The 113,666-nt window shown below is 66.0% G+C and carries 100 protein-coding genes (2 of these 100 running past the window's edge); 32 read left to right on the forward strand and 68 right to left on the reverse strand.

From position 1 onward, the window contains the following. Nucleotides 1–4,517, reverse strand: partial view of an RHS repeat-associated core domain-containing protein gene (locus tag BM172_RS01115; RefSeq protein WP_051548447.1) — the 5' portion only. Its footprint begins 862 nt before the window's first position; only the first 4,517 of its 5,379 coding nucleotides appear in the window; it begins with the start codon at nt 4,515–4,517; its stop codon lies beyond the left edge, outside the window. Nucleotides 4,518–4,622: 105 nt separating this feature from the next. Further along, nucleotides 4,623–7,691: a beta strand repeat-containing protein gene (locus BM172_RS01120; RefSeq protein ID WP_051548448.1), complete on the reverse strand. Its 3,069-nt coding sequence runs from the start codon at nt 7,689–7,691 to the stop codon at nt 4,623–4,625. Nucleotides 7,692–7,865: 174 nt separating this feature from the next. Between BM172_RS01120 and BM172_RS21990 the strand changes: the two genes are divergently transcribed. Beyond that, complete coding sequence (locus BM172_RS21990; protein WP_143096419.1) at nt 7,866–8,363, forward strand: hypothetical protein; 498 nt, start codon at nt 7,866–7,868, stop codon at nt 8,361–8,363. Nucleotides 8,364–8,420: 57 nt separating this feature from the next. Continuing rightward, nucleotides 8,421–9,473, forward strand: a complete 1,053-nt coding sequence (locus BM172_RS01125) for a cytochrome-c peroxidase (protein WP_081805085.1) — start codon at nt 8,421–8,423, stop codon at nt 9,471–9,473. 26 nt (nt 9,474–9,499) lie between these two features. Here BM172_RS01125 and ampC read toward each other — a convergent pair whose 3' ends face one another. Next, complete coding sequence (ampC, locus tag BM172_RS01130) at nt 9,500–10,672, reverse strand: class C beta-lactamase (RefSeq protein ID WP_035322822.1); 1,173 nt, start codon at nt 10,670–10,672, stop codon at nt 9,500–9,502. A gap of 111 nt (nt 10,673–10,783) precedes the next feature. Then, on the reverse strand, nt 10,784–11,551 hold the full coding sequence (locus BM172_RS01135) for an SDR family NAD(P)-dependent oxidoreductase (protein WP_026634263.1): 768 nt from the start codon (nt 11,549–11,551) through the stop codon (nt 10,784–10,786). 161 nt (nt 11,552–11,712) lie between these two features. Here BM172_RS01135 and BM172_RS01140 point away from each other — a divergent pair, with 161 nt between their 5' ends. Then, the gene (locus BM172_RS01140) at nt 11,713–12,600 is read left to right on the forward strand and encodes an AraC family transcriptional regulator (RefSeq protein ID WP_026634264.1); all 888 of its coding nucleotides are present in this window, start codon (nt 11,713–11,715) and stop codon (nt 12,598–12,600) included. A 131-nt stretch (nt 12,601–12,731) separates the two neighbouring features. Here the strand turns inward: BM172_RS01140 and BM172_RS01145 are convergent, their stop codons facing one another. Together BM172_RS01145 and BM172_RS01150 are read right to left on the reverse strand one after the other, a co-directional pair. Beyond that, the gene (locus BM172_RS01145; RefSeq protein WP_026634265.1) at nt 12,732–13,082 is read right to left on the reverse strand and encodes a VOC family protein; all 351 of its coding nucleotides are present in this window, start codon (nt 13,080–13,082) and stop codon (nt 12,732–12,734) included. A 70-nt stretch (nt 13,083–13,152) separates the two neighbouring features. Continuing rightward, entirely contained in the window at nt 13,153–13,878 is a 726-nt protein-coding gene (locus BM172_RS01150; protein WP_026634266.1) for a DUF6597 domain-containing transcriptional factor, read from the reverse strand. A 112-nt stretch (nt 13,879–13,990) separates the two neighbouring features. On the opposite strand from BM172_RS01150, the gene BM172_RS01155 reads away from it, so the two are divergent. From BM172_RS01155 to BM172_RS22650, 3 genes are all read left to right on the forward strand, one after another. Then, nucleotides 13,991–14,188 (forward strand): hypothetical protein, encoded by a 198-nt coding sequence (locus BM172_RS01155; protein WP_026634267.1) that lies wholly within the window; start codon nt 13,991–13,993, stop codon nt 14,186–14,188. A gap of 190 nt (nt 14,189–14,378) precedes the next feature. Next, nucleotides 14,379–15,638 (forward strand): hypothetical protein, encoded by a 1,260-nt coding sequence (locus tag BM172_RS01160; protein ID WP_143096420.1) that lies wholly within the window; start codon nt 14,379–14,381, stop codon nt 15,636–15,638. A 99-nt stretch (nt 15,639–15,737) separates the two neighbouring features. Then, nucleotides 15,738–16,391 carry a DoxX family protein gene (locus tag BM172_RS22650; protein WP_218154626.1) on the forward strand — a complete coding sequence of 218 codons (654 nt, stop codon included), beginning with the start codon at nt 15,738–15,740 and terminating at the stop codon, nt 16,389–16,391. Here the strand turns inward: BM172_RS22650 and BM172_RS01170 are convergent. Then, nucleotides 16,363–17,538: an acyltransferase family protein gene (locus BM172_RS01170; RefSeq protein ID WP_026634269.1), complete on the reverse strand. Its 1,176-nt coding sequence runs from the start codon at nt 17,536–17,538 to the stop codon at nt 16,363–16,365. The two genes, BM172_RS22650 and BM172_RS01170, sit on opposite strands and share 29 nt — an antisense overlap. A 178-nt stretch (nt 17,539–17,716) precedes the next feature. Beyond that, nucleotides 17,717–17,953 carry a hypothetical protein gene (locus BM172_RS01175; protein ID WP_026634270.1) on the reverse strand — a complete coding sequence of 79 codons (237 nt, stop codon included), beginning with the start codon at nt 17,951–17,953 and terminating at the stop codon, nt 17,717–17,719. 97 nt (nt 17,954–18,050) lie between these two features. Here BM172_RS01175 and gnd point away from each other — a divergent pair, with 97 nt between their 5' ends. Continuing rightward, the gene (gnd, locus tag BM172_RS01180; RefSeq protein ID WP_026634271.1) at nt 18,051–18,956 is read left to right on the forward strand and encodes a phosphogluconate dehydrogenase (NAD(+)-dependent, decarboxylating); all 906 of its coding nucleotides are present in this window, start codon (nt 18,051–18,053) and stop codon (nt 18,954–18,956) included. Between the two features lie 3 nt (nt 18,957–18,959). Here the strand turns inward: gnd and tkt are convergent, their stop codons facing one another. Continuing rightward, the gene (tkt, locus tag BM172_RS01185; RefSeq protein ID WP_026634272.1) at nt 18,960–21,008 is read right to left on the reverse strand and encodes a transketolase; all 2,049 of its coding nucleotides are present in this window, start codon (nt 21,006–21,008) and stop codon (nt 18,960–18,962) included. 32 nt (nt 21,009–21,040) lie between these two features. After that, entirely contained in the window at nt 21,041–22,123 is a 1,083-nt protein-coding gene (gene tal, locus BM172_RS01190) for a transaldolase (protein WP_026634273.1), read from the reverse strand. Nucleotides 22,124–22,491: 368 nt separating this feature from the next. Between tal and BM172_RS01195 the strand changes: the two genes are divergently transcribed. Beyond that, nucleotides 22,492–23,319, forward strand: a complete 828-nt coding sequence (locus BM172_RS01195; RefSeq protein WP_035322824.1) for an alpha/beta fold hydrolase — start codon at nt 22,492–22,494, stop codon at nt 23,317–23,319. A gap of 63 nt (nt 23,320–23,382) precedes the next feature. Here BM172_RS01195 and BM172_RS01200 read toward each other — a convergent pair whose 3' ends face one another. From BM172_RS01200 to BM172_RS01210, 3 genes are all read right to left on the reverse strand, one after another. Further along, entirely contained in the window at nt 23,383–23,673 is a 291-nt protein-coding gene (locus BM172_RS01200) for a hypothetical protein (protein WP_026634275.1), read from the reverse strand. Between the two features lie 53 nt (nt 23,674–23,726). Then, on the reverse strand, nt 23,727–25,091 hold the full coding sequence (locus tag BM172_RS01205) for an amino acid permease (protein ID WP_026634276.1): 1,365 nt from the start codon (nt 25,089–25,091) through the stop codon (nt 23,727–23,729). A gap of 114 nt (nt 25,092–25,205) precedes the next feature. Then, on the reverse strand, nt 25,206–25,445 hold the full coding sequence (locus BM172_RS01210; protein WP_026634277.1) for a putative hemolysin: 240 nt from the start codon (nt 25,443–25,445) through the stop codon (nt 25,206–25,208). A gap of 286 nt (nt 25,446–25,731) precedes the next feature. On the opposite strand from BM172_RS01210, the gene BM172_RS22385 reads away from it, so the two are divergent. After that, a complete protein-coding gene (locus BM172_RS22385; protein WP_155964691.1) occupies nt 25,732–25,887 on the forward strand; it encodes a hypothetical protein in 156 nt (51 codons plus the stop codon). Between the two features lie 18 nt (nt 25,888–25,905). On the opposite strand, the gene dbpA is transcribed toward BM172_RS22385, so the two are convergent. Beyond that, the gene (dbpA, locus tag BM172_RS01215) at nt 25,906–27,285 is read right to left on the reverse strand and encodes an ATP-dependent RNA helicase DbpA (protein ID WP_026634278.1); all 1,380 of its coding nucleotides are present in this window, start codon (nt 27,283–27,285) and stop codon (nt 25,906–25,908) included. 170 nt (nt 27,286–27,455) lie between these two features. On the opposite strand from dbpA, the gene BM172_RS22940 reads away from it, so the two are divergent. Both BM172_RS22940 and BM172_RS01225 read left to right on the forward strand, forming a co-directional pair. Then, the gene (locus tag BM172_RS22940; RefSeq protein WP_231504151.1) at nt 27,456–27,902 is read left to right on the forward strand and encodes a type II toxin-antitoxin system RelE/ParE family toxin; all 447 of its coding nucleotides are present in this window, start codon (nt 27,456–27,458) and stop codon (nt 27,900–27,902) included. A gap of 9 nt (nt 27,903–27,911) precedes the next feature. Further along, the gene (locus tag BM172_RS01225) at nt 27,912–28,196 is read left to right on the forward strand and encodes a HigA family addiction module antitoxin (protein WP_026634280.1); all 285 of its coding nucleotides are present in this window, start codon (nt 27,912–27,914) and stop codon (nt 28,194–28,196) included. Between the two features lie 4 nt (nt 28,197–28,200). Here the strand turns inward: BM172_RS01225 and BM172_RS01230 are convergent, their stop codons facing one another. The 5 genes from BM172_RS01230 to BM172_RS01245 form a co-directional block, all read right to left on the reverse strand. Next, on the reverse strand, nt 28,201–28,689 hold the full coding sequence (locus tag BM172_RS01230) for a hypothetical protein (protein WP_026634281.1): 489 nt from the start codon (nt 28,687–28,689) through the stop codon (nt 28,201–28,203). Between the two features lie 175 nt (nt 28,690–28,864). Next, complete coding sequence (locus BM172_RS01235) at nt 28,865–29,395, reverse strand: O-acetyl-ADP-ribose deacetylase (RefSeq protein WP_026634282.1); 531 nt, start codon at nt 29,393–29,395, stop codon at nt 28,865–28,867. Nucleotides 29,396–29,429: 34 nt separating this feature from the next. Next, nucleotides 29,430–29,738: a hypothetical protein gene (locus BM172_RS21995; protein ID WP_143096421.1), complete on the reverse strand. Its 309-nt coding sequence runs from the start codon at nt 29,736–29,738 to the stop codon at nt 29,430–29,432. A gap of 3 nt (nt 29,739–29,741) precedes the next feature. After that, nucleotides 29,742–30,002, reverse strand: coding sequence for an Imm32 family immunity protein (locus BM172_RS22000; protein WP_143096422.1), 261 nt, complete (start codon nt 30,000–30,002; stop codon nt 29,742–29,744). Beyond that, on the reverse strand, nt 29,999–30,631 hold the full coding sequence (locus tag BM172_RS01245; protein WP_026634284.1) for a TetR/AcrR family transcriptional regulator: 633 nt from the start codon (nt 30,629–30,631) through the stop codon (nt 29,999–30,001). Before BM172_RS01245 ends, BM172_RS22000 begins: the two co-directional genes overlap by 4 nt. Nucleotides 30,632–30,723: 92 nt before the next feature. Between BM172_RS01245 and BM172_RS01250 the strand changes: the two genes are divergently transcribed. The 3 genes from BM172_RS01250 to BM172_RS01260 all read left to right on the forward strand — a co-directional run bounded on the left by BM172_RS01250 (nt 30,724) and on the right by BM172_RS01260 (nt 32,612). After that, nucleotides 30,724–31,380, forward strand: a complete 657-nt coding sequence (locus BM172_RS01250) for an O-methyltransferase (protein WP_026634285.1) — start codon at nt 30,724–30,726, stop codon at nt 31,378–31,380. 43 nt (nt 31,381–31,423) lie between these two features. After that, complete coding sequence (locus tag BM172_RS01255; RefSeq protein WP_026634286.1) at nt 31,424–31,657, forward strand: hypothetical protein; 234 nt, start codon at nt 31,424–31,426, stop codon at nt 31,655–31,657. A gap of 211 nt (nt 31,658–31,868) precedes the next feature. Beyond that, the gene (locus BM172_RS01260; protein ID WP_143096423.1) at nt 31,869–32,612 is read left to right on the forward strand and encodes a cupin domain-containing protein; all 744 of its coding nucleotides are present in this window, start codon (nt 31,869–31,871) and stop codon (nt 32,610–32,612) included. Here BM172_RS01260 and BM172_RS01265 read toward each other — a convergent pair. The 3 genes from BM172_RS01265 to BM172_RS01275 form a co-directional block, all read right to left on the reverse strand. After that, complete coding sequence (locus BM172_RS01265) at nt 32,581–33,279, reverse strand: hypothetical protein (RefSeq protein WP_026634288.1); 699 nt, start codon at nt 33,277–33,279, stop codon at nt 32,581–32,583. The genes BM172_RS01260 and BM172_RS01265 overlap by 32 nt on opposite strands. Nucleotides 33,280–33,471: 192 nt before the next feature. Next, the gene (locus BM172_RS01270; RefSeq protein ID WP_081805086.1) at nt 33,472–33,966 is read right to left on the reverse strand and encodes a nuclear transport factor 2 family protein; all 495 of its coding nucleotides are present in this window, start codon (nt 33,964–33,966) and stop codon (nt 33,472–33,474) included. A 113-nt stretch (nt 33,967–34,079) separates the two neighbouring features. Next, a complete protein-coding gene (locus BM172_RS01275) occupies nt 34,080–34,913 on the reverse strand; it encodes a hypothetical protein (RefSeq protein ID WP_026634289.1) in 834 nt (277 codons plus the stop codon). A 220-nt stretch (nt 34,914–35,133) separates the two neighbouring features. Here BM172_RS01275 and BM172_RS01280 point away from each other — a divergent pair, with 220 nt between their 5' ends. Next, nucleotides 35,134–37,110 (forward strand): ferritin-like domain-containing protein, encoded by a 1,977-nt coding sequence (locus BM172_RS01280; protein ID WP_081805087.1) that lies wholly within the window; start codon nt 35,134–35,136, stop codon nt 37,108–37,110. A 9-nt stretch (nt 37,111–37,119) separates the two neighbouring features. Here the strand turns inward: BM172_RS01280 and BM172_RS01285 are convergent, their stop codons facing one another. From BM172_RS01285 to BM172_RS01310, 6 genes are all read right to left on the reverse strand, one after another. Beyond that, nucleotides 37,120–37,926 (reverse strand): alpha/beta fold hydrolase, encoded by an 807-nt coding sequence (locus BM172_RS01285; protein ID WP_026634291.1) that lies wholly within the window; start codon nt 37,924–37,926, stop codon nt 37,120–37,122. Nucleotides 37,927–38,030: 104 nt separating this feature from the next. Beyond that, a complete protein-coding gene (locus tag BM172_RS01290) occupies nt 38,031–38,861 on the reverse strand; it encodes a PhzF family phenazine biosynthesis protein (protein ID WP_026634292.1) in 831 nt (276 codons plus the stop codon). A 76-nt stretch (nt 38,862–38,937) separates the two neighbouring features. Beyond that, nucleotides 38,938–40,164: a hypothetical protein gene (locus BM172_RS01295; protein ID WP_051548450.1), complete on the reverse strand. Its 1,227-nt coding sequence runs from the start codon at nt 40,162–40,164 to the stop codon at nt 38,938–38,940. Nucleotides 40,165–40,197: 33 nt separating this feature from the next. Continuing rightward, complete coding sequence (locus BM172_RS01300; RefSeq protein WP_026634293.1) at nt 40,198–41,031, reverse strand: hypothetical protein; 834 nt, start codon at nt 41,029–41,031, stop codon at nt 40,198–40,200. A gap of 304 nt (nt 41,032–41,335) precedes the next feature. Beyond that, nucleotides 41,336–44,065 (reverse strand): TonB-dependent receptor, encoded by a 2,730-nt coding sequence (locus tag BM172_RS01305; RefSeq protein WP_081805088.1) that lies wholly within the window; start codon nt 44,063–44,065, stop codon nt 41,336–41,338. Between the two features lie 107 nt (nt 44,066–44,172). Beyond that, nucleotides 44,173–45,240, reverse strand: a complete 1,068-nt coding sequence (locus tag BM172_RS01310; RefSeq protein WP_051548451.1) for a glucokinase — start codon at nt 45,238–45,240, stop codon at nt 44,173–44,175. 227 nt (nt 45,241–45,467) lie between these two features. Between BM172_RS01310 and BM172_RS01315 the strand changes: the two genes are divergently transcribed. Beyond that, on the forward strand, nt 45,468–46,358 hold the full coding sequence (locus tag BM172_RS01315; protein ID WP_026634296.1) for a class I SAM-dependent methyltransferase: 891 nt from the start codon (nt 45,468–45,470) through the stop codon (nt 46,356–46,358). 94 nt (nt 46,359–46,452) lie between these two features. Here BM172_RS01315 and BM172_RS01320 read toward each other — a convergent pair whose 3' ends face one another. Continuing rightward, on the reverse strand, nt 46,453–46,662 hold the full coding sequence (locus BM172_RS01320) for a ChaB family protein (protein ID WP_026634297.1): 210 nt from the start codon (nt 46,660–46,662) through the stop codon (nt 46,453–46,455). 93 nt (nt 46,663–46,755) lie between these two features. Here BM172_RS01320 and BM172_RS22710 point away from each other — a divergent pair, with 93 nt between their 5' ends. After that, complete coding sequence (locus BM172_RS22710; RefSeq protein ID WP_051548452.1) at nt 46,756–47,079, forward strand: hypothetical protein; 324 nt, start codon at nt 46,756–46,758, stop codon at nt 47,077–47,079. Nucleotides 47,080–47,082: 3 nt separating this feature from the next. Here BM172_RS22710 and BM172_RS01330 read toward each other — a convergent pair whose 3' ends face one another. Then, nucleotides 47,083–48,372, reverse strand: coding sequence for an alpha/beta fold hydrolase (locus BM172_RS01330; RefSeq protein WP_026634299.1), 1,290 nt, complete (start codon nt 48,370–48,372; stop codon nt 47,083–47,085). 207 nt (nt 48,373–48,579) lie between these two features. Here BM172_RS01330 and BM172_RS01335 point away from each other — a divergent pair, with 207 nt between their 5' ends. Both BM172_RS01335 and BM172_RS01340 read left to right on the forward strand, forming a co-directional pair. Beyond that, nucleotides 48,580–48,768: a hypothetical protein gene (locus tag BM172_RS01335; RefSeq protein WP_026634300.1), complete on the forward strand. Its 189-nt coding sequence runs from the start codon at nt 48,580–48,582 to the stop codon at nt 48,766–48,768. Nucleotides 48,769–48,792: 24 nt separating this feature from the next. Then, a complete protein-coding gene (locus BM172_RS01340; RefSeq protein ID WP_026634301.1) occupies nt 48,793–49,302 on the forward strand; it encodes a ferritin-like domain-containing protein in 510 nt (169 codons plus the stop codon). Here BM172_RS01340 and BM172_RS01345 read toward each other — a convergent pair. Next, nucleotides 49,299–50,942 (reverse strand): ABC1 kinase family protein, encoded by a 1,644-nt coding sequence (locus BM172_RS01345; RefSeq protein ID WP_051548453.1) that lies wholly within the window; start codon nt 50,940–50,942, stop codon nt 49,299–49,301. The genes BM172_RS01340 and BM172_RS01345 overlap by 4 nt on opposite strands. Nucleotides 50,943–51,217: 275 nt before the next feature. On the opposite strand from BM172_RS01345, the gene BM172_RS01350 reads away from it, so the two are divergent. The 4 genes from BM172_RS01350 to BM172_RS01365 all read left to right on the forward strand — a co-directional run bounded on the left by BM172_RS01350 (nt 51,218) and on the right by BM172_RS01365 (nt 54,538). Next, nucleotides 51,218–51,709 (forward strand): hemerythrin domain-containing protein, encoded by a 492-nt coding sequence (locus BM172_RS01350; protein WP_026634303.1) that lies wholly within the window; start codon nt 51,218–51,220, stop codon nt 51,707–51,709. A gap of 195 nt (nt 51,710–51,904) precedes the next feature. Then, on the forward strand, nt 51,905–52,621 hold the full coding sequence (locus BM172_RS01355) for an HAD family hydrolase (protein ID WP_026634304.1): 717 nt from the start codon (nt 51,905–51,907) through the stop codon (nt 52,619–52,621). Continuing rightward, a complete protein-coding gene (locus BM172_RS01360; RefSeq protein WP_051548454.1) occupies nt 52,618–53,460 on the forward strand; it encodes an NAD-dependent protein deacetylase in 843 nt (280 codons plus the stop codon). Before BM172_RS01355 ends, BM172_RS01360 begins: the two co-directional genes overlap by 4 nt. A 166-nt stretch (nt 53,461–53,626) precedes the next feature. Further along, complete coding sequence (locus BM172_RS01365) at nt 53,627–54,538, forward strand: CHAD domain-containing protein (protein WP_026634306.1); 912 nt, start codon at nt 53,627–53,629, stop codon at nt 54,536–54,538. A gap of 19 nt (nt 54,539–54,557) precedes the next feature. Here the strand turns inward: BM172_RS01365 and tadA are convergent, their stop codons facing one another. From tadA to folD, 13 genes are all read right to left on the reverse strand, one after another. Beyond that, entirely contained in the window at nt 54,558–55,049 is a 492-nt protein-coding gene (tadA, locus tag BM172_RS01370; RefSeq protein WP_051548455.1) for a tRNA adenosine(34) deaminase TadA, read from the reverse strand. Between the two features lie 149 nt (nt 55,050–55,198). Then, the gene (locus BM172_RS01375; RefSeq protein WP_026634308.1) at nt 55,199–55,723 is read right to left on the reverse strand and encodes a helix-turn-helix transcriptional regulator; all 525 of its coding nucleotides are present in this window, start codon (nt 55,721–55,723) and stop codon (nt 55,199–55,201) included. Nucleotides 55,724–55,745: 22 nt separating this feature from the next. After that, nucleotides 55,746–55,997, reverse strand: a complete 252-nt coding sequence (locus BM172_RS01380) for a hypothetical protein (protein WP_081805089.1) — start codon at nt 55,995–55,997, stop codon at nt 55,746–55,748. 172 nt (nt 55,998–56,169) lie between these two features. Continuing rightward, nucleotides 56,170–57,171, reverse strand: coding sequence for an alpha/beta fold hydrolase (locus BM172_RS01385; protein ID WP_197022844.1), 1,002 nt, complete (start codon nt 57,169–57,171; stop codon nt 56,170–56,172). Between the two features lie 568 nt (nt 57,172–57,739). Beyond that, nucleotides 57,740–58,456 (reverse strand): M48 family metallopeptidase, encoded by a 717-nt coding sequence (locus tag BM172_RS01390; protein WP_026634310.1) that lies wholly within the window; start codon nt 58,454–58,456, stop codon nt 57,740–57,742. Then, nucleotides 58,456–61,590, reverse strand: coding sequence for a type I restriction endonuclease subunit R (locus tag BM172_RS01395; protein WP_026634311.1), 3,135 nt, complete (start codon nt 61,588–61,590; stop codon nt 58,456–58,458). The genes BM172_RS01390 and BM172_RS01395 overlap by 1 nt, the downstream gene beginning before the upstream one ends. Nucleotides 61,591–61,620: 30 nt before the next feature. Next, the gene (locus tag BM172_RS01400) at nt 61,621–63,456 is read right to left on the reverse strand and encodes a restriction endonuclease subunit S (protein ID WP_051548456.1); all 1,836 of its coding nucleotides are present in this window, start codon (nt 63,454–63,456) and stop codon (nt 61,621–61,623) included. A gap of 56 nt (nt 63,457–63,512) precedes the next feature. Beyond that, a complete protein-coding gene (locus BM172_RS01405) occupies nt 63,513–66,041 on the reverse strand; it encodes a type I restriction-modification system subunit M (protein ID WP_026634312.1) in 2,529 nt (842 codons plus the stop codon). Between the two features lie 52 nt (nt 66,042–66,093). Then, complete coding sequence (locus BM172_RS01410; protein ID WP_026634313.1) at nt 66,094–67,041, reverse strand: nucleotidyl transferase AbiEii/AbiGii toxin family protein; 948 nt, start codon at nt 67,039–67,041, stop codon at nt 66,094–66,096. Further along, on the reverse strand, nt 67,025–67,846 hold the full coding sequence (locus tag BM172_RS01415; RefSeq protein ID WP_026634314.1) for a type IV toxin-antitoxin system AbiEi family antitoxin domain-containing protein: 822 nt from the start codon (nt 67,844–67,846) through the stop codon (nt 67,025–67,027). The genes BM172_RS01410 and BM172_RS01415 overlap by 17 nt, the downstream gene beginning before the upstream one ends. Before the next feature lie 381 nt (nt 67,847–68,227). Then, nucleotides 68,228–69,808 carry a glutamine-hydrolyzing GMP synthase gene (gene guaA / locus BM172_RS01420; RefSeq protein ID WP_026634315.1) on the reverse strand — a complete coding sequence of 527 codons (1,581 nt, stop codon included), beginning with the start codon at nt 69,806–69,808 and terminating at the stop codon, nt 68,228–68,230. Between the two features lie 143 nt (nt 69,809–69,951). Next, nucleotides 69,952–71,409, reverse strand: coding sequence for an IMP dehydrogenase (gene guaB, locus BM172_RS01425; protein WP_026634316.1), 1,458 nt, complete (start codon nt 71,407–71,409; stop codon nt 69,952–69,954). 108 nt (nt 71,410–71,517) lie between these two features. Beyond that, nucleotides 71,518–72,387: a bifunctional methylenetetrahydrofolate dehydrogenase/methenyltetrahydrofolate cyclohydrolase FolD gene (gene folD / locus BM172_RS01430; RefSeq protein WP_026634317.1), complete on the reverse strand. Its 870-nt coding sequence runs from the start codon at nt 72,385–72,387 to the stop codon at nt 71,518–71,520. Between the two features lie 63 nt (nt 72,388–72,450). On the opposite strand from folD, the gene BM172_RS01435 reads away from it, so the two are divergent. After that, nucleotides 72,451–73,020 (forward strand): GNAT family N-acetyltransferase, encoded by a 570-nt coding sequence (locus tag BM172_RS01435; RefSeq protein ID WP_051548457.1) that lies wholly within the window; start codon nt 72,451–72,453, stop codon nt 73,018–73,020. Between the two features lie 12 nt (nt 73,021–73,032). Here the strand turns inward: BM172_RS01435 and moeB are convergent, their stop codons facing one another. From moeB to ndk, 8 genes are all read right to left on the reverse strand, one after another. After that, nucleotides 73,033–74,199: a molybdopterin-synthase adenylyltransferase MoeB gene (gene moeB / locus BM172_RS01440; protein ID WP_026634319.1), complete on the reverse strand. Its 1,167-nt coding sequence runs from the start codon at nt 74,197–74,199 to the stop codon at nt 73,033–73,035. A 245-nt stretch (nt 74,200–74,444) separates the two neighbouring features. Further along, nucleotides 74,445–75,845 (reverse strand): ribosome biogenesis GTPase Der, encoded by a 1,401-nt coding sequence (gene der, locus BM172_RS01445; RefSeq protein ID WP_026634320.1) that lies wholly within the window; start codon nt 75,843–75,845, stop codon nt 74,445–74,447. Between the two features lie 24 nt (nt 75,846–75,869). Then, nucleotides 75,870–77,066 carry an outer membrane protein assembly factor BamB gene (bamB, locus tag BM172_RS01450; protein ID WP_231504152.1) on the reverse strand — a complete coding sequence of 399 codons (1,197 nt, stop codon included), beginning with the start codon at nt 77,064–77,066 and terminating at the stop codon, nt 75,870–75,872. An 11-nt stretch (nt 77,067–77,077) separates the two neighbouring features. Beyond that, a complete protein-coding gene (locus BM172_RS01455; RefSeq protein WP_026634322.1) occupies nt 77,078–77,728 on the reverse strand; it encodes a YfgM family protein in 651 nt (216 codons plus the stop codon). 198 nt (nt 77,729–77,926) lie between these two features. Continuing rightward, nucleotides 77,927–78,832 carry a helix-turn-helix domain-containing protein gene (locus BM172_RS01460; RefSeq protein WP_245778719.1) on the reverse strand — a complete coding sequence of 302 codons (906 nt, stop codon included), beginning with the start codon at nt 78,830–78,832 and terminating at the stop codon, nt 77,927–77,929. An 80-nt stretch (nt 78,833–78,912) separates the two neighbouring features. Continuing rightward, on the reverse strand, nt 78,913–79,695 hold the full coding sequence (gene pilW / locus BM172_RS01465) for a type IV pilus biogenesis/stability protein PilW (RefSeq protein ID WP_026634324.1): 783 nt from the start codon (nt 79,693–79,695) through the stop codon (nt 78,913–78,915). Further along, the gene (gene rlmN / locus BM172_RS01470; RefSeq protein ID WP_026634325.1) at nt 79,685–80,821 is read right to left on the reverse strand and encodes a dual-specificity RNA methyltransferase RlmN; all 1,137 of its coding nucleotides are present in this window, start codon (nt 80,819–80,821) and stop codon (nt 79,685–79,687) included. The genes pilW and rlmN overlap by 11 nt, the downstream gene beginning before the upstream one ends. Before the next feature lie 67 nt (nt 80,822–80,888). Beyond that, nucleotides 80,889–81,314, reverse strand: coding sequence for a nucleoside-diphosphate kinase (ndk, locus tag BM172_RS01475; RefSeq protein ID WP_026634326.1), 426 nt, complete (start codon nt 81,312–81,314; stop codon nt 80,889–80,891). Nucleotides 81,315–81,550: 236 nt separating this feature from the next. On the opposite strand from ndk, the gene BM172_RS01480 reads away from it, so the two are divergent. The 3 genes from BM172_RS01480 (at nt 81,551) to BM172_RS01490 (ending at nt 85,924) form a co-directional block, all read left to right on the forward strand. Then, nucleotides 81,551–82,168: a TetR/AcrR family transcriptional regulator gene (locus tag BM172_RS01480; protein WP_026634327.1), complete on the forward strand. Its 618-nt coding sequence runs from the start codon at nt 81,551–81,553 to the stop codon at nt 82,166–82,168. Nucleotides 82,169–82,242: 74 nt separating this feature from the next. Continuing rightward, the gene (locus tag BM172_RS01485; protein WP_026634328.1) at nt 82,243–84,639 is read left to right on the forward strand and encodes a 3-hydroxyacyl-CoA dehydrogenase/enoyl-CoA hydratase family protein; all 2,397 of its coding nucleotides are present in this window, start codon (nt 82,243–82,245) and stop codon (nt 84,637–84,639) included. Nucleotides 84,640–84,718: 79 nt separating this feature from the next. Next, nucleotides 84,719–85,924 (forward strand): acetyl-CoA C-acyltransferase, encoded by a 1,206-nt coding sequence (locus tag BM172_RS01490; RefSeq protein WP_026634329.1) that lies wholly within the window; start codon nt 84,719–84,721, stop codon nt 85,922–85,924. Nucleotides 85,925–85,985: 61 nt separating this feature from the next. On the opposite strand, the gene BM172_RS01495 is transcribed toward BM172_RS01490, so the two are convergent. Both BM172_RS01495 and BM172_RS01500 read right to left on the reverse strand, forming a co-directional pair. Further along, nucleotides 85,986–86,747, reverse strand: coding sequence for an ABC transporter permease (locus BM172_RS01495; protein WP_026634330.1), 762 nt, complete (start codon nt 86,745–86,747; stop codon nt 85,986–85,988). After that, entirely contained in the window at nt 86,744–87,652 is a 909-nt protein-coding gene (locus BM172_RS01500; RefSeq protein ID WP_026634331.1) for an ATP-binding cassette domain-containing protein, read from the reverse strand. Before BM172_RS01500 ends, BM172_RS01495 begins: the two co-directional genes overlap by 4 nt. Before the next feature lie 190 nt (nt 87,653–87,842). Here BM172_RS01500 and BM172_RS01505 point away from each other — a divergent pair, with 190 nt between their 5' ends. Together BM172_RS01505 and BM172_RS01510 are read left to right on the forward strand one after the other, a co-directional pair. After that, nucleotides 87,843–88,595 (forward strand): methylated-DNA--[protein]-cysteine S-methyltransferase, encoded by a 753-nt coding sequence (locus BM172_RS01505; protein WP_081805092.1) that lies wholly within the window; start codon nt 87,843–87,845, stop codon nt 88,593–88,595. Next, nucleotides 88,592–89,329: a 2OG-Fe(II) oxygenase gene (locus tag BM172_RS01510; protein WP_051548458.1), complete on the forward strand. Its 738-nt coding sequence runs from the start codon at nt 88,592–88,594 to the stop codon at nt 89,327–89,329. Before BM172_RS01505 ends, BM172_RS01510 begins: the two co-directional genes overlap by 4 nt. Nucleotides 89,330–89,332: 3 nt before the next feature. On the opposite strand, the gene BM172_RS01515 is transcribed toward BM172_RS01510, so the two are convergent. Beyond that, the gene (locus tag BM172_RS01515; protein WP_428844752.1) at nt 89,333–89,965 is read right to left on the reverse strand and encodes a trimeric intracellular cation channel family protein; all 633 of its coding nucleotides are present in this window, start codon (nt 89,963–89,965) and stop codon (nt 89,333–89,335) included. A gap of 126 nt (nt 89,966–90,091) precedes the next feature. Here BM172_RS01515 and BM172_RS01520 point away from each other — a divergent pair, with 126 nt between their 5' ends. Then, a complete protein-coding gene (locus BM172_RS01520) occupies nt 90,092–91,027 on the forward strand; it encodes an MBL fold metallo-hydrolase (RefSeq protein ID WP_026634335.1) in 936 nt (311 codons plus the stop codon). Nucleotides 91,028–91,245: 218 nt separating this feature from the next. On the opposite strand, the gene bla is transcribed toward BM172_RS01520, so the two are convergent. The 13 genes from bla to cmk form a co-directional block, all read right to left on the reverse strand. Continuing rightward, nucleotides 91,246–92,127, reverse strand: coding sequence for a subclass B3 metallo-beta-lactamase (bla, locus tag BM172_RS01525; RefSeq protein ID WP_035322830.1), 882 nt, complete (start codon nt 92,125–92,127; stop codon nt 91,246–91,248). Nucleotides 92,128–92,277: 150 nt separating this feature from the next. Next, nucleotides 92,278–92,634: a tRNA-binding protein gene (locus BM172_RS01530; RefSeq protein ID WP_026634336.1), complete on the reverse strand. Its 357-nt coding sequence runs from the start codon at nt 92,632–92,634 to the stop codon at nt 92,278–92,280. After that, a complete protein-coding gene (locus tag BM172_RS01535; protein WP_026634337.1) occupies nt 92,631–93,920 on the reverse strand; it encodes an NAD(P)/FAD-dependent oxidoreductase in 1,290 nt (429 codons plus the stop codon). The genes BM172_RS01530 and BM172_RS01535 overlap by 4 nt, the downstream gene beginning before the upstream one ends. A gap of 92 nt (nt 93,921–94,012) precedes the next feature. After that, nucleotides 94,013–96,421, reverse strand: coding sequence for a penicillin-binding protein 1C (gene pbpC / locus BM172_RS01540; RefSeq protein WP_026634338.1), 2,409 nt, complete (start codon nt 96,419–96,421; stop codon nt 94,013–94,015). Between the two features lie 177 nt (nt 96,422–96,598). Beyond that, nucleotides 96,599–102,634: an alpha-2-macroglobulin gene (locus tag BM172_RS01545; protein ID WP_026634339.1), complete on the reverse strand. Its 6,036-nt coding sequence runs from the start codon at nt 102,632–102,634 to the stop codon at nt 96,599–96,601. 320 nt (nt 102,635–102,954) lie between these two features. Next, the gene (gene galU, locus BM172_RS01550) at nt 102,955–103,830 is read right to left on the reverse strand and encodes a UTP--glucose-1-phosphate uridylyltransferase GalU (RefSeq protein ID WP_026634340.1); all 876 of its coding nucleotides are present in this window, start codon (nt 103,828–103,830) and stop codon (nt 102,955–102,957) included. Continuing rightward, complete coding sequence (locus BM172_RS01555; RefSeq protein WP_026634341.1) at nt 103,831–105,726, reverse strand: polysaccharide biosynthesis protein; 1,896 nt, start codon at nt 105,724–105,726, stop codon at nt 103,831–103,833. It abuts the gene before it with no gap. Further along, the gene (locus BM172_RS01560; RefSeq protein ID WP_231504153.1) at nt 105,713–106,747 is read right to left on the reverse strand and encodes an MraY family glycosyltransferase; all 1,035 of its coding nucleotides are present in this window, start codon (nt 106,745–106,747) and stop codon (nt 105,713–105,715) included. Before BM172_RS01560 ends, BM172_RS01555 begins: the two co-directional genes overlap by 14 nt. Nucleotides 106,748–106,754: 7 nt before the next feature. Then, nucleotides 106,755–107,927, reverse strand: coding sequence for a lipopolysaccharide assembly protein LapB (gene lapB, locus BM172_RS01565; protein ID WP_026634343.1), 1,173 nt, complete (start codon nt 107,925–107,927; stop codon nt 106,755–106,757). Further along, nucleotides 107,924–108,184, reverse strand: a complete 261-nt coding sequence (locus BM172_RS01570) for a lipopolysaccharide assembly protein LapA domain-containing protein (protein ID WP_026634344.1) — start codon at nt 108,182–108,184, stop codon at nt 107,924–107,926. Before BM172_RS01570 ends, lapB begins: the two co-directional genes overlap by 4 nt. 180 nt (nt 108,185–108,364) lie before the next feature. After that, nucleotides 108,365–108,676 carry an integration host factor subunit beta gene (locus tag BM172_RS01575; protein ID WP_026634345.1) on the reverse strand — a complete coding sequence of 104 codons (312 nt, stop codon included), beginning with the start codon at nt 108,674–108,676 and terminating at the stop codon, nt 108,365–108,367. Nucleotides 108,677–108,745: 69 nt separating this feature from the next. Next, on the reverse strand, nt 108,746–110,419 hold the full coding sequence (gene rpsA / locus BM172_RS01580; protein ID WP_026634346.1) for a 30S ribosomal protein S1: 1,674 nt from the start codon (nt 110,417–110,419) through the stop codon (nt 108,746–108,748). A 155-nt stretch (nt 110,420–110,574) separates the two neighbouring features. Then, entirely contained in the window at nt 110,575–111,267 is a 693-nt protein-coding gene (gene cmk / locus BM172_RS01585; RefSeq protein WP_026634347.1) for a (d)CMP kinase, read from the reverse strand. 107 nt (nt 111,268–111,374) lie between these two features. Here cmk and BM172_RS01590 point away from each other — a divergent pair, with 107 nt between their 5' ends. Together BM172_RS01590 and BM172_RS01595 are read left to right on the forward strand one after the other, a co-directional pair. Next, nucleotides 111,375–111,635 carry an acyl-CoA-binding protein gene (locus BM172_RS01590; RefSeq protein ID WP_026634348.1) on the forward strand — a complete coding sequence of 87 codons (261 nt, stop codon included), beginning with the start codon at nt 111,375–111,377 and terminating at the stop codon, nt 111,633–111,635. Nucleotides 111,636–111,701: 66 nt separating this feature from the next. After that, nucleotides 111,702–113,666: the 5' portion of an NADPH-dependent 2,4-dienoyl-CoA reductase gene (locus tag BM172_RS01595; protein WP_026634349.1), read on the forward strand. It continues 48 nt past the right edge of the window; the window shows 1,965 of its 2,013 coding nt (coding positions 1–1,965); its start codon is at nt 111,702–111,704; its stop codon lies beyond the right edge, outside the window.

Raw genomic sequence — 113,666 nt, forward strand, 5'->3', positions numbered from 1 at the left:
ATCGGGTTAGTAGCCCCCGCTTGTTTCTCCTGTATCGGATTTTCGCCGTCATATAGATACTGCGTAGGCACAGCCGCACCGATCGCCTTACCAGTTCGACGACCCAACGCGTCATACGCGAAACTCAGCTTCAGCTCACCGCCCTGCCGGACCTGAATGAGCTCGTTACGGGCGTTCCATACGAAGCTGTTCACGCCATCGCTGGTCAGGTTGCCATTAGCGTCATAGCTCAGTGTCGCGCCATTGAAACTAACTTGGCGATTGTTGGCGTCAAATGTACTAGGCTGCGTGGTTGGCGCCGGAACTTGATTAAACGCCAAGCTGCCGCCCTGAGTAACGAGGTGGCCGGCAAGATCGTAGCCATAGATTAAATCACCAAGCTCCGTGCCATTGCCCTGGGTGTATATCTGACCAGTTAGCTGATTGGCATTGTCATAGCCATAGGTAATGAAAATGCCATTGGGCAAGGTCAGGCTTGTTCGCCGGTTGGCATCGTCATAACTCAGTTGCACCACCTCGCTGCCCTGAGTAATCGACAGCAATCGGTCAGCATCATCGTACTGGTATACAACTGCTACCTGGCTGTCCGGCGTCATGCCAGTGCGACGGCCTGCAGCGTCGTAGCTATAGCCCACCGTACCCTGCGGCGTCACCGCCTGAGTTACTCGATCCAAATCGTCGTAACCCCAGCTCAGGCTGCCAGCGCTCGTATCCAGAAGTTCAGTTACTCGATTACCCGTGTCGTAAGTTACCTGCGTGCCCGAACCATCCGCATAAGTCGTCAATGTCCGCCGCCCAAGGGCGTCATAGGTATAAAGGGTGGTCTGCTGCTTACGGTCCACATGCGAGAGCGGATGATTCATGCCGTCATAGGTCCACGATTCGGACTGGTTCAGCGCATCCGTGCGGGCGACCTGGCGGTTCCGATTATCGTATGTGCTGCCGATGACCTTGCTGTTGGATAGAGTTACCTGTGTTGGATTGCCATTGCCGTCATAGTCCACCTGGGTGGATTGGTTCAAGCCGTCAATGAACTTCACAACACGATTATTGGTGTCGTACAGCTTCAACGCCACATTGCCCAGCGGATCCTTGATCGCCACCAAGCGACCTAATGCATCGGTCGTTATTGTCGTCGTACGCCCCAGTGCATCCGTGATCGATTGCAGGTCATAGCCTTGGTAGCCAATGGTGGTCAGATGCCCTAGTGCATCCTCCACCGCCGTAGGCTGACCATTGCCATTACACAGCATTGTGATGGCGTGCCCCAGCGGGTCAATTACCTGTGACAGGCAACCATTGGTATAGGCAAAGGTCGTGGTGTGACTGAGCGGATCGGTGATTGATGCGATCTGGTTATAATCAGGCGTATAGCTGTACTGATATGTCGTAGCCTGTGACGTGTCAGCCAAACGCGTGATGCGTGTGACATTACCTGAATTGTCATAGCTGTACGTGGTCTTCCGGCCCAACGCATCAGTCATGCTATCGACTAGGCCAGATGCCTGTCGAACGTAGGTCAGTGTCTGCGCCAGCGATGTGCCGTATGCCCGGGTATCAGTCATAGAATATTTGCTGACCGGGTCGAAGACGACGTATTCGCTGTTCCCGTTTGGATCGGTGGCCGTGGTCGCGGTCACCTGCTGATTAGTGTCAAGCGCGTAAGCAAACTGATAATTCGTATTATCGGCGTATGTCTGCTTCGAGACCCGACCGTTGCTATCGTATTCGTTGGTTACCCAAACGTTACCGCGGCGGTCCTGCATAGTCAGCATGCGTTGGTTTCTGTCGTACGTGTATTGCTCATTGGTGCCATCCGAAAACGTCACCTGGCTCAGCGCGCCAGCGTTGTTATAGCTATAGGAGACTCCTCGGCCGGTCTGGTCCGCCACATTTGAGATGTAATTGCCATAGCCGTAAGTAAAGTTCAGGCTGCGGCCGCTGGGCGATACGACCCTATCCAGCAGGCCGGCGTTGTAGGACAACTGCAGTGCATTACCGAAGCGATCCTGCATCCACACCATCTGATTGGGCGCATGACGGGTGAAGGCCATTTGGGTTCCATCACGCAAGGTCAGTATCCAGTGCGCGCCATCGGGCGTGTTATCAAACAGGAACTGCAACGTTGCGCCATAGAAACCCGAATTGGTCGAAGTATGCTTCCACACCGTGGACGGAGTGAATGGCCAATTCAAGCTTCCGCTGACCAGATTGAATTTGATGCCCTCACCGCAGGGCATCACCAGTTGCATCGTGTTGAGGCTATCGTCGCTATAGAGGTGGAGACCGAAGTTAGAATCCGCACCCACACCGAAGGCGTGCGATTGCGTATCGCCCGTGCGGTATGCGCGCGTCAGAGCGAGCGGCACCACGTCGCGTACCGCCAAGTCGGTCCATTCGTGGAAGAAGATACCCGTCTGCAGGTCTACAGGCTTTCCAAGAGTTTGGCCATTGCAAAGCCTAGCCCCGGGACCATTGCTGTTATTTGCCGACGCACCGGCACCCAATGCCCATACGATCCTCACGCCAGGATCCGGCGCCAGATGCTGCGCATCGGCCGTCACCCGGCCGGCGCCATACATCTGCCAACCTTCCTTGATGTCGTAGACCCAAAAATCCGCTGCCGTCCGCGGCGGCTGCTTGCCATAATTGGGATACACCACCCGGATGCCCTGCGCCGCCTCGGGCGTCAGGCCCTGCACCACCGCGTCGCCGGGCTGGATGGTGAAATACATCGGGAAGTTCGCGGGTAGCGGGAACGGCGCGTGATCCACTGGCGTGGGCACCACCGCCAGCTCCGTCAGCACCTTACCTTCCCGATCCTTGAAGATCGTTCCCGCCGGAATGTGTAGCTCAAGCCCCGGCATTTCTGGATGCTTCAGCACTATTTCCTGCGTGGTCGGCGACGGGATGGTGATCTTGTCGCGCGCAAGCACGCGCGGCAGATACATCACGAATGGCATGCGATTGTGCTCGCCCGCCTTGATATCGGCGCCGACAGGGAAGCGCCCGTACTCCACGTCGCCATGGCTGGCAGTGCGGCCATCCACGAAGAGTTCCTGTCGCCCCGCGCTCAAGCTGTCCAACACAAATACACCTTGCGCATCGGTGCGCACTTTTCGGCCACCAATGCTTACCTCGACGTTGGCGACCGGTGTCTCATCGATCCGCCGCACCTGGCCGATCAATGCCGTGGCGTTCTTGGCCAGCGGTGCCTCCTGGGCACGCGTGTCCGGCAACTCCTGCCGTGCGTGATACAAGCGCCAGTGACCGCCTGCTCCGTCGGGGGCATTGTCCTGGCCCGGATACCATGCGCCGTCCCGAACGGCCCCATGCTCGCGGCACAAGGAGTGCACATCAGTTGCCGCGCAAGGCTGCGCGCCGTTACCGGCACCCGCGGTCAGTACCAGTGCCGGCTCATTCGATATCGCAGACGAATCGGCTGCGTTGGGCGCCACCGGTCGTCCACCCTGCCCGGCGACACTTACCCCCGACGAATGAAGTGTGGTGGTCGTAAAACCGACTGCGGTGTACGGGACCGCCCGGCCCGACGCCGTATGTAGCCCCTGCACGAAGAGCGTGTAGCGCGCTCCTGGATACAGGTCATCCGGAAGCTGCACGAAAGCGAGCCGGCCGTGCTCCGCGCCGACGATCTTCGTATCCACGATGCCATTGGGCCCCAGCAGCTTCACCGCCTTGCCCGCGGCCAGTTCGCGCAGGTTGACCGGCTCGGCGAAGCGCAATGACAGGGGGCCGCGCAGTGGCGTGTCCGCAGCCTCTGCACCGGGCAACGTCGTTACCGCAGCCACCGTCCTATCGCGAGGGGCATCCGTCGCCGCCACCAGCCGCTGTGAAGCAGGGTCGAATCGCATGGCCGATCGCACGGCGAAGCCATGGTCGTCCACGCCACCCTCGATGCGTACCGCACCGTCCGCCTCCATCACGGCACGTGCGCGATAGCGCGGAACGTCATTGCCTTCCACCGGCGCGACCTGCCGATGCAATACATCCCATACCAACGCCTGCGGCGTGGGCACGCCATCCCCGCTCCAGCCGCCGGCAAGGAGCAAGTGGCCATCGCTCAGCACGGTCAGTGTATGCCCCGCACGCGCCGGCAAACCCAGGTTGGCTGCACGGACGAACTGACGCGTCGTCGGATCGAACCACTGCCCATAATCGAGCACGCGGCCCCTGGCATCCGTACCGCCCCATAGCAACACCTGGCCGGTCGGCATTACCGTGAACGACGCATCCTGCCGCACTTCCGGCAAGGTTAGGCGCTCAATGCGCGTCGCGTCGCTCAGGTAGGCACGCCCTTGCGCGCCATAAACCTCAAGGCGACGGCCATCGGGCAAGGTCATACTCACTGCATCGGAGCTTCGGGCAAGCCGGACAGAAGCACCGTCCGTGTCCACGGAGACTATGCGATGCGCGGCAATGATGGCACCTGCGCTGAGCACAGCCACGCCAAGCGCGCCGCATACCGCCAAAGAAATTCCCCGTTTCATCATTCCCATGACCTTCCCCTATCCATAAGCAGAACCGCCTGCTCGCCGCGCTCGCGATCCACCGCGCCATTTCACGCTTTTTTCGATAACAGACTGCGGGACTCCTGCGAGCCCTTACGATCCAGTTGCACCACTCAAAGTCAGCTGCACATTTGCAGGCAATCCATAGATGACGGTGACTAGAACCGTATATGTGCCACCCTGCGGCAGCGTCGGCAGACTCAAGGCAGTCGGATTGACCGCACTGAAACTCGTCAGCTGCGTGCCGTCAGGACGATAGATGGTGAAATAGACGGTGTAGCCAGCGGGTGTCGTCGAAATGGCATTGACCGTCAGCGTCGGCGCGTCGCCGGCGTTACCTGAGAATGTCAGTCGGGCTGCCTGCCCCGGGCGAGGCAAATCCACTGTCGTCGCGGTGCCGTTCAATAGCTGCAGACCGGTAATGTCGCGCGTCAAGGTGACTGTCGCATTCTGGATCTGCAATGGGCCGCTAGACGAGCCGCCCGGCGTAATGACGATGCTGTAGGTCCCGGCAGCGAGCCCCCAAAGGTGGGCGTTATTGCCGGCTCCAGTGCCGAAATTGGTAATGAATCGTCCGTTGGAGTCGTAAACACCGACCGTCGCCCAGTCGTTAGATGGGGAGCCACCGCTTACCGACACGCCCGTGAGCGCCAGCTCAAGATTGTCGCCGGCATTCGCATTGAAGGTCAGGTAAATGTTCTGCCCTATCGCACCAGTCGCATAAGATTTGGAGGGACCGTCGACCGCCAGCGTATCGACCACGCCGCTGAGCAAGGTCAGTTGTGCGGTACTCGGCAATCCCCAGCTTCCCCACGTCACCACGGTATAGGTGCCGCTTTGCGGCAGATTCTGCAGGTTCCATGTATTCGAGGAAGCGGTATCGACGAAGGTCAGCTGCGCACCGTCCGGCCGGTATACGACGAAATTGACACTATTGTTGGCAGGGGTCGTAGTGACGGCACTGGCCGCCAATGCCACGGTGTCGCCGGCATTCGCCGTGAATGTCAGTCGCGCAGCCTGCCCAGGGCGAGGCAGGTTTACCGTCGCCGCGGTCCCATAGGACAGCTGTCCAGTGACGTCCCGCGTCAGCGTGACCGTCGCATTCTGGATCTGCAGCAAACCATTCGAACCGCCACCAGGTGTAATGACGATGCGGTAGGTCCCGCCAGCAAGCCCCCAAAGATGGGCGTTGTTCCCGGCATTGGAGCCAAAATTAGCGATCAATCGTCCGCTGGGATCGTATACACCCGCGGTAACCCAGTCGTTGTAAGGAGAGCCGCCGGTTATGGATACACCAGAGAGCGCCAATTCCAGGTTGTCGCCGGCATTGGCGTTGAAAGTCAGATAGATGTTTTGTCCGCCAACCGCTGTCGCATACGATTTTGATGGGCCATCGACCGTCATCGTATCGATCACGCCATGCAGCAGAGTCAATTGCGAGGTGTTCGGCAATCCCCAGCTGGCGTTCGTGATCACCATGTAAGTGCCGCTATCCGGCAGATTCTCCAGGTTCCATGTCGTTGGAGAGCTGGCGCTCAGACTGGTGAGTTGTCCGCCGTCCGGACGGTAGATGGTGTAATAAACGGTATTATTCGCGGGCGTCGTGCTGACGGCATTTGCGACGAACGTTACCGTATCACCGGCATTGGCTGTGAATGTCAGCCGCTCAGTCTGTCCAGGACGCGGCAAATTTACAGTCGTCGCCGCGCCATATGTCAGCTGTGGACCGACGATATCGCGCGTGAGCGTGGCGGTCGCATTCTGAATTTGCAGCAATCCGGAGGAACCGCCACCAGGTGTAACGATCAGCAGAAAAGTTCCACCTGACACACCCCAAAGATGTGCGTTGTTTCCGCCCCCGGAGCCGGCATTGGTTATCAGTCGATTCGCCGAATCGTAGACCAGGAACCTCACCCAATCGTTGGAGGGAGAGCCTCCTGTTACCGCCACGTTGGTGAGCGCCAGACCCAGGTTGTCGCCATTCTGGGCGGTAAAAATTACGCGTTTGGATTCTCCGGCGCCGCCGGTAGAGAAAGAAAGATCGCTACCATCAATGCTCATGCGCGGGTTGGTCTCCACACGCGCCTGAAACTGCGCACTGGCATTGCTTGGCTTCAGCAATACCGTGTAAGTCCCTGCCAGATTCGTTTGCGGAAGATGAATCGTCGCGACTTGCGGGTCCAGGCTGCCCTGGGCCGCGACCCGCCCCGCCGGGTCGTAGACGGTGTAGGTAAAGCCATTGTTCACCAGCACGAGCTGGTCAAGCTGGACACTCAACCAGCTGCCAAGCGGAGCATCGAACAGGAGCGCGCCGAACTTGTTCGCCGCGACCGACATGTTGACGCCCGTGCTGTCTACCGTCGCCCGCGCGGACGCGACAACATTGGCCGTTCCGACATTCGCAGGCACCACCACAAGATCTTGCGCGCTGATAGCCTGGCCGTAGGACGTGGTCACTCCGACTTTGCCACTCCCTACGCTGGACGGCACGGTGAACTGAATCTGCGCATTAGTTGCAGAGGTAGGAGACACCGCCACATGACCGACGCTCACCGTATTGGTGCCCGTTCCCGGGTGCAGGTGGCTGCCTGAAACCGTAACATTGTCACCAATAGCCGCCACTGTCGGTGCAATGCCGGTGATCTCCGGAGCAAGTCCCGTATCGTCAACGATGAAGAGAGCATCGCTCGCGACGCTCTGCCCACCTGCGGTAACGGTGATCGGACCAGTCGTGGCGCCATCCGGCACAGTCGTGTGCAGCTCGTTCGCGGTCGACGACAGGACGGAGCCTCCCACGCCGTTAAAGCTTACGGAGAGCGCGCTGCCATCGAACCCTTGCCCATAAACCGTGACGGGCGTTCCAGGCGTGCCATGGGTAGGCGTGAATGCAAACAAGCGGAGCGTACCGGCAGGCTCCGTCTTGATTTCCAGGAGGTTGCCCATCGCGTCATAGACATATCGGGCGCTGGTTCCATCGTCGCGCGTCATGGCAACCAGGCGGCCATTGCCGTCGTAGACGTACCTGGCAGCCTGCGCCTGGCAGATCAAGACCAGGAAGAGACACAGCATCGCCAAAAATGTCCGGGCGAATTTTGCGTAGATGGATTTTCCAAACGTCGCGCCCCTGGGCGCCATTCCGGCCACGCCGCCATGCGTTCTCATCTACGTCCCCTGTATCGTGCCAGAGCGGTTGGATATCCAAACTCCAGCGGAGACTACAAGAGTCGGCCCGGATGTTTCCACAGGCTCGCACGGCAAGATTGAAGAAAAACACTAAACTCCGGGAATCCCGTTCCGGGGCCGTGAGCAGCGCCAAATCGTTACAGGAGACACTTCATGAAAATGAGACCAGGATGGCTTTTGTCTGCATCACTTGCGCTGGCAATATTGGCGGGTTGTGGTCAACACTCCACGGGTTCGGCCGCCGAAACCGATCCCCCCTCCCCCGCCGTCACAGCGAACGACAACGCCTGGGGCAGTTATCTGGCTGAGCAAGGGAAGATCCACGGAAAAGAGGCATCGTCTCATCCGTTTATCTTTCTAGTTCCCGAAGGAGACAGCACGGAAGCTTTGACACGACGCAAGGATCTAGCTCGATACGTTTCATCTTCGATCGGTCCGGTCATTCTTCCTGGCTCCACGCTGATCTTCGGCGGACGCTCAGCTGCAGAGACCAATGCATTCGCGCAAGTTGTCGGAGCATCGACCAAGAAGGATGCGCTCAAGGGTTCCATCGTATTGATTGTCAGCGATGGAGAGCAGAAAGAGCTCATAGGCAAATCGTTTGATGCCAGCCAGGCGACACTGCGCTTTTCCAAGATGCAGCAAAAATAAGGCCGGCCTAACAAACAAGCCCTCTACAGCGACGCGCGATCTCGGATAGAAAGCTTTATGCCCATGCAAGCCACAAGAAAACGCGCCGCCCATATTCTGCTGGCGGGTATCGCCACATGCATGGTTTCCACCGCGTCCTTGGCTGATCAGCAGGCAATCGAGCAGCGGCGGACCAGTGCGGCGTTGATGCTTGGAGAACGGATCTTTCAGGACACTTCGCTAAGCGCCGATGGAAAAGTGAGTTGTGCTTCTTGCCACCAGCCCGAACGGGCCTTCTCGGATGGTCGCCGCGTCGCTATCGGCATACGGCAGCTATCCGGCACCCGCAATACCCCCAGCCTTGCAACCCTGGGACGTTCTCCAAGCCCGGCCTATTTCTGGGACGGCCGCCGTCCATCGCTGGAAACAGCCGTGATGGACCCATTTGTCAATTCGGTGGAAATGGGGTTGCCGAATCGCGAGTTGCTGCTATCTCGCCTCAAAAACAATCCCAGTTACCAACCGATGTTCGAAGCAGCCTTTTCATCTCAAGGCCGCATGTTTGGCTTGGCCCAAGTCGCTCAGGCGCTGTCTACCTACATCCGGTCGATCGACAGGGAAGAAAGTGCCTATGAGCGCTATGCCGCGGGCAAAGACAAAAATGCCTTGAGCGCACAAGCCCAACGTGGCCTTGCCATATTCGAAAGCAAGGGCCGTTGTGCGGAATGCCACCTCACCAAAGGGACGCCACCAGCACTGACGGATCATGGATTTCATCGAACGGGCATCGGGATGAGCAGCGTCGAGCGCGACCTCCCGCGGCTCACGATGGAAGTCATGCAGCACTCGCTTACTGGCGAAGCTCTCGGCGATCGAATAGCCACTCATGAAGACGAGGCTCAACTGGGTCGATTCAATGTCACCCAAAAGGTGGAAGACATCGGAATGTTTCGCACGCCTTCATTGCGCGGGGTGTCCAGGACGGCGCCCTATATGCATGACGGCAGCGTCGCCACGCTGCCGGAGGCGCTGGAGATGGAAGTCTACTATCGAGGACTCACCTCCGGTCGCCCTCTTGGCCTGACTGCCGAGGAAAAAACAGATTTGCTTGAGTTCCTCAGGCAGCTGTAGCCCGGTTTGCTCGATCAGCCCGACGCTTAGCGTTCGGTCGGCCCCAAGGCATCTGGCTCCAACAGCTTCAGCACCTCGTACGCAAACTCCACCCGCCCCTCCGTCGGATGGCTGCGATTGGTGAGTATCACCAACCCCAGCTTCTTCACCGGCACAAACGCGATATACGCACCGAATCCATTCGTCGCACCGGTCTTGTTGACCAGCACGCCATCGACCGCCGCTTGCGGCGGCTTCAGGGCGGTGACCGGCTGGTCTTCGCGGATCATGCGGCTGGCGTTGCCGCGCAGCAGATCGTCGTGAGTGACCGGCCAGGGATATTGCTCCCAGGCCAGGTCCTGGGTCATCGGACCGCTCCGGTAATACGCGGTGCGCGTGTCGGCGATCGCGCGTCGGGTAAGCGGATCGAGCGGCGCATCGCCCAGTTGTACATGGACGTAGTGCAGCAGGTCCTTGGTGCTGGAAATCACGCCGTAGGCTTCGTCGCCCAGCACGCCGGGGTTGACGCGCACAGGTTTGCCGTCGCTGCTGTAACCCTGCGCGTAGTCGGCTTTCTTCGCGTCCGGTACGCGGATATAGGTGCTGACCAAACCAAGCTTGGGCAGCAACGTGTGCTCCACGGCATCGGCATAGGGCTGGCCCAGGCGGTCGGCGGCGATCAGGCCGAGCATGCCGATGCTCGGGTTGGCATAGCTGCGCTTGCTGCCTTCCGGATAACGCGGCTGCCATGCCTGCAGCCAGGCGATGAGCTGCTCGCGGTTGCGCACTTCGTCGGGCACCTGCAGCGGGAAACCGCCGGCGGTGTGTGTGCCCAGGTCGAACAGCGCGACCTTGCCGAACGGCTTGCCCTGGAATTCGGGCAGGTAGTCCTCGACATGGCGGTCGAGCGACAGCTTGCCTTCGGCCTGCGCATAAGTGGCCAGCGTGGCGATGAAGGTCTTGCTGATCGAGCCGAGCTCGAACAGCGTGTCGCTGCCGACCTTGCGCCGGGTCTCCTTCGACGCCACGCCGAAGTTGTAGAAGCGATCCTTGCCGTCGACGGTGATCGCGATGGCCATGCCGGGGATGTGGTTGGCGCGCATGAAGCGGTCGGCGGCATGGCGCAGCTGGGTGTCGAAGTCAGGCCCGGTGGCGGCATGTGCGGCGCCGGCGGCGAACAGCAGGCCGGCGAGGCCGAGTCTCGCGAATGAGGATGGCAAGGCGATGGCTCCTGTCTGGTGGAGAAGCGGGATGGTAGAAGTCCCGTCGCTCCTCCGCCGGGCGAAATCCTGGCCAGCGGCGGGCAAGCCGGCGGCCAGATTCCGCCGGCTTCAGATCAGCATGCCGCCGGACACCTCGATGCGCTGCGCATTGACCCAGCGATTGTCGTCCATCAGCAGCGAGGCGATCATCGGCCCGATATCGTCCGGCAGGCCCGCGCGGCCCAGCGCCGTCATTTCCGCCACACGCCGGTTGAGCTCGGGGTTGTCGCGCACCATGCCGCCGCTGAAGTCGGTCTCGACCGCGCCCGGTGCCACCGTGTTGACGGCGATGCCGCGAGGGCCCAGTTCCTTGGCCAGATAGCGCGTGAGCACTTCGACCGCACCCTTCATCGAGGCATACGGCGCGCTGCCCGGGAACGCCACGCGGGTCAGGCCGCTGGAGACATTGACGATGCGTCCGCCGTCGTTGAGCAGCGGCAGCAGCTTCTGGGTGAGGAAGAACACGCCCTTGAAGTGCACGCGGTAGAGGCTGTCCATGTCGGCCTCGGTGGTTTCCGCGATGGGCGCGTGATGCGAGGTACCGGCATTGTTCACCAGGTAATCGAAACGCTCGGCGCCCAGTTGCGCGAGAGCCGCGCGCACCTGGTCCGCGAAGGCGTCGAACTGTCCGGTGTCGCCGGTATCGAGCGGCAAGGCAATGGCCCGCCGCCCCATCTCCGCGGCGAGCCTGGTCACCTCGGCGGCTTCGGTCTGGTTGGCGCGCCAGGTAAAGATGCTGTCGACGCCGCGCCGGGCGAGGCTCAGCACGGTGTTGCGTCCGAGGCCGCGGCTGCCGCCGGTGACGATGGCGATCCTGGTGGCGACGATGGTGTTCATGGCAAGTCTCCGGGGTGAGGAAAACTGCCGGGAAGATTAGGCGCCGCTGCCGGCGCGACGAATGCCGGAACCGCCCGGGTTCTTGCCCATTCCTGCTCCACCCCCGCCGCATGCCGGACCCACGGCGTTAGCATGCGGACATGCACGCCGAGGACCTGCCCATGTCGCACCAGCTGGCCGAGACCGTCAGACGCCATACCGACGGCCGCGAGGGCTACATCGCCACGCCGATCAAGGGCTTCGCTTTCCTGCGCGCCGATCGTCGGCAGCAGCATCCCACCCACCTGGTGTCCAGGCCGGTGCTGTGCATGGTGGCGCAAGGCGCCAAATGCAGCATCTTCGGCGGCCGGCGCTACGACTACCGCGCCGGCCAGGCGCTGGTGGTCAGCGTGGAAATGCCCGGCCTGAGTCGCGTGACGCGCGCCAGCCCTGCCGAGCCTTATCTGTGCGCCGTACTGGAATTCGATCCCGCCGGCATGCGCGAGATGCTGGAAAACATGCCTGCACCGCCGGCGCTGGCGGGCCATGCGCATCACGGCATCTTCGTCGCCGATTTCGCGGGCGCGCCGGCCGAATGCGTGCTGCGCCTGGCACGCCTGCTCGACACGCCCGAAGCGATTCCCGTGCTGGCGCCGATGGTCCTGCGCGAGCTTTACTACTGGCTGCTCGCCGGGCCGAACGGCGGCGAAATCGCCAGCGCGGTGCTCGGCAGCGGACATACCCAGCGGATGATGAAAGTGCTGCACAAGCTGCGCGATCAGTTCCGCGAGCCGGTACGCATCGACGATCTGGCTGCCATCGCGCAGTTGAGCCCCTCGGCCTTCCATCGCCAGTTCAAGGCGCTTACCTCGGTGACGCCGCTGCAATACCAGAAGCAGCTGCGGCTGCTGGAGGCACGGCACCTGATGCTGGCAGGCCTGGCCAATGCGGAATCGGCCGCGTATCGGGTGGGCTACGAAAGCCCTTCGCAATTCAGCCGCGAATACGCCCGAATGTTCGGCGCGCCGCCGCGAAGAGATGTGGCGGCATTGAATCCGGCGGTGGCGTAAGCCTCGGCCCTGCTCCCGTTCGAAAGCAGGCCCGGCGTCGAGCATCCCGCTTCATCGCGCCTTCCAGGTCAGGCAGGGGCGACAAGAGACTCCTTGCTCCCGCCGCCCTGGCCCGATGCTGGCAATCGGACTCAGGCCTCCGACCACACCGCCAATTCGTAGCCGTCGCGATCGGCGAAATGAAAACGCCGCCCGCCCGGAAACTCGAACACCGGCCGCACGATGCGGCCGCCGGCCGCCTCGATGCCGGCCTGGGTGGCGGCGAGGTCATTGGAATACAGCACCACCAGCACGCCGCCAGGCTTGGGGGACGCATGAAAGAAACCGCCGGTCAGCCGGCCGTCGCGGAATTCGCAGTAGTCCGGACCGTAGTCCTGGAAGGTCCAGCCGAATGCGCGGCCATAGAAATCCTTGGCCTCGGCAATCGAGGCGACGGCGAATTCCAGATAATCGATGCGATGGTGCTGTTCCGAAAGCGACATGAAGGTCTCCAGGCAAGAGCGGCGAGCATACGTCGCGGCAACCGTTCCCGGCTTGGAAAAAACGGCCAGCTCAGCGGCCATGCCCCGCCAGCAGGGCGCGCGGGCTGAGGCCCACCAACTGCTGCGTGTCGCGCGCCAGATGCTGCGCATCGCCATAGCCCGCGGCCAGCGCCGCCGCGGTGAGGCCAGGATGATGCGGCGCCAGCTTGAGGAAGCGTTGCAGGCGGAGAATCCGGTCCAGCGTCTTGGCGCCGTAGCCGAAGGCATCCTGGCAGCGCCTGCGCAGCGAGCGTTCGCTGAAGCCCAGCGCCGCCGCCAGCCCGGTGACACGGGCCGCTTCCTCGGTTTGGAGAAAACGGAACAGCTGCTGCATCCGTCGATCCACTACCACGCCGTCGCACAAGGCCAGCAGGGCCGCCTGCGGATTGCGCCCTTCCGCAAGCGCATCCCCTGCACGGTTGGCGCGCGTTCCCCACAACTCGGCAAGCGCCACCCGCCGGTTGGCGAGATGATGCAAAGGCAACCCAAGCAGGTTGGCGCCGACGCCGGGCGCAAGGCGCATGCCGGTCAGCACCACTCCCGCTTCCACGTCGGCCATGGCGGCCGCGGTGTCGGGCCCCGCGACGAACAGCGCGCGGCCGTCCCAGATCAGGTCGACATGCCCATCCGGCAATATCCGCACCGGCGACGCCGGGGCATCGGCCTGGCGGAAACGCCACAGGCACGCGACCCGGTCGCGCAGGCCGGGAGGTGCGGGAATCTCGCCATAGCTGGGTGTCTCGCTCATCGCCGATATCGTCGCCACGGCCCATTTGCCTTTGCGTGAAAATACAGTGAAACGGCGACCGGCATTCGCTTCTCCGGGGAACTAGGAGTACGGTTGATCTTTCCCGCCCGCGGAGACTGCGATGAACCAGCCCCCGAAAGACATCTCGCTCGCCGATATCCATTCCGCCTATGCGAGCAAGCCGGCCGAAAAGAAGAAGACCCAGGTCGGCGAGAAGGTCAAGAGCTATACCAAGTCCAATCACTACGACCGCGATCCGAACCATACGGGCGAAGCGCCGGCCAAGCCGGACGCCAAGCGGCCGGGCGCGCGGAAATAAATTTCCCCGCCGAGGACTCCGGGAGGGCGAGGATCCCGGAGTACTGAAGCGTCCCTTCCCGACATGCCAACCGCCGCCCGCAAGCGGGCACCCCGTTTCGGGATTCGCCTGAATAAGCCATATTTCGTTCCCTGAGGCCGCCAGATCGCGATATCACGCTGCGGTCCATTCGAACCGGGGGACATAAAGCATGGAACAGGGACAGGGCGCGGAGCGAACCGCGCCGGCTGGACTGCGCACCGGCGCAGGCCTCAGACACGGATGCATGCGACTCTTGCCGCCTTTCCTCCTGATGCTCGCGCTCGCAGCACCGGCGCAAGCCAGCGACGACGGCCCGCTGGAAGTCACGCAACGCACCATGCATTGGCAGGGCGCCACGGAAAGCGGCAGCGATGCCTGGTATCGCGACAACTGGGCCAAGGGCTCGATCGTAATGCCTTATGTGACGTCGAGCCGGAAGGACGTCGCCGCACGCATCAATGACGAGTTGTACATGGGCCTCATCGGCATCCCCGCGCCGTCGGCGGCGGGCGCCAACTTCGAGTTGACGATACCGGCCGACGATTCGGCGCTGGTGGGCACCTCCTCGCTCGAGTTCGAGCTGGCGCGCGACGACGAGCACATCTTTTCCGTCGCGGTGACCCAGGAAGGCTGCGGCGCCTACTGCGAGAACTACACCACCCACTATCACTTCGATGCCACCACCGGCCGCCCGTTCGCCGCGGCGGAGGTCATCACGTCAGCGGGCAAGAAGGACATCGTCAAGCGAATGGACCGCGAGGCCCTGGGGCAGTACAGGAAAATGCTCAAGACCCTGCAAGCGGATCTCGCCCTGCAGCTCAAGACAGGCAAACCGAGCCAGCCGGGTGGCTCGGTCGACGACACCAGGGATCGCATCGAACTCAACGAGCACTGCCTGCAGGAAGTGCTCGAACGGCAGCAGGACAGCTCGCGCAACCTGGACGAGGATTTCCGCTACCTGGCCATGGCGATCCCCGACGACAAGGGCGTGAGCTTCCGCCACGAGCGCTGCTCCAACCATGCGTCGCGGGCGCTGGACGATGTGGGCGATGTGAACCTGCCCGTGCCGAACGCACAGCTGCGCGGCATGCTCACGGATTACGGCCGGTTCCTGTTCTTCGGCGGCGATCGGCCCAGGGAAGCCCTCGACCCGTTCGGCGTGTTCCTGCACGGCAAGATCGGCCAGAGCCCGATCGCTCTGCGGATCGCCGTCGAAAAAGGCAGCCAGCAGGTTTCGGCCGTCTATTACTACGACAAGTACCGCCGGCCGATCGCCTTGACGGGTACGGCGGACGGCGACAGGTTCACGCTCACGACGTCGAAGACCGACAAGGATGCGGAAACCTTCGAGCTGGTCAGGCATGGCTCCACGCTTGCTGGCCAATGGCACAAGGGGAATGCCCTGCAACCGGTAAGCGTCGGCCCCTGAGCCGGCGGCACGGGACTTCCGGCACGGGCAGGCCGGCGGCCGCGCCCGGCTAGACTCGCGCACCTTCCCTGCGCGGCCACGGCGATGTCGGATACCTCGGTGTTTCTGTTGCATGCGGGGATCGCTGCCGTTTTCGCGATCGCGATCCTGCTGCTGCCCACCCGAATATATGGCCGGCGCCTGCTGCTGGCCATCGTGGCGAGCGCCAGCGTCCTGCTCGCCGTGACATGGCTGGCCGGCGTAGCGCTGCTGCCGTTGGTTTCCGTCGCGGCGAATGACGTGCTGCGCCAGCTGATCGGCGGCACCGTTGCGCTGGGACCGTGGCTGGTGGGCGCAGCCGCAGTGGCAGCGATCGAGGCGGCACGGCAGCGGACCGGCACGCTGCGTATGGCCGATCGGCTCGGCCTGGCCTTGTCGGTCTACGTCGCGCTCAACTTCTTCGGCTTCGAGATCGGCAAGGCGCTGCACGACGCGGACATGCGCCAGTTCTTCCAGGCCTCGGGCTACCCGGTGTGGTCGATGTATGCGGTGATGGCCTTTGAAACCATGGGCGCCATCGCCCTGCTGGTGCCGCGGCTGCGCACGGCGGCGGCGATGGTGCTGGCCTTGATAATGCTCGGCGCCATCGCCACGCATGCGCGCAACGGCGATCCGTTCGCCGATTCGCTGGACGCGCTGCGGATGCTGCTGGTGGCGGCGTGCATCCTGCTGCTCGCGTCATCGTTCAAAGCACGCGGGCGCATGCAGGGATAAGCCGCAGCAAGGCGGTCGTCAGCCAGCTGAGCAGCAGCGTGCCAGCGAACACCAGCGCCGCCTTCTCCAGCGCAGGCAGTGGCTGGTCCAGCAGTTTCCATTGCAGCCAGGTCACGAAGACGTAGTGCAGCAGATAGATGCCGTAGGCGTTGCGCGACAGGCTCGCACCGAGCCAGCCGCCGCGACGGAACAGGCGCAGGAACAGCGCGAGCAAGGCCAGGCACGACACTGCGCAGGAAACGACGAAAGCGAGATCGGCGGCGATACGCCAGGCGACCGTCGATGCATCCTGCTGCACCGTCGCCAACTGCAGCTGGATCGCCACCAGCGTCCCATATGCCAATGGCGCGGCGATCATCCACACCCACCAGCTGCGCGCGAGGGTGCTGTCCGCCGCCAGCGCGCCACGCTCGAAGGCGATGGCGCCCAGGCCCACGCCGAAGGCGAAGTACACCGCGTACAGCGGAACCCGCGCGATCTGGACGAAGAACGGACCGAAACTGAGCCAGGCCATCGGGTCGACAAAGTGGGTGGCCAATAGATAGACCAGCGCCGACATCCCCGCGAGCAGGCCGAACAATACCGATGGCCGCTGACACGCCAGGAAGCGCCCGAACGCGGTGCCCGCCTTCGGCGCGATCGCATACAGGCCTGCCGCCAGCATGCCGAATGCAAGCAGCACCCACAGGAACCATGCCGGCCCCGCCGGCCACACGGTCAATCGCATCCAGCCGTTCATGAAGGCCGGCAGGCCCGGGCCACCGCCGCTGGTGCGCCACGCCGGGTAGTACGCCAGCGGCGCCAGCACGCCCGCGGCCAGCATGAACGGCAGGCCGAGCCGCAGCAGGCGTTCGCCCACGAAATCCGCGACGCCGCGACGACTCAGCGCCGGCCAGACGAAGAAGCCGGAGACCAGGAACATCAGCGCCATGAAGAACACATCGTTGAAGCCGACGATCCACGCGGCCGCCGGCAGGCGTGCACTGTCCACTACGGGGAAGGCGGTCCACAGCAAGGCCGGTGCGGAAAACGGCGCGGGCGGCGGTGCATACGGGTGGTAGGCGAGCAGCGTGTGGTGCAACAGCACCAGGAAGATGACGAAGAAACGCAGTCGGTCCAGGGCGGCGTTGCGTGGGGTGGCGGTCATCGCAGGTCCATTGCGGTTTGCAAGGCGATGTTACAGCGATACGGATCGACGTCGTTGTTGGATGCGTGGCGTTGGATGGAGGTAAGAGAGCTTTTGCGCTTCTTGGAATTCGGCGTTTCGCTCCGCCAGGCCCCTCACCCAGCCCTCTCCCCGGAGGGGAGAGGGGGCCAATGGCGCGTCAGCTTGGAGGGCTCCAATTCTGCGCGACCACCCACTCGCTGCGCAGTACCGCGGCATACGTTTCCCCAACCTTCGCCCGCCCCGCCGTGATCTCCATGATCGCCTGCGTGCGCGCTGCCTGCGCCGTGAGGCCGGGCTTGCGGCTTACCTCGCCCAACAGCCGCCATTGCCCGGCGGCGGTCTGCTGGAGCACGACGAAACCGGGCGGTGCCGGCCTGGCGGAAGGTTCGGTCATGAAAGGATTCTCCGGCCTTCGCGACACGTACATGCCGCGTACTCACGCGATGGTTCATCATGTCCGCTTGCAATGCCAACTGACATGAGGATGCGGCATGAACATCGGCATGATCGGCCTGGGCCGGATGGGCGCCAACATGGCGCAGCGCCTGCTGCGCGGCGGACACCAGATCGTCGGCTTCGACCCGCAGGCGGCCGCACGCAAGGCGCTGGAGGATAAAGGCGCCGGCTCGGCGCCCTCGCTGGCGGATCTGGTCGCCGCCCTGCCCGCGCCGCGTACGCTGTGGCTGATGGTGCCCGCGGGCGCGCCGACGGATGCCAGCCTCGACACGCTGCTGCCGCTGCTCGGCGAAGGCGACACCGTCATCGATGGCGGCAACTCCTTCTACAAGGACACGCTGCGGCGCGCGCAGCGCTTCGGCGAACGCGGCATCGCCTACATCGACTGCGGCACCAGCGGCGGCATCTGGGGACTGGACGAGGGCTACAGCCTGATGATCGGCGGCGATGCGGCGGCGGTCGAGCGTCTGCGCCCCGTGTTCGAGACGCTTGCGCCGGCCAGTGACCAGGGCTGGTCGCGCGTGGGCCCGGTCGGTGCCGGCCATTTCACCAAGATGGTCCACAACGGCATCGAATACGGCCTGATGCAGGCTTATGCGGAAGGCTTCTCCATCCTCAAGCACAAGACTGAATTCGAACTGGACCTGCACCGGATCGCCGAGGTCTGGCGCCATGGCAGCGTGGTGCGCTCCTGGTTGCTGGACCTCACCGCCGACGCGCTGAAGAAGAACCCGGAGATGGCCGGCATCGCGCCCTACGTACCGGATTCCGGCGAGGGACGCTGGACGGTGGACGAGGCGATCGAACTCAACGTGCCCACGCCGGTGATCGCGCAATCGCTGATCGAGCGCCTGCGCTCGCGCGACAAGGAGTCCTTCGCCGACAAGCTGCTGTCGTCGATGCGCAACGAGTTCGGCGGGCATCCCATCGCCAGGGAATAGCCGTCACCGGCCCAGCAGGGCCTTTGCGCGCGCATACACGCCATCCACGGTGAAGCCGAACTTCTCCAGCAGCACTTCGGCCGATGCCGACGCACCGAAATGGTCGATGCCCATCATCTGGCCGCGTGGGCCGACGTAGCGCTCCCAGCCCTGCGGCACGCCAAGTTCCACCGCCAGGCGGGCGCCGACCGACGGCGGCAGCACCTCGTCGCGCTCCCGTTGCGAGCAGGCCTCGAACAGCGCCCAGCTCGGCATCGATACGCAGCGGACAGCCACGCCTTCGGCCTGCAAGCGCTCGGCCGCCGCGACGATCAGGCCGACTTCGGAACCGCTGGCGATCAGGATCAGTTCGGGCTTGCCGTCCGCCGCATCGAGCAGCACATAGCCGCCGCGGCGCAATCCATCCGCTGGCGCACAGCGCTCGCGATCCAGCGTGGGCACCTTCTGCCGCGTCAGCGCGAATACGACCGGGCGATCGTTCGTCTCCATCGCGACGCGCCAGGCGACCGCCGTTTCGTTGGCGTCCGCCGGGCGGATCAGCAACAGGTTCGGAATGGCGCGCAGGTTGGCCAGTTGCTCGACCGGCTGGTGCGTCGGGCCGTCTTCGCCCAGCGCGACACTGTCGTGGGTGAACACATGAATGACGTGGAGCTTCATCAGCGCCGCCAGGCGCAGCGGCGGCCGCATGTAGTCGGAGAAGATCAGGAAGGTCGAGCCGAACGGAATCAGGCCACCGTGCGCCGCCAACCCGTTGACGATGGAACCCATCGCATGTTCGCGCACGCCGAAGTGGACATTGCGACCGGCGTAGCTCCAGCCGGCTTCGTCGGTGCCTTGCAGGTCCGCGCCCTGCGCAGCTCCGGGATGGAAATCGCCCTGCCCCTTCAGCGCCGTCATGGTCGAAGGATCGAGATCGGCGGAACCGCCGGTGAAGGTCGGCAGCCTCGCCACGAAGGCATTCATCACCTTGCCCGAGGCATCGCGCGTGGCCATGCCTTTCGCGTCCGCCGGAAAATCCGGAATCTCGGCGTCCCAGTCCGCGGGAAGTTCGCGGCGGATGACCTGCAGCAATTCGGCGTGCTGCTCGGGAAACGCCTTCGCATAGGCGTCCATCCGCTCGTTCCATGCCTGCTCCCATTGCTCGCCGCGCCGCTGCGCCTGGCGAAAATGCGCCAGCGCGTCGTCGGGCACCAGGAAATCCGGCTCGGTCGGCCAGCCCAGCTTCTGCTTGGTCTTGCGCACGCTGTCCTCGCCCAGCGGCGAACCGTGCGCCTTGAACTTGTCCTGCTCCGGCGAGCCGTAGCCCAGATGCGTGCGCACCAGGATCAGCGTCGGCCGCGTGGTCTTCGCGCGCGCCGTTTCCAGCGCCGCGTCCAGCGCGACCAGGTCGTTGCCGTCGCCCACCGCGATGGTGTGCCAACCGTAGGCGTCGAAGCGGCGCCTGACGTCCTCGGAGAAAGTAATGTCGGTACCCGCGGACAAGGTGACCGAATTCTGGTCGTACAGACAGATCAGCTTGCCCAGCCCGAGATCTCCCGCCAGCGAGCAGGCTTCGGAAGCCACGCCTTCCATCAGGTCGCCGTCGCTGACGATGGCGTAGGTGCAGTGGTCGATCACCGCATGGCCGGGACGGTTGTAGCGCGCCGCCAGTTGCGCTTCGGCGATGGCCATGCCGACCGCGTTGGCGATGCCCTGCCCGAGCGGTCCGGTGGTGACTTCCACGCCGGGCGTGTGCCCGCGCTCGGGATGCCCCGGCGTCTTGCTGCCCCATTGGCGGAACTGCTTGATGTCCTCCAGCGAGAGCTCGAAACCGGTGAGGTGCAGCAGGCTGTAGAGCAGCGCCGACCCGTGGCCGGCCGACAGCACGAAGCGGTCGCGATCGAACCAGTCCGGATTGGCCGGGTGGTATTTGAGCCAGCGCGTCCACAGCACGTAGGCCATCGGCGCCGCATCGAGCGGCAACCCGGGATGGCCGCTGTTGGCTTTCTGCACCATGTCGACCGACAGGAAGCGGATGGTATTGATGCATTGCTGGTCGAGATCGTCCGCCATGCGGGTCACCTGCGAATAGAGGGGATGGGCGCTCAGGCGCCGGTCAGTTGCGCGCTCTTGCCGGCGATGCGCTGCAACAGTTCCTGCCACGATTTGACGAAGGCGGCGGCGCCTTCTTCCTGCAGCTGCCGGGCCAGCGCATTGATGTCGATGCTCGCGCCGGCGAACTGCGCCAGCACGCTCTCGGCGTCGACACCATCCGTGCGCATGGCCTCCTTCACCGCGCCATGTCCGGCCAGGGCCAGCAAGGTCTTGTCGGGCATGGTGTCGATGGTGTCCGGCGCGGCCAACGCCTCGACGTACAAGGTGTCGGGAGCCTTGGGATCCTTGGTGCCGGTGCTGGCCCACAGCAGCCGCTGCGGACGCGCGCCCTTGGCGGCCAGCGCCTGCCAGCGCTCCGAATCCAGCAGGTCGCGATAGGCCTTGTAGACGCGGCCGCTGATCGCGATGCCGAGCCGGTTGTGCAGTTCAGCGGGCACCTTGTCCTTGACCGCGACATCCCAGCGGCCGACGAACAGCGAGGCGACCGAACCCACGCGCGGATCCAGCCCCGCCTCGATACGCCGCTCGATGCCGCGCATATAGGCTTCCGCGGCGGCGACGTACTGCTCGCGGGAAAACAGCAAGGTCACGTTGATCGGGATGCCGGCGAAGATCGACTCTTCGATGGCCGGCACGCCTTCCGGGGTGCCGGGGATCTTCACGTAGAGATTGGGCCGCTCCGCCTGCCCGTGGATGTCCCTGGCGGCGCGGATGCTGCCTTCGGTGTCCTGCGCCAGCAGCGGCGAGACTTCCATCGACACCCAGCCGTCCAGCTGCTGGCTGGCCTTGAACGCCGGGCGGAACAGGTCGGCGACGCGGCGCAGGTCGTCCAGCGCAAGCTGAATGAACAGGTCTTCGCCCGACACCCCGGCGCGCGCCTTCTCGCGGATGTCCTCGTCATAGGCCTGCCCTTCGCCGATCGCCGCATTGAAGATGGTCGGGTTGGAGGTCAGGCCGGTCACCGACAGCTCGTCGATATAACGACGCAGGGTGCCGTCGTCGAGCATGTCGCGGGTGATGTTGTCGAGCCAGAGGCTCTGGCCGAGTTGGCGCAATTGCTGGATGGCTTTCATGGCGGTTCCGGCACAAAGGTCGATGGCGCAATGGCGTCGATGCGCAATGGGCAAAGCTCAACTGTGATCCAGCCCCCGTTAAATCCAGGCATGGGGTGCATGGCGCGGATGTGAGGCGTGGGGCGAGCTCTTCGCATGTGCTTCACGGCCGGCCACATGCCCAGGAAGGTCACGAAGGCGTAGCAGGCCCGATACATGCTTCACGCGGGGTAGCCAACGATTCGTCAGCCGCCTCAATCAGGAAACACTGTGTCACCGAAGAAGCGCTGTGACGGCTGCGCCGGTGGCGATACGCTTGCCGCCTTTGCGAAGCACAGTCGCAAAGACCTCAGCATGTATCTCTCAGACCCATCCACGGAGCCCAAGCCATGACCAACAAGATCGTCACCAAAGACGGAGTCGAGATCTTCTACAAGGACTGGGGCAAAGGCCAGCCTGTCGTCTTCAGCCACGGCTGGCCCTTGTCGTCGGACGACTGGGACGCCCAGATGCTGTTCTTCCTGGATCACGGCTACCGGGTGATCGCCCATGATCGCCGCGGCCATGGCCGCTCCACGCAGACGGATACCGGCAACGACATGGAACACTACGCCGCCGACCTCGCCGCCCTGACCGAGGCGCTGGACCTGCGCGATGCGATCCACATCGGCCACTCCACCGGCGGTGGCGAAGTGGCGGCCTATGTGGCGCGCCACGGCCAGAAGCGCACCGCCAAGATCGTGCTGATCGGCGCGGTGCCGCCGATCATGGTCAAGAACGCCAATAACCCGGGCGGCACGCCGATCGAAGTGTTCGACGATTTCCGCAAGCAGCTCGTGGCCAATCGCGCGCAGTTTTTCCTGGATATCCCCACCGGCCCGTTCTACGGCTTCAACCGTCCGGGCGCCAAGCTCTCCGAGGGCATCGTCCGCAACTGGTGGCGCCAGGGCATGATGGGCGGCACCAAAGCCCACTACGACTGCATCAAGGCCTTCTCGGAAACCGACTTCACCGAGGACCTGAAGAAGATCGAGCAGCCCGCGCTGGTGCTGCATGGCGACGACGACCAGGTGGTGCCGTACCAGGACGCCGGCGTGCTGTCGGCCAAGCTGCTCAAGAACGCCACGCTGAAGATCTATCCCGGCTTCCCGCACGGGATGGCGACGACGCATGCGGATGTCATCAATAACGACATCCTGGCTTTCATCAAAGGCTGATGCAAAAAGGCGGCCTCGCTGCGAAGCGGGGCCGCCTGTCTTTGCGCATGCCTGACTCGATGGTCAGTAAAGCTGAGCCAGCAGAAAAACGATCGGCACGACGACGGACGCCAACGCCAACAAGGATCGGCGGCGGGCTGCGGCGAACGATCGACCGGAAAGCCAGAGCGAGCCTACGAGGCACATCAACCCGATCAGCCACACCGCCAGGGAAACGTGCCGCTGGCTCTCGATGACAGAGCGCGCGACCGAGGGCGCCGGATCGCCAAACTGCGACATGACGCCGTAGTACGCCAGCAACCAGCCGAGCACCACCAGCACCAAGGCAAGATTGGCAGACCGACTCGCGCTCATCTCCCCTCCTGGATCATGCATGCCGATAAATGACTGATGGCCTTGATCGCCATCTAGGCATTCGCGCGCCGACCAAGTCCGAAGACGTAGTAGAGCACGGTCAACAACACCAGCCACAAGGGCCCGACAATCAGGGCCACGCGGGTATCGGGGAAGTAGCCCATCAGCCCCACTACCAGCACCAGGAACGCCAGCGCCAGATACGAGGCATACGGAAAGAACGGCATGCGGAAGACCAGCTGGCTGCGCTGCGCCTCGCTCAGGCCGCGTCGGTACTTCATCTGGGTGATCAGCACGATGCCCCAGGTCCAGATCGCGCCGAAGGTCGCCGCCGAAGTGACCCACACAAACACCTTCGCCGGCACCAGGTAGTTGAGCAGCACGCCGAACAGCAAGGCGACCAGCGACACCAGGACCGCGCGATTCGGGATGCCGCTGGGCGATGTCACCGCAAACGTGCGCGGCGCCTGCCCCTGCTGCGCCAGGTTGAAGAGCATGCGGCCGGTGCTGTAGATACCGCCGTTGCAGGACGACAACGCCGCGGTGAGCACCACGAAGTTGATGATGCCCGCGGCCGACTTGATGCCGAGCCGCTCGAAGGTCATCACGAACGGGCTGCCATGCGTACCCAGTTCGTTCCAGGGATAGATCGACATGATCACGAACAGCGCGCCGACGTAGAAGATCAGGATGCGCCAGAACACCGAATTGATCGCGTCGGGAATCGACTTCTTCGGGTTGTCCGCCTCGCCGGCGGTGAGGCCGATCATCTCCACGCCCAGGTAGGCGAACATCACCATCTGCAAGGCCATCAGCATGCCCTTGGCGCCATTGGGCATGAAGCCGCCATGCGTCCACAGGTTGCTGATGCCGGTCGGCACGCCCTGGTTGCCGAGGCCGAACACAATCATGGCGCCGCCGCCCACGATCATCAGCACGATGGTCACCACCTTGATCATGGCGAACCAGAATTCGAACTCGCCATAGGCCTTGACCGCCGCCAGATTGACCGCGCCCATGGTGACCAGCGCCGCCAGCGCCCAGATCCATTGCGGCACGTCCGGGAACCACACGCCCATGTAGACGCCTACCGCGGTGATTTCCGCGATGCAGGTCATCAGCCACATGAACCAGTAATTCCAACCGGTGAGATAACCCGGCAGCGGCCCGAGATAATCCTGCGCATAGCGGCTGAAGGAACCGGCCACCGGGTTCTGCACGGCCATCTCGCCGAGCGCGCGCATGATGATGAAAATCGCCACGCCGCCCAGCAGGTAGGACAGCAGGATGGCGGGACCGGCGAGCCGGATCGCGTTGGCGGAGCCGAGGAACAGGCCGACGCCGATGGCCGAGCCCAGCGCCATCAGGCGGATATGGCGTTCCTGGAGGCCGCGTTGCAGCGAGTCGTTGGTTTGCATGAAAGGTCCGTTGATGGATAGGGCTGGTCGTTCATGCGAGTCCGTTGTCGACCCGGATCCCGCTCGAATGGCAGTGCTTGCGCAACTTCGGCACCGGACTGGAAACCCGGCGAATTACTGGTGATCCCGGCGAAACAACGCCCATTCCTCGATCCGCTCTCCGCTGGGCAAGGTGCAATAACCCGCTTCGCCACCGTCCTTATCCTTGACGATCTCCAGTTTGCCGCCCGCCTGTCGGCAATGAACGGAGGCGGGGTTGGCCAGCTGGGTCGTGCCTGGCGTGACAGCGGCTTCGGGATGTGAAGCGCAGGCGGTGAGCATGCTGACCAGGACCGCGAGAACAAGAAGTTTCATGGTCCAACTGTCCTAGAAGAGGGTTGGCGGAGTCTACGGCGGAGATATCGCTCAGAACAGCCCGGATACCATCCGGCCAGGGGCTCGGCTAGCATGGTTCCGGCAAGCAGAGCCCATGGCCCGCGGGACCCGGGCATACGTCATCCCAGGATGGAATCCATGACACTTCTTCGAGCGATCCTGCTGTTTCTTGCCTTGCTGCTGGCGGATACGGCCTTCGCAGCAGCCTTCGACTGAAAACTGGTGAATCTGCCGGCCGGCACGGCCCACGGGAATCACAGTTTCGGTGGCATCTGCCGGCTGGAGAACGACAGATCGCATCGACGTGCTGATCTGCAACGACGACATGGTGGGCCATTTTGCGATGGACCGGATCGAGGTCGACCGGGAAACGGACAAGGCCCTGATCGACTACGTCAACACCAAGTGCTTCGGCGGCTAAAACCGGAGCCTGGCATCGTCAATCCAGGGTCCGCACTCGGAAATTGCGTCCCTTGATCTTGCCCGCACGCAGACGCTCCAGCGCTTTGCCGGCCAAGCCCCGGCTGACCGCCACATACGCACGAGTGGCAAACACATCGATCTTGCCGACGTCGTCCGCCTTGAGGCCGGCGTCGCCGGTGAGCGCGCCGAGGATGTCGCCGGGACGGAGCTTGTCCTGCCGTCCGGCGTCGATCACCAGCGTTTTCATCGGCGCCAGGTTCAGCGTCTTGCCGCGCGGTGGCGACAGCTTGAGCGGATGCCAAGCCAGCGGTTGGCCGAGGACCTGCTCGATATTGTCGGCCTTGGGCTTCTCGCGCGGCGTGCAAAGGGTGATCGCCAGCCCCGTCTGACCGGCGCGACCGGTGCGGCCGATGCGATGGGTATGGGTGTCCGGATCGTGAGCGATGTCGTAACTCACCACCAGCGGCAAGGCGGTGATGTCGAGCCCGCGGGCCGCCACGTCGGTAGCCACCAGCACGGCGCAGCTGCGGTTGGCGAACTGCACCAGCACTTCGTCGCGGTCGCGCTGCTCCATGTCGCCATGCAGGGCCAGCGCGGAGAAGCCCCGGCTGTCCAGCTCCTGCGCGACGGCGTCCACGTCGCGGCGCATATTGCAGAACACCAGCGCGTGCTGGCCGCGCTCGCCGGTGAGCAGCTGCGCGAGCGCATCGAGCTTGCGTGCCGGGTCGACCTCGACGAAGCGTTGCTCGATGGCCGGACGGGTGTCGGCCGGCGCCTCCACGGTGATCTCGACCGGATCGCGCTGCAGCCGCCTGCTTACCTCGCGGATGTCATCGGGATAAGTGGCGGAAAACAACAGAGTCTGATGATGCTTGGCGATGCGCCCGACGATATCGTCGATGGCCTCGCTGAAGCCCATGTCCAGCATGCGGTCGGCCTCGTCCAGCACCAGCACCTGGATGCCGCCGCCATGCAGGCTGCCGCGCTTCAGATGCTCCTGCACGCGGCCCGGCGTGCCGACCACGATGTGCGGGTCGTGCGTGAGCGAAGCCAGCTGCGGCCCCAGCGGCATGCCGCCGCACAAGGTCAGCAGCTTGACGTTGGGGATATTCGCGGCGAGCTTGCGAATGGCCTTGCTGACCTGGTCGGCCAGTTCGCGCGTCGGGCACAGCACCAAGGCCTGCAGGCGGATCGTTTCCACATTCAGCGATTGCAGCAGGCTCAGGCCGAACGCCGCGGTCTTGCCGCTGCCCGTCTGCGCCTGTGCGATCACGTCGCGCCCCTCCAGCATGGCCGGCAGGCTCTGCGCCTGGATGGGGGTCATCTCGTCGTAGCCCAGCGACTGGACGCTGGCGAGCAAGGCGGGCTTGAGGGGGAGCGTGGTGAAGGCGGTCATGGCGCATGATCGCATGAACGGCGGCGGTGGATGGCCGTTTTCCTACTCCTGCGCATGCCGCGTGCTTCTCGGACTCATCAGGCACCTCGGGGCGGCGGTGCGGCCTAGCTATTCCACTGCGCCTCCTCCATGTGTAGGGAAACGCCTTTTTTGTGTAGGCCAAGCCAAAGATGCTCGACGGATTTGCAAGACTTGCGGATGAAGCGACATTGATCGCTGTATATCGATGCTATACAGTAGGCATCGATCATCCCCGTGCCCAACGACTTTCTGGCATGACGTCCTGTGGCCAAGAAATGCCCGTGCATGGCTTCAACCAGAATCTGGGACGAGCAAAGATGATCAGGAGTTTTCGCCACAAGGGTGTGAGGAAATTTTATGAGACCGGCTCAACGGCAGGCATCCAGATCCACCATCGGGCTCGCTTGCGCATCCTGCTTACGGTCCTGGATGCAGCTGTCGCACCATCCGACATGGGAGCGCCCGGCTGGGAACTTCACCCTTTGAAGGGCGAGCTCGCCGGACTCTGGTCGGTCAAGGTCAACGGCAATTGGCGCCCGACCTTCGCCTTCCAGGGCAAAGACGCCATCCTGGTGGACTACCAGGACTATCACTGAGGAATAGTCATGGCTCGCATGCATAACCCCGCCCATCCCGGCGAAGTACTACGCGAATATCTTGGCGATCTTTCCGTCACGGAAGCGGCGGGACGCCTTGGCATCACGCGGGTATCCCTGTCCCGTATCCTTAATGGCAGGAACGGGATTTCTGCGGACATGGCGCTGCGTCTCGAAGCGGCCCTGGGCACCAGCGCGGAGATGTGGACGACGATGCAGGCGCAGTTCGACCTGTGGGAAGCGCGGCAGAAAAAGCGGCCCAAGATCGTGCCGTTTCCTCCTGCAGCTGCTTGAGCCGCTACGCCGTCGCGCGAATCCGAAATGCCCTCGCCGTACGAATGGCGATAAGCACGAAGGCCACCAGCACCACCAGCTGAGTGCCTCCGAACAGCGCCTTCTGCGTGTCTGCCGCAAGAGCGACCAGCGCGGGAACCTTGGCGAAAATCTGCGCCACCAGCACGAACACGAGGAAGTACTCGCTGACCACCACGCCGAGCGGGAACTGCGTCGTCCAGAACGCTGAGCGACCAACGGCCTGTCGCGCGGCAAGCGCCCAACCGAGCACGATCAGCGCGACGATGCCCACTCCGATGGCAGGCGTGAAACCGTGATAGGGAAACATAAACCCGGTCACGCTGGTGAGGATGGCGGTGACGAGAAACGTCGTGATCGCCGCCGAACGCAGCCGCCCTACTGTCAGCTCGCGAATGGCCGGCACGCCGGCGACGATCGCAATCATGCTGAGCAGCGTATGGAAAGCTGTGAACCAGCCGAGCGGAGTGTTCATGCGCGTGCTCCCTTGCGTTTTTTCACCTGAACCAGGGCCGATAGGATGCTTTGCGGCAAACCGCGACTCCGCATGCGTGGCCACTCGACCTTGTGTCCCGGCAGACGGAAAGCTTGCCCGCCCACTATGAAGCGATATACCTGGAGCCGCCATCCACTATTGGGTATATCTGATGTCATCGAGCTGCCGGTTTGCTTGGGAGCTCGAGTACCCCCTCGTACACCGTCAGGTCACCAGGCGAGAAGCAGCAAAAGATCACTTCCCGTATCGCTTGCGCCTCCTCCAGGGCCGCGCGCACGGTCGCAACCGCAACACCCGCGGCCTGCTCGATCGGGTAGCCGTAAATGCCGGTGCTGATGCTGGGAAACGCCAGCGTGCTGACGCCATGCGCTACCGCCACCTCGATCGAACGCCGATAGCAGGACGTCAGCAAGGCCTTCTCCCCCTCCCCACCACCGCGCCAGACCGGCCCCACCGTGTGGATGACGTGCCTGGCCGGCAGCCGGTAACCCTTGGTGATCTTCGCATCGCCGGTCTTGCAGCCGCCGAGCAGGCGGCACTCATGAACCAGCTCGGGCCCCGCGGCCCGATGGATGGCGCCGTCCACGCCGCCGCCGCCGAGCAGGGAGGAGTTGGCGGCGTTGACGATGGCGTCGAGGTCGAGGGTGGTGATGTCGGCGCGCAGGGCGCGGAGGATGGCGGTCATCGGATATCCCTAACTCGGCAAGCAATCAGACGCGCTAACGACCGATCTTCTCGCCAATGTAGCGTAGCAACGGCGCGGCATGGATGAGCATCGAGGACGGTCCGTCCTCTTTTATGTCCGTATCGATCATACCGAGCAGGAATTCCCAGCTGTCGCCAAGACTGCCTACCTCATTCACTTCAGTGATGGGAGTCAGGACGTCCAAAGCCGCATCGCTGCTGATGTCCCAGAAATAGTCATGGTCCAGGGTGAATTCCGGTCCATGCACGCGCTCGGCGTGTTCGAGAAGATCATTGACGACGCGACGGAGATCACCAAGCTGGACAACGGGATATTTGAGCATGAGTTACCGGTCGCCCGTGCCATGGAAGTGGACTGGATTAAATACGATCAGATGCGGTGAGTCATCGAAGCCAGGCTGTTTATCGGCCAGATGTTCATGATCGTAGGAAGCCCCCATGCGTTCCATGCGCTGCGCCGAAGAAACCAGAAACGAGGCGATGTTCCTCAACTCCTCAGGACTGGCGACCAGCGTGACTTCCGACAGCACCATCGGCCCACTCTTTTCGGCTGACGCCTCTTCGTCGATATATCCATAAATCCTCATATCGCCCCAAGCTCCCTCAGATAAGCACAGAACATATCCGCCATGGCATCCGCATAAGCCTTGATCTCTTTCTCCGTCCGCGCCGTCTCCGAAAACTCCTTCCCCACCGCACTCATCGTCGCCTTCACCAGCTCCCCCGCCATCTCCCGCCTGGCCTTCGTCGCCTTGGGCAATGCCTCTCGCATGAACGCCTGCATCGCGCGCTCACCCGAGGCCTTTACCTCCTTCGCCTCCGGTGCATCGCGATAAAGCGGGGCGGCATCGCTGAGCGCCACGCGCATCGCAGCCTCTTCGCATTCGGAGCGGATGAAGGTGTGGATCAGGGCGCGCAGGCGATCCAGCGGTGCCCTGCGCTTGTCCTGCAGGATCTCGTGCAGCAGGCCCGTGGTCTGCTGCCATTCGTCGCTCTGCAGGCGGAACAGGATGGCCGCCTTGTTCGGGAAGTACTGGTAAAGCGAACCGATGCTGACGCCGGCCTTCTCGGCCACGCGCGCGGTGGTGAAGCGGTGCGCACCCTCCTTCGCCAAAACCTGAGCAGCCGCTTGCAGGATGGCGGCGACGAGCTCGGTCGAGCGCGTCTGTTTAGGCTGTTTTCGCGAGGAAATCTTGAGGTTCTTGCGTTCGGTCATGGCGGCACCGGCAATGCGAATAGGAAACCTGACTAATTCGTCGCATTCTAATCCGGCACCGCAACTACTGCACAAGTACCGGAGAAAACCGCATGACCACCCTTACCACTACGCCGCTCGCCCCCTTGCTGGAGCGCCTGTTTGCCCAGGCCAAGGCGGCGACCAGCCCCGCCTGGTCCGACTTCCCGCGCGAGGAGCTGTCGCGGCTGATGCACAGCAAGACCGAGTATCTCGATTTCTACGGCCGCCTGAAGGACTTGTGGCTGCCCGTCTCGCGCAACACGGCCCAGCTGCTCTACATGCTGGCGCGCGGCTGCCGTGCGAAAGCCATCGTGGAGTTCGGCACCTCGTTCGGCATTTCCACCTTGCACCTGGCGGCGGCCCTGCGCGACAACGGCGGCGGCCGTCTGATCACCACTGAATTCGAGCCAGGCAAGGTTGCGCAGGCACGCGAGCATCTGCAAGCCGGCGGCGTGCTCGACCTGGTGGAGATTCGCGAAGGCGATGCGTTGAAGACGTTGAGTGCGAATCTTCCCGAGTCGATCGACCTGGTGCTGCTGGACGGAGCGAAAGCCCTTTATCCGGAGGTGCTGAATCTGCTGGAAAGTCGCCTGCGCCCTGGCGCGCTGATCGTCGCGGACAACGCGGACTACAGCCCGGAGTATCTGGAGCGCGTGCGCGCACCGGCCAGCGGCTATCTGTCGGTGCCCTTCGCCGAGGACGTCGAGCTGTCGATGCGGCTCGGCTGACGGAAATCCGGTCGGCCATGTGCAAGGCCGTAGGAGGACCATCATGAGCAACAGCCTCTTGCTCCGTATCCTTGCCCTGGCCGAACGGATCGAACCCGACCGCGAGGCGATCTGGGAATGGTTCTTTCGCACGCCCATTTCGCCCTATGGCAGGACGGCTTATGAACTTGGACAGGATGGCGAGGGCGATGCGGTGATTGCGTTCCTGGAGCGGGCGATTGAAGCATCGAATACCAGTCACCTCGACGTCATCCCGGCGCAGGCCGGGATCCTGTGACGACAACAGCAGGTTGTCGCGTCACGCAGACAAGTAAAGGAATAAAGGCCGTGCAACTTTTACGTGACAATCCAACGTGACTGTCACTGGATCCCGGCCTGCGCCGGGATGACGAGCTGGCAGCATCGCGCCTGGCTGTACTGGCCGTTCGGCGGATACCGCGTTCACCTGCCCCCGCGCTAGCATCGATCTGTTTCGTACATGCCAAGGAATGCGCTCGATGCTACGGAATCTCCAGCTTGCCGCTCTCGCCCTCGCAGTCCTCTTCGCCACGCCAGGCATGGCGCAACATGACCACCGCTCCAGCGTGCCCAATGGTTGCCAACCGCTGGGCACGCACAAGGTGGGCGACATCGGTTGCTACATCGTCGCGCAGGAGTCGATGGTCAATCCGCCCGGTGGACCGCTTTATTGGCACCTGGATACATTCGCCGACGTCAAGGCGGCGCGCGTCGCCCGCAGTACCAACGGCAGCGTGATCGAGGCCTACGGGCAGGTCTGGCTGCTGACGGTCGCCGAGGAAAACTGGAATCCGGAAGGAGGCCGCCATGTCGCCACCATCGGCCCGTTCACGCCGTTGACCAAGGGCATGCAGACCGCGACCTACATGGTCGCGACCACGGATGCCAACATGGATTCGCCGCCGCACACCCACGCCGGCCCGGAAGTCTTCTATGTCATCGACGGCGAGCAATGCCTGGAGACGCCCGACGGCATGCAGTCCTTGAAGGCAGGTGAAGGCCGCGCCGTGGCCGGCGGCGTACCGATGAAGCTGTATGGCGCCGGCAGCGTGACGCGGCGGGCGCTGGTCCTCGTGCTTCATGACGCCGCGCAGCCGGTGGTGATCCGTCGTCCGGCGTGGCAACCGAAGGATCTGTGCCTTGCCGGAACGGATGAACACATGCCGGCGGGTGCCTTCGTGCCTAGCTCACCGGAATATCGATCCGCTCGATGAACTTCCGCCGCGGGAACCATCGCCGCCCCGCATCGCGCAACTTCGCCGCCACCTTGGGCATGGCTTCCAGCGTCGCGGGAACCGCCTGGTACACACTGGTGGCCGCCGTTTCCCACCGCGCGAAATGCATGTCGCCCAGCGCCTGCTTGAACTGCTCCATGGTGATCGGCTTGCCCATGATGCCCGCGCGCGCAGCCATCGGATGCACGATCTCGAACAGCAGGTCGTTGCGGATGTTCAGATGCAGGATGCAGTCGTCATAGCGCCGCTGCGAGGCTTCGACTTCCACGATCAGGCTGGCGTCGCCGCGCTCCACCAGGAAGGTCAGGTCTTCCACGCGCTGGCGCGCATGGCTGCTGGGCGGATTGGGAAAGGCGCGCAGGTTGGAGATCTGATGCCAGCTGTCCTTGCCCTTGGAGAGCTCGGCCTGCACGGTGGACAGGTAATGCGCCTGCGACACCAGCACCAGGATCGCGCGGTTGATCGCGCCGGCACGCAGCTCCTCGCGCCGCACGGACTCGTTGATGCCCTGGTATTTGAAGGCGAGCACGGCGCCCAGCAGCGTACCCACGAAGGGGAACGTCCAGGTCGCCAGGTCCTTCGGCGCGATCGCGTCGGTGAAATACGCGACGGCGAACAGCAAGGCTACGAACAGCAGTGCGAGCACTGCAAGCAGCCCTCCACCTACGCCAGACACTCTCATGGGATCACCCTTCGGTCACCAGTCCGGTCCCCCTGGTCGATCGACGATGCTCGCACAGCATAGTGTGAAGGCGCCGACGGGCCTAGGTTCCGGGCCGGCGCGCCGGGATCTGATGGGCGTCGACGGGGGTTGCCGTTCAGCCAACGCCGACAACGCTTACTTGCCGCCGCCCTCGATGCTGTGGTGGTCGTAGCTGACCACACGCACCAGTTGCCACCGGCCGTCCTGGTAGCGCCAGATGTGCAGGAACTTGCCTTCGCCCTGGCAGGCGTTCGAACCGATCTGGCAGAAGCGATGCGTGCCCGTCTCGATCGCGCCGTAATCCTTGATCGGATACACCTCGAGCGTGCCGACCAGCTCGCGGCGCACCTTGTGGCAGATGTTGCGGCGGGTGGCGTCGACCACCGCATCGCGGCCGGTCATCAGTCCGGCCTTGTCGTGGAAGAACTCGACGTCCGCACTGAAGTAATCGCCGAAGGTCTTCAGGTCGCAGTTGTTGTAGGCGTCGAAGACTTTCCGGTCCAGCTCATTGACGGTGCGCACCAGCGCATCGCCTTCCGGGATCGCGGCAGGCGTGGCGGCCTGCGCGACCGGGCACGCGAACAGCGGGACAAGCAACAGGGCAAGGCGCGAACGGCGAGAGGCATGCATGGAAGGCTCCTGGTCGGCGGGATCCACTGACGGTCGGCAACCGTCCTGCGCATCGGCCCGGCAAGCCTAAGCCTTCAGCCGCCCGCGCACAGCATGCCGGATGGCATCCCGCCTCAGCCCTGCAGTTCGGCCAGTTGCCGGCGCAGTTCCGCGTTCTCCGCCGTCAGCTCGGCCACGCGCTGGCGCAACGCGAGCAGTTCCTCGCGCTCGGCCAGCACCGGCTCCGCGGCAGCCTTGCCTTCGTCCTCGTCTTTCTGGCGCGGCTTGCGCCGCGACTCGCGCACGCGCTTGGCGGCTTCCTTCAGTTCCTTCCCGCCGGCCTCCGCGGCGGCGCGCTGCTCCTCCACCGGCAGGCTGGCCACGGCGGCGGCGGCATTGATCGATAGCATGCCGGACTTCACGGCGGCGACTACTTCCTCGGTGGCCTGCTTCTGGATCTTCTCGATCAGGCCGACCTGGCTCTGGCTCAGGCGCGCCTCGCGGGCGAGATCGTCGCGGCTGGGCACGGGATCGGCAGCCGAAACCACGGCCGGAGCTTCGACAGGCATGACCTGCGCTTCCGCCACGGCTTCCGCGCCCATGGCTGGCGCCTCGTCTTCGCTGGCCTTTGCTTTCCCCCGACGCGCCGCCAGGATTTCGCGCTTGCGCAGCGCCAGCACCCCGCGCTGGAACGGCGATACGCTGCGCCTTCCCAGATGCTGTTCGATCATCCACAGGTGCACGTCCTCCATGGACTGGAAGCGCGTGTTCTGGATGGTCTGGAACGGCAGGTCGTGCTTGCGGCATACGCTATAGCGATGATGGCCGTCGACCAGGGTATCGCCCCACAGCACCAGGGCGTCGCGGCAACCTTCGGCGAGGATGCTGCGCTCCAGCGCCTCGTACTCGTCCGGCGTCATGGGGTCGATATAGGCCTTGAGTTCCTCGTTGACGACTATGTCCGTCATCGCGCGCTTCCGGAATGGCAAAAGGGGCGCATTGTAGAGAGTGAGGGCCGCTCGCGCTGCCTTGACGGGGAGCGTCATTTGCACTCACCAACCATCTCCCTTGCGTTTGCCGACCGGGCGGGCGTGACCACCGCCGGCTTCCAGGCGACGGCCGCGCCGCGCTATCTTGCGCGGCGGAGCATCGTCGATCCCTCCCTCAAGCTCACCGGGAAGCCAGCCCATGGCCAGCAACCACCCGTACCTTTCCGCGCCCAGCCGCGAGCAGGCGCTGCACGCGCTGTACGAGGCGGCCGAGCTCGAACACTGCCTGATGTGCACTTACCTGTATGCCGCGTTCTCGCTGAAGAGCTCGGTCGACGAGGGCCTCACGCCGGCGCAGCTGGACGCCGTGTCGCGCTGGCGGCGCGCCATCCTGCAGGTGGCCACCGAAGAAATGGGCCACCTGGTGGCGGTATGGAACATCACGGTGGCGCTGGGCGGCGCGCCACGCATCGGCCGCTTCAACTTCCCGCTGGACCCCGGCATCCTGCCGGCCGGCGTAGTTGTGAAGCTGGCTCCGTTCAACGTGGCCACGCTGCAACACTTCATCTACCTGGAACGCCCCGCCGGCTCGGCCGAGCCGGACGGCGAAGGCTTCAGCGCGGACCGCAGCTTCGTGCGCGGCGCCGACGGCCCTCGCCTCACGCCGATGGGCGTGGACTACGACACCGTCGGCCAGTTCTACGAGAAGCTCGCAGAAGGCCTGCGCCGCATGGTCGACACCTATGGCGAGTCCGGCGCGCTGTGCGGCACGCCGGAGTTGCAGTTGACCGATGCCGACGCCAACCTGCCCGGCTGCAAGCGCGTGATCTGCCTGAAGACCGCGCTGGCCGCCTTCGATGCCATCGTCACCCAGGGCGAAGGTGCGCAGGAAAACGTCGAGGACTCGCACTACCGGAAATTCGCCGCAATCCGTGCGGAATACCAGGCCTTGCTGGCGGAGGATCCGAACTTCGTGCCGGCCTTCCCCGCGGCGACCAATCCGGTGATGCGGCGTCCACCGCGTCCGGAAGGCCGCGTGTGGATCGAGGACGCGCGCGCCATCGCCACCGTCGACCTGGCCAATGCCGCGTACGGCCTGATGCTGCGCCTGCTCGGCTATGCCTACGCGGTGCCGTCGCCGGATCCGGACAAGGCACTGGCGGTGGACCTGGCGGTGGGCCTGATGCGCGCGATCGCGCCGCTGGCCGAACGCGCCGCACGGCTGCCGGCCGGTCCGTCCAATCCGCAATGCCATGCGGGCCTGTCGTTCATTGCCTTGCGCGATGCGTCGGCGTTGCCGCCGGGGCCCGGTGCGCGGCGCTATTTCATCGAGCGGCTGCAGCAGTTGGCGGATGCAGCGGTGCGCTTGAACGAGCCAGGCGATGCGCGCACTGCGGGGGCCGCGACCTGGCTGGCGCGGTTGGCGCAGAGTGCGGCGCAAGGCTTCGATCCGGACCGCCCGGCCGGCCTTGTGCAGGCGCCTGCCCCGGCGATCGCCGCAACGCCACCGCCTCCCGCGCCGCCGGCCAGCGTGGAAGACGGTATCGAACGCGTCGAAGGCGAGAAGCTCACCCTGCTGTTCGAAAGCAAGCGCTGCATCCACGCGCGCTTCTGCGTCACCGGCGCGCCGACCGTGTTCCTCGCCAATGTGCAAGGCCCGTGGATCCATCCCGACACCGTGGACGTGGAACGCCTGGCCGAGATTGCCCACGCCTGCCCGTCCGGCGCCATCCAATATCGCCGCCGCGATGGCCGGCCCGACGAAACGACGCCGCCGGTGAACCTTGCCGGCACGCGCGAGGCCGGCCCCTACGCCTTCCGCGGCGAGCTGTATCTCAACGGCGTACCTGCCGGCTATCGCGCCACCCTATGCCGCTGCGGCGCCTCGAAGAACAAGCCGTTCTGCGACGGCTCGCATCACGATGCGGGCTTTACGGCCAGCGGCGAACCGCCGACCGGCAAGGCCACTGACATGCTCGCCATGCGCAACGGCCCCTTGCATCTCGAGCCGCAGCCGAACGGACCATTGAAGGTGCGCGGAAATCTCGAAATCGTCAGCGGCACCGGCAGGATGGTGGCAAGGGTGACGAGCGCGTTCCTGTGCCGCTGTGGCGGCAGCAAGAACAAGCCGTTCTGCGATGGGACGCACGCGACGATCGGGTTCGTGGCGGATTGACCGGGCGACTCAAACCGCCTCGCGCAAATACGCCAACATGGCTTCATTGAACTCCTCCGGCCGCTGCAGCAGCGCGAAGTGGGTTCCTCCAGACAGGACGATCGACCTGGCCCCAGGGATGACCCTGACCAGATGCTCCGTATGCTCTCGCGTAATGAATTCGTCGCTCTCGCCCGTGACGATCGCCACCGGCACGCGGATCGCCGCCAGCGCGGCATCGTCGTAGGTAGGCTGCGCCTGCGTCATCCGATCGACCGCCTGCGCGATCTCGTCGAAGCGCTCCGCCTCCGGCGAAAAGCGCGCGTGATCGAGCTTCACCCGATTGAACATGCGCCCCAGCACCGGATCGTCCATATCCAGCGGCTTCAATCCGTCCAGATGCATCACGGTACCGAATGCGAACACGCGGCCGACTCGCTGCGGATGCCGCATGGCCAGGGTCAGACCGATGATGGCGCCGTCGCTCCAGCCCACGATCGCGGCTGCCGGCAGTTCCAGCGCATCCATCACCGCCAGCACTTCTTCGGCTTCCAGCGCGTAGCTCAGCGGCTCCGCACCCAGCGTACTGCGCCCGCGGCCGCGGTTGTCGATGGCGATCGCGCCGTAGCCTGCCGCAGTGAGCGCTGCGATCTGGCGGCTCCAATCGGCGGCCTGGTTGAACGCCCCGTGCAGGAGGAGCACCGGTGCTCCTTCGCCGTATACGCCGCACCAGATCGAAGCGCCCGCATGGGACACGCGCAGTTCCCGCACCGGCGTCGGCAACGGCGGCGTGCCGTGCGCGGCGTAGTGACTTAAATCTTCGTCGCGGAATTCCATCGGGCCCTCTTCGGTGTGGCACGGATGACCAAGCCGGCAGCATGAACCCCTGGCCCGGACATGGGAAGCAAGCTGCATGGGCGAAGCGGTATCGCCGAGCAATGCTAAGGAAAGAGCTGCCCCTCCACGCGCGTCGAGCAGACGCCGCCGATCCACAGGTCCGTGCCATCGCTGCGCACATGGATGCGGCCAGCGCGTCCGAGCGCGGTGCCCTGGGCAATCACGAAGGACGGCGGCGCCATACCCTGGTCCAGCAGCCAGCGTGCGAGGCCGGCGTTGAGGCTGCCGGTGGCCGGATCCTCGGGCACCGCATCGCCGCCGATGAAAGCGCGCACTTCGAACAAGGCATCGCCGCCGGGCCAGGGCGCACATAGACCGATCGGGATGCCCTGCAGACCCGCTAGATCCGGCGTCAATCCGAGCAGGCGCGCACGATCGCCGAGCATCAGCGCGAGCCAGCCCGCGCCATTGTCGACCCAGCGGGCATGCAGCACTTCATCGCGGCGCAGCCCGAAGGCAGGAAGGATGGCCGCCACCAATGACTCGTCGACCGCGTCGGTGCGCAGCATGGGCGGTGCGGCAAAAGCCCGCTGTCGCCCCTCGACGCGCACGCGGACCAGCCCCACGGCGCAGGACTGCAGCACCTCCCCGTCCCGCGCCTGGCCGCCGGCCGCCAGCCAGGCATGGCAGGCGCCCAGCGTCGGGTGGCCGGCGAAAGGCATTTCGCGCAGGCTGGAGAAGATGCGCACGCGATAGTCGGCGCGCGGATCGTCCGGCGGCAGCAGGAAACAGGTTTCGCTCAGCTGGGTCCAGCGCGCCAGCGCCAGCATGTCGTCGTCCGTCAGGCCATCGGCGTCGTGCACGATGGCGACGGGATTGCCGCGAAACGCCTCGGCGGAAAACACATCGACCAGGGTGAATCGCTTCGCGCGCATCGGCATCCCATTCGGTCGGCCCGCGTCGCGCGGAGCCGCAAAGGCGGGACTTTAGCGCAACCGCGCGCGGCCCCGGCTAGCCCGGCCTGGGCCCCTGCTGCTGCGCCACCTGCACCTCCTGCGGCCGCTGCTCGAGCGCGGCCGAGCGTTGCAGAGTCTCCTGCAGCGGTGGCGCTGGCGTATGCAGGTCCACCTGGCCGAGCATGCCCGGGATGCGGCCGGCGACGTAGACGGTGTCGTTCTCGACGAGCACGGCGCGGACGTGACCCGCTTTGACGCCGCCCTCCTTCGCGGCGAGCGTGATCTGCGCGACGCGGTCTTCCGACATGCCGGCAGGCAAGCGCTGCTTCAATTCGTCGTACAGCGCAGGCGCCACGTCGCGCGCGGCAAGCCTGGCGGCGCCGGGCTCGGGCGCCGGCTGCGCCGGCTGCCCGTTCTCGGCAAGCACGAACGGACTCCTGGCGATGGCACGGAACGGATCGGCCGGATGGATTTCTTGTGCCTTGTGTTCGCGCTCCAGCCGCACCTGCCGGGCATCGTCCAGTTCGGCGCGTTCCTTGGGATCGGTGACGGTGGTGGCGGGCGTGCGGAAGCCGAATTCGGCGATGTCGCTGCGCGCGTCGTGCAGCCATTGCTGGGTGCGCGGAATGAATTCGTAGCGGTCGTTGCCGCGATGGATCACGTTCGGATCGACCTGCGGCGACGTCGTCGTCGCGCCGGCATAGGCCACGCCCATGTCCTTGACGTATTCGGCGCGGCGCATCTCGTCGTCGCCATACTTCGCCACCACCGCGGCGAGCGTGTCGTAGCCGCGCCAGACACCGAGCCGACCGTTGTCCAGCATGGTGTGCCAGGCCCCTTCCATCGCGGCCTCACCGCCGTGGCGGCGCGCGGCGTCGAGCAGGCGGTTGGGGGTCCAGGCATCCGCGTCGATGCGCTTGCGCGCGAACGCTTCGGCGTGGGCTTCCTGCACGTCCCTCACCGGCAGGTTGAGCGCCAGCTCCGGCGAGCCGCCGTTGAAATGCGCGGCGCGGCGCGCGAAGTCCACCCGCACCAGGTCCTGGCCGAACTCCTCCCAGCCGCGTTCGCTCAGGATGGTGTGGTTGCGGCTGTAGGCGTAGTTCTGCGCGTACAGATTGGCGACGGCGCCGGGCATGTTGTCGTTGCGCACCACGCCCAGGGCGAGCAGGCCGTAGCCGTCGGCGCCTTCGTGCTGCGCCAGGTAGTTCCAGTAGCGCTCGCGATTGCCCTGACGGGCGTAATAGCCGAGCACTTCCATGTCCTGTGCGTTCAGTCCATCCATAGATCGAATCTCCTTGCGCTTGCGTGCGCCGGTTCAGGGGGGCGTGGCGCGATACCGTTCCAGCAGGCCCGATATGCGCTCTTCGATGCGTTTCCAGTCCACCAGGTAGGCGCGCAGGTAGAACACGCTGATGCGCAAGCCGTAGGCGGGGACGGTGAAGGTCTGGCGGCAGCCGCCGCGCTCCACGCCGGGCGGCGTGTTCTGCAGCTTGCCGCCGATCAGGCGCGCGCCCGCGATGGTGCGCGAAGTGCAGACGATGACCGTGCGCAGGCGCCCCGCCTCGTCGCGCGCCAGGTACCAGTCGTCGCCGTTGCGCGCGAGGTTGTCGCCGCTGGCGTCGATGCCGTGGGCGCGAAAGTAGGCGGCAAGCTTGCCGGGATCGGCGTAGTACGGCGTAAGCCCGTGCACCGGCTCGCCCTCGATACGCAGGCTGCGGTGTTGCGCGGGATCGTCCGGCGCGGCGAACGAGCGCCCGGGCGGGCCTTCGTTGATCAGCGCGGGCAGCAGTGCATCGAGCAGCGGGCGCTCCATGTAGCGCAGGTCGATGTCGATGCTGCGGCTGCCCCAGGTCTCGCTGTAGCCGGCCGCGGCGCGCGCTCCCGCCGGCAGCGCTTCCAGCGCCGGCCAGGCCAGGTTGAGGCGCGCGCCGTCGCGATCCGGGCCGACCTGGCTCTCGTAGAGGTTCATGGGAAAGCGGAAAGTGTTCGGTCCGAGCCGCGCCGGCACCGGCCGGTCGCTGTAGCCGGTCCATGCCTGACCCGCCACGGGAGCGGCGGCGGAGGAAACCGATGCGGAAGCGGGCATCGAGGCCGTCGCCATCGCGGCCTGGCAGGCCCATGCCGCGAGGCAGGCCAGCATCAAACGCATTCCGCTCGCCTTCGCTTGCATCCGCCCTCCATGGCTTGCCGGTGGTCCGCCTTCCCTCATCGAACGGAGGAAAGCGCCCTTGCCTCGATGGCCGCCCTGGGCCGAGGCATCGCAAGATCATAGCGGCTGGCCGCCGGCCAGGCCATGCGAGCCCGACGGTCAGCCGGGCCCGTTCGCCGGAAATGCTGTTGCGCGCACATTTCCGCCCAGACGCGATGCGGATCGCCGGGAAGAAAAAAGGGCCGGCCACGGCGGAGGGGAGATCGATCCCGCCGTGGCCGGCCCGGCGCCTAAAGGCTTTGCTTTACAGCTTGAAGTTGACGCCGACGGCGAAGGTGCGGCCGTTCTTGTATTCGCCGATCGGGGCGTACTTCACGTCGTTGTACCAGTAGTAGGTGGAATCCAGCAGGTTGGTGGCGCTGAAGGTGACGGACATCCACTGGTTGACCTGGTACGAGGCACTGAAGTCCAGTTCCTTGTACTGGTCCGCGAACACATGCGAGTCGAGGCGGCCGATCTGGGTGAAGTACGGCGAACGCCAGCTGTAGTTCACGCGTGCCGACCACGGCCCCTTCTCGAAGTACGGGATGATGTTGAAGGTGTTCTTCGACAGGTACGGCAGGTTCAGGCCGGTGCTGGTGTCGGCATGCGCGTAGGTGTAGTTGGTCTGCACGCCGAAGCCATGGCCGAGATCCTGTTGGTACAGCAGGGAGATGCCGCGCACCTTGGCGTTGGAGACGTTCACCGGCGAGGTGATGGTGTAGAGATTGGTCTGGCCGGTGGTCGGATCGAGGAAAGTGCGCTCGTCGGTGGTGCTGACGATGTAGTTGCCGATCTTGCGGTAGAACACTTCGGCGCCAAGCATGCTGGAAGGCGCGAAATACCACTCGCCGGCCAGGTCGTAGTTGGTGGACGAATACGGCTTGAGGTTCGGATTGCCCGCACTGCCGGTGCAATTGCCGGTGCTGCCGCCGGTGCAGTTCAACGACACCGAGCCGGCCAGGTCCGAATAGCGCGGGCGCGCGATCACCTTGGACACACCGAAGCGCGCCACCTTGCTGTCGTCGATGTCGTAGGCGATGTTGAAGCTCGGCAGCGGCTTGTAATAGTGCGTCTTGCCCTGCGTCAGATAATAGGCGCCGCCGTTGTTCGACTGGTAATAGGTGGACTTGTCCGTGGTGTCCACATAGCGCACGCCGAAGTTACCGCGGAAGCCGCCGGCGTTGTAGTTGAACTGCGTGTACAGGTCGCGCGTCATCTCGCGCACGTTGTAGATCGACGGATAGTTGAGGTTGTACGGACCCTGCGGCTGGCCGTTGAGGTAGGACTTCACCGCACCGAGGTTGGCGGTCGGCCAGTCGGTCAGGTCGCCGCCGGCGTGCAGGCCGTCATACAGGTTTCCCGGCGTGGTGCCCGGCTCGAAGTCCGTGAGCGAGATCGCATCGGTGGTGTTGATGCGGTTGCCCTGCGAGAACTGCGAGTTGACGTGGTTGATGTACTTGAAGCCCATCTGCACCTGGTAGATCGGGCCCCACTCCAGGTCGCGGCTGGCGTCGAACTGGGCGTAGCGCTCGCGGTCCTTGGTGGTCTCGTAGTAGATGCCGCCGGCCTGGTACTTGCCGTTGAGGGTCGAATCGCCCGGGGGCGAACCGGCCGGCGACGCCGGCAGGCCCCAGTTGGAAGCCGAGCCGTTGTCGTAGTTCACCGAGGTGTTGCGGCCGTCGTAGCTGAAGTTGTAGCCGCCCGAGTTCAGCAGGTACTTCATCAGGTACTCGGGGTCCTTGCCGCCGCGGGCGGCGGTGTAACCGACCTGGCTGGTCAGGATCCACTTGTCGCCGTTGTAGTCGTGGCGCAGGTTGAGGCTCTTGGTGGTCACCTTCGACATGCGGTAGTTGGCGTCGAGCTCGGCATACGGCTGGCCGTTGCCGGTATTGGCCGACACCGTCGCGTTGGTGATGTAGCCGTTGTTGACGGTCAGGTCGGTGATCTTGTTGGTGTCGCCGCAGCCCGGGCAGACGTAGCGCGATTCACTGAAGTTGTTGTACGAGCCGCGGACGTAGATGCCGGTCAGGTTGAACTCGTTCTTTTCGTCCGGGCGCCACTGCAGCGCGGACTGGATGCCGTCACGCTTGCGCACCTGCTGGAAGTAGGAGCTGTTGATGCCGACCGGGTACTTGGCGGTGGCCACGTCGCCGCTGCCGTGCACGGTCGCCGTCGACGGAATGCTGGTGCCGGGCGTGGAGTAGCCGAAGAACTCGATGCCGGCGCGCGACAGGTTCTCCTTGTCGTGCGTCACCGCGGTCAGGAAGCCGAAGGTGCTGTCGCTGTTCTTCCAGCTCCACAGCACCGAGCCACGCGGATTGCCTTCTTCCGAGCGGTCGTTGTAGCTGTAGCCGAGCGAACCGCGCAGCGTATTGGCCGGCAGGTCCAGCGGCTTACGCGTATTGACGATCACCGTACCGCCGATGCTGCCTTCGTCGATATGCGCCTCGGGCGACTTGTATACCTGCATGTTGCCGATGATTTCCGGCGACAGCAGGGTGTAGTTGAAGGTGCGGCCGCTGGTGTCGGTGGGGTTGCCGCCCCAGTCGCCGGAGGCGATGGTCTGGCCGTTGATCAGCACGCGGTTGAGCGCGGGGTCGGTGCCGTTGATGCTGACCTTCTCGCCTTCGCCGAACTGGCGGTCCACCGAGATGCCCGGCAGGTGCGAGAGCGATTCGGCGGCGTTGGTGTCGGGGAACTTGCCGATGTCCTCGGCATTGATCGCATCGACGATGGCGTTGGCGTTGCGCTTGATCTCGATCGCCTTGGCCAGGCTCTCGCGGTAGCCGGTCACCGTCACCTGCTGGAGGTTCTGCGCCTGCTTGTCCTGGGCGCGCTGCTGCGGCGTCTTGTTGCTCTTGTCGCTGCTCGCAGGGGTCTTGCTGTCCTGCGGCGCCGCGGCGGCGGTGTCGTTCTGTGCATGCGCGGCGCCGGCGAGGCCAAGGCCGCACAGGATGCTCGCGCAGAGGAGTTTTTTGCCGTGCTTGATCATCAGGTCCCACCCCTTTCGTTGGTTTTACCGCGGAGGCCCCTCCCAGGACGTCCGCAGCGAGGCTGTGCTGTGTGTAGATATCCCGCCCGCTCGGACGGTGTCGGCCCTTATCCCGGCGCCTGTGTCGCGGTGCGGGTATGCAGATGCCAGCTGGCGGCACCGACGACGCCGAGCTGGCCGTGGTCCACCACGCGAATGGGGACCTTGTGCAGGAACGGGCGCATCACGCCCTTGTCGAGGAAGCGCTCGACCAGCGGGCCGCAGCGCAGCAGGTCGACGATGCGCGAGAGAAAACCGCCGGCCAGGTACACGCCGCCAGTGGCGCCGTAGAGCATGGCCAGGTCGCCCGCGAAGGAGCCCATCCAGCCGCCGAACATCTGCACGGCCTCGTAGGCCACTTCGTCGCCGGCTTCCGCGGCGGCGACCACGTCGGCCGGTTCCGCGCAGGAGGGGTAGCGGTCGTACACCGCGCACAGTGCGGCATAGAGGCGATGCAGGCCGGGGCCGGACAGCACCGCCTCGTAAGGCGTGTGGCAATCGGAAGGGGCGATGCGGTCGAGCACTTCGCGCTCCAGGCCGCCGCGCGCGGCGAGCTGGATCTGCCCCGCCTCGGTGGCGATCACGCGCGGCGGCTCGCCGGGGAACCACACCGCGGCGCCGAGCCCGGTGCCGGGGCCGATCACCGCGATCGGGCCCTTGCCGGCATCCGGTGCGAAGGCGGTCTTGAGCGAGACCGAGCTGTGTTCGTCGACATAGGCGATGGCGTGCGCCAGCGCCTCGAAATCGTTGAGGAAGCGCACGCGCTCCAGGCGCAGCTCGTGCGCCAGGGTGGCCGGCACCAGCGGCCAGGCGAGATTGCGGTTCACCACCACGCCGGCGTGCAGGTAGCCGGCACTGGCCAGCACCAGTTCGCGCGGGCGCGCGTCGAGCTCGGCGCAGAACATGCGCACGATGTCGTCCAGGTGCGGGTGGTCGGCGCAGCGGAAGCTGCGGTAGGCCAGCACGCGGGGGGCGCCTTCCGGCTGCGCAGCGACCAGGCCGAGCCGGGCATGGGTGCCACCGATATCGGCAGCCAGGAAGGGGCGCTGCGCGTCCGTGTCATGGGCCGCGGACGAGCGCAGATGCAGGACCGCCCCGTCCGCTTCGGTGTTCCGCAGGCTCGCTGGCTGTGTCATCGCCCCACCCTCCCGGCCGCCCCTCAGGCAGCCATGTTTACTGGCGAAACAGAATTTCATATGTAATTTGGATCGTGGCAAGCCGCGGCGCAACAAAGACTTACGCGAGGGGTCAATCGCAAGAAATGGGAAGAAATGGAAAGAAATAAGAGGCGAGTACGGGTCATGGCATGATCCACCTTCCCCGGCGCGACCCGCTTTCCACCCTTCGCCCCAAGGACGTGTCCATGCAGAACAGCCCTTCCACCCGCCGCCTGGCCGAAGCGTTGGCCGCGATCGCCGGCGACGAGCAGGCACGGGCGCGCGATGCGCTGCGCGCGGCCGGCGACGATGGCGCCCTGCTCGCGCAGGCGCTGCTCGACCTGCTTGACGAGGACGGCGCGCGCACGGCCTACGACCGGCCAGCGGCGTTCGAAGCCTTTATCCGCGGCGGCGACAACCTGCCGCTGTACCGGGCAACCAGCGCGGCGCTGGCGCGGCTGTACGACACGCTGCCGGCGGCTTCGCTGCTGGACCTGGGCTGCGGCGACGGCATGGCGCTGATTCCCGCGCTGCAGGGCGCGCGCCGCGCACCGCGCCATCTGGATCTGGTCGAACCTTCGCCGGCGCTGCTCGGCCATGCGTCCGAGGCGCTGCGCTCGATCCACCTGCCGCTCGAGCATCTGCTGGCCTGGCCGATCAGCGCGCAGGACTTCGCAGCCTCGCTGCGCGCGGAGCAGCAATGGGATCTGGCGCAGTCCACGTTCGCGCTGCAGTCGCTGCCGCCGGCGGAACGCAGGCAGACGCTGCGTCGCCTGCGTCCGCACGTGCGCCAGTTGGCCCTGGTGGAATTCGACGTACCTGTGCTGGAGCCTGGCAGCGCCAGGTACTTCGCCTCGCTCGCGCAGCGCTACGAGCGCGCGCTGGCCGCCTATGCACGTGATGCAGAGCTGGTCGCCGGCGGTTTCCTCGCACCGATGCTGCTGGGCCAGTTGCGCCAGGCCTCGCGGCCGTCCAACTGGGAACAGCCGGTGCAGGCCTGGCTGGAGGAACTGCGCGAGGCCGGCTTCGCCACCGTGCGGACCGAGGCGCTGTATGACTACAGCTGGTCCCCGGCGGTGCTGATGCTGTTCGAGTAGGTTGGGGTGAGCCGAAGGGCAAACCCCAACGTGGCGACGCGTGTGAAACTCACGACGTTGGGGTTCGCCTGCGGCTCACCCCAATCTACTGTCCTTAGCCGATCGGCACCCAGCGGTCGCCACGTTTCTCGTAGCTGTGTTTCACCGCCGCCCAGGCGATGCGGTGCGAGGCTTCTTCCTGGCGCGGGTCCTGCGCGTGTTCCTCGTACGCATGGTTGAACGCTTCGCGGTAGATGTCCTGCGCGTGCGCGGGAAGGTGTGCGCGCACGCTGTCGGGCAGGTCTTCGTTATGGCGATAAGGCATGTCGCGTCCTCCAGGAAAGTAAGTGGTTTTTCAGCCTTCCTTGACGCGCGCCGGCGCATGCTTCGGGACTCTCCGCATCGATGGAGGCGAGCCATGAAACGCACGCCCGCTCCGCGCCGCATTCCGTTCCTCCTCCTGCTGCTCCTGTTCGCCGCCGGCCCGGCGGTGGCGCAGAACGCGCCGTCGAACAAGGCATCGTCGGCGCATACCGACATGAGCCAGTCCGGCATGACCAACGCCGGCGAAATGGGCCGCCACGCCATGCCCGCCACGGTCACATCGACCGATCCGAAGACCGGCACGGTCGATGTGAATGCCGGCGGCATGGCGCTGAAAGTGCACTTCCCGCCGGCAGCCATGGCGTCGCTGAAGGCCGGTGACCAGATCACCCTGCACCTGGCGTACAGCAAGCCCTGATCGCTATTGCAGCCATTGCCGGAACCACGCCCCCGCCAGCGCGGCGACGTGCTCCAGTGCGCCGGGTTCGTCGAACAGATGCGTGGCGCCGGGCACCAGCACCAGTTCGACCGTATGCGTCATGGAGGCGAGCGCGGACTTGTTGAGCGTGATCACGTCAGTATCCGCACTGCCGACGATCAGCAAGGTGGGCGCCTGCACATCGCCGAGTACCGCATGGCCGGCCAGGTCCGGACGTCCGCCGCGCGAGACCACCGCCTTGACCGCGCGCGGCAGGCGCGCGGCCACCGCCAGCGCGGCGGCCGCGCCGGTGCTGGCGCCGAACAGGCCCAGCGGCAGCCGTGCCAGTGACGGCAGGCGCACCGCCCACTCCACCGCCGCTTCGAGACGGCCGGCCAGGCGCTCGATATCGAAACGCGCGGCGAGCGCGACGTCCTCCTCGGCACCGAGCAGATCGAACAGCAAGGTGGCCAGGCCGTGCTGCGCCAGTGCCTCGGCCACCTGCCGATTGCGCGGGCTGAAGCGGCTGCTGCCGCTGCCATGCGCGAACACCACCAGCCCGCTGGCTGCATCGGGCACATGCAGGTCGCCTTCGAGGCGCACGCCGTCGGCGGGTATGCGCACGGCCTGCATCGCACCGGCGGGCGCGGGCTGCCGCGCGAGCAGGCGCACGACTTCGTCGTCCGTCACCGCGGAGAACGCACGGTAATACTGGCTCACCGCCTGGAATTCGCGCGGCGCGGCCGGACACACCACGTCGTCGCACAGCGGCCGCACCTCGGCCAGGCTGCGCGGCGAAGCGACCGGCACGGCGCAGACCAGGGACTGCGGTCCCGCCGCGCGCACCGCGGCGAGTGCGGCGCGCATGGTGGCGCCGGTGGCGAGGCCGTCGTCGACCACGATGACGGTGCGGCCGGTGGGATCGAGCGCCTCGCGATGCGCGCTGTAGAGTTCGCGGCGGCGAGCGATCACTTCGAGCTGGCGCGCCAGCTCCCCGCGCAGGTAAGCATCGTCGGCGCCCGCGCGGGCCGCATGTTCGGCGACCAGCAGCTGGCCGTCCTCGCTCACCGCGCCCACCGCGAATTCCTCCTGCCCGGGTGCGCCGAGCTTGCGCACCAGCACCACGTCGAGATCGCCGTCGAGCCGGTCGGCCAGTACGCGGCCGATCGGCACGCCGCCGCGCGGAATGGCCAGCACCAGCGGATGCCTGCCGCGGTACGCCAGCAGCGCTTCGGCAAGGCGCTCGGCGGCGTGCTCGCGATCGTCGAAATAACCCTGGCGAGGAAGCATCATGCGTGTTCGCCCTTCACAGTGAGTCCTCCGCAACGGGGCTCATCCAGAACATGTTGGGTCGGCTGGCGTTAATGCCGCGCGATGGCGCATGCAGGCCGGTTTACCACCGCTGCGCGGCGCGCCTTGCCGTATCGCTCACATGCGGGTCACGGCCGCTGGACGGCCGCGGCGCGAGAGTGACTGCCCCGTCGCGAAGGAGCATCCACCATGGCACAGCAAGGCTTCAAATGCGGCCACCAGCCATGCAAATGCACGGTGTCGGCGCAGGGCGAGTTCTGCAGCGAACACTGCCGCAAGGCGGCGGGCAGCCAGCTGCAGGAGACCCTGTGCGGCTGCGGACATCCTGCGTGCGGCACCAGCCCGCAGGCGCGGCCCGAGGAACAGTCGGACGGTTGAAGATCTGACCTGCGAGGCTCACCGATGAATACCGCCCGCGACCAACTGCTCGACTGGTTGCGCAACGCGCACGCCATGGAAGTGCAGTCCGAGGAAATGCTCAAGACGCACATCCGCCGGCTGCAGCACTACCCGCGCCTGCGCGATCGCATCGTCGACCATCTGGCCGAGACCTGCGAGCAGCAGGCCCGGCTGGAGAACTGCCTGCGCGAGCTCGGCGCGGAGCCTTCCGGCCTGCGCCAGTTCAGCGCACGCTTCCTCGCGCTCGGCCATGGGCTGTTGCAGGTGGCCTCCACCGACGAAGTGGTGAAGAGCCTGGTGCTCACCTATTCGTTCGAATCGATGGAAGTGGTGGTCTACCGCACGCTGGCCACCGCGGCGGAAGTGGCCGCGCAGCCGGAAGTAGCCGGCATGTGCGAGGAAATCCTGCAGCAGGAGGAAGCCATGGCCCAGTGGCTGCGCGAGCACCTGCCGGACATCGTGCGCCAGTACCTGGTGCGGCTGGAGCTGCCCGGCATCCAGGCCAAGCGCTAGCGGCCAGCGTCGGTGTCGTCCGGCGGCGAGCGGTCCCGCCGCAGCGCATTGACCACGAGCCCGAAACCCACGATGCCGGCCAGCGCGAACATCGCGCCCGCCAGGTAGCCGTAACCGGAACCCGCCGGCGCCAGCCGCGCGATCAGCGCGCCGGCGATCAGCAGCGCGGCGGTGATCACGCCGGCGGCAATGCGATTGGCGATCTTCTGCAGGTTCTCGATCAGGTGCGATTCCTCGAGGCCGTCGATGCGCACGCGCAGGCGGTTGTCGGCGAGGATCTCGGCGAAACGGCCGAGCTGGCCGGGCGCGTTGATGGAAAAGCGCTGCGCTTCCAGCAGCAGGGCGCCACCGCGCGCCTGCGACACCGGCCGCAGCAGTTGCGCGGCCACCACCTCGAGCAGGCGCGTGCGCATCATTTCGCGCGTGGGCAGGTTGTCGGCCAGGCGCGCCAGCGCCGGTTCCAGGTTGAGCAGCGCGCGGCCGAGCAGGCTCAGTTCGGCCGGCGGGCGCAGGCCGTTGTCGGCGCCGATGCGGGTGAGCGACAGCAGCAACCGCCCTTCTTCCAGCCGGCTCTGGTCGCTGGCGCTGGCATAGCGCAATACCACATGGCACACCGCGCGACGGTAGGCGGCGCGATCCATCTCAGGCAGCACCACGCACAGGCGCTCGCCGATCTCCGCCACGCCGTCGCCGTCGCCATCGGCGGCGGCCAGCATCAGGCGCAACAGGTCGTTGCGCATGGCCGGCGAGAGGCTGGTGACCATGCCGAAGTCGAGCAGGCCCAGGCGCCCGTCCTCCATCAGGACCAGATTGCCCGGATGCGGATCGGCATGGATCAGGCCATGCACGAACACCTGGTCGACGTAGGCCGACAGCAGCTCGCCAGCCAGTTCCGCACGCGGCGGTTGCGCTTCGCCCGCCGGCGGCGCACCGAGCTTGTGCCCGCGCACGCGGGCCATGGCGAGCACGCGCGAGGTGGTGAACTCGAAAAACGGCGTGGGGATGTACAGACCGCGATAGCCTTCCAGGTGGCGGCGAAAGGTTTCCAGGTGATTGGCCTCGGCCATGAAGTCCAGCTCATTGAGCAGGCTGCGGCGCAGCTCGGCGATCCACGGCACGAAGCCGTAGCGCCGGCCCACTTCGGTATGCCGTTGCGCGGTGAGCGCGAGGCGTTCCAGTGCGTCCAGGTCGGAGCGGATGCGTTGCGCGATGCCGGGGCGCTGCACCTTCACCACCGCCTCCATGCCGTCCGGCAGCACTACCGCATGCACCTGCGCCAGCGAACCGGCCGCCAGCGGCACCGGATCGAAGAAGCGGAACAGCTGTTCCGGCGGCGCGCCCAGTTCCCGCGCGATCACCGCGCGCACTTCCTCGACGCCGATCGGCTCGACGCGGTCCTGGATGCGCGTCAGCGCCGCCAGGAACGGCGCGCGCACCAGGTCGGGCCGGCACGACAGCGCCTGGCCCAGCTTGATGAAGGCGGGCCCCAGGCGTTCAAGGTCTGCGACCAGGCGTTGCGGCAGGCGCTCGTCGGCAAGTTCCCCGCCGCGCCGATGGCCGGGTACGCCGCGCAGCACGCCGGCGCGGCGATAGCGCATGACGAACACGGCGATGCGCGAATAGCGCGAGAGATAGGTCATCCGCAGTCGTGGCGGTCTGGCGGACGGGCGTCCGGAAAGCCGGCCTCATGGTCGGCGCGCGTGGCTGAAAGCGGTGGCTGCGGCAGATCAACGGACTCGTCCACAAGGCCGCGATGAAAATCTTCCGTGCGCATGCAAGAGACGCCACACGGCGCGTGGATATCCATGAACCCGCACTGGCACGCATCCGCCTCGTTCACCGCGATCCGACGCCGCGTTCATCGCCGCCGCGTCATCAATGGCCACTCCCCTCCACCCAGCACGGAGCCAGGCCCATGAACGCGATCGATCTGCTCGTCAGCGACCACCGCACTGTCGAGAAACTGCTGGAAGAGCTGACGGAAACCACCTCGCGCGGCGTCAAGACGCGCCAGACGCTGGTGGAGAAGATCGGCGCACTGCTGAAAGCCCACACCATGATCGAGGAAGAGATTTTCTATCCGGCCTTCAAGCAAGCCGGCGACAAGGAAGAAGCGAAGATGTACTTCGAGGCGATCGAGGAACACCGCGCCGCGGGCGAACTGGTGCTGCCGGATCTGTTGCAGACCGATCCGTCCGGCGAGCAGTTCTCCGGCCGCGCCAAGGTGCTGAAGGAGCTGATCCTGCACCACGCGCAGGAAGAGGAAAAAGAGATGTTCCCCGCGGCGAAGAAACTGTTCGACCAGGCCAAGCTCAAGGCGCTGGGCGAGCAGATGTTCCAGCGCAAGCAGGAGCTGCTCAAGGACAAGGAAGAACTGCTTGAACTGACCCTGCGCGAGCGCGCCTGAGGCGCACCGGCGGGCCAGTCGGGTTGGGGCGAGCCGGGCGCACATCCGGCCAGGCGCACCGTGGAGCGTTCGACGCCGGCGTGCCGGGCGCTCGCCCCAACCCGACTGGCCTGCCGTGCTTGCGGCCACGCGGACTCGCCGCGCCCGTGGCGACGCGCTATCGTCTGCTGCTTCCACAGCAGCGCGAGCAGCACCGTGATCGAATGGGTCGGTTTCGACGGCGACGATACCCTCTGGCATAGCGAAGGCTATTACCAGGAAGCACAGGCCGAGTTCGAACAGATCGTGTCCCGTTACGTCGACCTGGCCAAGCTCGGCCTGCATGACCGCCTGCTGGCGGTGGAGCGGCGCAACATCAAGCTGTTCGGCTACGGCGCCAAGGGCATGACCCTGTCGCTGCTGGAGGCGGCGATCGAAGTCACCGGCTCGCGCATCAGCGCGGCGGACCTGCATCGCATCATCGGCATCGGCAAGCGGGTGCTGGCGCATCCGGTGCAGCTGCTGCCCGGCATCCGCGCCGCCGTGGAAGCCGTGGCGGCGACGCATCGCGTGGTGCTGATCACCAAGGGCGACCTGTTCCACCAGGAGCAGAAGGTGGCGGCCTGCGGGCTGGCCGACCTGTTCCATCGCATCGAGATCGTGTCCGAGAAGGACGAGCGCTCCTATCGCCGCCTGTTCGACGAGTTCGGCGTGGACGCCGAACGCTTCGCCATGGTCGGCAATTCGCTGCGCTCGGATATCGCACCGGTGGTGCAGCTGGGCGGCTGGGGCGTGTACATGCCTTACCACGTGACCTGGGCGCACGAGGCGGATACGGACTTCGCCGCCGCGTCTGCGCACGTGGCGCAAGTGCAGGACGCCAGCGGCATTCCCGCGGCGCTGGCCGAACTGGATCTGCGTACTGCGGCATGAATGCGGACGCGCGGCCGGATCGCTCGCTGGAAGACGACCTCGCGCGGCTGCGCGATTTCGTCGCGGCGCATCCGCGGCTGTTCGTACTGACCGGCGCGGGCGTCAGCACGGATTCGGGCATCCCCGACTATCGCGACAACCAGGGCGACTGGAAACGGCCGCAGCCGGTGACCTACCAGGCCTTCATGGGCGACGAGCGCACGCGTCGGCGCTACTGGGCGCGCAGCCTGGTCGGTTGGCGGCGCTTCTCGCGCGCGCATCCGAACGCGGCGCACCTGGCGCTGGCCCGGCTGGAGGCGGCCGGGCGCGTAGAAGTGCTGCTGACCCAGAACGTGGACGGGCTGCACCAGGCGGCGGGCAGCCACCACGTGATCGATCTGCATGGCCGGCTCGACCGCGTGCGCTGCATGGCGCATGGGCATCTGGTGCAGCGTTCGGCGTTCCAGGAGGTGCTGGAGCAGCGCAATCCGGCATGGGCAGAGCTCGATGCCGTAGATGCCCCTGACGGCGATGCGGATCTGGAAGGCCACGATTTCTCGCGCTTCCAGGTACCCGACTGCCCGCTGTGCGGCGGCCTGCTCAAGCCGGACGTGGTGTTCTTCGGCGAAGGCGTGCCGCGCGAGCGGGTGCTGGCCGCCGTGCATGGCCTGGAACAGGCGGACGCGGTGCTGGTCGCCGGTTCCTCGCTGATGGTGTTTTCCGGCTTCCGCTTCGTGAATGCCGCGGCCAAGGCCGGCAAGCCGATCGCGGCGGTGAATATGGGACGGACCCGCGCCGACGGCCTGTTCAGCCTGAAGATCGAGCGCCCGGTGGCCGAGACCCTGGCGGCTATCGCTTGAGGCTGTCTCGCCAGCTGCCGATTTTTGTAGCAGAGTATTCAATCCCGGCACGGCCCCAGGTCGCGACCGGCTCGTTCATGTTGACCTGCATCAGGAAGCGCGGTCTGCGCTTCCGCTAGAAACAGCGGGTGGATACCCGCTCCCTCCGCAGCGGTCGAGTCGAGCCATGAGTGCGATGCACCACCAGCAAGGCCAGTCCATCCCGCGTCCTCGCCCGCCGAAAGCCCCACGGCCGCCCTCGGCGATCGCCGAGCTCTGTGCGGCCTATGACGGCTACCTGGCCAAGGCCGTCAAGGCCCGTGCGAAGCTGCTGCGCCAGTACGAGCCGAAGGCCCTGCATGCCTGGCGGGTGAGCCTGCGGCGCATCACGGCCACGCTGGACAAGGTGGCGGCCGCCCTGCCCGGCGAACCGTCCAATGGCGTGCTCGCGCAGCTGAAGGACTTCCGCAATACCACCGGCGGCGCGCGCGACCTGGACATCCTGCTCGACGAGACCCTGCCCGCCTTCCTCGCTCACGGGGAACACGGCGACCGGCTCGACGGCGAGCTGCTCCATGTGCTGAATGCGCGGCGGGTGCATGGCCACCGCGAAGCGGTGGAGGGGCTGAAGAAGGCCCGCCTGACCACGGCGATCCACCACTTCCACGCCTGGGCCGAGACGCACCGCAACGTCTCCGACGACGAGCTGCGCGCCGCGGCCGCCGGCGTGATCGACACTCGCTTCCGCCAGCTGCGCAAGCGGGCGGCGCGGATGCACGAAGGCCGCATCCGGCTCCATCGCGCCCGCACCGCGACCAAGAAGCTGCGCTACACCGTCGAACTGTTCCAGCCGCTGTTTCCGCGCGAGGTGGCCCAGGAATGGCTGGAGCGGCTGGCCGATGTGCAGGGCCATCTGGGCGAGGCGCACGATCGCCTGACCGCCCGTGCGCTATGCCGGGAATTGCTGCCGGAAGCGAAGGGCCACGCCCAGCTCAAGGCGTTGCGGCGATGGGCGAAGCGCACGGCCGCGGAGGCGACGGGCAAGGCCGAAGATTCGCTGGAACGGCTGCACAGGCTGGGCCACTACTGGAAGCACTAAAGCCTTGCTTGCCAGCTAGTTAGCGCCTGGATCGAAAGAACTCCCTGAGCATTGCCGAGGACTCCTCGGCCAGCAACCCGCCATCGACCTGGATGCGGTGGTTATGCCGCTCGGAGATCAGCGTGTCGAACACGCTGCCGGCGGCCCCGGTCTTCGGATCCGTCGCGCCATAGACCACGCGCCCCACCCGCGCATGCACCAGCGCCATCGAACACATCGCGCAGGGTTCCAGCGTGACGTACAGCGTGGCGCCGACCAGGCGGTAATTGCCGATCTTCTCGCCAGCCGCACGCAGTGCCTGGATCTCCGCATGCGCCGTCGGATCGTTGAGCGTGATGTTGCGGTTCCAGCCCAGCCCGATGATCTCGTCGTTGAGCACGAGCAAGGCGCCGACCGGCACTTCGTTCTCCGCATCGCGGGCATGCCCGGCCAGCTGCAGCGCGCGGCGCATGAAGCTCACGTCGGCTTCGTTGAAGGAAGGGGCGGGGGAATCGGGGGAATCGGTGATCATTCGGACGGGAATGGCCTGCAAATAGGACGAATTGTAGGGTCCGGGCGCCGCTTCCGATACGAACGGCGATCAGCTGGCGCGCCGCCCTTCCCCAAAAGTGCAGGCCGCACTCCAACGACCGGCTTGCGCCATGCCGGGAGCGACAGAACTCAACGGACCAGCGCATCAAGCTCGCTGAAAGCAGAGAGCGGCAAGCGCCGCCCCTCCTTGGCCGCATTGACCTGCAAGGCCACCTGCGCGACCTCGACCAGCGTCTGCGCCATCGAATAGCTGCCCCTGGCCTTGAGCCACGCCAGCACATCGGCCAGATGCCAGATCGACGCGCTGCCTTCATGCACGGGCGCCGGGAAGCTGCCCGGATTGGCCAGCATCAGCTTGCGCATGTTCTGCCGGGACACGCCCACGATCTGGGCCACGTCGGTCAGCCCGACCAGGTCGGGGGCCGCCTCGATCAGCCGCGCCGACGGCACCGCGCGGCGCACGTCCGCCAGTGCGCTGCGCACCGCGGCATCCGCGTCGGCGGCTTCGCGGGTGAATTCCAGTGCCAGCCGGCCCGGCACGCCGATGCCGACCAGCGCGTCGTCGCAACCGGCCGCGCCCAGGCGCTCGACCAGCGCATCCGGGTCGCGGTCGTCGTCGTCCAGCTGGTACTTCAGGGTGAAGGTGTATTCCATGGCGCTACTCCTGGCTTCGCCGTCAGCCTTGCCGGCGATTCGCCGTGCAGTTGTCCACCACGCGCCGCAAGGCTCGCGCGTGATGGCCGGGATTCTTAGGCGTGCTCCATACGCTGGCGATGCAGAACTCGCCGCAACGGCAGTCCTGGTCGTTGTACGGGCAATACACCCGTCCCCACGCGTGACTGCCGCCGACTTCGACGCGCCAGCCTTGCCCTTCGGCGTGCCGCAGCGCCTGCTCGACTTCTTTCTTCGGATGAGGGGAACGGGCCATCCATGGTCTCCAGTTTGAGGGAAGACTGGAGAGGTTGTCAATTGACAACTTGATTAACCTTCAACGTTCAACGCGAACGGCTCATCGCTCAACCCAGCGGTCCCATGCTGAGCGCGTTTCGTCGGCGAGCGACGGTTTTCCCCCGCATATTCAGCCTTGTCGCAACAAAGCCTCAGCCGGCGATGGCTTCCTCGCCCATGCCCATGGCCGACAGGATCGCATCGCATAGAAACGTCGGATTCTCCTCCGGCACCCAATGCGCGCAGCCCGGCGCCGCCAGGTACCGGGCGTGTCCGGCGAGCTGCTGGACCATCGGACGCATCGCCTCGCCCAGCCCGCCCGCTGCGCCGCCGATCGCCAGGACCGGCATCCGCAGCTTGCCGGCCCGCGCCAGTTCGGCCTTGATCCGGGCAGCATCCTCATCGAACGCCCGATAAAGCTCGAAGGCCGCGCGCATGGCGCCGGCCGCCGCATAGGCCTCGACATAGCATTCGAAATCCGCCGGCGCGATCGCCGACGGATCGAATGCGCGCACGTCGATCATGTAGCGCAGGTACACACGCTCGCGTCCCTCCACCAGCCGCTCGGCGATGTCGCGCGCGCCATGGAACGCCACGTGCCAGCCGCGCGGATCGCCGCGCATGGCTTCCATCGCCTGCGTTCCCTGCAGGGGCGCGTCGATGAGGACCAGATGGGAGACCTGGTCGCGGAAACGGAACGCGTAGGCCAGCGCCACCATGGCGCCGATGTCGTGGCCGACCAGCGCGATCCGTTCCTCGGCGGCGGCCTGCTCGAGGAGCGCATGGATATCCGCCGCGATGGTCCATTTGTCGTAGCCGGCCGGCGGCTTCGACGAATGACCGGCGCCGCGATAATCGGGCGCGATCACCCGCAGTCCCTGGGCGACCAGCCGCGGCGCGACTTTCCGCCACGCATGACAGGTCTGCGGAAAACCGTGCAGGAGCACCACGGTGCGCGGTCCCGCACCGTCTTCCAGGTAATGGAGCCGGACGCCTTCGGCGACCGGCGCGCTGGCGTGGCGGATCGTCATGGCCTTGGTTTCCCGCCGGGCATGGCTGCGAGCGCAAGCCGTCGGGGAATGTCGCGCCACCGCGGCAACGGGGACGTGAAAGCAGGCGCGGTTGCCGCGGCCGGGCATGCGCTGCATGCACATGGAACAAATCCCGGTTTTTCCGGGACTTGCCCCACATTCCTCAGGAAACGAAAGCTACGCGGTTCGCGCCATGCTCATTCCCACTCGATCATCAATAGATCGCGCAAGCCCGTGTGATTAAAGGGATTTATTGTGATTGACACGGTCCATTACCGTCGCTTCTACCGTCCATCGAAGCAGCGCTTCTTGTTACCCAGAAGATAACGCGAGCGTAAGGACACAATTCTGGCAGCGCCATCATCAACCGAAATCAATCATGCCGGGCACCTGGACCGACTTCAGCCTCCAGGGCATTCGCTGGCCAATGTAGTGACCGAACACGTATCAACATCAGAACGGCACACGACCCGTTCAGAAGTTTGAAACAAGGCCTGCGGCGAACGGCCCTACGCGGTCACTTGCCCAACCCTTAGTCGGTATCGAGTAGCAAGCCTGGCGTTACTGCGGGCGCGCATGGCGCGAGCAGCGCACCATGCTCTCGGTGCTTTTTTGAGGCACTGGAACCGGAAGACTCTGGCATTCCCACTCTGGGAGTTTTCATCAGTATTACCGCCACTGCCCAGTTCCTTCAGTAGTCCCAATCCTCATGCCTAACCGGTAGCCGATTCAATTCGCGCCGTCGAGCTTCCCATTCTGGCAGGAAGGCCCGTATGAGAGCCTTGAAACGTTCGTTATGGGTCGGCTCTAGCAGATGCACAAGCTCGTGTAACACGATGTACTCCAAACATCCGGGCGGCTTCTTGGCAAGCTCCGTGTTCAGGCGTATCGATCTGCGGCCTGGCGAACAACTGCCCCATTTCGTCTTCATGTGTTGAACATGGACGCGGGGTGCATCCAACCCAAGCGTACGGCTCCACTCGGCTACCAGTGTTGCAGCGCGCTGTCTGACCTGATCCCTGTACCATCGCGCAAGTACAGCATCCTTGATTACGGCGTCAGCGTTCGGTCGTATCGCAAGCACCAGCGCTCGATGGCGAAGCTCGACAGATGGGGCAGTATTCACCTCGGTCAACTTCAGCAAATAGCGCCGTCCCCACACGTAGTGGCTCTCGCGCTCCAGATACTCGCGCGGCGCCTCTCGCTCCTGAGCCACCATGTTCTCGCGCTGTGCCTTGATCCAGGCGAGTTTGGACAGAGCGAAGACACGGACTGTATCGAGTGCCATGTGTCGTGGCGCCGAAATGCGCACCCGCCCTTTGGGCGGCAATACTGTGAGATGCACATTGCGGATGTCCTTGAACACCACATCCGCCTCAATCGCCCCCAGGGTGATTCGGGATGGCATCAGTACTCACCATGGGTTTTTACAATCAGGAAGATTCGCTCGACCTGCTCGGCATCCTGCAGCAGTGCAAACAGAGCTGCTTTGATCGTGTTTTCCTTGGCGGGATTGCCCCGCCATCCGTCAGGCCGCACCGCTTTAACAGCCTGATCGATGCGCAAAGCCAGTGCCAATGCAGGATTCGAGATCTCGGCACCGTAAGGCGGCCTTTGCTCAGCCACTCGATGTCCAGACGCTGCCACCAGCCCGGGCTGCAGGTTGTTGTACAGCGCCCGCCGTCCTGGCGTCGTAAGTTCGATGGGCGCATCCTCTGCCCTGCCCGCTTCCACTTGCCGCACGAGTTGGGCGATGCGCTGCAGGTACTGCTCGTACTCCTCTGCCCTTTCCTTGCGCTGCTTGATGATGCCATCCAGCAGCGCCGACATGCGCTCGTAGAACGCCGGATCGTTCAAGTGTTCCCTGACGATCTTGCAGCGCACGTTGTTCTCGATCGTCTCGGCGATCGCATCGCGGTTGCTCTTGAGCTCGCCGAGCTTCGCGGCGATGGCATCGGCGATGCCTGTCTTGACGATCAGGTCCAGCAGGCCGACACCTTCGAACGGCGAGATCTGCCGTGGCTCGTCGGCCTCGATATAGGTGTCGATCAGGTGCCGCATGTCGGCCTCGTAGGGTTTCAGGTCCAGCGTCTCGCCGCTAGCCTTGCGAACGATCTCGCGCAGCTTGACGTAGTGGTCGAGCAGCCCTCGCAGGCGCGCACCGTCGGCCTCGGCGTAGCCGGCCGCCGCCAATTCGTCGGCCACGTTGGCCCAGGCGCGCAATAGTGCGACCACGCCCTTGTAGAGCATCACGCGCTGCGGTTCGTGGGCGGCCAGATCGCTGGCGATCTCGGTGTTGCCACAGAAGTAGCGGATGTGCTCCAGCTCACCACGCGGTGGCGCCACCGGCTCGCACAACAGCGCCAGCGCTTCCACTGCATCGTCCAGGCGCTTGCGGCCGATGTCCAGCCGGTTCTGCATCAGCACTTCGGGGTCGGCACCGCCCGCGCTGTGGTCCAGCTCCGAGGTGTAGACGGCAATCGCCTTCTCCACCTTCTTGAACAGGTCTTTGTAGTCAACGATATAGCCGAAGTCCTTGTCATCGCCGTCGAGGCGGTTGGTGCGGCAGATGGCCTGGAACAGGCTATGGTCCTGCATGGATTTGTCGATGTACAGGTAGGTGCATGGCGGCGCGTCGAAGCCGGTCAGCAGCTTGTCCACCACCACCAGCAGCTTCATGCTCGCCGGCTCACTGGCAAATAGCGCTTTCGCCCATTCCTCGTAGCTCTCGGTAGGGCCCATGCCTGGCTTGGCCTGCACGCCCTTGAGCAGTTCGGTGTAGGTATTGAAGATGAACTGCTTGTCGCTCTCAGTATTGGCGCCGACCTCCTCGGTCGTCACGTCTTTGGCCTGAGGGTTGTACGAGGTGACGATGGCGCACCGGCCCTTGAACGGTGTCTTCTGCAGCAGCGCAAAGTACTTGCAGGCCTCGAAGATGCTGGACGCGACGAGGATACCGTTGCCCCGCTCGGTCGACAGCCGCGGCTTCACGCTGAAGTCGAACACGATGTCGGCCACCACGCGCTCCATGCGCGAGCGCGAGCTCAGCACCTGCTGCATGGTGCCCCACTTGGCCTTCAGCTCCTGCTTCTGCCAGGCATTCAGGCCACGCGTCTTGGCCTCGAACCAGGCATCGATCTTCGCCGGTGAGCCAAGCCGCTGGTCGATGTCGCGGGCCTCGTATACGAGGTCCAGCACCACCTCGTCTTCAACCGCTTCACCGAACTTGTAGGTGTGGATGTAGCCCCCGAACAGCTCCAGGCTGGACTGCTTGTCGGCCTTGAGCAGCGGCGTGCCGGTGAAGCCGATGAACACAGCCTCGGGCAGCAGCGCCTTCATCACCCGATGCAGCCGACCGCTCTGCGTGCGGTGGCATTCGTCGACGAAGACGAACAGCTCGCCCACGGCCATCGCCGGCTGCGCCTGGAGTTCTTCCAGATAGGCCTCGAACGCCTTCTTGTCACGCCCACGCGCCTCCACGCCGAACTTGTGCACCAGCGAGCACAGCAGCCTCGGCGCAGGCTGCGCCAGCTGTGTCATCAGGTCACGCCCGCTGCGACTGCGGTGCAGCTTCTCGCCCGCGTCGGTGAACACGCGTTGGATCTGCTTGTCCAGCTCGTCACGGTCGGTCACGATCACCACGCGTGCCTGCGGCCGGTTCTCCAGAATCCAGCGCGCCAGTAGCACCATCACGATGCTCTTGCCGCTGCCCTGCGTGTGCCACAGGATGCCGCCCTTGCGCTGTACCACATGCTCCTGCGCCGCCTGGATGCCGAAGTACTGGTGCACACGCGGCAGCTTCTTGAAGCCACCGTCGAACAGCACGAAGTCGTGCATCAGCTCGATCAGCCGCGCCTTGGTACACATCTTCAACAAGTACTTGTGGAGCTTGAAGCGCGTGTCGTCGGCCTCGTCTTCCTTCCACTTCAGGAACATCTTCTCGGGCGTGCCGATTGTGCCGTAGCGCAGCCCCTCAGAGTCGTTGCCCGCGAAGACAAACTGCATCGTGCTGAAGAACGCCTCGTGGAACATCGGAAGCTGGTTCGACAGGCACTGACGGATGCCATCGCCCACCGACACCCGGCTGTTTTTCAGTTCGATCACACCGATGGCGATGCCGTTGACGTACAACACCAGGTCAGGCCGCCGCGTGCGGTCGCCCTTGAGCGTCACCTCCTCCGCGATGGCGAAGTCGTTGGCCTCCGGATGGTGCCAGTCGATCAGCTCGACGGTTTGCGTCTTGGCGCCTGCGGCCGTCTGCACCTGTACGCCGTAGCGCAGCAGGCCGTACACGGCCTTGTTGTTCGCATAGAGCGTGCGATGGTGGTTACCGGCCTCGCTGCGCAGGCGCAGTAATGCGGAGCTGATCTGCGCGGGTGTGGAGCCTCGCTTCGCGAGCCAAGGCGTGAGTAAGCTCTCTTCGATATTGGCGTTACCCTCGCGGTCCGACCAGTCACCCGCGTAGCGCCAACCCAGCTCGTCGCGGAACAGTGCGACTACGCGGTCCTGCGTGGCGCGTTCTGGTTGTCCGATCGGGGGCATGGGACAGCTCCTCTTAGGGATATGGGGCGGTCAGCCGCCGAGTATTGTCCGGCACTCGGCGATGGTGGCGGCGATACGCTCATCCGAGAACAACTCGCGCGACAGCTTGGGCAACCATTCCGGATGCGCGGCGATGATGCGTTTGACGCTGGCCACGTCGGTCAGCTCACCGCTGGCGGCCAGATCCACCATCGCCATGTCCACGGTCGCCAGCAGTTCCAGTTCCTCGGTCTTGCGATAGTGGAAGCGCTCCAGCCACGCCAGCGCAGCCTCCCCGTACCACTGCTCGAAGTAGCGCTGCGCCTGCTCGATCTTCTCGCCGGCGACGAAGCCTTCGTATTTCTCATTGCGCAGCGCCCGCACGTAGCCGTTCTTCAGCGCGATCTGCTCCGGCCCCTTGTATTTCGTGTTCGGGTTGTATGGGCCGGCGGCGTTCTTCAGGTAACCCTCGGCCCGGCCCTCGGCATGGCGGTGCAGCAGGTATGTGAGCTTCACACGGCGCTTGCGGCCCAATGGCATCTTCTCGCTGCCGAAGCGCTGGGCGAGCACGCCGATGACGACGGCTTCGTTGATTTGCCAGTTGTGGGTGGCCTGGGCGGAGGACGGCCGGATTGGCGCGGGTTTCGTGAGCAACTGGATGACACTGGAGGCAGGTTGCACCAGACGAATGCGGCCGGTGAGCAGCGCTTGCATCATGCCCTGCTTAATGTCGCGCGCCTTAGCCAGTTTCTCTTCAACTGAAGCAACGTCTGAGTCGATGTCAGCCAGAACTCTTGCTATCTCGCGTTGCTCAATCAGGCAAGGCATGGGTACTGCAAGATTCCGAATGAGACTCAGGTTGAGGCCTCCGCGTCCGCCATCGCCAGCAGAAAGTTCGCGCAATTCCTCGTACCTGCTCTCGAGGTTGAAATACAGGAAAAGTGAGTCATACGAATCAACCGGAAAGATCGCAGCAATCGACTGATTCGTGCACAGGGGAACGTGATTCATGGCGACCGTGCCACGGGTCTTGCCCTGACCTGCAAGGCCGATCAACACGCATCCCACCGGAATCCACTTCGTGCTCGAACTTCTTAGACCTTCGTCGGTGATTCTGCCCTCTATATCCTTCACGTGTTTCAGGTGAAGATCACCCGAACTCATCCACGGAATGTCGCCGCCCCAGTATGTTTCGATGTTGGTGCTGGGTGTGCCTCCAGCCGTGCAATCTGTGAAGCTGCCGATCGTCACACTGCCCCAAGAATCGACGAACCCCGGCAGCCGCTTCTTACCAGTGAGCAGTTCCTGCATGGCTCCCTGTTTGATCTGGCGCTTCTTGGTCAGCAGCTGCGACAGGGATTCGATCAGGGCATCCGCATCGGAGAGTGTTTCGGCGATTGCCTCCTGCTCTTTGCGCGAAGGAGGCAATGGGAACTTGAGATCGCCGATTAGCGCAGTATTAAGATTCGGCTGCCCATTCCCAGTTGCGACGACCTCCCGCAGCATCTTGGTCTGAGTGTTGATGAAGTACGCAAGGTACTTCGGGCACACATCTTGATCGAGGCGCAACAAGGCGGCGATGCCGTCGTTTGCGCAGCACTTGATGCCCAAGATTTTGGCGACGCCAAGAGTGGCTCCACTGTTCGCGATGATGAGCGTGCCAGGCTGCAATGTGCGGCTGTAGTTTGTTCCCTCCTCTGTAAGTGAGGATGCCGTCTCCGAAACAACCAGCTGCGATTGGGGCACATTCGTGAGAGACGCGACAGTCAACCATGGCATGAACTGACCGTTGAAGAAGCGTGGGTCTCCAGCGGGGCGGGGAGACCCACCGCGGACAGGCTCGGCAATCTGTTTGGCAGATTTCACTATCCAATCCATCGGAATCATTCCAACATCCGTCTGCTTGAAAGCGCCGGATGTCATGGGTCGAACAGTCGGCGCCCTCACCTCCATGCGAACCCCATCCTCTCCAGATGCCGATTCACCTGCGCTTCCAGCTCCGCCACGCGTTCGTTCAACTGCGGCAAGGGTGTCTCGTAACGCTCCGCCAGCTCCTTCACCCGCGCCGTCAGTTGCTGGCTCAGCCGGTCCATCTCGCCGTGCACCGCCGTATCCAGCGTGGCGAGCCATTTGTCGTCCACCACCAACGCCTGCACTTCGGCATCGGCGAGTTTCGGGTACTTCGCATACGCCGCTGCACCCAGTGCCGCGTCGGCCTCCTTCACGCGCCTCTTCAGCGCCGATTCTTCTGCCGCAAGCTTCAACCAGTCCAGCAGAACACGCAGCTCTTCGGCGACCGGTTCTTCGGCATCGCCGCCGGCGGCCGCCAGCGCCTTGCCTGACTTGCCTCGCTTGGCCGCCTTGATCTCGGCCTTGACTTCGCCTTCGATCTCGCGAAGCCGGTCCTTCACCGCCGCGACATTGATCTTGTCGAAACCGGCGAAGGCTGCATCTTCGCCGCCGTGCTCCTCCTCGAGCTCGGCGAGCCTAGCGCTCACGCCTTCCAGCTCGGCCTGCAGCGCCTGTAGCGCGGCCTGCTCCTTGGCGAAGTAGCGCGCCACGACCAGCGCCTTGGGCACCAGGTCGCAGGCCCAGCCCTTGTCCTTCTGCTTGCCTTTCTTATCGGTCTCGATCACGCGGTAGGTCTGCGCCTTCCAGCCGTCGGCGGCGATGGCGTAGCAATCGTCCTGCATGGTCTGCGCCCAGTAGTCCATCAGGTGCTGGTAGACGGCATAGGCGTCGATCAGTGGCTGGCCGAGGTAATGGGCGAGCAGGCCTTCGGAGAGTTCGGCGATCACGCGCCGGGGCTGGGCTTCGGGCGTGTTGGCGCGCAGCGCCTTCAGCGCCCGGGCCTGCGCGTCGCGCCATGTGGCGAAGTGTGCGTTCATGCGCGCGATGAAGCCGGCGAACTCGGGATGGCCGTGGATGGTGGGCTTGATCGCCGCTTTGTCGACAGCCAGATCGACGTAACCGGGGCGATTGGGCCGGAACAGGGCGCTCTCGAGCTGCGGGCACACGGCCCAGTAGCGGCTGACGAGGCTGTCGGCCGCTGTGACGTCGGCTTCGGGGATGCCACCCCGCAGGTGGCCTTCGATGTCCTGCCTGTCTTCGGGCAACTGGCTATCGATGTAGCGCGGCAGGTTGAGGTTGTGCTCGTTCTTCTCGATATCGCGCAAGCTCACCTGCCGGGCATAGCGCGGCACGTCCTGCCTGCGCTGGAAGGCGTCGACGATGCGGTGAATGTCGCGCTCGCGCAGGCGATTCTTCGGGCCGTCCTTCATGAAGGCTTGGCTGGCATCGATCATGAAGATGCCGGTGTCGGCGGCCACGCGCTCGGCCGCGCGCGACTTGTCGATGACGACAATGCAGGCCGGGATGCCCGTGCCGTAGAACAGGTTGGCCGGCAGGCCGATGATGGCCTCGATGTAGCCCTTGCGGATCAGCGCGCGGCGTATGTCGACTTCGGCATTGCCGCGGAACAGCACGCCGTGCGGCAGGATGCAGGCCGCGCGGCCGGTGCTCTTGAGCGAGCGCACGATGTGCAGCAGGTAGGCGTAGTCGCCTTGCTTGGCCGGCGGCACGCCGAAGCCTTCGAAGCGCTGCCAGGGGTCGTGCAGCGGGTCGATGCCGGTGCTCCAGCGCTTGTCGGAGAACGGCGGATTGGCCACCACGTAATCAAAGACCTTGAGGCTTTCATTGCCCGCCTTGCCGTCGCGGAACTTCGGATCGGCCAGCGTGTTGCCCTGTTTGATCTCGGCCGTGGGTTGGTCGTGGAGGATCATGTTCATGCGCGCCAGGCCGCTGGTGGCGGCGTCCTTCTCCTGCCCGTACAGCGCCACCTTGGTCAGCGCCGCATCAGCCACTTTCAGCAACAGCGAGCCCGAGCCGCAGGTCGGGTCGTACACGGTGGTCTGGTGCGTGGTCGACGCGGTGGCAATGCCCAGCACCGCCGCGATGACGCGGCTCACCTCGGCCGGCGTGTAGAACTGGCCCTTGCTCTTGCCACTTTCGGTGGCGAAGTGCTGCATCAGGTACTCGTAGGCATCGCCCAGGATGTCGTCGCCATCGGCGCGATTCCTGGAGAAGTCGAGCGCCTTGTTTTCGAAAATGGCCACCAGGTCGGTGAGCCGCTCCACCATCTCCTTGCCGGTGCCGAGCTTGGCGGCATCATTGAAGTCCGGGAAGTCGGACAGCGACAGCTGCGCGTTGGCCGCTACCAGCGGCGCGATGATCTTCTTGTTGATCTGATCGCCGATGTCGCTCTTGCCCTTTAGCGCCACCATGTCGGCGAAGCTGGCACCGGGTGGAATAGTGAGCGGCTGGTAAGGCTTACCGGCGTATTTGTCGCTGACGTACTTGATGAACAGCAGCACAAGCACATAGTCCTTGTACTGGCTGGCGTCCATCCCCCCGCGCAGCGCGTCGCAGCTCTGCCATAGCGAGGAGTAGAGTTCGGATTTCTTGAGAGCCATTATTTTTTTCCACTACAGAAATGTAAGCGCCTTATCACAGCCACGCCTTGTTTCATCTGGACACCGTCACCCGCATCAGCGCTTCTTCCAGCAGCCTCCGATCCGCTGCACGCTTGTCGTCAGTGCGCTGGGCCAGGTTGTGCAGTTTGCGTCGCACGGCCGGCAAATCCGCGGCATGTGGAAGTCCGATCAGATCGAAGTCTGGCCGCTCATCCTCTATGGATCTTAGGAACGCGCACGACGGCTCATCCAGCCATCCAGCCACGCACGCCAACAGGCGCTCATGAATGTCCAGTAAGACTTCGGCTTCGATAGGCTCAGCCGTCATACCTTTGAAGTGCGCTTCGAAGATCGCTGCGAAGTTCGCGGGCACGCGCGGTCCCAGCATCTCCCAAGCAGGCTTGGGGCTACAGGTCAGGTAGACGAGAAAAGTCCGCCAGAGCACCTGGTCCGCCCGGACGTCCTCCAGTAACAAGCCGACATCGAAGATGTCGCGCGGATGCTGCCTAGACAGCGCCGCGGCCAACTTGCCTGCATAGAGGTCGGCGAAATCCAATACCTGCGCCTCTGCGAAGCCGAACGCCTCTTCCACCTTCGGGCGCACCACCATATTCCGCACCGGATGCACCGTGCCGCGCATAACAGGTGTTGTCTCGATCTGTACACGTGCACGACCGCGACTGGCCACCAGCCGCGTGGCGCCTGCCCCCTCGCCTGCCGACAACTGCACCTGCAGTTGCAGAGGCCGGGTGCGCAGCACATCGACCAACCGTCCAAGCGCTTCGGTGATCAGCGTTGCGTCTTCGGCATAGTCATGCACCGGCAACCAGGCCAGATCAATGTCCACCGACAACCGCGGCAGGTCATGTTCAAACAAATTGATGGCGGTGCCGCCCTTGAGTGCGAAGCTGGGCTCCTGTGCCAGCACAGGCAGAATCTCGACTAGCAACCGCACCCGGTCGGTGTAGCGCCGGTCCCATTGGTCAAGCCAGGTGTTCATCGAGGTCTCCTGGCAAGGTGATCTGGTAGGTTGGATGCAGGCGACCGCCAGGCACCAGCGCGCGCTTTCCTCGTCCCAGATCGACGCCTTCCAATGACACGTGTGACAGCCATGCATGCCCATGACGCTCGGCCAGTGCCAGGAATAGCCGCTTGGCCTTGATGCTGCGACACTGCCGCAGCATCAAGCTGACCCGCTGTGGCCGTAGCGTGGTCATGGCCTGCATCAGCGCGTCAACCTCGTAAACCACGGTGGCGTCCGAAACGCCATCACACAGTTCCAGCATGGCCCGCTCCGACGTGGAACAAACCAAAGCCTCGGCACCGGGGGTAGCCTGGTGCCACGTCAGTCCCTGTTCGGACAGCGCTGTCTCGGACACATCCACCGAGAGCGAAGCGGACGGCAAATCGAACGGCCCCTTGCCCAGATACTCAAAGCGCTGCGCCAGCGATAGCTTGTCGAGCCAACCCGGCGGCCGCTCTGCCCCATACAGGGTGATCGTGCCGGCATCACCCAGCCGTAGGTAATGCTCGTGTCCTTGCAGACTGAGTGCGAAGCGGCCACCGACGTGCAGCGGTAGCCCCTCCCCGACCTGCAGGCTGCGAACCACACCCTCCCATTGCAGGCGCCCCCCCTTGCGTATGTAGACGCCGCGGGCGGGTGACACGAGCCAGCCGCTGCTCACGTAGCGGGCAACAAGGCTGTTGGAATAGCCGTGAACCCGCAGCCATCGACTCGACACCAGTCTCGTGTCGCCCAGTTCGGCCAGCAGAAGGTTCAGCTTTCCTGTATTTTGAACACTCATGGTGCTCAAAATACACGTCTAATAAACCATTGCAAAGCCCTCGCGGTTTGATAACGGAGAAAAATGATGACCTAAGGTGATCTTATTTCGATAGCTTCAAACCAATTCATATCTCAGCAAAGCCACACGAAGCCTACGCTTCTGGGATCAACCACTACCGTCGCGGATGGTATTGCCATATCGGCAAGTGTCGAGCCTAGCCAGAGGAGCTCACACGTCCCCGTCTGCTTTACCGTCAAATTCTCCGCCCGATGGCGCTGAAAGAGTGAAAGCCCACCCATTGAGGCCTTTAAAATCAACAAGTTAGAATACTCACGCTCGAATTAACTATCTTCAAGCGACTTTCCAAGTTGTTGATTTTGAGTGGGAAATCCCTCCCCCTCACTCCCACTCGATGGTTGCCGGCGGCTTGCCGCTGATGTCATAGACCACGCGAGAAACACCGCGCAACTCATTGATAATCCGATTTGAAACCTTGCCAAGGAAGTCATACGGCAGATGCGCCCAATGCGCCGTCATGAAGTCGATGGTCTCCACCGCACGCAGGGCGATCACCCACTCGTAGGCTCGGGCATCCCCTACGACGCCGACGGACTTCACCGGCAGGAAGACGGCAAAGGCCTGGCTGGTCTTGTCGTACAGGTCCCAGCGGCGCAGCTCCTCGATGAAGATGGCGTCGGCGCGCGCCAGCAGCTCGGCGTATTCGGGCTTGACCTCGCCCAGGATGCGCACGCCCAGGCCGGGGCCGGGGAACGGGTGGCGGTAGACCATCTCGCGCGGCAGGCCGAGCTCGACGCCGATGCGGCGCACCTCGTCCTTGAACAGCTCGCGCAACGGCTCGACCAGCTTGAGCTTCATGTGCTCCGGCAGGCCGCCCACGTTGTGGTGGCTCTTGATGACGTGGGCCTTGCCGGTCTTGCTGCCGGCCGACTCGATCACGTCGGGGTAGATGGTGCCCTGTGCCAGCCATTTCACATGACCGCTGCCGGCGGCGGTGACCTTGGCCGATTCCTCGTCGAAGATCTCCACGAACAGGCGGCCGATGATCTTGCGCTTGGCCTCCGGATCGGCCTCCCCTTCCAGCGCCTTGAAGTAGCGCTCGGCGGCGTCGACGCGGATCACCTTCACGCCCATGTGCTCGGCCATGGTCGCCATCACCTGGTCGCCTTCCTTCCAGCGCAGCAGGCCGGTGTCGACGAACACGCAGGTGAGGCGGTCGCCGATCGCCCGATGCAGCAGCGCGGCGACCACGGAGGAATCCACGCCGCCGGACAGGCCCAGCAGCACGTGGTCGTCGCCGACCTGGGCGCGCACGCGCGCGATCTGGTCCTCGATGATGTGGGCGGCGGTCCACAGCGTGCGGCAGCCGCAGATCTCGGTGACGAAGCGCTTGAGCAGCGCGGTGCCCTGCCTGGTATGGGTCACTTCCGGATGGAACTGCACGCCGTACCAGCGCCTGGCCTCGTCCTCCATCACCGCGACCGGGATGCGCTCGGTGGTGCCGGTGACGACGAAGCCCGGCGGGGCCTGGGCGACGTGGTCGCCATGGCTCATCCATACGTCCAGGCGATGCGCGTCGGCATGATCGCTGAGCCCGGCGAACAGCCGGCTCGACGCGGCGATGTCGACCTCGGCATGGCCGAACTCGCGCGCATCGGCCGCCTCGGTGGCGCCGCCCAGCTGGGCGGCCAGGGTCTGCATGCCGTAGCAGATGCCCAGGATCGGCAGGCCGGCGTCGAACACTTCCTGCGGCGCCTTGGGCGCGCCCGGCAAGGTGGTGGATTCGGGGCCGCCGGACAGGATGATGCCCTTCGCGCCGAACGCGGCGATCTCCGCCGGATCGTGGTCCCAGGCCCAGATCTCGCAGTACACGCCGATCTCGCGCACGCGGCGGGCGATCAGCTGGGTGTACTGCGCGCCGAAATCGAGGATGAGGATCTTGTCGCTGTGGATGTCGGTCATGAGAGCAAGGGAATGGGAAATAGAGAATCGGGAATAGAAAAGGGCAAGGCGCCTTGGCGCGCCCTGCCCCGATTGGCTTTGGCGAGGGGCACGGGAAATTCAGGAGCTGCTTTCACTATTCCCTACTCCCGATCCCTGTTCCCTCAAGAATTCAGCCGGTAGTTCGGCGCTTCCTTGGTGATCTGGATGTCGTGCGGATGCGCTTCGGTCACGCCGGCCGAGGTCACCTTCACGAACTGCGCCTTCTGGCGCACGTCCTCGATGGTGGCCGCGCCGAGATAACCCATGGACGCACGCAAACCGCCGATCAGCTGGTGGATGATGTTGCGCAGCGGGCCGCGGTACGGCACGCGGCCTTCGATGCCTTCCGGCACCAGCTTGTCGGCGTCGGCCTCGTCCTGGAAGTAACGGTCCTTGGAGCCCAGCGCCATCGCGCCGAGCGAACCCATGCCGCGGTAGCTCTTGTACGAGCGGCCCTGGAACAGCTCCACCTCGCCGGGGGATTCCTCGGTGCCGGCGAACATCGAGCCGAGCATCACGCTGGACGCACCGGCGGCGAGCGCCTTGGGGATGTCGCCGGAATAGCGGATGCCGCCGTCGGCGATCAGCGGGATTTCGTCCTTCAGCGCGGTGGCGACCAGGTCGATCGCGGTGATCTGCGGCACGCCCACGCCGGCCACCACGCGGGTGGTGCAGATCGAACCCGGGCCCACGCCGACCTTCACCGCGTCGACGCCGGCATCCAGCAGCGCACGCGCCGCTTCGCCGGTGACGATGTTGCCGGCGATCACCTGCACCTGCGGGTAGTGCTTCTTCACCCACGCGGCGCGCTCGATCACGCCCTGCGAATGGCCGTGCGCGGTGTCGACCACCAGCACGTCCACGCCGGCATCGACCAGCGCGGCCACGCGCTGCTCGGTGTCGCCGCCCACGCCCACCGCCGCGCCGACCAGCAGGCGCTCGTGGCGGTCCTTGGCGGCGTTCGGGTTGTCGCGGGCCTTCTGGATGTCCTTGACGGTGATCAGACCGCGCAGCTGGAAGTCGTCGTTGACCACCAGCACCTTCTCGATGCGGTTCTGGTGCAGCAGCTGCAGCACGTCGTCCTGGCTGGCGCCTTCGCGCACGGTCACCAGCTTCTCCTGGCGCGTCATGATGTTGCGCACCGGATCGTCGTGCTTGCGCTCGAAGCGCAGGTCGCGGCTGGTGACGATGCCGACCAGCTTCTCGCCCTCCACCACCGGCACGCCGGAGATGTTGTGCGCGCGGGTGAGCTGCAGCACTTCGCGGATGGAGGTGTGCGGGCCGACGGTAATCGGGCTGCGGATGACGCCGGCCTCGAACTTCTTCACCAGGCGCACTTCGGCGGCCTGCTGCTCGGCGGTCATGTTCTTGTGGATGATGCCGATGCCGCCCTGCTGGGCCATGGTGATGGCGAGGCGGGCTTCGGTGACCGTGTCCATGGCGGCGGACACGATGGGGATATTCAGCCGGAGGTTGCGGGTCAGCCGCGTGGAGGTATCGACGTCGCGTGGGAGAACGGCCGAGTGGGCCGGAACGAGATAGACGTCGTCGTAGGTGAGAGCCTCGGCGAGGATGCGCATGCGATTTTGTCCCGCTGCAAAGAGGGAATTATACGCATCCGCCCAGGACGCCGCCAGAGCGCCACGGGTGTACGGAACGTCGCAGCGGCGGCCGCCGCCGCTCCTTCCTCAATGCACCTTGTGCGTGGCGCCGCGCGTTTCGGCCGCTTCGAGCGTGTTCTCCAGCAGCGTGGCCACGGTCATCGGGCCGACCCCGCCGGGCACCGGCGTGATCCAGCTGGCGCGTGCGGCGGCGGGCTCGAATTCCACGTCGCCGACCAGGCGGCCGTCGTCCAGGCGGTTGATGCCGACGTCGATCACCACCGCGCCCGGCTTGATCCAGTCGCCCTTGATCAGGCCCGGGCGGCCCACCGCGACGATCACGATGTCGGCCAGGCGGATATGGCTTTCCAGGTCGCGGGTGAACTTGTGGCAGGCGGTGGTGGTGCAGCCGGCGATCAGCAGTTCCAGCAGCAGCGGGCGGCCGACATGGTTGGACACGCCCACCACCACCGCGTGCTGGCCGCGCACGGGGCGGTCGGTGTGGCCGAGCAGGGTCAGCACGCCGCGCGGCGTGCACGGGCGCAGGCCGAAGCGGCGCAGCGCCAGGCGGCCGATGTTGATGGCCTGGAAGCCGTCGACGTCCTTGGCCGGATCGATGCGGTCGACCAGCGCGTCCTCATCGATGTGCTCCGGCAACGGCGACTGCACCAGGATGCCGTGCACGGCAGGATCCGCGTTGAGCCGGTCGATCAGCGCGAACAGTTCTTCCTGCGTGGTACTGGCCGGCAGGTCGTAGCCGAAGGACTGGAAGCCGACCTGCTTGCAGGCGGCGCGCTTGTTGCGCACGTAGACGGCGGACGCGGCGTCGTCGCCGACCAGCACCACCGCCAGGCCCGGCTCGGCCAGCCCCTGCGCCTTGCGTTCGGCCACGCGGCGGCCGATGCGGTCGAGCAGCTCCTTGGCGATGCGTTTGCCGTCGATGATCCGTGCGCTCATGGTGTCTGCCCGCCTGCAAAGATGCCTATTATCCGGGCTCGCCCGTAACCGCACAAACCGCCCATGTCTCAGGACGACGCTCCCTGGCCTTCCTTCGCGCTGCCCGCCGGCTCGCTGCGCGTGCGCCCATGGCAACCGGAGGATGCCGACGCGCTGTACGTCGCCGCCGGCGAATCGATCGAGAGCGTGGGCCGCTGGCTGCCGTGGTGCCGCGAGGGTTATGCGCGCCAGGACAGCGTGGCCTGGATCGCGCACGCCCAGGCCTGCTGGCAGCTGGAAGAGCTGTTCGCCTTCGCCATCGTCGACGAGAGCGACGGCAGCGTGGCCGGCGGCGTGGGGCTGAACCAGTTCAACCGGCAGCATCGCAGCGCCAACCTGGGCTACTGGGTGCGGCAGTCGCGGCAGGGCTTTGGGATCGCGCCGCGCGCGGTGCCGGCGGTGGCGCGCTTCGGCTTCGAGTCGCTGAAACTGGTGCGGGTGGAGATCGTCGCGGCGGTCGACAACCTGCCGAGCCGGCGCTGCGCCGAAAAAGCCGGCGCGCGCTTCGAAGGCATCGGGCGTCAGCGGCTGCTGATCGGCGAGAGCGCCATCGATGCCGCGGTGTACTCGCTGATTCCCGCCGACCTGACCTAGCGCCCCGCCCGCTCAGGCCGAGGCGCAAAGCTCGGCGATGTCCTCGTAACCGTGGAATACCGCTCCCTGCCCGCAACCCGGGCAGGACGGATCGCGCCGCAGCCGCGTCTCGCGGAAACGCATGGTCAAGGCGTCGACGTGCAACAGGCGGCCCGAAAGGGTCTCGCCCAGCTCCAGGATCAGCTTCAGCGCCTCAGTGGCCTGCAGCAGGCCGATCAGGCCGGGCAGCACGCCGAGCACGCCGGCTTCGCTGCAGTTGGGCGCCTCCGCCGCGGAGGGCGGCTCGGGGAACAGGCAGCGGTAGCACGGCGCGTCGTCGCGGCGCGGATCGAACACGCTGACCTGGCCGGTGAAGCGTTCCACCGCGCCGTAGACCATCGGCAGGCCCAGCCGGCGCGACGCTGCGGCGACGAGATAGCGCGCGGGGAAATTGTCGGCGCCGTCGATGACCAGGTCGTGATCCGCCAGCAGGCGTTCCACGTTGTCCGCGCGCAGGCGTTCCTCGCGGGTCTCGATGCGCACGCGCGGGTTGAGCGCGTTCAGCGCGAGCCGCGCCGATTCGGTCTTGGCCATGCCCACGCGGGCGTCGGCGTGGATCACCTGGCGATGCAGGTTGGAGCGCTCCACGCGATCGTCGTCGATCAGGGTGATCTGCCCCACGCCAGCCGCGGCCAGATACAGCGCGGCCGGCGCGCCCAGTCCGCCCGCGCCGAGCAGCACGATTCTCGCCGCCCCCAGCTTCGCCTGCCCCGCTTCGCCCACCTGCGGCAGGCGCAGCTGGCGCGAATAGCGTTCGGCGGCGTCGGCGTCGAGCGCGCCGGTGACGATGGGCAGGCCTTCGGCCTTCCAGCGGTTGAAGCCGCCAGCCACCGAGGACACCTGCCGATAACCCATGCGCTGCAGTGCCTCGGCCGCCAGCAGCGAGCGCTGGCCGCTGCCGCAGAGGGCGAGGATGGGACGGTCGCGGTTCGCTTCCGTCTGCTCGATACGCAGTTCCAGGAAGCCGCGCGAAAGACCCAGCGCACCGGCAGGCGTGCCGTCGGCGCGTTCGTGGTCTTCGCGTACGTCGATCAGCAGCGCACCGCCTGCCTGCCGGGTGAGCGCTTCCGCCGGGGCGATCTCCGGCACCTGCTGGCGCAGCTGCGCGAGCCAGCTCTCGCGATTGAATGACTCGGTCATGCGGGGAGTTTAAGACGATCCGGCGAGGGGTGCGCGATAAGCGACACCTTCCACTTCCTCGTCATTCCGGCGCAGGCCGGAATCCAATGGCGACAACGTCTCCTGCAGGCTTTTCACCGGCGGGCGGCCTGCGCTTCCGGGCAAAAAGCCACGGGGGCCGTCGCCCTATCCAACACTCTCGTTACTGGATTCCGGCCTGCGCCGGAATGACGGCTCTTGGTCGCGTCTGCGCCAGTCCGAGCGACTCAGCGCTTGCGCTTCTTCATCTCGCGGATCATGCGCTGGCGCTTGCGCTGCTGACCTTCGGTCAGCACGTTCTTCTTGCCGGCGTACGGGTTCTCGCCGTCGCGGAATTCGATGCGCACCGGCGTGCCTTCCAGCTTGAAGCGCTTGCGGAAGAAGTTCTCGAGATAACGGCGATAAGCCGGCGCGATGTGCTTGGTGCGGCTGCCGTGGATCACGATGGTCGGCGGATTGCTGCCGCCCGGATGGGCGAAGCGCAGCTTCGGCGCGTGGCCACGCACCAGCGGCGGCTGGTAGCCCTCGTAGGCGCGCTCCAGCGTGCGGGTGAGTTCGGAGGAACCGATCTCGCGGTTGGCGGCGTCGTGCGCGCGCACGATCGCGCGCATCAGCTCGCGCAGGCCGGAGCCGTGCAGCGCGGAGATGAATACGTTCTTGGCCCAGTCCACGAACTGCAGGCGGCGCTCCAGGGCGCGCTCGCACTGCTCGCGCTGGTACTGGTCCATGCCGTCCCATTTGTTGACGGCGATCACCAGCGCCCTGCCCTCGTCCACGGCATGGCCGATCAGGTGGAGATCTTGGTCGGCCAGGTTCTCGCGCGCGTCGATCATCACCACCACCACCTGGGCGGCGGCGATCGACTGCAGCGTCTTGATGACGCTGAATTTCTCCACCGCTTCTTCGACGCGCGCCTTGCGGCGCACGCCGGCGGTGTCGATCAGCACGTAGCGGCGGCCGTCGCGTTCCAGCGGTACGCGGATCGGATCGCGCGTGGTGCCGGCGACGCTGGAGACGATCAGGCGCTCTTCGCCGAGCAGGCGGTTGATCAGGGTCGACTTGCCGGCATTGGGGCGGCCGACGATGGCCACGCGGATGGCGCCGGCATCCTCGGGCGCCAGTTCCTCGTGCGCGTCTTCCGCCAGCAGCGGCAGCACGTGGCGCACCAGGTCGTCGGTGCCGCGGTTGTGCGCAGCCGACAGCGGCAGCGTGGAAGAAAGACCGAAGGTGGCGAACTCGGCCAGCGCGTTCTGCAGGTCGAGGCCGTCGGTCTTGTTGACCGCGGCGATGATCGGCTTGCCGCTGCGGCGCAGGTCGTCGAGGATCGCGCGATCCTGCGGCAGTACGCCGTCGCGCGCATCGAGCACGAACACCAGCACCTGGGCTTCCTCGATGGCGAGGCGGACCTGCTGCGCGGTAAGCGCATCCAGGCCCTCCTCGACGCCGGAAAGACCGCCGGTGTCGACCACCACGAATGGACGCTCGCCGGTGCGGCAGACGCCGTAATGGCGGTCGCGGGTGACGCCCGGCATGTCGGCCACCAGGGCGTCACGGCTGCGCGTCATAGCATTGAACAGGGTCGACTTACCGACGTTGGGACGGCCGACCAGGGCGACGACGGGCAGCATCAGGGGAACAACCTTCTTGCCGGATCAGTGGCCGCCGAGGCGGTAGGCGCCGATGCGGCCCTTCACGTCCTCGACGTACACGGTATCGCCCACCACCAGCGGCTGGGCGCGGATCGGCTTCTTCGACAGGCGCTCGCGCGCGGCCAGCGCGCCGTCGCTGGTCTGCAGCCAGTGCACGTAGCCCTCGCTGTCGGCGGCGACCACGTAGTTGCCCTGCACCGAAGGCGCGGTGAGCCAGCGGTACTTGAGCTTGTCGTTCTTCCACATGTCGGCGCCGCCGCTCTTGTCGAACGCCCACACCTGGGAGTCTTCGTTCACGCCGTACAGCGCGTTGCCGGCGACATCGACCGAGGTGAAGGTGGAGAACGGGCGCGACCACAGCGGGCGGCCGCTGGGGCCGTCCACGGCGACGAGGTTGCCGTGATAGGCGGCGCCGTACAGCGTGCTGCCGTCGAGCACGATCACGCCGTCGGCGTCGTTCAGGCGGTCGATCTCGGTGCGGCCTTCGCCGCTGGCCATGTTCTGCTCCCACAGCTTCTCGCCGTTGTCCAGGCGCAGGGCGACCAGCTTGCCGTTGTCGCTGCCGAAGAAGATCACGCCGTTGGCGGCCAGCAGCGGACCGTTGCCGCGCAGGCTGAGCAGCGGGACATTGCCCTGGTCGTAGGCCCAGCGGCGTTCGCCGGAACTGCTGTCCAGGCCGTAGAGGCGGCCGTCGCCGGTGCGCACGATCACCAGGCCGCCGACCACGGCGGGCGCGGCCAGCACTTCGGAACTGAGCGTGGATTCCCAGCGCGGCGAACCGTCCTTGGCGTTGATGCCGTAGACGTGGCCGTCGAGCGTACCGATCGCCAGCAGGTCGCCGGACACGCCCGGACCGCCGGCATAGAAAGCGTCCTTGCGCTTCTTGTCGCCCCAGCCGAACCAGCCCTTGGTGCTGGAGCTCTTGGACCACAGGGTCTTGCCGCTGCTGGCGTCCAGCGCTTCGATCTTGCCGTCGGTGCTGGCTACGTAGAGCACGCCGTCGGCGAAGGCCGGACGCAGGCGCAGGCCGGATTCACCGGCGCCCTTGCCGACGCTGCTGGTCCACAGGCGGCTGACCTGCGCGGTCGGCTTGAAGTCCTTGTCGAGCGGCGTGGGCGGCTGGACGTTTTCCTTCTTGAAGGAATGGCAGCCGGCCAGGGTCGCCATCGACACCAGACCGACCAGCAAAGCTCGTTTCATCACACCAGCTTTCATGCACCCTGCTTCCCGGCCACGGCCAGATTGTCGAGTTTCAACTGCAAGGCGCCGCTCTGCGGCGCACCCTCGCCCAGCGCGGCCTTGGCGGCCTCGTAGGCCTTGCGCGCGTCATCCGGGCGACCAAGCTTGACCAGGGCATCGCCGCGTAGTTCCTGGCTCAGGCCTTCGTAGTTCTTCGCGCCCATGCGGTCGAGCGTGGCCACCGCGTCGGCGGCCTTGTCCTGCGCCAGCTGCACCTGCGCGATGCGCAGCTGCATCAGTGCCTTCAGGTTCGGATCGGCGGCGTGGCTCTCGGCCCAGTTGAGCGAGACCAGCGCCTTGTCCAGCTGCTTGGCACCGACCTGGCGCACCGCGCGGTCGCCGGCGGCGAACACCGCGTACGGCGATTCGGCGTAATCCTTGAACAGCTGCTCGGTGAGCGTGTCGGCCTGGTCGTTCTTGCCGGCGGCGATCGCGTTCTGCACCTGCTGGTAGAGCTGCGACGCCTGACTCTCGCGGCCGGCCTTGTGGTTGTTCCACTGCTGCCAGCCGAAGATGCCGACCAGGCCGATCGCGACGCCGACCACGATCGAAAGACCGTTCTGGCGCAACCACTTCTGTACGCGTTCGCCCTGCTCGTAGTCGTCGTAGACTTCAAATGCCATGCAATCACCCTTGAAGGGAACGGATGCCGCCGGAGGGCGCGGCGACCTTCCTGGCGCGAGAAAAATTGGAACGAACCCGGCCCGACGCTGCCGTCGAGCGGGCAAAGGACAAGCATAACCGATCGCACCCTGCCGCGTGGATCGCTCCGCCCGCGGACGCGGCGTCGCGCGTTCAGGCGCGATCCGCGGAACGCCGGATCAGACGCCGGCCGGCGTCGCCTTGCCGTCGCGCAGGTCTACCTTGAAATGCGCCACGTTGGCGCGGCGGTAGCTGTCCAGCGCGACCGGCTGGCCGTCGACCATGACCTGCGCGCCGGTGGCGTTGCCGATGCGCACGGTCACCGGCTTGTCGCTGCGGTAGGTCTTGTTGGTGCCCGCCGGCAGCAAGCCGTATTCCAGGCGCGAACCGTCCTGCGCGACGACTTCGACCCAGCTGGCGTTGGCCAGCTCGAGGGTGAGGCTGTGCGCGCCCTCGCCCACCGGCGCAGGCTTGGCCGCTTCCTTGGGCTGGGCGTTGTCGCCGCTGCCGAGATTCGGGAACGGCGTCATCGAGGCGAGCAGCGGCTGTTCCTGCTGCTCGGCCGACGGCTCCGCCGGCCTGGGCACGACCGGCAGCGGCGCATTGCCGGCCGGTGCGTTCGCGCCGGCCACGCTGCCTGCGGCTGCGGGCAGGTCGCCCTGCGCCACCGGCTTGGCGTCCAGCGGCGCGAGATGACTGACGTCGCGATCGAGCGTGCCGCGCACGCCCAGCCAGATGGTCGGCACCACGATGGCCGCGGTGAGCACCACGTAGGTGGCCGCGCGCGCGTAGCGCTCGAGCAGATAGCGCGAGTGGGAGATGCCGCCGGTGGCCACCAGCGCCGGCTGCACCGGCGTCAGGCGCGCGAGTTCGGCCTGCAGGGCCGCCTCTTCCACGCCGACGTGGCGGCCGTACTTGGTCAGGTAACCGGCCAGGTAGACCTGGTAGTCGATGCCGGCGTAGTCGCCGCTTTCGAGCTGGCGCAGTACGCGCAGCGGCAGGCGCAGGGCCTGGCCGCAGCTCTCGACGTCCCATCCCCGGGCCTCGCGTGCGGCGCGCAGGCGCGCGCCGAAATTGTCCATCATGGCGGTCGCCCCCTGCGCGCTCGCGTCGAACAGACCCTGATCCCCGGCCTCCGGACCGGTCGGCTGTGACTGCATGGATGTCATTGGCTTGCGGTTGAGTCGATGGCGCGTGCCTGCTCCGAATCCGGGAACTGGCTCTGCAATCGCCTGCTGTAATTGCGGGCAGCGTCCTTGTTGCCCAGTCGGAGTTCGATGTCGTGGCCGAGCTTGAGCCCGGCCGGCGAAGGCTGTTCCAGCGCGTCGTAGCGCTGCAGGAAAGCCCGCGCGCGGAACGCGTCGTTCTGCTGGAACAGCAGCGAAGAGATCCGCAGCAGCGCTTCGGCGTTCTGCGGATCGAGCGCGATCGCCTTGCGATAGTCCTCTTCGGCCGCGGCCACGTCGCCGCCGCCGGATTCCACGCAACGCCCGGCATTGGTCCAGGCCAGCGCCGGGGTCTGGTAGAAGGGATCGGTGACCGCCTTCTGGAAGTACTGCGCCGCCTCGGTTCCGCGTCCCGTCTTGCACAGGAAGGCGCCGAGGTTGTTGTTGGTGTCACCCTTGTCCGGCGCCAGCGCAACCGCCTTGCGGTAATGCTTTTCCGCTTCGGCCTGGTTGCCGATGCGTTCGTCCAGCACCGCCATCACGGTGTGCGCCGGCACGAAGTTCGGATCGAAGCTCAGCGCCTTGTTGAGCTTGGTCAGGGCGCCCTGCAGGTCGCCGTTCTGCATGTACGACTGCGCCAGCTCGGTATGCACGCGGGCGCCTTCCTGGGCGTTGTCGCTCTTGGCCACGCGCGGGTTCGGCCCCGGATCGGTGCCGGTGGTCGTGCAGGCTGTCAGCGCGGCAGCCAGGCAGGCGGCCAGCAGGATCCGATCAAGCCGCATGACTCGCGCCCTCGTCCAGTCGTTTGCGAAATTCGGCCTGGCGGCGCGTGCGGTCCAGCACCTGTCCCTTCAGCTGGCCGCAGGCCGCATCGATGTCGTCGCCGCGGGTGCGGCGCAGCATCGTGAGGATGTTGGCGTTGAGCAGCTGGGTCTGGAAGGCGCGGATCGTGTCGGCGTCGGAGCGCTCGAAGCGCGTGCCGGGGAAAGGATTGAAGGGAATCAGGTTGACCTTGCAGTTGGGCAGCCTGCGCATCAGCTTGATCAGCTGGCGGGCGTGCTCGGGCTGGTCGTTGACGCCCTTCATCAAGGTGTATTCGAAGGTGATCGAGGTGCGCGGCTTGCGCTCCAGCCAGCGCTTGCAGGCACCGAGCAGTTCCTCGATCGGATAGCGCTTGTTGAGCGGCACCAGTTCGGTGCGCAGCTCGTCGTTGGCGGCGTGCAGCGACACGGCCAGCGACACGTCGATGGCCTCGGACAGCTTGTCGATCATCGGCACCATGCCGGCGGTCGACAGCGTCACGCGCTTGGAGGCCAGGCCGAAGCCCAGGTCGTCGCGCATCAGGCTCATCGCCTTGACCACGTTGTCGAAGTTCAGCAGCGGCTCGCCCATGCCCATCATCACCACGTTGGTGATGCGGCGGTTCTGGTGCGTGACATTGCCCAGGTACTTAGCCGCCACCCACATCTGCCCGATGATCTCGGACGTGGCCAGGTTGCGGTTGAAGCCCTGCGTGGCGGTGGAGCAGAACTGGCAGTTGAGGCCGCAGCCCACCTGCGAGGACACGCACAGCGTGCCGCGGGTGGGCTCGGGGATGTACACCGCCTCGACCGCATTGCCGCCGTCCATGCCCAGCAGCCACTTGTGCGTGCCGTCGGCGGCGCCCTTGTCGAACATGGTCTTGGGCGGGCCGATATAGCAGGACGCTTCGAGCTTGGTGCGCAGCGCCTTGCCGACGTCGGTCATGTTCTCGAAGTTGTCTTCCAGGCGGTGGTAGATCCACTTCATCACCTGCTCGGCGCGATAAGGCTTCTCGCCGAGCCGGGCGAAGAAATCGCGCAGCCCCTGGCGATCGAAATCGAGCAGGTTGACCTTCTCGGCGGATGGAATGGAAACGGCCTGGTTCATCGTCTTCGGGAAAGCGCGGCCGCGGTGGCCGCGTGACAGGCGGCGCCCCTGCGGGCGCCGCGGTGGATTACCTGGAATGCACTTCGGTCTCGGCGAAGAAATACGCGATCTCGACCTTCGCAGTCTCTGCCGCATCCGAGCCGTGCACCGCATTCGCATCAATCGAGTCCGCGAAATCGGCGCGGATGGTACCGGGCGCGGCTTCCTTCGGATTGGTGGCGCCCATCAGCTCGCGGTGCTTGAGGACCGCGTTGTCGCCTTCCAGCACCTGGATCATCACCGGGCCGGAGATCATGAACTCGACCAGCGCCTTGAAGAACGGACGCTCCTTGTGGACGGCGTAGAAGCCTTCGGCTTCCTGGCGCGACAGCTGCTTCTGCTTCGCGGCGACGACCTTGAGGCCAGCCTTCTCGAAACGGGCATAGATTTCGCCGATGACGTTCTTGGCGACGGCGTCGGGCTTGATGATCGAAAGGGTGCGCTCCAGCGCCATGAGTAGTCTGCTCCGGAAAAACTGGTATCTGAGTGGGCGGCCTGGCAACTAGCCAGCAAAGTAGGCCAAATCCTACGAGGATTAGCGGATTTAGCTCACGAAAGTCTGACAGATTCTAACTGATACGCAAGCCGGGCGTCGGGCGTTGTAAACGATCGTTTGACTCCGGGGATTCGTCCCCCGTATGCTCAAACGATCGTTTGATTCGTGCCCGTACCCACCAAGGGACCGCCCGCTTGCAGACCTCGCCGCACACGACCAAGGAACGCATCCTGACCGCCGCCGAGGAGCTGTTCGCCCGGCACGGCTTCGATGGCGCCTCCCTGCGCCAGCTGACTGCCGCCGCGGGGGTCAACCTGGCTGCCGTCAACTACCACTTCGGCAGCAAGGACCGCCTGATCGAAGAGGTCTTCCGCCGCCGCCTGGACCAGCTCAACGGCCACCGCATGACGGCGCTGTCGCGCATCGCCGGGCAGCCGCAGACCACCCTGGAGGACGTCCTGGCGGCCTTCATCAAGCCGGCGCTGGAGCTGTCCCACGAGGGCAGCGGCTCGCTGTTCATGCGCGTGCTGGCGCGGGCCTTCGCCGAACACGACGACACCCTGCGCCGCTTCCTGTCGGAGAACTACGGCCACGTCATGCGCCAGTTCACGGTCGAGTTCGCCCGCCTGCTGCCCGACCTCAGCAAGGAAGAGCTGTACTGGCGGGTCGACCTGGTCACCGGCGCGCTGACCCATGCGATGTCCGGCTTCGGCATGATCCAGCGCAAAAGCGATGTCACCGAGCGCATGCATCGTGAGCAGACGGCGGAACACCTGATCCGCTTCGCGGCCGCCGGCCTCAACGCTCCTTAGATTTTTCTTCAGAGGCCGGCGACGGCCTCTTTCGCGTTTCAACACCCCTCAGTGTCCGTACCACGGAGAAGCCAATGACCGCTCAAATTGCATCGACACCGGTCGCATCGAAACTGCGCATCCGCAAGGCCGCGGTGCTCGGCGCCGGCGTCATGGGCGCGCAGATCGCCGCGCACCTGACCAATGCCAACGTCGAGACCGTGCTGTTCGACCTGCCCGCGAAGGAAGGCCCCAAGAGCGGCATCGCCCTGAAGGCGATCGAGAACCTCAAGAAGCTCTCCCCCGCTCCGCTGGCCGACGGCAGCCGCGCCGCCGCGATCATTCCGGCCAACTACGACGACGATCTGGAGCACCTCAAGGACGTCGACCTGGTGATCGAGGCGATCGCCGAGCGGATGGACTGGAAACTGGATCTCTACAAGAAGATCGCGCCCTACGTCGCGCCGCACGCGGTGCTGGCCAGCAATACCTCGGGCCTGTCGATCAACGGCCTGGCCGAAGCGCTGCCTGAGGAAATGCGCCACCGCTTCACCGGCGTGCATTTCTTCAATCCGCCGCGCTACATGCACCTGGTCGAGCTGATCCCGACCCGCCTCACCGAAGCCAAGGTGCTCGAAGGCCTCGAAGCCTTCCTCACCACCGTGGTCGGCAAGGGCGTGGTGTACGCCAAGGACACGCCGAACTTCATCGGCAACCGCATCGGCGTGTTCTCGATGCTCGCCACCATGCACCACACCGAGCAGTTCAAGCTCGGCTTCGACGTGGTCGACGCACTCACCGGCCCGGCCGTGGGCCGTCCCAAGAGCGCCACCTACCGCACCGCCGACGTGGTCGGCCTGGACACCATGGCGCACGTGATCAAGACCATGGCCGATACGCTGGCCGACGATCCGTGGCACCAGTACTTCAAGGCGCCGGCATGGCTGCAGGGCCTGATCGAACAGGGCGCGCTGGGCCAGAAGACCGGCGCCGGCTTCTATCGCAAGGCCGGCAAGGACATCGTCGTACTCGACGTGGCCAAGCGCGACTACCGCGCCTCGGAGCAGCAGGCTTCCGACGAAGTGGCCGCGATCCTCGCCATCAAGGACCCGGCCGAGAAGTTCGCCAAGCTGCGCGCGTCGAGCGATCCGCAGGCGCAGTTCCTGTGGGCCACCTTCCGCGATCTGTTCCACTACACGGCGTATCACCTGGCCGATATCGCCGATACCGCGCGCGACGTCGACTTCGCCATCCGCTGGGGCTACGGCTGGAAGCTCGGTCCGTTCGAGACCTGGCAGGCCGCCGGCTGGCAGCAGGTGGCGACGTGGATCGGGGAAGACATCGCCGCCGGCAAGGCCATGAGTTCGGCGCCGCTGCCGAAGTGGGTCACCGACGGCCGCAGCGGCGTGCATGGCAAGAGCGGTTCGTACTCGGCCAGCGCCAACGCCGACAAGCCGCGTTCGCAGCATCCGGTCTACCGGCGCCAGCTGTTCCCCGATCCGATCCTGGGCGAGAAGTTCGACCAGGGCAGCACCGTGTGGGAGAACGACGGCGTGCGCCTGTGGACGCTGGGCGACGACGGCGTGGGCATCATCTCGTTCAAGACCAAGATGAATACGGTCAACGACCAGGTGCTCGACGGCATCCAGCAGGCGATCGACGTGGCCGAGCAGCAGCTCAAGGCCGTGGTCATCTGGCAGACGGGCGAACCGTTCTCCGCCGGTGCGGATCTGAAGGGCGCGCTGGGCCTGCTGCAGGCCGGCAAGCTGGGCGACTTCGAGGCGATGGTGGCCAACTTCCAGCGCACCAGCATGCGCATCAAGCACTCGCTGGTGCCGGTGGTGTCGGCCGTGCGCGGCCTGGCCCTGGGCGGCGGCTGCGAATTCCAGATGCATTCGGCGCGCACCGTCGCGGCGCTGGAAAGCTATATCGGCCTGGTCGAGGCGGGCGTCGGCCTGCTGCCGGCCGGCGGCGGCCTGCACGAGCTGGCGATCCGCGCGGCGCAGGCCAATCCGGCCGATCCGTTCGAGGCGCTGAAGAAGGTGTTCGAGACGGTGGCGATGGCCAAGGTTTCCGGCAGCGCGCTGGAAGCGAAGCAGCTGGGCCTGCTGCGCGACAGCGACGTGGTGGTGTTCAACGCCTACGAGCTGCTCCATGTGGCCAAGCAGGTGGCCGGCGCGCTGGCCGAGAGCGGCTACCGCCCGCCGCTGCCGGCGCGCAGCATCCCGGTCGCCGGCGACGTCGGCACCGCCACCTTCCGCGCCTCGCTGGCCAATATGCAGGCCGGCTACTTCGTCTCCGAGCACGACGTGGCGATCGCCACGCGCATCGCCGACACGCTGTGCGGCGGCGCGATCGAGCGCGGCTCGCAGGTCGACGAGGAATGGCTGCTGCAACTGGAGCGCAAGCACTTCGTGGAACTGGCGCAGACGGAAAAGACGCAGGCGCGCATCGCCCACACGATGACCACCGGCAAGCCGCTGCGCAATTGACGCCGCCGCTTCCGCCAACGACTCATCCAAACCCATACGGCGTCGCCGCGCATCGCGCGACGCCACGGAGCAAAAGACCATGAGCAAGCAAGTGCAAGACGCCTACATCGTCGCCGCCACCCGTACCCCGGTCGGCAAGGCGCCGCGCGGCGTGTTCCGCAACACGCGTCCCGACGACATGCTGGCCCACGTGATCCGCGCCGTGATGGCGCAGGCGCCGGGCATCGACGCGCACCGCATCGGCGACGTGATCGTCGGCTGCGCCATGCCCGAGGCCGAGCAAGGCATGAACGTGGCGCGCATCGGCCTGCTGCTGGCCGGCCTGCCGGACACCGTGCCGGGCGTCACCGTCAACCGCTTCTGCTCGTCGGGCGTGCAGGCCATCGCGCAGGCCGCCGACCGCATCCGCCTGGGCGAGGCCGACCTGATGATCGCCGCCGGCACCGAGAGCATGAGCATGGTGCCGATGATGGGCCACAAGGTGGCGATGAATCCCGGCATCTTCGATAACGAGCACATCGGCATCGCCTACGGCATGGGCATCACCGCCGAGAACGTGGCCAAGCAGTGGAAGATCAGCCGCGAAGAACAGGATACTTTCGCCGCCGCCAGCCACGAGCGTGCGCTGGCCGCGATCAAGGCCGGCGAGTTCAAGGACGAGATCACCCCGTTCAAGCTCGACGACCATTATCCGGACCTGGCCACGCGCTCGATCAAGACGGATAGCCGTCTGATCGACACCGACGAAGGCCCGCGCCCGGGCAGCACGGTCGAAGTGCTGGGCAAGCTGAAGCCGGTGTTCCGCAACGGCCAGTTCGGCGGCTCGGTGACCGCGGGCAATTCCTCGCAGACCTCCGACGGCGCCGGCGCGGTGCTGCTGGCCAGCGAGGCGGCGATCAAGGAATACGGCCTGACGCCGATCGCCCGCTTCGTCAGCTACTCGGTGGCCGGCGTGCGCCCGGACATCATGGGCATCGGCCCGAAGGAAGCGATCCCGAAGGCGCTCAAGCAGGCCGGCATGACCCAGGACCAGCTGGACTGGATCGAGCTCAACGAAGCCTTCGCCGCGCAGTCGCTGGCGGTGATCAAGGACCTGGGCCTGGATCCGTCGAAGATCAATCCGCTGGGCGGCGCCATCGCGCTCGGCCATCCGCTCGGCGCCACCGGCGCGATCCGCGCCGCCACCCTGGTGCACGGCATGCGTCGCCGCAAGCAGAAGTACGGCATGGTGACCATGTGCATCGGCACCGGCATGGGCGCGGCGGGAATCTTCGAGTCGCTCTGAGCTGCAAGCGCCGTTCGACAGAAAAAGCGCCGCCCTTGAGCGGCGCTTTTTTTTGTGGCGCTCAGTCGTACTCGCGCCGTGAGCAGTCCCATAAGGCAAAACCGGCGATAGCCACACCGGCGACCAGACCGGCCACGAGCACGAACCACAGATGCACGCCGTCTCGAAGGAACACCTGCACGGGCATCGACCAGGGAAACCAGTGGCCCAGACGATCGGACTGCCCGATCAGGAAACCGGACACCATGCCGGCGGTACCGACCGACACCGCCACGGTGAAGCTCTGCCAGCGCAGCGCCACCCAGCCCTGCAAGGCCATCAACGCCCCCGCAGCAACGATGCTGGCCAGCGCGCGGCTGACGAGCCATGCCCAAGGCGGAGAACCGGTCAGGCCCTGGGCGGGATTCAACTGCATGATCACCCAGCCAACCAGCGGCGTGGCCACGGCAAGCAGCAGCGTGGACGCCGCCACCATCGCCATCAGCATGCAGAGCTTGGCCATGAAGTGCGTGCGCCGAGGCACCGGCAACGCCAGCAGATGCTTCCATTGGTGATGGCCATGCTCCAGCCCGGCAAGCAATGCCGCCTGCAGAGTGATGAACAGCGGCAGCATCAGGAACAACCACAGCGTGAACATGCCCTGGCAGAAATGCTTCCAGGCCTCCATCGGATCGGTCGGCCCCGGCGGCGGCACGTGAGCAAAACCCAATTGCACCAGCGACAGCAGCAGGATCACTCCCGGCGCCAATGGCACCATCCAGGCCGCCAGCGTGTGCCGCAGCTTGATCCGTTCGGCGCGCAGCGCCCGTACCAAAGCGCTCATGTCCGCGCCTCCTGTCCGGTCAGTTCGAAAAACAGCGTTTCCAGCGAATGTGGGCGGCGCCCAAACGCATGGATCGCATGGCCGCGCTCGATCAGGCAGCGGTTGATTTCGTGATCGGCGCGACGCGGCGCCGGGACGCTGACGGTGCCTTCGTCCAGCAGCTGCGGCTGTTCGCCCAGATGGGCCAGGCTGTCGCACACCGCGCGCGCATCGCCGCAACGGATCGCGAGCGGATCGCCATGGCGGCGACGCAGGCTCTCCTGCGTGCCCTGGAACAGCAGTTGTCCCTGGTGCAGCACGCCGACATGGCTGGCGATCTGCTCCACTTCGGACAGCAGGTGACTGCTGAGGAATATCGTGATGCCCCGCTCGCCGGCCAGGCGCAAGAGCAGCGCGCGCAGCTCCACGATGCCGGCCGGATCCAGCCCGTTGGTCGGTTCGTCCAGCACCAGCAGGCGCGGCCGGCGCATCAGGGCCAGCGCGATACCCAGGCGCTGGCGCATGCCCAACGAATATTCGCGAACGCGGCGCTCCGCATCGGCCGTCAATCCGACCAGTGCCAGCGCCTCGTCGATGCTTGCCGTCTCGCCATCGAGCAGCAGCCGGGTGACTTCCAGGTTGTCGCGACCGGACAGATGCGGATAGAGCGACGGTGTCTCCACCATCGAACCCACCTCGCTCAGCGGCGCGCGGCGCGTCCAGGACAGCGGCTCGCCGAAGAGGCGAATCTCCCCCGCCTCCTCGCGCAACAGCGCGAGCAACAAGCGGATGGTGGTGGTCTTGCCTGCGCCGTTCGGCCCCAGGAAGCCATAGACACTGCCCGCCGGTACTTCCAGCGCCAGGTCGGTGACGCCGTGACGTCCGTCGAAACGGCGCGTCAGTCCTCGTGTCTGTATCGCCAGCATGCCACGTCCTCCATGTCGCGCTATGTGCTCATCCATCAAGCCAAACACGCGAGCGCGGGACAATAGGCGCCAAGGCACCCTGACCTTCGACAGGGCTGCGCAAGAACCCGCGCGGCGAACGCAAGAACCGGAGTGTCGCCACGCATCGCGCAACCTAAGCTGGCTTCACCCTCGAACCAGGAGCCACGCCATGAACTGCGCAATCAAGATGAAAGAACACATCGACGCCACGCTGCGCGATCCGCGCTGGACGCAGATGCGCAACCGCGACAAGAGCGCGGACGGATCGTTCTGGTATTCGGTGCGCACGACTGGCGTGTACTGCAAACCCTCATGCGCGGCGCGGCCGGCGCGACCGGAGAACGTCGCGTTCCACCACAGCCGCGAAGAGGCCGAGCGCGCCGGCTTCCGCCCTTGCGCGCGCTGCCATCCGGAGCGCGCGCGCGAAACCTTGCGCTATGGCATCGGCACGTCGCCGCTGGGCCTGCTGCTGGTGGCGCAGAGCGAGCACGGCGTATGCGCGATCCTGTTCGGCGAGAACGCGAAAACGCTCGAAGCCGATCTGCATCGCCGCTTCCCGCACACGGAGCTGTCGCGCGACGACGCTGCGCTGGCGGCGACGCTCGCCCAGGCCCGCGCGCTGATCGAACATCCGGACACGGCGTTCCACGCCACGCTCGACCTGCGCGGCACACCGTTCCAGCGCAAGGTCTGGGCAGCGCTGCGCGCGATCCCCGCCGGCGGCACGGCCAGCTACAAGGAAGTCGCCTTGCGCATCGGCATGCCCGAGGCCTCGCGCGCGGTGGCCCAGGCCTGCGGCGCCAATGCGCTGGCGGTGGCAGTGCCCTGCCATCGGGTGATCCGCGGCGACGGCGCGCTGTCCGGCTATCGCTGGGGCGTCGAGCGCAAGCGCGCGCTGCTGGCGCGGGAGGCGCGGGCATGAAGGCGGCGCTGAACCTGGTGCCGGACGCGGACGCCGCGGCGACGCTCGAGCACTTCGACTGGCCGCGCGTGCTGCAGCAGCTGGATGCCCAGGGCCACGCCATGCTGCCCGGCCTGCTGACACCGGACGCCTGCGATCGCGTCGCCTCGCTGTACGACCGCCCGGCACTGTTCCGCAGCAAGGTGACGATGGCTCGCCACGGCTTCGGCCGTGGCGAGTACCAGTACTTCGCCTATCCCCTGCCCGCACCGGTCGGCGAACTGCGCGAGGCGCTGTACCCGCGGCTGGCGCCGCTGGCCAACCGCTGGAACGAGAGCATGGGCATCGAAGTGCGCTATCCGGAGCGGCATGCCGACTTCCTGGAACGCTGCCATCGCGCCGGCCAGCTGCGCCCCACGCCGCTGCTGCTGCGCTACGGCGCCGGCGACTACAACTGCCTGCACCAGGATCTCTACGGCGAGCAGGTGTTTCCGCTGCAGGTCGCCGTGCTGCTGTCCGAGCCGTGGCGCGATTTCAGCGGCGGCGAATTCGTGCTCACCGAGCAGCGGCCGCGCATGCAGTCGCGCCCGCACGTGGTGCCGCTATGCCAGGGCGATGCGGTGATCTTCGCCGTGCACCATCGTCCCGTGCGCGGCAGCCGCGGCAGCTACCGGGTGAACCTGCGCCATGGCGTGAGCGAGCTGCGCTCGGGACGGCGCCACACGCTGGGCCTCATCTTCCACGACGCGACATGAGCCTCAGGCCGGCGGCTCCTGCCCGCCCGTCGCCGCGCGCGGCAGGTGCCAGCCGTAGCGGATCGCCATGAAGCGCAGGCCGAAGCACACCGCCGCGCCAGCCAGGGTGGACACGGCGGGCGGCACCTGCAGCAGGTCGCCCGCCACCACGATGGCGGCGCCGGCCAGGGCGGCCACCGCGTAGAGGTCCGCGCGCAGCACGGTCGGAATCTGCGTGACCAGCACGTCGCGCAGGATGCCGCCGCCCACGCCGGTGAGCATGCCCAGCAGTGCCGCCATCGCCGGATTGAGCCCATGCGCCAGCGCCTTCTGCGCGCCGGCCACGGCGAACAGCGCCAGGCCGGCGGCGTCGGACAGCTGCACCGGGTTTTTCAGCCGCTCGATCAGGGCGTAGCGGTAGAAGGTGACGATGCCGGCCAGCATGGATACCGCCAGGTAGCGCCAGTCGGCGATCGCCGCCGGCGGCGTGGCGCCGATCAGCAGGTCGCGGGTGATCCCGCCGGCATTGCCCGCGGCAAAGGACAGCACCAGCACGCCGAACAGGTCGAGCTGGCGCCGCACGCCGGTGAGCGCGCCGCTGAGGGCGAACACGAAGGTGCCGAGCAGGTCGAGCACCAGTAGCAGGAAGTGGGTCATGGCCATAAATAATGGTAGGTTGGGGTGAGCCGGCGGCGAACCCCAACAGGCCCCGCACTCACCATCGCCCGTTGGGGTTCGCCTTCGGCTCACCCCAACCTACCTCAATCCACGGCGAAGGCGGATATGGCTCCCTCACACGGCATCCACGTCATCGATACCGGCTTCGTGCGTCCGCGCTTCGACGCCGCCTACCTGATCGTCGAACAGGGCCGCGGCGCCTTCGTCGACTGCGGCACCAATGCCGCCGTGCCGCGCATGCTCGAGGCGCTGGACCAGGCCGGCCTGGCGCCGGAACAGGTGGACTGGCTGATCCTCACCCACGTGCACCTGGACCATGCCGGCGGCGCCGGCGAGCTGATCGCGCAGCTGCCCAACGCCAGGGCCGTGGTGCATCCGCGCGGCGCGCGCCACCTGATCGATCCGACCCAGCTGTGGGCCGGCGCCAGCGCGGTCTACGGCGATGAGGTGATGGAGAAGACCTACGGGCGGCTGCGGCCGATTCCCGCCGAGCGCGTGGTGGAGGCGCCGGAAGGCCACATCGTCGAGCTGCAGGGCCGGCCGCTGCGCTGCCTGGATACGCCGGGGCATGCGCGGCATCACCTGTGCGTGTACGACGAGCAGGGCCGGGCCTGCTTCACCGGCGACACCTTCGGGCTGTCCTATCGCGAATTCGATACCGAGCGCGGTCCCTTCGCGCTGCCGACCAGCACGCCGGTGCAGTTCGAACCGGAGGCGCTGCACGAGTCGATCCGCCGCCTGGTCGCGCTGCAGCCGGAGGCCATGTACGTCACCCACTTCGGCCCCGTCGGCGATATCGAGCGGCTGGCCAAGGGCCTGCACGCGCAGATCGACGCCATGGTCAGCCTGGGGCATGCGGTGCGCGGCGAGCCGAAGGAAAAGCGCCACGAGTGGCTGAAGTGGGCGCTGACCGACCTGTATGCCGAGCGGGTGGCGGCGCATGGGTGGAAGGGGACACGCGACGAGCTGCTGGAGATCCTGGGCATGGATATCGAGCTCAATGCGCAGGGGCTGGAGGTTTGGCTGGATCGCGGCGGCTGATTCGCCACCGCCCCAGGCGCGTCACCGCCCTGAGCTCGTCACCGCCCGAAGCTCGTCACCGTCCCAAGCTCGTCATTCCGGCGCAGGCCGGAATCCAGTGGCGGTAACGTTCGAATGTCGCGAGGACATTCAAGAGCGGCACCTTGAGGCGACACGCACTGAATGCAGCGCCCCGCTACTGGATTCCGGCCTGCGCCGGAATGACGAGGTTTGAAGCGTTACGGTTTAGCCGCCCGTTCTTCCTTCAGCTTCGCCTCGAACTTCACCACCGATGACTGCGCCAACGCCTTGCAGGCCTGGCGGTCGATCATCGGATCCGGCTGCTTGCCCGCGCGGTGTGCCGCGGCGCGGTCGAGGAAATCGCTCATGTCCGGATGCGTGGTGATCAGCACATCGCAGGGCAGCGCCGCCACGATGTCGAAGGTCTTGCGGAAGCCGCTGACACGCTCGGGATGCGCAGGGTCGCTGTAGCGGTACACGCCATTGGTGAAGGCGGTGATGCTGTCGGCGTAGACCACGTCGAGGCAGCGGTCCTTCTCGCAGGAGCGCCAGGTCCAGGTGGTGGCGCCCGGCGTATGGCCCGGCGTGTAGTGCGCGGTCACCACGATGTCGCCCACCTTCACCGTGCCGCCGTCGGCCACCACGCTGACCTTGGCCACCTTGGGGAAATGCGGCGCCTCGCCGTTCTGCGGGTCTTCCGCGTAGTCGCCACCGGCCATCAGCTCTTCCGCGCCGTAGCGGCTGGCGTAGACAGGAGCGCCGCTGGCCGCCGCCAGGGCGGCTATGGCGCCGGCATGATCGAAATGCGCATGCGAGTTGAGAATCGCCTTGACGTCGCCGATGCGGAAACCGAGCGAGCGGATGTTCTGTTCCACCAGCCTGGCGTTCTCCGGCATGGTGCCGTCGATCAGCACGTGGCCTTGCGGCGAGGTGATCAGGATCGCACTGAGCCCATGCGTGCCGACGTACCAGGTATCGCCATAGATGCGGAACGGCTGTTCGGGCCTGGTCCAGCCGCGGTCGTCGGCTGCGGCGGCGTGAATCGAGGCGCAAGCCAATGCAGCGGCACCAGCGAAAAAAAGGTGTAGCGGATGCTTCATGATTCGTCCCCGGCGTAGGTTGGGGTGAGCGCAGCGAACCCCGACATGGCGGCGGTCATGCGGACCGGGTTGGGGTTCGCTGCGCTCACTCCAACCTACGATGCCTGCCTCGCATGGACTGGAGATGGCCTGCTCCGGGCAATGAATGGCTCATGCCATCCGCGTGCCATTCGGCACCGGGCGCTCGATCGCGGTAAGCACCACGCCCTCGTCGGTCGGAAAGCCGGTCAGCAGAAACTGCGAGCGAAATGGCCCGATCTGCTTCTCCGGGAAATTGATCACGCCGACGATCTGCCGGCCGAGCAGATCCTCCGGCGCATACAGCGCGGCGATCTGCGCGCTGGTCTTCTTCTCGCCGTAGGGACCGAAGTCGACCCATACTTTCCAGGCAGGCTTGCGCGCCTCGGGAAAAGCCTCCACCCGCGTGACCGTGCCGGCCACCAGCAGCACTTTCTCGAAGTCGCTCCAGCCGATCTGCGGCGTGTCCGGCGTGTTCTGTGTCGTCATGCTTCCAGTCTCGTCTTGAACCAGTCCCTGCCCTGGTGCCACCAGTAGCTCGCCTGCGCGGCCAGGTAGCCGGCGGGACGGTGCGCGCTGGCCAGGCCGTAGTCGGCGAACTGCTTCCAGCGCTGGTCGCGTTCGGCGATCGCCGCGGCGAGCAGCTCGCCCGCCGCGCAGGTCGGCGCCAGGCCGTGGCCGCCGAAGGCCTGCGCCCACCACAGTCCTTCGTCGCCGCCGCCGATCTGCGGCATCTGGTGGCGCGCATAACTCATCAGGCCGGACCAGGCATGGTCGATGCGCACGCCCTGCAGCGCCGGGAATACGCGCAGCAGGTCGCGCGTCAGCAGGCGGCGCACCGCCTGCGGCGAGCGGTTGCGGATGGAGATGCGGCCGCCCCACAGCAGGCGCGTATCCGGCAGCGGGCGGTAATAGTCGAAGGCGAAGCGCGTGTCGTAGATCGCGGCGCGCGTGTCCAGGCATGCGCGCAGCCGGTCGCCCAGCGGCTCGGTGGTCATCACATAGGTGGCGATCGGCAGGATGGCGCGGTCGATCGCGCGCCGCAGGCCGGCCAGGTAGCCGCCGCAGGCCAGCACCACGTGCTCGGCCAGCACCGTGCCCTGGTCGGTCTCCACGCGCCAGCGCAGGCCGTCGCGGCGCAGCTGCCAGGCGTCGGTGTGTTCGTGGATGCGCACGCCCTGCCCCGCGGCCGCGGCGGCCAGGCCGATGGCGAAGTTCAGCGGATGCAGGTGGAACGCGTTGCGCTCGTACAAGCCGTCGAAATAGCGCCTGGTATGCACGCGTTCGCGCAGCGCGTCCTGCGCCACCCACTCCCACTGCACGCCGTAGTGTTTTTCCAGCAGCGCCTGGCGCCGGCGCAGCACCGCCGGATCGCGGAACCAGTTGGCCCACAGCACGCCTTCGTCGACCAGATCGCAGGCGATGCCATAGCGCAGCACCTGCGCGCGGATGCGTTCGACCGCCGCGGTGGTGAGCCCGAACAGCGCGCGGGCGCGCTCCTCGCCGAGCTGATCCAGCAGGCTCTGCTCGCCCAGCGAGTAGCCGGCGAACACGAAGCCGCCGTTGCGGCCGGACGCGCCGAAGCCGACCTGCTCGCGCTCCAGCAGCACCACGTCGCGCACGCCGCGCTCGGCCAGTCCCAGCGCCGTATGCAGGCCGGCGAAACCGCCGCCGACGATGACCACCTTGGCCTCGGCCCGGCCGCGCAGCGCGGCATAGGGTTCGTAGGCGCTGGCGGTGGCGCGGTAATAGGAAGGGGCCGGTGGCTGCTTCATCGTTCCCATCGGAGGCAGGCTGCGCGGTACAGGCCTGGCAGCATAGCGCAGCGTTGCGGCAGGCCCGGCGTGACCCTTGGCAGGGGCACACCTTATTCCACCAGGCTGACACCGAGCGGCCGCGTATCGCTCATGCCGCGGTCGTCGACCACGCGCACCTCGTAGTTGCCCGCGGTCGGCGGCTGCCAGAACAGCGACTGCCCCGGCGCGCTGCTGCCGACATAGGCGTCGTTGACGAACCAGTACAGCGTGCGCGTGGCGGCGTCGCCGTTGGCGCTGAAGGCGATGCGATCCTCGTCGCGCCGCTTCAGCCGCAGCGCATAGATGCTGCCGCGCAGCGGCGAGGTGATGCCCGGCGGCTCGCCGACTGCCTCGCCGCCGTTGATGCAGGCCTCGTTGCGCGGCGGCGTGCGGCGCGGAATGCCGGCCTGGATGAACACCTGCTGCAGTTCGGACGGCCAGAACTCGTACACCTCCAGGTGCGTGCGCTTGCCGTCGTAGGGCGGACAGGCCGGCTGGCCGGTGGCGTCGTCGATCACCACCGGACGGTGCACCTGGCTGACCCGGATCGGCGACTTGCCCGGGATGAACCAGGTGCTGCCCTTCTGCGGACACCACTGGTTGGGCAGCTCGCCGCTGGCCAGGCAGATCGATACGCGCTTGAGGTTGGCCGGCATGTGCCGGATCGGCTCGGCCAGGCCCGGCTGCTCGGCGCGCAGCGCGTCGAGTATCTGGAAGAACAAGGGCGCGGCCGCCTCCACGCCGACGAAGGCCGGATTGCTGCTGCCGTCGAAATTGCCCACCCACACCACCAGCACGTAAGGGCCGAAGCTGCCGGCGGTCCAGGCGTCGCGGAAGCCCCACGAGGTGCCGGTCTTCCAATACACCGGCAGGCGGTTCGGCTGCGCGCCGGTGGTTTCGTCGGGACGCGGGTTCTGGCGCAGCATGTCCATCACCATGAAGCTGGCTTCCTCGCTGAGCAGGCGCGTGCCCTGCTTGGCCAAGGGATCGCCCGCCGCCAGCCGCAGCGGTTTCAGTTCGCCGCGATTGGCCAGCATCGCGTACAGGCCGGCCAGCTCCTGCATGGTCACTTCGCCGCCGCCCAGCACCAGGGCCAGGCCGTAGTGTTTTTCGCTGGCCAGGCGGCCGATGCCGGCGTCGCGCAGGAACTGGTAGAAGCTCGGGCTGCGCAGTTGCGAGGCCACCCACACCGCCGGGATGTTGCGGCTGCGCACCAGCGCCTCGGTCGCCGTCACGGGACCGAGGAAATGCCCGTCGAAGTTCTCCGGCGTGTACGGGCCGAACGAAGTGGGCACGTCGCGCAGCACGGTCTGTGGATGCAGCACGCCCTGGTCGAAGCCAAGCGCATAGATAAAAGGCTTGAGCGTCGAGCCGGGCGAGCGCCTGGCCAGCGTGCCGTTGACCTGGCCGTGGATGGACGCGTCGCCGTAGCCGGCCGAGCCGATCATCGCCTTGATCGCCATGTCGCGCGTATCGACCAGGATCGCCGCCGCGTTGCGCACGCCGCGCGACTGGTTGCGCTCGATGTAACGGCCGACCTGGCGTTCCAGGTTGTGTTGCAGATCCAGGTCCAGCGTGGTGGCGACCCGACTGTCGGTGGCGCCGGCATCCAGCTGCCGCGCGGCGAGCAGCTGTTCCACCGCATGCGGCGCCTCGAACGGCAGGCGCGACAGCGAGCGCAGGTTGAGCGGCAGGGCGAACAGCGGCTTCAGCGCCGCATCGGCCGGGTGCCTGCCTACCCAGCGTGCATACAGGCGGTTGCGCGAATCGGCCAGCTGGCGGTTGATCACATCGAGCGCCGGCTGTTCCGTCTCGCCGGCGGCGCGCAGGCGGCGGGTCGGATCCTGCGGCACCACGGCGAGGGTCAGCGACTCCGGCAGGGTCAGTGCCGCGGGCGGCTTGTCGAAGTAGGCCAGGCTGGCCGCGCCGACGCCTTCGACGTTGCGCCCATACGGTGCGTAGTTGAGATAGGCCTCGAGGATCTCGTCCTTCGAATAGAACAGCTCCAGCTGCACGGCGCGGCCCAGCTGGCGCAGCTTGCCCAGCGGCGAGCGTGTGTTGAGCCGCCACAGCAGGCGCGCCAGCTGCATGGTGACGGTGGAGCCGCCCTGCGGATTGCCATGGCGCACGTAGGTGACCCAGGCGCCGCGCGCCAGGCCGTAGGGATTGAAGCCGGCGTGCAGGCGGAACCAGCGGTCCTCGTGCAGCAGCACGCCCTGCACCAGCTGGGGCGAGATGTCCGCGAGCGGCACCCACAGGCGGTAGCGGTCGTCGCTGGCCAGGGTGAGGCGCAGCAGGCGGCCCTTGTCGTCGTACACCGCCGTCGACGAAGGCAGCCATTCGCGCAGGCGCGGATGCGGCCACAGGCGGCAGCCGGCCAGCACCGCGGCGACCAGCGCGGCGGCGACGAGCCAGTTCTGCCAGCGGAGGATCCAGCGGGTGAGGGCTTTGACGGCGGGATGGGCTAATAGAGCTTTCATTGCGATCGAAGCTCTACGGAGCTTCGCTATTTCCTCGGTCTCCAAGCTGGAACCCTTCTCCCTCCGGGAGAAGGTGCCGGCAGGCGGATGAGGGTACGGGCGGAGCGCAACGTACCGCTCCGCCCGTACCCTCACCCCAACCCCTCTCCCGATGGGAGAGGGGCTTTTTTCTCACGCTTACGGCTTGCGCACGGTCAACGTCGCACCGCCCGGCGAACGCGCCTGGATCTCGCGGTCGTACATCGACTCGCCATACGCCGGCGGCACGATGAACTTGCCCGCGTTGGTGGCCTTGATGCGATACACGAACTCGCGCACGTCGGTGGTGGCGATGCCGTAGATCACCACGCGGTCCTCGCGGATGTCGGCGTACTCCGGCGTCCAGGTCGAGCTGGACAGGCCGACCGGCGAGCGCCATGCGCTGGCGGACACCTTGCTGTCGCCGCCCTGGTCGTTCTGCTCGCTGCCGTCCTCCTGGTGGTCGGTCACTTCCGGCGGCGGCTGGATCACCGCCTCGAAGCCGCCGGGCAGCAGGTCGACGATGGCGATATTGGACACGTCGCGATCGCGGGTGGCGCGAATCTTCACGTGCACGTCGATCTCCTCGCCCACCTTCACCTCGCCCAGCGACTTGCCGCTGGTGTCGGTGTACTCGCGGATGATCTCCAGGCCGTCCTTCACCGCCTTGCCCGGCGCGTCGCGGTCGTAGCCGCCCTGGCTGGCCACGTACCAGGCCGATACGGAACCGCCGTTGATGTAGCGCAGGCGCGTCGCCGCGGAGGTCCAGCTGCCGGCCTGCATCAGGTTGCCCTGCAGAGTGGCGATGGCCTTCACCGCGCCGTCGGCATGCACTTCGTCGATGCCGAGCTTGGCCGTGTCGCCGGCCGTGTCATTGGCATAGGCGTCCAGCGCCAGGATGGTCATCGACGAGGACAGCGTGTTGTACCAGCGGTGCGACAGCGCGTAGCCGATGTTCTCCCACACGCGCGGCGACAGGTTCCTGGCCCGCTCGGGGAAGTGCTTGCCCAGCACGTAGAGCACGCTGGAATCGCGGATCAGCGCGTCGTAGTAGTAGCCATACACGTAGTTCTTGTCGCGGTCGTTGCGCTCAAGCAACTTCTGCGGGCCAGCGATCAGCTGCGCGGCCTGCTTGTCCTGCTTCAGCAGCTGGTAGGAGGCGGCCAGCCAGGCCGCGGCCAGGTCGTTCTTCCACTCGTCCGGATGCGCGTCCTGCAGGCGCTTCTGCACCGCCGCCAGGTCGTTGGTGGTGACGTTGCCCTGGCGGGTCAGCAGGTACACGGCGTAGGCGCGCTGGCGCAGCTTGTCCAGCGAATCCATGCCGTTGTCGCCGGCGAGCTGGCGCAGGTAATGGTTGCCCGCGTCGAACATGTCCTTCGGCACGCTCACGCCGCGGTCGCGCGCCTCGATCAGGAAGTTCATCGCGTAGGCCGACACGAACGGCTCGGCATCGGGCGTGGCCGACCACAGGCCGAAGCCGCCCTGCCCGTTCTGGCGCGAGTGCAGCACGTCGAGGAAGTTGGACAGCGCTTCCTCGTTGCTGATCTTCTTCTCCTGCAGGGTCGGCTGCAGCACGTGGGCGAACACCGGCACCACCGGCCACTTCGGCAGCACCAGGCGCGGCATCGCCGAGCTGATGATCTGCTCGCTGCAGTAGTTCTGGTAGTTGATCAGGTAACTGCTCAGGCCCTGCGCCAGCACCACCGGCAGCGACGAGATGGCGGTGTCGCGCGCGGCGTATTCGTCGTAGAGCTTGCGCAGGTCCGGCAGGTCCGCCTTGGCGCCGGCCTCGACGCGGCCGACGTCGACCTGAGTGCGGTAGGCCGAGGCCGGGCGCACCGACAGGTCCACGCTTTGCCTGGCCGACTTGCCGCTGTAGCCGGCACTGAAAGTGAGGTTGCCGGAGCCGAGCTTGTCGGTGGCCTTGACGCGGAACAGCGCCACGCCTTCGCGCATCTCGCCCAGGCTCAGGTTCTGCGTCGCCTCGCCGAGCACCTGCAACTGCGGGCCGGTCTTCAGCGTCACCGCCACGGGCACCGGCTTGCCGCCAAGGCCGGTGAGGTTATTCGCCACGCCCACGCTCACTTCGGCTTCGTCGCCCGGGGCCAGCGTGGTGGGCACGTTCGGCGACAGCACGAAGTCGCCGCGCACGGTGGTGGCGCCCTCGAAAGTGCCGACGCGATCCGGCGACACGCTCACCGCCATCACGCGCAGCTTGCCGTTGAAGTAATCCGGCACCTGGTAGGTCAGTTCCTTCTCGCCGTCCACGTCGACGATGCCGGACCAGTACGCCACCGGCTTGTCGCGCTTGCGCTTGAACGGGTTGAGCTGGCGGCCGATCGCGCCGTCCGCGTCGCCGCCGGGGGCGGCCATGGTCATCAGTTTCTCGAAGTCCGGCAGGATCAGGTCGAGGATCTGCGAGGTGCCCACTTCCAGCATGCGCTTGCGGAAGAAGAACTTCAGCGGATCGCCCAGCTTGTAGCGGGCCACCTGCAGGATGCCTTCGTCGACCGCGAACACCACCGCCTTGGTCGGCTGCGGCGAGCTGAGCTTGAAGGTGACCGTCTCGCCCGGCTTCACCAGCGCCGGCGCGTCGACCTTGAGGGCGTTGCGGCGCGCGTCGAGGTTCACCGAGAACGGCACCACGCCGTAGCTCAGCGGGCTCATGAAGATCTCGTCCGAGGACGGATCGCGGATGTACTGCACGTTGATGTAGCCGTTGCCCTCGAAGTCCGCCGGCACGGTGATGTGCTGCACCGAGCTGGTGGTATCGGCATGGAACCAGGCGTGCGCATAGACCTTGTCGCGCTCGATGGTGATCAGGCCGCTGCCCGCGTACGGCGCGCGCACGGCGATCTCCACCGCCTCGCCCGGGGCGTAGTCCTGCTTGCTCAGGCTCAGCTGCAGTTCGGCATTGCGGTCCAGCGAGCGCGACACGTTGGCATCGCCGGCCACCGAGAAGTCCACGCGGTTGACCTCGACGCGGTCGCTGCCGCGCCGGATCACCAGGGCGAAGTTGCCCGGCTTGTCGGTCGGCAGCGCGTAGTCCATGCCCGCCGCCGGGATGGTCAGCGGCTTCTCGTTGACCGCGATTTCCTTGAGCTTGGACTGGTACTTGTAGACGCCCGAATCCTGCTTGGTCAGCACCGAGATGTAGCGGCGCTCGATCAGCTCGGCGCGCAGATCCTTAAGCTCCGTCGCCTTGGCGTGGCTGTCGATCGCCACCAGGCGCACGCTGCGTGTGGTGTTGCGGCTGACGTAGTCCAGGCTGTCCGCGGCGCGGTAGCCGACCAGCCAGTCGTTGCTGGAGACCAGGGTCTGCGCCGCGGCGGCGACGTTGCGGCCGCCTTCGGCCTCGTAGGCCTTGGCCAGGAAATACAGCTGGTAGGTGGCGTCGGCGTACTTCTTCAGGTCCAGGTCGAATTCGGCATGGCCCTTGTCGTCGGTCTCGCCGTCCTGCAGGGCTTCCTCGTAGCCCTCCTTGGCGCGGCGCACGTCGTAGAAGTGATAGCCCGGCCAGCTGCGGAACTCCGGCCAGGCCGGACGCAGGGTGAGCGAGGCTTCGACGCGGCGGTTCTCCGCCGGCGTGCCGAACAGGTTCTGCACGTCGACCAGGCCCTTGAGCTGGTCCGGCTTGACCCAGCCTTCCGGCACCTGCTGCGACAGCTTGGCCTCGACCTTCATGCGGTCGGGCAGGAATTCCTTCACCTGCACGGTGGTGCTGCCGATCTGCGCGCCGGCCTTGCCGTCCTTGACGATGTACAGGTTGACGGTCCAGGTGCCGGTGGGCGCGGTTTCCGCCGGCGCGTAGGAGAGCTCGCCGAAGCCGCTGGCGTCCATGCTCAGCGGCAGCTGCTTCACCGAGACGCCGCGCGGATCGACGATCTCCGCCTGCAGCGGCACGCCGGCCACGCTGCGCGTCCAGCTGGCCGCGCGCACGATCAGGCCGATGTGGAAGGTGTCGCCCGGGCGGTAGATGCCGCGATCGGAGAACAGATAACCGGACAGCTGGCCCTGGTTGGTGGCGTTGCGCTCGCCGCCGATGTCGAAGCGCGAGTAGTCCAGCTGGCGGTCGTAGCTGCCGATCGGCAGGAAGGAGAGGTCCTCACCCTTCCTGACCAGGTACATCACCGGGCGCTTCTCGCGCTCCAGGCCCTTGAGCGTGGGGAAATGCACCACGCCGTCGGCGCCGGTGCTCTCGCTGAAGAGAGTCTGCCCGTTCACCGCGAGCACGGAGACGGTGGCGCCGCCGACCGGCTGGCCGTCGTGGATGGACTGCACGAACACGTCCTGGCTGCCGTCGACGGCGCGCTTGACCAGCAGGCCGAGATCGGTGACCACGACCAGGCGGGTGTCGACCGGATCGGGCGTGTTGCTGGCGTCGCCTTCGTAGCCTTCGCCTTCGGATTCACCTTCGGATGCGGCGCCTTCGGATTCGGCGCCTTCGTTCGATGCGTCGGTGCTGCGCGGCGCGGCCTGCAGCCCCTGCTCCGCCGCCTTGGCGGCATCCGCCTGCTTCTTTTCGGCAGCCGCGTCGTAGGCCGCCAGATGCAGCAGGAACACGCCGCGCTTGCCGTCCTTCAGGTACTGCGCCAGATCGACGCCTTCATAGTGCGCCTTGCCCGGATCGCCCTTGGGGAAGCTGCGCTTCTGCTCGAAGCGGTCGACGATATGGTCTTCGCTGAAGGAATAGTTCAGCGACGGATGCGCGTAGTTGCCTTCGTTGAGGCTGACCAGGTGCTGCAGCTGGTCCGGCAGCACGCGGCCGACTTCCACCTTCATGCCCGGCAGGTTGCGCGACACCACCGAGATGCGCTTGCTGCCGCTCAGCGACAGCAGCGAGCCGTCGGCCATGAAGCGCAGCAGCTTGGGATAATCCGGCACGGTGAAGGCCTGCACCGCCGGCTTGCCGAGGATGTAGCCGCCGAACGACTTCAGGCCCTTCTCCACGCGCACATAGACGCGCTGGCCGGGCTCGGCGTGGAACTTGAAGCTCTGGCCGGCTTCGTACTCGTTCTCGGTCGGTACCAGTTCGAGCTTGAGCGGCTGCGCCTTGCGCAGCACGTCCTCGCCCACCTGCGAGACATCCCACGGATACGGCGATTCGTCATCGCCCTGCTCCACCTGCGGATTGCGCTTGGGCAGGATCCAGGCCTTGGTCAGGCCGCCCAGTTCGCTGTCGCGCACCGTGCCGCTGACGCCCAGCACCAGCACCTGCTCGGGCTCGTACTTGTCGTTGTCGACCAGGGTCGGCGAGATGTCATCGATGGTGAGGCTGTACAGGCCCGGCACCTTTACCTCGGTGTCGAGCTTGTCCTTGTAGGCGTCGCCGCCGCGCAGGCTGCGCACGCCCTTGTCGAGCGCGTACTTCACCGCGCCGTCGTCGCGCGGCAGCGCCAGCGGCTGCGAATGGATCCAGGCGTGCAGCTTGTACGGGTCGTAGGTGACAGTGTACTTCAGCGCGCTGTCGGAGCTGCCCTTCTGGGTGAGGGTGAGCGCGATGCGCTTCTCGAACTGCGCGGGGTCCACCGGATAGTTGAAGTCCACCGGTTGGATGGTCTTCTTGGCGGTGGCGTCCTGCGGGTCCTGGTAGAACTCGCCGCGGCCGAACTTCACGGTGAACGGCTCGGTGTCGAAGCTGAAATGGTCGTCGGCCATCAGCACGTGCGGCGCGAACGACTTGGGCACGTCGAAGCGCACCTCGAAGTGCTTGCCGACCGGCCAGTCCTCGGACGGCGCGAAGTGCAGCGTGCGGTCGTCCTGCCAGGTCCACTGCCCCTTCACCACCGGGTCCATCACCACACCCGTGGTGACCGGCTTGCCGACCAGCTCCAGCGGCGCGGCGGAGCGCGAGAACTGCACCACCAGCGGGTGGTAGCTGATGGTCTGCGCGGTGTAGTCGGTGATGCCCGGCTTGCTCACCTCGAAGGTGATCCGGGTCGGCTCGACCGGCCTGGGCCGGTTCTTGTACCACTGCCAGCCGAACCAGCCGCCCGCGGCGATCGCCACGGCGGCCAGCACGATGCCCGCCGAGTGCAGCGGCTTGCGCTTCACGAAGGAGCCCGTGGCGGGCACCCAGCCCGGCGCGGACCAGGACACGTTGCCGATCAGCGGCCGCAGCAGCAGCGCGATGACATAGAGCAGGCCGCGTACCAGACGCAGGGGCAACGAGAGCAGAAACCGCAGCAAATCCATAATGCTTCCTGGCAATTCATCCGATGAAGACACAAGACGGCGCTAGGCCGGACTCGGGCCAAATCCCGCATGCGACGACGCCGCCCCACGGATGTGGAACAGCGCGATCGAGAGGTTTTCCCCTTGCTGCATCCTGCCTGCGATTCCTGGCGGAATGCGGGAGGGATTGTGGCATGGCGCCGGTGGGATTTGGGCGGCCGGATGCCTGCTGTTTCGCCGGCGTAGGTTGGGGTGAGCCGAAGGCGAACCCCAACGAACCTTCCCCTGGTCGCCATGTTGGGGTTCGCCTTCGGCTCACCCCAACCTACGCCGCTGCTGCCTCAGAGCCCCGCGAGCAGCTCGCGCACCACCGGGGCGAGCTTGGGATCCTGCAATGCCATGTGCATGGTGGCGCGCACCAGGCCGGCCTTGTTGCCGCAGTCGAAGCGGGTGCCTTCGAAGCGGTAGGCGAGCACCTTGCCCTGCTCCTTGAGCAGGGCGTCGATCGCGTCGGTCAGCTGGATCTCGCCGCCGGCGCCCGGCGTGGTCTTTTCCAGCAGCTCGAAGATGCGGCCGGGCAGCACGTAGCGGCCGACCACCGCGAGATTCGACGGCGCCTCGGACGGCTTGGGCTTTTCCACCATGTGGCGGATCTGCGCGCTGCGCGGATCGATCGGGGTGGCGTCGACGATGCCGTACTTGTCGGTATCGGTCTGCGGCACTTCCTCCACCGCGATCACGCCACCGGCGCCCTGGCCCTGCGCCAGCTCGGCCATCTGGCCCAGCGCGCCCTTGCCCTGGTTCCAGATCAGGTCGTCCGGAAGGATCACGCCGAACGGCTCGTCGCCGACCACAGGCTTGGCGCACAGCACCGCATGGCCCAGGCCCAGCGCTTCGGGCTGGGTGACGAAGATGGCGCGCACGTTGCGCGGCAGCGTGCCCTGCACCAGGGCGAGCAGTTCGTCCTTGCCCTTTTCCTGCAGCTTGGCTTCGAGTTCGTAGGCCTTGTCGAAGTAGTCGGCGATGGCGTGCTTGTAGCGGTTGGTGACGAATACCAGCGTATCGGCGCCGGCATCAACGGCTTCATCGACGGCGTACTGGATCAGCGGCTTGTCCAGCACCGGCAGCATTTCCTTGGCGACCACCTTGGTGGCCGGCAGAAAACGCGTGCCCAGGCCCGCCACGGGAAAGACCACCTTGCGCAGAGGCTTGCTCACTCACTTCTCTCCTGATTCATTGCGACGGATCGACACCACGTTGTCCGGCTGCGCCACGTCGCTCCAGCGGAACGACGGCAGCAGACTCGACACGCAGCGCCTGAGGGTTTCCTCATCGTAGGCGACCGTGGCTTCGGACGCCTTCACCAGCTGGGCCTGCAGCAGGTCCCAGCCGACCTGGCGGTACTGCGCCAGGAAGATCTTGGCGTGCGCGGTCGCCGTGTAGTTCTCCAGCGGATGGAACAGCTCTTCGAACAATTTCTCGCCGGAACGCAAACCGGTGAACACGATGGGGATCTCGGTGCCCGGCTTCTTGCCGGCCAGGCGGATCATCTGCTCGGCGAGGTCGCGGATCTTCACCGGCTCGCCCATGTCCAGCGCGAAGATCTCGCCGCCCTTGCCCAGGCTGGCCGCCTGCAGGATCAGCTGGCAGGCCTCCGGGATGGTCATGAAGTAGCGCGAGATTTCCGGGTGGGTGATGGTGACCGGACCGCCCGCGCGAATCTGCTTGCGGAACAGCGGCACCACGGAGCCGGCCGAATCCAGCACGTTGCCGAAGCGCACCGTGATGTAGCGGGTGGTCGAGCGCGCATCGAAGTTCTGGCACCAGATCTCGGCGATGCGCTTGCAGGCGCCCATCACGCTGGTGGGATTGACCGCCTTGTCGGTGGAGATCAGCACGAAGCATTCGGCGTGGTGGCGGTCGGCCAGGTCCGCCATGTTGCGCGAGGCCAGCACGTTGTTGCGGAAGGCGGAGCGCAGCTGGCCCTGCAGCAGCGGCACGTGCTTGTAGGCGGCCGCGTGGAACACCACCTGCGGCTTGAATTCCACGAACAGGCGCGTCATCGCGGCCGGATCGCCGCAGTCGGCCAGGATCGGCTCGAACAGCAGCTCGGGGAATTCCTGGCGCAGTTCCTGCGCGATCTGGTACAGGTTGAACTCGCCGTTGTCGACCACGCACAGCGACTGTGCGCCCAGGCGCGCCACCTGCCGGCACAGTTCCGAGCCGATCGAGCCGCCGCCGCCGGTGACCAGCACGCGCTTGCCGGTAAGAGTCTCGCGGATCGCGGTCCAGTCCAGTTCCACCGCGTCGCGGCCGAGCAGGTCCTCGATCGCGACTTCCTTGATCTCGTTGAACTGGGCGCGGCCGGCGACCACGTCCTCCAGCTTGGGCACGGTGCGGTACGGCAGGCCGGTCTGGTCGCAGAGTTCGACGATGCGGCGCATTTCCTCGGTGGAAGCACCGGGCATGGCGATCAGCAGCATCTGCGCGGCCACTTCGCGCGCCAGTTCCGGCAGCAGCTCGATCCGGCCCAGCACCGGACGGCCGTTGATGCTGGCGCCGCGCAGGCTGTCGTGGTCGTCGACGAAGCCGACCACGGCGTAGCGGCTGTCGCGGTGCAGGTCGCGCGCCAGCGCCTCGCCGGCGCGGTCGGCGCCGACGATCAGCACGCGCTGCACCGGCTGCGACTGGAACATGTCGATGCGGCTGTCCTTCCAGAAGCGGTAGGCCAGGCGCGGGCCGCCCAGCAGCATCGACAGCACCACCGGATAGACCAGCAGCACCGAGCGCGGCACGTCTTCCAGGCGGTTGTACAGGAACAGGATCAGGCCGATCGCCAGCGAGCCGATCACCGCGGCGCGCAGGATGTTCCACAGGTCCGGCAGGCTGGCGAAGCGCCACAGGCCGCGGTACAGGCCGGTCCAGTTCAGCACCAGGCCCTGCACCGCCAGCACCAGCGGGAACTCGAGCAGGTGGAAATGCACGCTGACGTCGCCCACCAGCGCGTAGCGCAGCGACTTGGCCACCCACCAGGCCAGCGCCGCCATCAGCAGGTCGTGCAGCACGACGGCCGCACGCGGGTGGATGACAGCGATCAGTTTACGTACGGACATGACGGGCCTTGTGCTGGATACGCCACAGACAGTAGCGCCTGGCGAGCATCCAGGCTGCGCCAGCGATCAAATATGCGACGGCGCAGATCGTCCATCCCCAGCCTGGACAGAACCATGACAGCCACGCCAGCGGCGCCGCGATCAGCAGGTTCCAGGCCAGATAGCACGTATCTCCCCCAGCGTGCGACATCCCACTGCGAACCAGCCATTGGTACAGGTGTTCGCGGTGCGGAGCGTACCAGCGCCGTCCCTTCAGGAAACGACTGAGCAGGGTAAGGGTGGCGTCCGTTACGAAGGATGAACTCAGGATCGCGGCGGGCCACAGCAGGCCGGGGTCGACCCGCCACAGCAGCACGGTGAAGGCGAACAGCAGGAACCCCAGGGTGCCGCTGCCCACATCGCCCATGAAGATCGCCGCGCGCGGCCGGTTGTAGCACCAGAAGCCCAGCGCAGCGGCGGCCAGGCAGGCGGCGGACACGGCCAGGGCCACCTGCCCCGCCCCGCCGGCCAGCACGGCCAGCCCCACGGCCACGAACAGGCCCTGCTGGGCCAGCAGGCCGTCGATGCCATCCATGAAATTATGCAGGTTGATGCTCCAGGCGCCGCCGAGCACCAGCAGGGGCAGCCACAGCCAGGACGTGCCCTCGAAGGCCAGCGTGCTGCCGAACAGCAGGCACGCCCCCAGCTGTACGCCCAGGCGCGGCAGCACGGGCAGTGAATGATGGTCGTCCCACCAGCCGATCGCCGCCACCAGCACCGTCGCCAGCGCAAACGCCACCGCCAGCTGCCAGGGCCACGCCGGCGCGAACAGCAGCAGCGCCCACGGCGAGGTCGCCAGCACCGCGATCACCACACCGATGCCGCCGCCGCGCGGGGTGGGAATGGAATGCGAACGGCGCTGGCCGGGTTGATCGAGCATGCCACGCGAACGGGCATAAGCGATCGCGGCAAGCACGATCGCCAGGGCAAGTACGAGCGCAGCCAGCACCATTGCGGAGGCCAGCACGGGAGGCATCATCATCGCGGCCTCACTCGTTGGCGACGCCGTGGATCGGGCGGATCGTGCTCCAGCTCTTGCAACTGGGGCATTGCCAGTGGTGCGCTTTGGCGCCGAAGCCGCAGCGGCTGCAGCGATACATGGCCTGGCCTTCCAGCAGCTTCCTGGTGAGGTCGCGCAGGATCAGGAAGTTCTCGCGCGCCTCGCCCTCGACCTTGTCCATGGTCGCATCGATCAGTGCCATCAGGCCGCGCACGGACGGACGCTGGCGCAGCTGCGAAGTGAGGAAATCGATCGCCGTGCGCTCGCCGTCGCGCTGCTGGTACAGGCGGGTGAGCGCCAGCACCGGCGAGATACCGTGGTAGCGCTCCAGGATGTCGCGCAGGAAGCGCTCGGCGCGCTCCATCTGCTGCGAGCGCGCGTAGCTGTTGAGCAGCGGCGGCAGGATTTCCGGCACGAAGGCGATGTCCGCTTCCACCGCGGCCTCGTAGGCGTCGATGGCCTGGCCGTGCTCGCCGTCCTCCGCGTACAGGCGGCCGGTGAGCATGAAGGCGCGCACGCTGTCGGGCTGGCAGGCGAAGGCCTGGCGCAGGTATTCGCGGGCGTCCTGGTGCGCGCCGTGCTGGCGGGCCTGCTCGGCCAGTTCGCAGTAGAACTGCGCGATCATGCCGGCTTCGTCCTCGCCGGTCATCGCTTCGAGGCGGCGCGCGTGTTCGATCGCCTTGTGCCAGTCGCGCTCGTGCTGGTAGATCGCAATCAGGTGGCGCAACGCGGACGGCGCGTGCGCATCCATCGCCACCAGATCGGAGAACAGCGTTTCGGCACGGTCGAGCAGGCCGGCGCGCATGTAGTCCTCGCCCAGTTCCAGCAGAGCGACGGTCTTCATCGCATCGGACAGGCCCGGACGCGAGACCAGGTGCTGGTGCAGGCGGATCGCGCGATCGACTTCGCCGCGACGGCGGAACAGGTTGCCCAGGGCGAGATGGGTTTCCACCGTATCGCGGTTGTATTCAGCCAGGCGCAGGAAGACTTCGATCGCCTTGTCCTGCTCCTCGTTGAGCAGGTAGTTCAGGCCACGGAAGTAGTCGGACGAAAGCTCGCTCACCTGCGCGCCCGAGCGTTTCGCGCCGGCGCTCCGGGCGGTCCACCAGCCACTGACGAAAGCGACCGGGATCAGCAGTGCCAGCACATAGAGGGCGATCATGCGTCGGCGGGCAGCTTGGAATCCGTCGCGCGGGCCGCGTGCCTGCGCTGGCGGCGATGCCGCGCGCTGGTGCCCAGCCACGCCGTCAATCCGCCCAGCAGCCAGCCCAGCGCCATCGCGGCGAGCAGGGCCGCGCCCTTGGGCAGCTGGAAGCGCGCGAAGCCCAGGTCATAGCCGACCAGGTCCGCATTGAGCGCGCCCAGCGCCACGCCGGCGGCGATGAAGAGCAGGAGAACGAGCGTGACGATCAATCGCATGAGCGGGACTTTAACCGATTGATGCCGACCGGCACAGGCGTCCGCGGGGCCATGTTCATGCGCGGCGAGCCCTGCGCATGCGGGCCTGTTTATTCACGACGCAAAGACAGAAGAGCGGACAAAAAAGAAGGCAGGACCGGCCGAAGCCGCCTGCCTTCATCTACTCGCTGGTGCCCGGCTTTAAGCGGCGGAAGCCGCCTCGGCCTCGGCCAGCGCCTGGTTCACGCGTTCGCGCAATTCCTTGCCCGGCTTGAAATGCGGCACGTGCTTGCCCGGCAGGGCCACCGCTTCGCCGGTCTTGGGATTGCGGCCCATGCGCGGCGGACGGTAATGCAGCGCGAAGCTGCCGAAACCGCGCACCTCGATGCGTTCGCCGTGGGAAAGCGCGTTGCTCATCTGTTCGATGACGCTCTTGACGGCCAGTTCGACGTCGCTGAAGGCCAGATGGGTCTGGCGCCGTGCCAGCGCTTCGATCAATTCGGATTTGGTCATGGGTCCCCAATGTCCGTGACGATGGAACCACGGGGCGGCGAACGCCGCCCCGTGTCTTGCGGGTATTGCTTAGTCGGCCTTGTTCAGCTGCTCTTTCAGCAGAGCGCCGAGCTTGGTGGTACCGCCGGAAGCCGACGAGTACTCCTGCATGGCGTCGTGCAGATCCTCTTCATCCTTGGCGCGGATGGAGAGCTGCAGCTGGCGACCCTTGCGGTCCATGCCGGTGAACTTGGCTTCGACCTTGTCGCCGACCTTCAGGTGCTGGGTGGCGTCGTCGATGCGCTCCTTGGCGATGTCGTTGGCGCGGATGTAACCCTCCACGCCCTCGCCCAGGTCGATCACCGCGCCCTTCGCGTCCACTTCCTTCACCGTGCCGTTGACGATCGTGCCGCGCGGGTTGGTGGCCATGAACTGGCCGAACGGATCCTGCTCCATCTGCTTGATGCCGAGGGAGATGCGCTCGCGCTCCGGATCCACCGCCAGCACCACGGCCTCGATCTCGTCGCCCTTCTTGAAGTTGCGCACGAGGTCTTCGCCGGTGCCCTGCCAGGAGATGTCGGACAGGTGGACCAGGCCGTCGATGCCGCCGTCCAGGCCGATGAAGATGCCGAAGTCGGTGATCGACTTGATCTGGCCGGACACCTTGTCGCCCTTCTTGTGCATGGCGGCGAAGGCTTCCCACGGGTTCGAGCGGGTCTGCTTGATACCCAGCGAGATGCGGCGACGCTCTTCATCCACGTCCAGCACCATCACTTCGGTCTCGTCGCCGACCTGCACCACCTTGGCCGGATTGACGTTCTTGTTGGTCCAGTCCATCTCGGACACGTGGACCAGGCCTTCCACGCCCGGCTCGATCTCGACGAAGCAGCCGTAATCGGTGACGTTGGAGACCTTGCCGAACAGGCGGCTGCCGACCGGGTAGCGGCGGGCGATGGCGACCCACGGGTCGTCGCCCAGCTGCTTCAGGCCCAGCGACACGCGGTTGCGCTCGCGGTCGTACTTCAGCACGCGCACGTCCAGCTCGTCGCCGACGTTGACGACTTCGGACGGATGGCGCACGCGCTTCCACGCCATGTCGGTGATGTGCAGCAGGCCGTCGATACCGCCCAGGTCCACGAACGCGCCGTAGTCGGTGAGGTTCTTGACCGTGCCCTTGACCACCGCGCCTTCGGTCAGGCGCTCAAGCAGCTTCTCGCGCTCCTCGGAGAACTCGGTCTCGACGACGGCGCGGCGGCTGACGACCACGTTGTTGCGCTTGCGGTCCAGCTTGATGATCTTGAACTCGAGGTCCTTGCCCTCGAGGTACACCGGGTCGCGCACCGGGCGCACGTCGACCAGGGAACCCGGCAGGAACGCGCGGACGTCCTTGATGTCGACGGTGAAACCGCCCTTGACCTTGCCGGAGATCTTGCCGGTGATGGTCTCTTCCTTCTCGAAGGCGGCTTCCAGGTCGTCCCACACCATGGAACGCTTGGCCTTCTCGCGGGAGAGCTTGGTCTCGCCGAAGCCGTCTTCCAGCGCGTCGAGAGCGACCTTCACTTCGTCGCCCACCTGCACCTCGAGCGTGCCGCTCTCGTCCTTGAACTGCTCGATCGGGACGATGCCTTCGCTCTTGAGGCCGGCGTTGATGACGACGACGTCGTTGCGGATTTCCACAACGATGCCGCTGACGATCGCGCCCGGCTTCAGCTTGGAGATGGCCTGTTGGCTCTGTTCAAACAGCTCGGCAAAACTTTCAGTCATGTTGATTCCAGAAATGAGAAAAGGCCTGCTCCACCGTGCGCATGGGAAAGTTTGCGCAATGCGGATCGGCCCACCGGTTGTGGGTGTCTTAGGAGGAAGATCCCCTTCGGCACCGTTGACCAAAATCCCGCGCCAGGCGCGGGCACCTTATGCCGTCAGGCAGCCGGACGAGGCTGCAGGACGGCAAGCACTTTCGCGACGACATCGTCGATGCCCATGCCGGTGGTATCCACCAGAACCGCATCGTCGGCCGGCTTGAGCGGCGCGACCGCCCGGGACGCATCCCTGGTATCGCGCGCTTCGATCTCGCGTTGAAGGCCGGAGAGTGTAACGCTGAGACCCTTTGCTTTCAACTGTTTATAGCGCCTTTTCGCCCTTTCGGCGGCGCTTGCGGTCAGGAACACCTTGTACGGGGCGTCCGGGAAGATCACGGTGCCCATGTCGCGCCCGTCGGCGACCAGGCCCGGCGCCTTGCGGAAACCCAGCTGCAGGTCGACCAGGGCGGCCCGCACCGAGGGAATCGAGGCGATAGCCGAAGCCGCCGCGCCGGCGGTCTCGGTGCGCAGCTCGTCGGTGGCGTCGTGGCCGTTGACCAGCACGTGGGTGTCGCCGCCGTCCGGCGCGGCCTGGAAGCGGATCTTCACGTGCTGGGCGCAGCGGGTGACCGCTTCGGCGTCGGACAGGTCCAGGCCTTCCATGCCGGCCGCGTAGCCGACCGCCCGGTACAGCGCGCCCGAATCCAGCAGGCGCCAGCCCAGGTGCTCGGCGACCAGCCGGCTGATGGTGCCCTTCCCGGATCCCGAGGGCCCGTCGATGGTCAGTACGGGAACGGGGGACGAGGGACTCATGGGGGCTCCGGCGGCAGGCAAACCGTTATGTTAACGCGTTGACCCCACCCGGAGCGCATGCTATCTAGCCCGCCGCCTCCGTCCTGCCGCGTGCCTGCCCGTCATCCATGAGCGACGACCTTCAAAGCGAGTTCCAGCAAGCCGCCGAGGACGTCCAGGGCCTGGGCGAGCGCCCGGACAACGACACCCTGCTCAAGCTCTACGCTCTCTACAAGCAGGGCTCGGAGGGCGATGTCCATGGTCCCCAGCCGGGTTTCTTCGACTTCGTCGGCACCGCCAAGTACGAGGCCTGGGCCAAGCTGCGCGGCAGCTCGCGGGAAGACGCCATGCGCCGCTACATCGCCCTGGTGAGGCAGCTGCTGGCCTGAAAGCCTTGCGCTGGAGCCCGCTGAGCGGGCACATTCATACGATCGTTTGAACCCAGCCGGGATCGTATGGACTACCCCCACCTGTTCGCGCCGCTCGACCTGGGTCATACGACCCTGCCCAACCGCATCCTGATGGGCTCGATGCATACCGGCCTGGAGGACAAGGCCGCCGACTACGACAAGCTCGCCGCCTACTTCGCCGAGCGCGCGCGCGGCGGCGTCGGCCTGATGGTCACCGGCGGCATCGCGCCCAGCATCGAGGGCTGGCTGAAACCGTTCGGCGGCCGCCTGTCGATGCCCTGGCACGTGGCGCGGCACCGCAAGCTGACCCGGGCCGTGCAGGCGGAAGGCGGCAAGCTGTGCATGCAGATCCTGCACGCGGGGCGCTACGGCTATCACCCGCTGTCGGTGGCGCCGTCGAAGCTGAAGTCGCCGATCACGCCATTCACGCCGCGCGGCCTCTCCTCGCGTGGCGTTGAGCGCACCATCGGCGACTTCGTGCGCTGCGCGAAGCTGGCCCGCGACGCCGGCTACGACGGCGTCGAGGTGATGGGCTCGGAGGGCTACCTGATCAACCAGTTCCTGGTCGAGCGCACCAATCGCCGCGGCGACGCCTGGGGCGGCAGCGCGGCCAACCGGATGCGTTTTCCGGTGGAAATCGTGCGCCGCATGCGCGAAGCGGTGGGCCGCGACTTCATCATCATCTACCGGCTATCGATGCTGGACCTGGTCGAGCACGGCCAGGACTGGCAGGACATCCTGGCGCTGGCCAAGGCGGTCGAAGCCGCCGGCGCCAGCATCATCAACACCGGCATCGGCTGGCACGAGGCGCGCATCCCGACCATCGTCACCAGCGTGCCGCGCGCCGGCTTCGCCTGGGTGACGCGCAAGCTCAAGGGCGAGGTGGGCATCCCGCTGATCACCACCAACCGCATCAACATGCCCGACGTGGCGGAGCGGATCCTGGCCGACGGCGACGCCGACATGGTCTCGATGGCGCGCCCGCTGCTGGCCGATGCGGATTGGGCGAACAAGGCCCGCACCGACCGCGCCGAGCGCATCAACACCTGCATCGCCTGCAACCAGGCCTGCCTGGATCATGTATTCCAGAACAAGCGTGCCAGCTGCCTGGTGAACCCGCGCGCCTGCCACGAGACCGAGCTGGTCATCGCACCCGCCGCGCAGCGCAAGCGCATCGCGGTGGTCGGCGCCGGCCCCGCCGGCATGGCCTGCGCCAGCACCTTGGCGGAGCGCGGGCACGAGGTGACGCTGATCGACCGGGCGCAGGACATCGGCGGGCAGTTCAACTATGCGAAACGGATTCCGGGCAAGGAGGAATTCCACGAGACGCTGCGCTATTTCCGCCATCGCCTCGCCGATCTGGGCGTGACGCTGCGCCTGCACACCAAGGCCGATGTCGAAGCGCTGCGCGGCTATGACGAGGTGGTGATCGCTACCGGCATCGTGCCGCGCAGGGTGGCCTTCCCCGGCAGCGACGATGCGCGCGTGCTGAGCTATCTCGACGTGCTCGCGCATGACCGGCCGGTCGGCCGGCGCGTGGCCATCATCGGCGCCGGCGGCATCGGCTTCGACGTGGCCGAATTCCTGGTCGAACACGCGCCCTCGCCCACCACCGACGTGACCCGCTGGACGCGCGAATGGGGCGTGGACATGCAGCTGCAGGCGCGCGGCGGACTGCTCGCGGCGGCACCCGAGCAGCCGGCGCGGCAGATCTGGCTGCTGCAACGTTCCGAAGGCCGCCCCGGCGCACGCCTCAACAAGACCACCGGCTGGGTGCACCGCGCCACGCTGAAGAACAAGCAGGTCGCCATGCTGGGCGGGGTGAGCTACGACCGCTTCGACGACACCGGCCTGCACATCACCGTCGACAGCCAGTCGCAGGTGCTGCCGGTCGATAACGTGGTGATCTGCGCCGGCCAGGAACCGCTGCGCGAACTGGCCGACGCCCTGCTCGCCGCCGGCATCACGCCGCACGTGATCGGCGGCGCCGACGTGGCGGCCGAACTGGAT

Origin of the sequence: Dyella marensis (genome assembly GCF_900112865.1) — a bacterium.
GTDB classification, from domain to species: Bacteria; Pseudomonadota; Gammaproteobacteria; order Xanthomonadales; family Rhodanobacteraceae; genus Dyella_D; species Dyella_D marensis_A.

What these genes read in the sequence shown, in the direction of transcription:
- BM172_RS01120 (WP_051548448.1), bottom strand. Translation starts at nt 7,691, where the DNA reads ATGAGAACGCATGGCGGCGTGGCCGGAATGGCGCCCAGGGGCGCGACG.
- BM172_RS21990 (WP_143096419.1), top strand. Translation starts at nt 7,866, where the DNA reads ATGAAAATGAGACCAGGATGGCTTTTGTCTGCATCACTTGCGCTGGCA.
- BM172_RS01125 (WP_081805085.1), top strand. Translation starts at nt 8,421, where the DNA reads ATGCCCATGCAAGCCACAAGAAAACGCGCCGCCCATATTCTGCTGGCG.
- BM172_RS01135 (WP_026634263.1), bottom strand. Translation starts at nt 11,551, where the DNA reads ATGAACACCATCGTCGCCACCAGGATCGCCATCGTCACCGGCGGCAGC.
- BM172_RS01140 (WP_026634264.1), top strand. Translation starts at nt 11,713, where the DNA reads ATGTCGCACCAGCTGGCCGAGACCGTCAGACGCCATACCGACGGCCGC.
- BM172_RS01145 (WP_026634265.1), bottom strand. Translation starts at nt 13,082, where the DNA reads ATGTCGCTTTCGGAACAGCACCATCGCATCGATTATCTGGAATTCGCC.
- BM172_RS01155 (WP_026634267.1), top strand. Translation starts at nt 13,991, where the DNA reads ATGAACCAGCCCCCGAAAGACATCTCGCTCGCCGATATCCATTCCGCC.
- BM172_RS01160 (WP_143096420.1), top strand. Translation starts at nt 14,379, where the DNA reads ATGGAACAGGGACAGGGCGCGGAGCGAACCGCGCCGGCTGGACTGCGC.
- BM172_RS01170 (WP_026634269.1), bottom strand. Translation starts at nt 17,538, where the DNA reads ATGACCGCCACCCCACGCAACGCCGCCCTGGACCGACTGCGTTTCTTC.
- BM172_RS01175 (WP_026634270.1), bottom strand. Translation starts at nt 17,953, where the DNA reads ATGACCGAACCTTCCGCCAGGCCGGCACCGCCCGGTTTCGTCGTGCTC.
- gnd (WP_026634271.1), top strand. Translation starts at nt 18,051, where the DNA reads ATGAACATCGGCATGATCGGCCTGGGCCGGATGGGCGCCAACATGGCG.
- tkt (WP_026634272.1), bottom strand. Translation starts at nt 21,008, where the DNA reads ATGGCGGACGATCTCGACCAGCAATGCATCAATACCATCCGCTTCCTG.
- tal (WP_026634273.1), bottom strand. Translation starts at nt 22,123, where the DNA reads ATGAAAGCCATCCAGCAATTGCGCCAACTCGGCCAGAGCCTCTGGCTC.
- BM172_RS01195 (WP_035322824.1), top strand. Translation starts at nt 22,492, where the DNA reads ATGACCAACAAGATCGTCACCAAAGACGGAGTCGAGATCTTCTACAAG.
- BM172_RS01200 (WP_026634275.1), bottom strand. Translation starts at nt 23,673, where the DNA reads ATGAGCGCGAGTCGGTCTGCCAATCTTGCCTTGGTGCTGGTGGTGCTC.
- BM172_RS01205 (WP_026634276.1), bottom strand. Translation starts at nt 25,091, where the DNA reads ATGCAAACCAACGACTCGCTGCAACGCGGCCTCCAGGAACGCCATATC.
- BM172_RS01210 (WP_026634277.1), bottom strand. Translation starts at nt 25,445, where the DNA reads ATGAAACTTCTTGTTCTCGCGGTCCTGGTCAGCATGCTCACCGCCTGC.
- dbpA (WP_026634278.1), bottom strand. Translation starts at nt 27,285, where the DNA reads ATGACCGCCTTCACCACGCTCCCCCTCAAGCCCGCCTTGCTCGCCAGC.
- BM172_RS22940 (WP_231504151.1), top strand. Translation starts at nt 27,456, where the DNA reads ATGCTCGACGGATTTGCAAGACTTGCGGATGAAGCGACATTGATCGCT.
- BM172_RS01225 (WP_026634280.1), top strand. Translation starts at nt 27,912, where the DNA reads ATGGCTCGCATGCATAACCCCGCCCATCCCGGCGAAGTACTACGCGAA.
- BM172_RS01230 (WP_026634281.1), bottom strand. Translation starts at nt 28,689, where the DNA reads ATGAACACTCCGCTCGGCTGGTTCACAGCTTTCCATACGCTGCTCAGC.
- BM172_RS01235 (WP_026634282.1), bottom strand. Translation starts at nt 29,395, where the DNA reads ATGACCGCCATCCTCCGCGCCCTGCGCGCCGACATCACCACCCTCGAC.
- BM172_RS21995 (WP_143096421.1), bottom strand. Translation starts at nt 29,738, where the DNA reads ATGCTCAAATATCCCGTTGTCCAGCTTGGTGATCTCCGTCGCGTCGTC.
- BM172_RS22000 (WP_143096422.1), bottom strand. Translation starts at nt 30,002, where the DNA reads ATGAGGATTTATGGATATATCGACGAAGAGGCGTCAGCCGAAAAGAGT.
- BM172_RS01245 (WP_026634284.1), bottom strand. Translation starts at nt 30,631, where the DNA reads ATGACCGAACGCAAGAACCTCAAGATTTCCTCGCGAAAACAGCCTAAA.
- BM172_RS01250 (WP_026634285.1), top strand. Translation starts at nt 30,724, where the DNA reads ATGACCACCCTTACCACTACGCCGCTCGCCCCCTTGCTGGAGCGCCTG.
- BM172_RS01255 (WP_026634286.1), top strand. Translation starts at nt 31,424, where the DNA reads ATGAGCAACAGCCTCTTGCTCCGTATCCTTGCCCTGGCCGAACGGATC.
- BM172_RS01260 (WP_143096423.1), top strand. Translation starts at nt 31,869, where the DNA reads ATGCGCTCGATGCTACGGAATCTCCAGCTTGCCGCTCTCGCCCTCGCA.
- BM172_RS01270 (WP_081805086.1), bottom strand. Translation starts at nt 33,966, where the DNA reads ATGCATGCCTCTCGCCGTTCGCGCCTTGCCCTGTTGCTTGTCCCGCTG.
- BM172_RS01275 (WP_026634289.1), bottom strand. Translation starts at nt 34,913, where the DNA reads ATGACGGACATAGTCGTCAACGAGGAACTCAAGGCCTATATCGACCCC.
- BM172_RS01280 (WP_081805087.1), top strand. Translation starts at nt 35,134, where the DNA reads ATGGCCAGCAACCACCCGTACCTTTCCGCGCCCAGCCGCGAGCAGGCG.
- BM172_RS01285 (WP_026634291.1), bottom strand. Translation starts at nt 37,926, where the DNA reads ATGGAATTCCGCGACGAAGATTTAAGTCACTACGCCGCGCACGGCACG.
- BM172_RS01290 (WP_026634292.1), bottom strand. Translation starts at nt 38,861, where the DNA reads ATGCGCGCGAAGCGATTCACCCTGGTCGATGTGTTTTCCGCCGAGGCG.
- BM172_RS01295 (WP_051548450.1), bottom strand. Translation starts at nt 40,164, where the DNA reads ATGGATGGACTGAACGCACAGGACATGGAAGTGCTCGGCTATTACGCC.
- BM172_RS01300 (WP_026634293.1), bottom strand. Translation starts at nt 41,031, where the DNA reads ATGCGTTTGATGCTGGCCTGCCTCGCGGCATGGGCCTGCCAGGCCGCG.
- BM172_RS01305 (WP_081805088.1), bottom strand. Translation starts at nt 44,065, where the DNA reads ATGATCAAGCACGGCAAAAAACTCCTCTGCGCGAGCATCCTGTGCGGC.
- BM172_RS01310 (WP_051548451.1), bottom strand. Translation starts at nt 45,240, where the DNA reads ATGACACAGCCAGCGAGCCTGCGGAACACCGAAGCGGACGGGGCGGTC.
- BM172_RS01315 (WP_026634296.1), top strand. Translation starts at nt 45,468, where the DNA reads ATGCAGAACAGCCCTTCCACCCGCCGCCTGGCCGAAGCGTTGGCCGCG.
- BM172_RS01320 (WP_026634297.1), bottom strand. Translation starts at nt 46,662, where the DNA reads ATGCCTTATCGCCATAACGAAGACCTGCCCGACAGCGTGCGCGCACAC.
- BM172_RS22710 (WP_051548452.1), top strand. Translation starts at nt 46,756, where the DNA reads ATGAAACGCACGCCCGCTCCGCGCCGCATTCCGTTCCTCCTCCTGCTG.
- BM172_RS01330 (WP_026634299.1), bottom strand. Translation starts at nt 48,372, where the DNA reads ATGATGCTTCCTCGCCAGGGTTATTTCGACGATCGCGAGCACGCCGCC.
- BM172_RS01335 (WP_026634300.1), top strand. Translation starts at nt 48,580, where the DNA reads ATGGCACAGCAAGGCTTCAAATGCGGCCACCAGCCATGCAAATGCACG.
- BM172_RS01340 (WP_026634301.1), top strand. Translation starts at nt 48,793, where the DNA reads ATGAATACCGCCCGCGACCAACTGCTCGACTGGTTGCGCAACGCGCAC.
- BM172_RS01345 (WP_051548453.1), bottom strand. Translation starts at nt 50,942, where the DNA reads ATGACCTATCTCTCGCGCTATTCGCGCATCGCCGTGTTCGTCATGCGC.
- BM172_RS01350 (WP_026634303.1), top strand. Translation starts at nt 51,218, where the DNA reads ATGAACGCGATCGATCTGCTCGTCAGCGACCACCGCACTGTCGAGAAA.
- BM172_RS01360 (WP_051548454.1), top strand. Translation starts at nt 52,618, where the DNA reads ATGAATGCGGACGCGCGGCCGGATCGCTCGCTGGAAGACGACCTCGCG.
- BM172_RS01365 (WP_026634306.1), top strand. Translation starts at nt 53,627, where the DNA reads ATGAGTGCGATGCACCACCAGCAAGGCCAGTCCATCCCGCGTCCTCGC.
- tadA (WP_051548455.1), bottom strand. Translation starts at nt 55,049, where the DNA reads ATGATCACCGATTCCCCCGATTCCCCCGCCCCTTCCTTCAACGAAGCC.
- BM172_RS01375 (WP_026634308.1), bottom strand. Translation starts at nt 55,723, where the DNA reads ATGGAATACACCTTCACCCTGAAGTACCAGCTGGACGACGACGACCGC.
- BM172_RS01380 (WP_081805089.1), bottom strand. Translation starts at nt 55,997, where the DNA reads ATGGCCCGTTCCCCTCATCCGAAGAAAGAAGTCGAGCAGGCGCTGCGG.
- BM172_RS01385 (WP_197022844.1), bottom strand. Translation starts at nt 57,171, where the DNA reads ATGTGCATGCAGCGCATGCCCGGCCGCGGCAACCGCGCCTGCTTTCAC.
- BM172_RS01390 (WP_026634310.1), bottom strand. Translation starts at nt 58,456, where the DNA reads ATGCCATCCCGAATCACCCTGGGGGCGATTGAGGCGGATGTGGTGTTC.
- BM172_RS01395 (WP_026634311.1), bottom strand. Translation starts at nt 61,590, where the DNA reads ATGCCCCCGATCGGACAACCAGAACGCGCCACGCAGGACCGCGTAGTC.
- BM172_RS01400 (WP_051548456.1), bottom strand. Translation starts at nt 63,456, where the DNA reads ATGATTCCGATGGATTGGATAGTGAAATCTGCCAAACAGATTGCCGAG.
- BM172_RS01405 (WP_026634312.1), bottom strand. Translation starts at nt 66,041, where the DNA reads ATGGCTCTCAAGAAATCCGAACTCTACTCCTCGCTATGGCAGAGCTGC.
- BM172_RS01410 (WP_026634313.1), bottom strand. Translation starts at nt 67,041, where the DNA reads ATGAACACCTGGCTTGACCAATGGGACCGGCGCTACACCGACCGGGTG.
- BM172_RS01415 (WP_026634314.1), bottom strand. Translation starts at nt 67,846, where the DNA reads ATGAGTGTTCAAAATACAGGAAAGCTGAACCTTCTGCTGGCCGAACTG.
- guaA (WP_026634315.1), bottom strand. Translation starts at nt 69,808, where the DNA reads ATGACCGACATCCACAGCGACAAGATCCTCATCCTCGATTTCGGCGCG.
- guaB (WP_026634316.1), bottom strand. Translation starts at nt 71,409, where the DNA reads ATGCGCATCCTCGCCGAGGCTCTCACCTACGACGACGTCTATCTCGTT.
- folD (WP_026634317.1), bottom strand. Translation starts at nt 72,387, where the DNA reads ATGAGCGCACGGATCATCGACGGCAAACGCATCGCCAAGGAGCTGCTC.
- BM172_RS01435 (WP_051548457.1), top strand. Translation starts at nt 72,451, where the DNA reads ATGTCTCAGGACGACGCTCCCTGGCCTTCCTTCGCGCTGCCCGCCGGC.
- moeB (WP_026634319.1), bottom strand. Translation starts at nt 74,199, where the DNA reads ATGACCGAGTCATTCAATCGCGAGAGCTGGCTCGCGCAGCTGCGCCAG.
- der (WP_026634320.1), bottom strand. Translation starts at nt 75,845, where the DNA reads ATGCTGCCCGTCGTCGCCCTGGTCGGCCGTCCCAACGTCGGTAAGTCG.
- bamB (WP_231504152.1), bottom strand. Translation starts at nt 77,066, where the DNA reads ATGAAACGAGCTTTGCTGGTCGGTCTGGTGTCGATGGCGACCCTGGCC.
- BM172_RS01455 (WP_026634322.1), bottom strand. Translation starts at nt 77,728, where the DNA reads ATGGCATTTGAAGTCTACGACGACTACGAGCAGGGCGAACGCGTACAG.
- BM172_RS01460 (WP_245778719.1), bottom strand. Translation starts at nt 78,832, where the DNA reads ATGATGGACAATTTCGGCGCGCGCCTGCGCGCCGCACGCGAGGCCCGG.
- pilW (WP_026634324.1), bottom strand. Translation starts at nt 79,695, where the DNA reads ATGCGGCTTGATCGGATCCTGCTGGCCGCCTGCCTGGCTGCCGCGCTG.
- rlmN (WP_026634325.1), bottom strand. Translation starts at nt 80,821, where the DNA reads ATGAACCAGGCCGTTTCCATTCCATCCGCCGAGAAGGTCAACCTGCTC.
- ndk (WP_026634326.1), bottom strand. Translation starts at nt 81,314, where the DNA reads ATGGCGCTGGAGCGCACCCTTTCGATCATCAAGCCCGACGCCGTCGCC.
- BM172_RS01485 (WP_026634328.1), top strand. Translation starts at nt 82,243, where the DNA reads ATGACCGCTCAAATTGCATCGACACCGGTCGCATCGAAACTGCGCATC.
- BM172_RS01490 (WP_026634329.1), top strand. Translation starts at nt 84,719, where the DNA reads ATGAGCAAGCAAGTGCAAGACGCCTACATCGTCGCCGCCACCCGTACC.
- BM172_RS01495 (WP_026634330.1), bottom strand. Translation starts at nt 86,747, where the DNA reads ATGAGCGCTTTGGTACGGGCGCTGCGCGCCGAACGGATCAAGCTGCGG.
- BM172_RS01500 (WP_026634331.1), bottom strand. Translation starts at nt 87,652, where the DNA reads ATGCTGGCGATACAGACACGAGGACTGACGCGCCGTTTCGACGGACGT.
- BM172_RS01505 (WP_081805092.1), top strand. Translation starts at nt 87,843, where the DNA reads ATGAACTGCGCAATCAAGATGAAAGAACACATCGACGCCACGCTGCGC.
- BM172_RS01510 (WP_051548458.1), top strand. Translation starts at nt 88,592, where the DNA reads ATGAAGGCGGCGCTGAACCTGGTGCCGGACGCGGACGCCGCGGCGACG.
- BM172_RS01515 (WP_428844752.1), bottom strand. Translation starts at nt 89,965, where the DNA reads ATGACCCACTTCCTGCTACTGGTGCTCGACCTGCTCGGCACCTTCGTG.
- BM172_RS01520 (WP_026634335.1), top strand. Translation starts at nt 90,092, where the DNA reads ATGGCTCCCTCACACGGCATCCACGTCATCGATACCGGCTTCGTGCGT.
- bla (WP_035322830.1), bottom strand. Translation starts at nt 92,127, where the DNA reads ATGAAGCATCCGCTACACCTTTTTTTCGCTGGTGCCGCTGCATTGGCT.
- BM172_RS01530 (WP_026634336.1), bottom strand. Translation starts at nt 92,634, where the DNA reads ATGACGACACAGAACACGCCGGACACGCCGCAGATCGGCTGGAGCGAC.
- BM172_RS01535 (WP_026634337.1), bottom strand. Translation starts at nt 93,920, where the DNA reads ATGAAGCAGCCACCGGCCCCTTCCTATTACCGCGCCACCGCCAGCGCC.
- pbpC (WP_026634338.1), bottom strand. Translation starts at nt 96,421, where the DNA reads ATGAAAGCTCTATTAGCCCATCCCGCCGTCAAAGCCCTCACCCGCTGG.
- BM172_RS01545 (WP_026634339.1), bottom strand. Translation starts at nt 102,634, where the DNA reads ATGGATTTGCTGCGGTTTCTGCTCTCGTTGCCCCTGCGTCTGGTACGC.
- BM172_RS01555 (WP_026634341.1), bottom strand. Translation starts at nt 105,726, where the DNA reads ATGTCCGTACGTAAACTGATCGCTGTCATCCACCCGCGTGCGGCCGTC.
- BM172_RS01560 (WP_231504153.1), bottom strand. Translation starts at nt 106,747, where the DNA reads ATGATGATGCCTCCCGTGCTGGCCTCCGCAATGGTGCTGGCTGCGCTC.
- lapB (WP_026634343.1), bottom strand. Translation starts at nt 107,927, where the DNA reads ATGATCGCCCTCTATGTGCTGGCACTGCTGATCCCGGTCGCTTTCGTC.
- BM172_RS01570 (WP_026634344.1), bottom strand. Translation starts at nt 108,184, where the DNA reads ATGCGATTGATCGTCACGCTCGTTCTCCTGCTCTTCATCGCCGCCGGC.
- BM172_RS01575 (WP_026634345.1), bottom strand. Translation starts at nt 108,676, where the DNA reads ATGACCAAATCCGAATTGATCGAAGCGCTGGCACGGCGCCAGACCCAT.
- rpsA (WP_026634346.1), bottom strand. Translation starts at nt 110,419, where the DNA reads ATGACTGAAAGTTTTGCCGAGCTGTTTGAACAGAGCCAACAGGCCATC.
- cmk (WP_026634347.1), bottom strand. Translation starts at nt 111,267, where the DNA reads ATGAGTCCCTCGTCCCCCGTTCCCGTACTGACCATCGACGGGCCCTCG.
- BM172_RS01590 (WP_026634348.1), top strand. Translation starts at nt 111,375, where the DNA reads ATGAGCGACGACCTTCAAAGCGAGTTCCAGCAAGCCGCCGAGGACGTC.